Raw genomic sequence first — 115343 nt, forward strand, 5'->3', positions numbered from 1 at the left:
GTTCTTTTACCCAGGCTTCAGTTTCTTCGCTGCGGTCGTCTTCCAACCACATGTAAGGGTCGTTGAGCTCCGTGTCAAAATAGGTGAGGACACAGTCCTTTTTGACCGTTTCCGGATAGGTCACGGGTTTTGCTTTTTTCTCGGGCTGACAAGCGGCCAATGCCAATACTGCCAAACCCGGAATGATTTTCTTCATAGGGTCTTTCAATTGATTCCCTCTAAGATACCCTTTTTAGCGCAGAGGTACTCTGCAATTTGTACTGCATTTGTTGCGGCCCCTTTGCGTAAATTATCAGCTACAACCCACATATTTAGGGTGTTGCGCTGTGTTAAGTCCCGTCGAATTCGGCCGACAAAAACTTCGTCTTTTCCGTGGGCGTTCACCGGCATCGGATAGCGGTTTTCTTCCGGAACATCTTCGACCACTACACCAGGCATGGCTTCGAGCAATTCCCGAACTTCTTCGAGTTGAAAGTCGTTGTAGAATTCCACGTTGACTGCTTCGGAATGACCTCCTGCGGTCGGGATTCGAACCGCGGTGGCTGACACAGAAAAAGTGCGGTCATCCAGGATTTTTTGAGGCTCGCGAGCGAGCTTCATTTCTTCTTTGGTATACCCGCTCTCTTCAAAGACGTCACAGTGAGGTAAAGCGTTTCGGCTAATCGGGTGCGGATACGCTTTTTCTCCTTCGATCCCAGCCGTTTCGTCTTCCAGCTGCTTTACAGCTTTTACCCCTGTTCCTGAAACGGATTGGTAGGTCGAAACCAACACCCTTTTGAGTTTGTATTTCTGGTGCAAGGGATATAGAGCCATGACCAATTGAATGGTAGAGCAATTGGGGTTGGCAATAATTTTGTCATCAGGCCCCAATTCATCTGCATTGATTTCGGGAACGACGAGTTTTTTAGTGGGATCCATTCGCCAGGCGGAGGAGTTGTCGATGACCGTTGTGCCCACTTCGGCAAACTTCGGGGCCCACTCCAGAGAGGTTCCTCCCCCGGCAGAGAACAGAGCAATGTCTGGTCTGCGCGAAATAGCATCTTCCATCCCTATTACGGGCACCTCTTTTCCTCTAAACGGAAGCGTCTTTCCGATTGACCTTGCCGAAGCAACGGGGAGTAATTCGTCCAACGGAAAATTTCTTTCTTCCAACACCTGGAGCATCACGGTACCGACCATGCCAGTAGCCCCAACAACTGCAACTTTCATAGTTCCTGAATTAAGGGAGTAAAATTAGTCTTCTCTTGCGCCCAAACAACCCTTTTTTGTGATAAATAAAACAACCGCCTACAACGATGGTCATAGGCGGCTTTAAATGAAAGGTGGTGTAGCGGTTGGCCGCTGTTGACCAGTATCTTAGCTGTTTTGCTGCTTGAGCAAATCGCGAATTTCGGCAAGCAACTCTTCCTGAGTTGGACCCGCAGGGGCTGCTGGAGCCTCCTCTTCTTTCTTTTGCGTGTTTTCGTAGGCTTTTAAAAACACATAAATGAACAAGCCAACAATGATGAAGTTAATGATGGCCTGGATCAGGTTTCCGTAGGTTAGTACCGCAGCACCGGCTTCTTGGGCCGCTGCGAGGTTTTCGTAAGCTTCCCCATTCAAGGCGATGTACTGTTGAGTAAAGTCCGTTCCCCCGGTAATCACACCAACAATCGGCATGATGATGTCTTTTACGGCGGAGTTGACAATGGTACTGAAGGCCCCGCCAATAACGACAGCCGTGGCCAAGCTAACAATGTCTCCTTTCATTAGAAAGGATTTGAAGTCTTTAAAGAATCCCATAATGATGTGATTTAAATGTTAATGTTTACGGGACGCAAGTTGCTAAAATTTTTTTTATTGTAGGTCTTTTATGACAAAATGTAGACGGATTATCCTGAAAACTAGCGAGTTGAGTCGATGATTTGCCGGGGCACACGGGAAGAAATACCAGTTAGTAATTCATAGGAGATGGTGCCCGCACCACGGGCAAAATCCTCTGCGGAATGCTCCGGTCCGAAGACGATTACCGGGTCTCCTTCTTTGCAATCCAGGCCGGTGACATCGACCATCAACATATCCATACAAACGTTGCCGATGATGGGGGCCAACTGACCTTGAAGCCAGACCTGGCCTTTTCCATGGCCATACTGACGTCCAATACCATCGGCATGACCAAGAGGCAGGGTAGCGATGAGCTGGTAAGCTTCCGCTTTATAAGCCCGGTTGTAGCCCACCGATTCTCCCGGTTCAATTTTATGTAATTGAGAAATCACGGTACGCAAGCGCCCGAGGGGCTTGAGCTCTGCATCAAATTCAGGAGCGTTGCCGTAGCCATAGAGGGCAATACCGGAGCGAACCATTTCGAATTGTGCCTCTGGATAATTCAATATCCCTGAAGAATTCAAGAGGTGTCGCAAGGGTTGGTAGCCCAATTTTTCGACGAGCTCTTTCCCGATCTTTTCGAATTGTTTCAGCTGGGCTTGGGTAAACTCCTTTTCTGCAGGATCATCGGAAGCAGCGAGATGGGAAAGGAGACCTTTAACCTTGGTCGAGCGGGTGTTTTGTAGCAGCTCGTTGACCCGGTCTACATCATTTTCCCAAAAGCCCAAACGATTTAGACCGGTATTGAACTTCAGGTGGATAGGATAGTCGGTTTGTTGCTTTTCTTCTGCTGTTTTTACGAAGGCCCGTAACAAGCGGGGAGAGTAAATACTGGGCTCCAGACAGCGATCAATACAGCGGCTCAGTTGATCGGGCTGAGGGTGCAAGACCAAAATAGGGAGGCGGATTCCGCCATCGCGCAGGGCAATCCCCTCAGAGGTATAGGCAACCGCCAAATAATCCACGCCTTCTTCTTCCAGGGTTTGGGCGATTTTCAGGGCATCGGAGCCGTAGGCAAAGGCCTTGACAACAGCCAGAAATTTGGTCTTTTGCTGTAGACGACTTTTGAGCACCTGCAGGTTGTGCTTCAAAGCGCCTAAATCAATTTCTAAAACCGTGGGGTGCTCTTGACTCAAATCAGGATTCGCTATCGGGGTTAAGTTCTTCGGCATTGACATCCATACCGCCCAGCTTTTCACGCAACATAGCTTTGTAGTAGGCAGCGCGACTCAAGGGCTCGTATTCTTGGGTTTCCCCTAATAAAACCAATTGCTTGTCAGAGGACTTACGGAAGGAGTAGTGGGCCAAGTTCCCCGTGCGGGTACAGACGGCATGAACCTTGGTTACGTACTCTGCGGTGGCCATCAAAGCCGGCATAGGTCCAAAAGGGTTTCCTTTAAAGTCCATATCGAGTCCGGCCACGACTACGCGTACTCCTCGATTTGCCAGGTCATTGCAAACCGTGACAATTTCGTCATCGAAGAATTGGGCTTCATCAATCCCCACCACATCGCAATCATCGGCCAGCAGACGAATATTGGCTGCAGCCGGCACGGGCGTAGAACGGATTTCGTTGGCGTCGTGCGAGATAACAAGGTCTTCGTCATAGCGTACATCCAAAATGGGTTTGAAGATTTCTACCTTGAGTTTGGCGAATTGTGCTCGCTTCAGGCGTCGAATCAGTTCTTCTGTTTTTCCAGAAAACATGGAACCGCATATGACCTCGATCCAGCCGAACTGTTCTTCAGGATTTACGGTATTTTCCAGAAACATAGTGTACTTTTGAAGGGTAGGGAAAGGATTCTCTCCTCTCCCAAAAGTAGTAAAATAAGGAGGGCAGAAACAGGGCAGATTTAACCTTTTCTTGGAAACCCTTCTCCACAATAGATTGTACCTTGTAAAAAAGTAGAGGTCATGCAAAAAAAAGTCAAAGAAGAATTACGCCGATTAAGCCAGCGGATTGCCAGCAATCTCGATACGGAATCTGTTGATGAACTCTACGAATCAGCTCGCAAGCTCTACGAAAAACTCGCGGTGCTAAAATACATTGAAGAAAAACTCGATCACATTGAAGTGGATGTGAGCAAGAACGAGATCGCTCAAAAATTTGAGAAATTGGCCAATGCCGTGATGACCGCCAATTCGACGGTGCCCGAAACCAACCCTCACGATGAGGACATCATCATCCCGGGAATGGACACCATCAAGCACATGGTCACCGAGATGAATACCGATGTGGCCATGGACCAACTTTTCTCTGAACTCCTTTCTGCAGGAGAGTTGATGAAAGATGAGCGCACTATCAATGAAGGTGGACTCGCTGCCTCTGTATTGCAAAAACAAACCCGAAAGTTTGCCATTGGGCTAAACGATAAGGTCGCCTTCGTCAACAACCTCTTTGACGAAAGCGAAGAAGACTTCCAGAAAGTGATCCAAAACATTTCGGGATTAGGCTCTGAAGCAGAAGCGCTGGAGTACATCGAGCACAATGTCAAAACAGAATTCAACTGGGAAGGTAAACCGGACTGGGAAGAGCGCTTTAAGGCAGAAGTGAGCCGGGCCTTCCAAATGTAATCATGGGAAAATTGATCCTTGTCCCTACCCCGATCGGGAACTTAGGGGACATCACTTTTCGGGCAGTCGAATGCCTGAGAGAAGCCGATTTGATCTTGGCGGAGGACACCCGTGTCAGCGGAAAACTACTGAAGCACTTCTCGATCGACACCTCTCTGTTGGCCCACCACCAAAATAACGAGCACAGTCAGTTGCCCAAATTGATTCAAAAGATGAAGCAAGGGGCGACCCTGGCCATGGTCAGCGATGCGGGAAGTCCTGGAATCTCGGACCCCGGATTTTTACTCACCCGGGCCTGTATTGAAGAGGGGATTGAGGTGGAAGCCTTGCCGGGGCCGACTGCTTTTGTGCCGGCCTTAGTGCAAAGTGGTCTGCCCTGCGACCGCTTCGTTTTTGAAGGCTTTTTGCCCCCAAAAAAAGGACGTAAAACGCGGTTGGAAGCCATCGCTTCCGAAAGCCGTACCCTGGTGCTTTATGAATCGCCCCATAAACTCTTAAAAACCTTGGGGCATCTAATTGAATTCCTCGGAGAGGAACGTCAGATTTCGGTGAGCCGTGAGCTCACCAAACTCCACGAAGAAACCGTGCGAGGTAGCCTGAAGGAAGTGAAAGAACATTTTGAATCCCACGCTCCACGAGGAGAATTCGTGTTGGTGATTGAAGGAAGAGGAAAGGCCTAGACGTGCTTGCCTTTTTCCCAACCGTGCTTGCCTAAATACTGCAAACCGCTCTCCACCGCCCCGTCTTCGATGGAGGTACCCATAGAGTCATTCCAACGGTTCAAGTAGCCAAATAAAGAGATAACACCCAACATTTCGACAATTTCTCCTTCGTCCCAGTGCTCGTATAGGCGGTCTTTGATCTCTTGATCCACGGCATTCGGGACCTGTGAAGCAACCAAAGAGAAGTCAAGGGCGGCTCTCTCGGCTTCTGAAAAAGCCGGATGTGTACGGTATTCCCAAATGTTGTCGAGCTGTTCTTGCTCCGCTCCGTAACGCTCTGCCGCTCGAATGGCATGGGCCTGACAATAACGACAGCCGGTGGAATTGCTGCTCACCCAGGCGATCATTCTTTTAAGGGCTGAAGTGACACGCCCTTCGTTGGCCATCACCGCCTTGTTGAGGTTGATAAAGGCTTTGGAAATGGCAGGTCTTCGCTGCATGGTCAAAACAGAATTCGGGCAAAAACCGAGGGTCTCGTTAAAGAATTCGGCGAGTTCTCTTGTTTCCGGATCGTGGTCAGGAGAAAGAGGGGTTACTAAGGGCATTTTCGTAGTTTTAGGGTTTTATCGAAGAACAAGAAACAAAAAATAAGCGGATGACGAATCGTGTATCGACCGAATGGAAAGGCGGGATGGCTTTTGAAAGTAACAACCCCTCGGGTTTGACAATCCGGATTGATGCCGGGGAAGAAAATGGCGGCTCAGATGACGGCCTGAGACCCAAGGCCTTGATGCTTTCGTCCTTGGCCGGATGCAGCGGACTGGACGTGGCCTCTCTGATTGAGAAAATGAAACTCGAGGTGGATCGATTTCATATAGAGACCATCGCCAACCTCACCGATGAACATCCCAAGTACTACGATAAAGTTGTGGTGGAGTACCACTTCCACGGTTCTAACCTGAACGAAGCCAAACTGCAAAGAGCTGTGGATCTTTCGATCGAAAAGTACTGCGGAGTCATGGAGATGTTCCGTCGTTTTGCAGAATTGGAACTCAAGACGATTTTTCACACCGACTAGGGCCTATGCGCTGGATTCTTAAATCACCCCCCAAGCCTGAGGAGGTAAGCGCTTTGCAAAAAGAATTAGGCCCCAAAGTATCTCCCCTCGTTTCGGAACTCCTGGTTCAACGAGGCATCCGAACCCTGGAAGAAGCTAAAGGTTTCTTTCGCGCTTCCCTGGATGAACTACACGATCCCTTCATGATGAAAGATATGGACCGGGCGGTGCAACGGGTCGCGGAGGCCATTGAAAAAGGGCAGCGTATCCTGGTGTATGGGGATTACGATGTAGACGGGACGACGGCGGTTGCCTGATGTACACCTTTCTTCGGTCACACAGCCCAGAGATCGCCACCTACATTCCTGATCGGTACAAGGAGGGCTATGGGCTCTCTTTAAGGGGAATTGACTTTGCACAGGACAATGGTTTTGAACTGATCATCGCCCTAGATTGTGGAATTAAGGCCATAGAACAGGTGCGCTACGCCAAGGAACGGGGGATTGATATTGTCATCTGTGATCACCACCGCCCCGGGCCCGAATTGCCCGAAGCGGCGGCTATTCTTAACCCCAAACGAAGCGATTGTGCGTATCCATACAAGGAACTCTGTGGATGCGGAGTGGGCTATAAATTGGCTCAGGCCTTGACAACCCATTACGGCCAAATGCCATCGACCACCAACCCCTTATTGGACTTGGTGGCTACAGCGGTAGCTGCTGATATCGTTCCGGTTACGGGCGAAAACCGCATCCTGGCTACCTTTGGTCTCTTGCAGTTGAATAAGGAAGGAAGGCCCGGAATCCGCGCCCTGCTGAAGAACAGGAATAAAGAAGAGTACCAGCTTTCGGACCTGGTTTTTTCGGTTGCTCCTCGGATTAATGCAGCAGGCCGTATGTTACACGGGAGCAGGGCGGTTGACCTGCTCAGTTCAGAGGACCCTCAAGTGGTGGAATCCCTGGCGGAAGAAATAGAACAGCTCAACCAAAACCGGAGAGAAACCGAAAAGCAAAACACGGATGAGGCCCTGGCTTTTATTGAAGAAAAGGGCTTACAGGACCAATGCTCTACCGTAGTCTATCAGGAAAACTGGCACAAAGGAGTGATCGGAATTGTGGCTTCCCGCCTGATGGAGCACCACTACAGACCTACGGTGGTCTTTACTCAATCCCAAGGAAAGTGGGTGGCCTCCGCTCGTTCCATCCCTGGATTTGACCTCTACCAAGGGCTCACAGAATGTGCGGAGCACATAGAGCAGTTTGGCGGCCACACCTTTGCGGCCGGGCTGACCGTATTACCCGAAAAACTTCCGGCCTTTATCGAACGATTCGAAGCAGTGGTTCAGGAGCACTTGGGCACCGAAAAACAAGAACCCGAGCTGCATATTGATAAAGAAGTACAGCTCGAAGAGCTCACCCCATCCTTTTACCAAATATTGAGGCAGTTTGCACCTTTCGGGCCCGAAAACCCTTCTCCTTTATTCAGCAGCCGAGGCCTGACAGATACCGGTCGATCCCGCAAGGTTGGACAGGACCAAACCCATTTAAAGGCTGAGTTTAATCAGAACGGTACCCTCTTTGGCGGAATCGGTTTTTCGCTCGCAGATCGCCTTTCGGACATGGCGGATCAACAAGCCGTGGATGTGGTCTTTTCGTTAGAAGAAAATCAATGGCAAGGCAGAACCAGCCTTCAGTTAGAGATCAAGGATTTACGCCCTTCCGGTAAGGACTCTAAACTCAGTGAGGAGCCATCGTAAACGGCATAGGTGAGGTAGACAATCCAATCCCCTAAGTTTACGTAGTCGCTGTTTTCCTTTAGCTGGAGTTGCAGAGGCAGGTGGCGGTGACCAAAGATGAAGTAATCGTAATGGGCTTCTTCCAGTTTGCGTTTTGCGTAGAGAATGAGCCATTCCTTGTCTTCACCTAAAAAACGGGTGTCCGCTTCCCCCGAAATGATTTTGTTATTGACCGAGAGGTGCTGTGCAAGGCGTACTCCCAAGTCGGGATGGAACCAGCGAAAGAGCCACTGGCAAACCTTATTGGTGAAGACTTTTTTCATCAATTTAAAGCCGCGGTCGCCTGGTCCCAGGCCATCGCCATGAGCAACAAAGAAGCGGGTTTCTCCGCAGATAAAAAGCCGAGTCTCATGGTAAACCGGAATGCCCAACTCTTCTTCAAAATACCCGAACATCCAAAGGTCGTGGTTACCGACAAAATAGTGGATGTCGATTCCCTGATCGGCCATTTCGGCCAATTTCCCCAGCACACGCACAAAGCCTTTGGGAACAACCGTCTTGTATTCAAACCAAAAATCAAAGAGGTCACCGACCAGAATGAGTACCTGGCAGTCGGCTTGAATATCAGATAACCATTTAACGAACTGCTTTTCTCTTGGGCGACTACTGGCCAAATCAGGCGCTCCCAAGTGGTTGTCACTGGCAAAATAAATCTTCTTCCCCGGTTGAAGTGCAGGCAGTTGGATGGTCTCCATGGCCGCTAATTTACTAAGATCATGAGCAGGGTCAAGGAAAGAGCTCCTTAAATTGAACCGCTTTCTCGCTTTCAGCCGAAATTCTAGCCGCTTCGAGAATCTGAACCACCCGCAGGTTATTTTCGAGAGAAGCCAAACCGTAGGCTTCGATCTCATGACCTTCTTTCAATACTTGTACGAAATAGGCAAAGGGATCCTGAAAGAAGGCAGCGTGGGGTTGGGCGTCTTTGGTTTGAGGCCCCTCTTTTTCAGGGGAGGATGCTTCCTGCTTCTCCACGGACTTGGGTTTACAATTGAAAAGGGTTAATGCCACAAAAGCGAGCACAAAAACCCGAAGGGATAATCCGTTCATTTCTGCTTATTTTCTAAAGCCCTTTAAAGCTTCTTTAGCTTCATCTCCTAAGGCCAGTTGACCGCTTTGACTCGCCCGCTCAAACAGCAGGGGGTCCCAGGATTCTGTTCCTGACCAGAGGGCTTGCTTTAGTTTTCGCAAGGCCTCCCCTGAATAGGGGGCCATCTGCGCCAGGTAGTCTTCCAGCCCCTGGTCCAGCTCAGCGATATTTTCAAAAACTTTTTGGTAGAGGCCATTCTCTTTAGCCCAGTAGGCGTTTTGCCAATGCTTTGGATCCAAAGAAAGGGTCGCGAGTCCTGCTGCCCCAAGCTTACGGCGCACGGCTGGGGCGATAACCAACGGGGCAATGCCAATGGCCACCTCCGAAAGGCGTACCGAGGCCGCTTCCGTGGCGAGCACATAATCACAGGCAGCAATTAGTCCAACCCCACCGCCAACAGCTTTACCCTGTACACGTCCAATCACGGGTTGTGGGCAATTGCGCAAGGCTTGCAACACATGGGCAAATCCGCTAAAGAAGGCAGTCCCTTCTTCAGGGGTAGAAATGGCCAATAGTTCGTCAAAGGAGGCCCCGGCACAAAATGCTCGATCTCCTTCGGAGCGCAAAACGACCAGTTTTACCTCTGGGTTTAAGGCGATGTCTTCTAAGCCTTTGGCCAGTCGAGCCAAGAGTTCGGACGGAAAAGAATTACTCGCCGGGTGCCCGAATTCAAAATGGGCAACCCCCTGATCGATTTTGGTATACAAGCTACCCTGGGTGCGTTCTGTTGTACTCATGAATTGTATGCGGTCTTACTCAAATGTACGCTTTTAATGGGGCTGAGCCAATGGGCGGTACCTCCTCCAAAAATGAATCCCCAAGGCACTCCCCCGGATAAACATCCAGCCTAAAAAGGCGATCCAAATACTATAGATGCCCCAACCCATGTCCAAACCGAAATAGAGCAAAGGAATGAATCCGAGCCCTGTAGCGGCCAGCAGTACATTGCGTAGAAATTTCATTTCGCCCATGCCCTTGTACAAACCGTCGTACACAAAGGCCATGGTATTGAATGGCAGCCCAACAAGTACTAGGAAGAAGATGGAGGCGAAGGTTTCTAAGACTTCCGCATTACTGGAGAAGAGCTCGCCTATCGAGCTGTAAAAGAGAAAGCCCAAGCCCGCCAAGGGTAGGCTAACCAAAAATCCATAGAGTAAAATCTTCTTAGCGAGCTCCAAAAGGTTGGCGTAGTTTTTTGCACCCAGAAATCGCCCCCCCATACTGTTGCCGGCCGCGCCGTAGCCGTCAATAAAGAAGGCGGCAAACAGCCAGAGGTTTATGGCGATGGTGTGAGCGCCAATATAGCGGTCGCCCAAGGCGGTTGCCTCTCGTACAGCCAGCATCAAGGCGGCATTGAGGGCGATGGTGCGCACAAAAAGGTTGGCACTCATGGCCACAATTCTTCGCATTTCACGGTGGATAGGAAACTTCAAGCGCAGAGGAATGGGCGTGTGGCGGCGGATAAAGAAAAAGACCAACAAGGCCATGACGGCCTGAGCGATGAGGCTAGCATAGGCAGCACCCTCCAGATACATCGCGGGCAGAACGCCTTCAATTCCGTAGATAAAGACATAATCGAGCCCGATATTGACCAAGGTGCCGATCAGAGCGATGACCATGGGGTAAAAGGTGTTCTGTAATCCTCGAAAAACCCCAAATAGGGCATAAGTGAAGAGCGTCAGAGGCATCCCCCAGACCCGAATGGAATAGTAGCTCACCGAATAATCCAGGACCAAACCATCAGCTTCAAACAAAGCAAATAACGGCCGGGCAAAGGGCAGAGTAGTAACAATAACAAGAACAGAAAGCAGGACATTGAAAAAAATAGCCTGCGCAGGTAGGCGGTTCACTTCGTCCAGTTTTCCGGCTCCCAAGTACTGAGAAAGGATGGCCGAAATTGAACTGCGGGTTTGCCCAAGCACCCAGATTAACATCGAAAGAAAGGCCCCGACAATGCCTGCAGCCGCTAAAGACTCCACATCGTTTTCGGGGATGTTCCCGACCATGGCGGTATCGGTAATCGAGAGCAAAGGCTCCGCAATCCCGGAGATGGTGGCAGGAATCGCCAGTCGGTTGATGCTCTTAAAGTTGACCTCCTTTTTCACTGCTGCAAAGGTAGCGCCTAAAGCAGGAGTTCAAAACAGTGAAAGGGGTGTGTGCTCTGTTTCGGAAAAAAGACGTCAGCTCTTTGCTGGTATCCACGAGCTTTGTAAAAGCGGATATTCCGGGGATTCTGAGAAAATGTGTCGAGGCGAACGGAAGCACAGCCTTGTTTCTTGCCGTAATTTTCTGCAAAATCCATCAATTGCCGTGCGACGCCTTTTCCCTGTTGCTCAGGATCTACACAGAGCCGGTGCACATAGAGGTGTTTGGTGTCTGGGCCTAACCACTCAATGGGTTTGTATTCTTCGTCTTTGGTAAAGGAAAGGGTAACCGATCCAATGATTTTTTGGTCCTGCTCAATAACAAAAAGCTCCTCCATTTCCAGATCGTACTCAAAGGCTGTTCGGGAGGGGTAGTGTTCATTCCACTGCTCTATCCCCCTACTGGACATGTCCCTTGCACAGGCCTGGGTGATGGCCATAATCTCGTTTATTTCAGCTATTTTTGGTCGTCGAATCATTGAATCAAATGCTTATTCAGCAAATGTAATTCAATACGATCTAGCAACGCGATGAACAACATACTCGTACCCTTGGGCACAGCCCTGATTCTAACTTTACCCTACAATACGCCATAGATTTTGCCGCTGATTTTGGGGCCAAAGTTTTTTTAATGGATGTTTTTTCTGCTCCTGGATCGGCCGGTCTGCGCAATGTCAGTGCAACGGTTAACCAAAACACCAAAGAGCAGCTCAAAGAAATCATTGCCAAGGTAGATCAGAAGGGGGTAGAAATCAATCTGGCGACCTATCAGGGCGACTTGGCTGATGGATTAATCGAACTGAATCGCACCCTGGAAATTGATCTGGTCATCCTAAGACCCCAGAGCAATGATATACAGGAGGAACTGTACTTGGGGACGACTTCCGGTAAGATTATAAAGCAGACCAATATTTCGGCCTTAATCGTACCTGTTGGAACAGTTTACAAACCCTTTAGTTCCATTCTAACGGCCTTTAAATCAGGGATTATCAAGCGCAATACCATTTTAAATCCCTTGATCGAAATCATGAATAAGCACCGCTCTAAGGTCAACCTGCTCTTGGTTAAAACCCCGGGTTATACCGAAGAGGACTTGCAGGTAAACACTAGTTTATTGGATTTGAGTGAAGGGCTGCAGATCAGTGAAAATGCGACGACTTACCAAGGGGTATTGGAGCACTTTAAGGACAATGAACCGGATCTGCTTTGTGTGTTCAGACGCAAACGAGGTTTTTTCAAAAAGCTCTGGGAAAAGAACACCATCGGAAAAGAGGAATTCTTTGTTCCTATTCCGGTATTGGTTCTGCGTGTGAATAAGTATTAAAAGTGTGCCATTAGGAAGGGTATTTTTTGATACTTTCCGAAAATTTTGGTTCCTTTGTTATCCCTTTTTTTGGAGGGGATTTATTGAAATAAGGGGGATTAGCTCAGCTGGCTAGAGCGCTTGCATGGCATGCAAGAGGTCACCGGTTCGACTCCGGTATTCTCCACCAACCCTAGCCCGTTTGTAAGAACGGGCTTTTTTGTAAGCAAGAGTTATGGATTTTACATCGCGCAAAGACCTCAAGGAGTTGGTCGTCTACATCACGGGAGGAACCAAAGGAATAGGAAAAGGCATGGCTGAGGTGTTCTTGGTTTACGGAATGCGCGTAGCCATTTCTGGACGCAGCTCAGATCAGGCTAAAAAAGTTGCTCAGGAATTGGGGCTAGAAGACCGGGTTTTGGGGCTGGGTTCCGATGTATCAGATCTTCAACAAGAAGAAGCGGCGGTCCAAAAGATCTTGGACAAATGGGGAAGATTGGATGTGGTTATTGCCAATGCAGGCTTGGGGGTATTTGCCCCGGTGGATCAATTAGACCCTAAGGATTGGAAGGCGATGATGGATACCAATTTAACCGGGGTCTTCCACAGCTTAAAAGCAAGTGTTGAAGCTCTGAAATCCAGTGAAGGCTATTATTTTACTATTGCAAGTTTGGCGGGTACCAACTTCTTTGCCAAAGGTGCGGGCTACAACGCTTCAAAGTTTGGCGTTGTTGGTTTTACCCAAGCGGCCATGTTGGATTTGCGGCCCTACAACATCAAAGTGAGTACCTTGATGCCCGGTTCTGTAGCGAGTGAATTCAACGGAAACACCCCCTCAGAAAAAGATGCTTGGAAAATTCAGCCGGAGGATCTAGGAACTCTAGTTTTGGATCTATTACGAATGCCAGCACGAACCCTTCCAAGTAAGGTCGAAATTCGTCCGTCCAGACCGGACCTAAAATCTTAGGGGTCGAGATTTTCGATAAAGGGAATTTCCGGATCCATGATTTCGTCAATCAAGACGTTTAAAAATACCCGGAAAGCTTCTATCTCTTTTTCCTCTAAACGTACAGAAGTCTTGTTACGTCCCTGCCGCTCAAATAGGCTCTGTAAGCCGGCTCCCTTGTCTTTGATAGGGTAGATACCAACTTGGTCAGGAATGTGCCCTGTGGCGTCCTTGTAGAGGAGCGCGTAACACAGCAGCTGAAACCTCTTTTGGGATTTTTCTTCCCGTAAATCTTCTCCGATCCCTTGATATTCGAGTTCTGAAAGAATTAGTTTTCCGGTTTTATAGTCAGCAATACGAATTTTACCATCGACTTCTTCTACCCGGTCCAAAGTTCCTTTTAACAGCCGAGTTTTCTCTTTATTCAAATGGGTTTTATACTGTTGTTCCAAGGAAAGTACTCGGATACTTTTGGATTCAAGAAGAGCCTTTTCCTGTTCCAGGAAGTGATGGAGGTAACGCTCGATTACTTTTTGAATCAACACGTATTTGCCGCGATGAGTCTCTTGTCCCGGGAGTTCTTCCAAAAGACCGCGTTTTACCAACTGGGGAATATGATCCAGCTCATTTTCGTAAAAGGCCGGGTCCAGGTTTTGGTTAAGTACCGGTTCATATAACCATTCAAGACATTGGTGAACTACATTCCCAAGCAAGCGAGGAGCAAGACCCAGTTCGGTCTGAACAATTTCTGGAATGCGAAGCACATACCGCTTATAGAAATCCAAAGGATTACGGAGGTAGAGACTTAAACTACTCGGCGAAAACCCTTCTTCAGCGTACTGTTGGAGTCTAACAAGCAGCCCTGGAGATTTTTTGATTTTTATGGCTAGAGGGCGGTGAATTTGAACGGGAGAAGCCAGGGATTCTTCTTCAACAGTATGTGCAGGCATAGGCTCAGCAAGTAGTTGCTGTATAAAGCGACTAGGTTCTCCTCCCATCAGGGCGTCGGTCGGAGCACTGTAGACCAATTCAATATTTTGAGACCATTGCAAAACGCGGTAAAAGTGGTAGGTAAAAAGGGCGTCTTTTTCTTTGGTAGTGGGTAGGCCATAATGCTTTTGTAATTCATACGGAATGACGCTTTGCCCGATTTCTCCTTTGGGTAAAATTCCTTCGTTTAGAGAGGTAATCATGACCTCTCTAAACGCCAGGTTTCTGCTTTCCAAAATTCCCATGAGTTGGGTGCCTTCAAAGGGATTTCCGATAAAATCAAGGCTGGCCTGGCGGACACTTTGGGCGAATAAGGCGTATACAGTCATGCTGTCTTTTAGAAAGGGATACTGCTCGCAATGCAATCGGGTTTCTTCCAACAAGCGCAAAAGCAGTCCAAGGGATTGGTGGTCGCCAGCAGTATTGAGGTCGACTTGCGGCAAGAAGTCCAATAGATTTTGTAAAAATGAAAGGGGTTCAAAGCGCTCTGCTCTGAAAATTTCTTCAGGTAAAACGAATTGAGCAAGTAGAGCACTTAAGGACTCTGCATTGAGACGTTCAGGCAAATTGAGGAGTCCAATTCGCTGAAGGGAAGACTCCGGGATACCCTTATAGCGTAAATACGCAGAAAGTCTGGGATGCGCAGTGGCCGCTCGCAGGTCTGAACTGAGCCATCCTTCATCGGTTCGGCGAATTTCGAGTTGCCAGATCAGGTCAAGGGCTTGATACAGCTGTTGTTCCTTCAAGGGCAGTCCCATGGTTATGTTCAAGGTCTCTACTTGGTCCGGGATGCATTGTAAGAGGGGAGGCAGGAGCTCTTCATCGGCTAAAATAAGGGCAGCAGAATCACTTTCTCTTTTACTTTTCAGCCATTCCCCTGCATAATGCGCTTGGGTGGTGGGGTGAGGCAACTGTGATATGCGGATTTTTTTAGCTTCCTGGTACTTTTCGTGCAGCCCTAGTACGGGATGGTCTTTGTAGTAGGGCCACTGCTGGGTATAGGCACGTATAAATAGTCCCGCATCGTGGTAGTCCTGGTCCAGAAAGAGCCGATCGATATCCCAGTACAGGTGTGTAGTTCGTTCTTCCAAAAGAAATTGAAACAGCTTGGATTCTGAGGTACTCAAGGCGTTGAAACCCAAAAGAACATAAGAGGTGTTGGTCTTAATATTCTGGGTAGCACGAAGCTCTGAGGCCTCTCTAAATAAAGCTCCGGAATACCCTTGAGCTTTGTCTGCCAACTGCTTATTGAGCTGATTGTACAGAGGAAAGAGCAAAGCGCAGAATGCCAGGTGTTGATCTATAAGAGGAGTCGAATCTCCAGAAGGATCCCAGCGTTTGATTCGTTCAAGTTCAGTTAGTTGCTCGAACAACTCCTCTGCAGGAACGCGGTATCGATCAATTTGATCAAAATCAGACAGCAAACCGGGTGCCCATGTCATAAAGGTTTGAAAAGGAACCCATTCTGATTCGGTTTGGATGATCCGATAGGCTTCGAATAGCTCGAGTAATAGGGATGAAGAAGAAGGACTTTGCTTTTGGCACAGTTCGGCTACCCATTCGGTTAGGGTATAGACGGGAGGGGAGAATAAGGCTCGCTTTGAAAGCTGCCCAATGGTTCTTTTGAGTTGAATGGCCGTACGTTGACTGGGAACGATAAAGGTGCATTCTTCCGCGGCAAGGTCTCGCTTTTGCAGATCTTCCAGAACCAGGTGTATAAAGGAATCGGCCATAACAAAAAAGCTCCGCACAAGGCGGAGCTTTTAATATTCTATTGGAGAAGAATTACTTCATCAAGTTGATTTCAACACGACGGTTTTGCTTTCTTCCAGAACGAGTTCTGTTAGTAGCGATTGGTTTTTCTTCACCGTATCCGATAGCAGTCAAACGAGATCCGGAGATTCCTTTCTCGATCAAGAAGTCACGTATAGAGTTAGCGCGCTTCTCAGACAAGCTTTGGTTCAGTTTCTTACTACCGACGCTGTCAGTGTGCCCTTCAACAGTAAATTTAGCGTTAGGGTACTCATTCAAGATTTGAATGATATCAACCATTACAGAAGTAGATTCTGCTTTGATGCTAGCTTTACCAGTATCAAATAAGATTGTACGAGCGTAGTCGTTCAACTGATTCTGTACTTCTTCAGTTACTTCTGGGCATCCATTGTTAGCGACAGTCCCAGCAAGAGCAGGACACATATCGTCTTTGTCTAGTACGCTGTCACCATCCGTATCAGGCCAAGGGCATCCGTTGTTAGCAGCAGGCCCAGCTTCGTTAGGACAAGTATCGTCTTTGTCAGCAACACCGTCACCGTCAGAATCAGGGCATCCACCCATGGACTCAAGACCAGCATCGTTAGGACAAGCATCATCTTTATCAGCAACACCATCACCGTCAGCGTCAGGACAACCGTTCATTTCTTTGGAACCAGCAGCGTTAGGGCAGCTGTCTTTAGAATCTTCGATTCCATCGCCGTCAGCGTCTGGGCATCCGTTGAATGCTTCTAGGCCAGCAACTTCTGGACAAGCGTCGTCTTTGTCGTAGATACCATCACCATCAGTGTCTGTACCACCGAAACGAACACTGATACCCGCCATGTGTTGGAAATGGCTAGGGCTGTAATCTTCGAATACGTGCTTGTATTGAGTTTCAAGAGAAAGACCGATGTTCTCAGAGAACCAAATGTTCATACCAAGACCTCCATTGAAGGTTCCAGCACCGATTTCATCGATCCAGGTATAACCACCACCAATTTGTACGAAGGGGTCAATAGTAGTTTCTTTCAAGATGTTGTACTTAATCGTACCGTCAATTGCGAAATGCGAAAGATCATCGAAAGAAGCGTCTCCTAGGTTTTCAATGCGGTTCAAAGACCCACGAGCACCAACAGAGAATCCATCCCCGATATAACGGCTAACCGATACATAAGAAACAGAAGGTAGAACATTCCAGTGGTCACTTACGTTGAAGAAATCCTCCAAAAAATCTCCACTTTGGAATGGTGTGCGCCAAACTCCTTGAGACTGCTCAGTTCCAGTAGGATATGCATCGATTGCATTAATACCGAAACTAACCTGCCAAGGGTTGTTGGAGTCTTGCGCGTTAGCGTTGCTCAAGCCAAGAACAAGCAGGCTGGCAACAAATAATTTGCTAAGATGTTTCATGTTCAAAATTTTAAGTTTAAGTGTTTATCAGCGACAAATGTAAGTTGTTAAAAGCTATTAACAAAATCATATTCTTATTTTTTTTCGCCTTGTTTAACGAAATTTGGGGATTAAATTACCCCTAAATCCTTTCCTACAGTAACGAAAGCGGCGATTGCCTTATCGAGATGTTCTCGATTGTGCGCTGCCGAAAGTTGAACTCGAATCCTGGCTTTTTCCTTGGGTACAACCGGATAGAAAAACCCAATCACGTAGATCCCTTCCTTCAACAAACGGTCCGCCATCTCCTGAGATAACTTCGCGTCATAAAGCATGACCGGTACAATAGCAGACTCTCCATCGATAATATCAAAGCCTGCTGCTTTCATTTGGTCCTTGAAGTAACGCGTGTTAGTACGAAGTTGTTGTCTTAAGCTGGAATCTTTTTTTAAAAGATCAAAAACTTTTAGGCTGGCTCCGACAATTGAGGGAGCTAAAGAGTTGGAAAACAGGTAGGGGCGACTTCTCTGGCGCAGCATTTCGATCACCTCTTTTTTTCCGGTAGTGTATCCACCCATAGCGCCGCCAAGGGCTTTTCCGAGGGTTCCGGTAATGATATCGACTCGGTCCATGACCCCTTTTTCTTGAAGGGTGCCCTTTCCTTCTACCCCGATAAAGCCTGCCGCGTGGCATTCGTCAATCATCACCAGGGCGTCGTATTGATCAGCCAGATCGCAAATGGCATCCAGGGGAGCCAAAAGGCCATCCATAGAAAAGACTCCGTCCGTGACAATCATCTTAAATCGAGCGCCATCCGCTTGAGCCTGTTGCAACTGCTTTTCTAAATCTGCCATATCGTTGTTGGCGTATCGGTAGCGTTTGGCCTTACACAGGCGTACCCCGTCAATGATGGAAGCGTGGTTAAGGGCATCTGATATAATAGCGTCTTCTGCAGTAAGCAGCGGTTCGAACAGTCCGCCATTGGCGTCAAAGGCGGCGGCGTATAAGATGGTGTCCTCCGTGTGGTAATATTCTGCGATGGCCGCTTCCAGTTTTTTGTGGATGTCTTGTGTCCCGCAGATAAAGCGTACAGACGACATCCCAAAGCCGTGGCTGTCTAGGGCATCTTTCGCTGCTTGGACAACCTCGGGATGATTGGACAAGCCGAGGTAGTTGTTTGCGCAGAAGTTGATTACTTCTTCACCACTCTCTAATCGGATAACCGCTTCCTGAGGCGAGGTGATAATTCTTTCTTTTTTAAAAAGTCCCGATTCGCGTATGGCTTCGAGCTCTTCTTGTAAATGTTGTTGTATGGCTCCGTACATTATATAAGTATTGTCGAATTACAAAAATACAACCTCTGGAGGGTCTTGAAGGTAAACCAAAGCCATGGTTTTGGGAGGCAGACCCATTTCGTTGAGCATCTCGCCATAAGACAGCAGTTGGCGCCGGTGTTGTTCTCTCGCCTGTCCTGTTTTGTATTCCAGCAAGTGCGCTCCGTCTTCTTCAATAATCAAGCGGTCGGGTCGCAACAGTTCCCCGCTAGCCGAAATCATCTCTTTTTCATTGTACCCCTGGATTCTCTTTCGAAAGAACATTTCCAGTTCAGGAGATTCGACCAATTGGCGCAATTGCTGGCTGAGTTCAGACAATTCCAAACCAATTCGTTTAGCCTCTGCCTGAATTGATTCGCAGGCCAGAGGGATATCAGCCAGGGTATGAATGTGCCCCAGGGCTTCGTGAATTAAGTCTCCGCGAAGACGCGCTTCCCACACCTCGTCTGAAAAAGACTCAACAGGAGGGTGCTTGAGAAAACGACTGTACTTCTTTTCCGGGAGTTGGTAGCTCCAGTTCTTGGGCTGTTCAGCTTGGGCAGACAGGGTCTTCCACTGGATTGTTCCCTCAGCGGGCCAGGAATAGGTCTTTTGCTCTTCGTCCCAACGGCCTTCGTTTTGGATGAAGGCGGGTAGCCAATAGCCAAGGGGAATACCGGCTCCTTTACCCCATGTTTTGCGGCGACCAGACCAGAGATAAAGCGCCTGTGCTGCGCGGGTCAAGGCCACGTAAATCACATTGATTTGGTCCAATTGCTGTTGACCCCATTCGCTTTGGGTATAAGGCAGAACACTGTCGGGGTATTCCAGCATATCGGCCCCACAGTTTAGTGGAAGAACAGGAAGTTCGCTTTCGCCTAATTCCTCAGCAGGCACCCAAATTTGTTGTTCGTGCAGGCGTTGGGATTGTCGATCGGCAAAAGGGAAAAGAACCACCGGAAACTCCAGTCCTTTCGCTTTGTGAATGGTCATGAGTTGAATGGCGTCCAGGCCTTCAGGAGTAGGTAGGGTTTTGCGGGCTGCCCGGGCACTCCAATAATCCAAAAAGGCAAGGAGTTGGTTTCCTTCTTTCCGTTCGAAAACCAGAACCTCTTCCAAAAAGGCGGCAATATAGGCTTGGCCTTCGTCGACCAGCCCGAGCCGAGCGGCCAATTCTACACAGAGCTCATAGAGTCCCAAATAAGAAAGCGACTGGGCATCTATACCGAATCGTTCCTGGAGAAAGGCCTCGTAATTGGCCATCCATGCCTGCAATTGGGCGTGAACATCTTCTTCCTCCTTGGCGAAGTGAAGGCAGACCTCGTAAATGGGTTCTTTTTCTTGAGGCGCTGCTAGGTATCTCAAGAAAGAAAGTAAAAGCTGCACTTGAGGATGGTCATCAATTAACAAGGCGTCTGGCGAAACCAGAGGCCACTCCCGCTCCAATAAGTATTGGGCAACCGAACGGGCCAGGGCATTGGTTCGCGTCAGGATACAGATATCCGAATAAGCTACTCCCTGCATCCGGAGTTGTTCCAGTCGGTCTTCTAAATCAGACAGCGTCCATTCGGCTTCTTCGTCGGCAGATAGACCTTCCGGACTAAAGCTCAGTTCGACTTTACCCGGATTGGTGCGTTGAGCCTGTTGCTCACTTTTCTCTGCGAAGAGATTTTGGTGCAGTGGCAAGTCCAAGGCCTGCGCTAAAAACCGAAAAAAGCGGTTATTGAAATCCACCAGAGCAGGAGCACTTCTCCAGTTGGATTCCAATTCGAGTTGAAGTGGGGCGGGTTGAAAGGGGTTTTCTCTTCCAAAAATCAGATCGATAAATTGTTCCGGATACCCCCCTCTCCAGCGGTAGATCGCTTGTTTTGCATCGCCAACCAAAAGAAGAGAACCGCTTTTGCCTTGTTCATCCTGTGCTTCAATAGCGTGGCCGATTAAGGGGACCAGGTTAGACCACTGTAAAATAGAGGTGTCCTGAAACTCATCGATTAAAAAATGATGGTACTGGGTGCCCAAGCGTTCGTAGAGGTAGGGTGCCGGTTGTTCTTTGATTTGCTCAGCAAGCAAGCGGTTGAACTCGGCCAATGGCAAGAGCTGGGCTTCTTCACAATACTGCTCGTACTCTTTTTTAAAAGCGGATAAAAGCGCAAGAGTTCGGACGTTCTTAGTCCAATTTTCTAGCAATTTTTTACGACGTGTCTCCCGAACTAACTCGGCCATTTCGATCCGGAGTTTTTCAGAAAAGTCAGCGGGGAGTTCCGATGCTTTACCCCCCTCGCCCTCCAATAGACCCTTGTAATGGGTTTTGCCCAGACCGCTCAGGTCTAAGCCCTTCTGACGAATAGTCTTTAAGGTGTTCAGACGAGTCCCGTGAAAATCCGATGCAAGGTCCCGGGATTCAATTTCACTCAGCAGAAAGCCAGCTCGCTGCGAACCTCGCTGTTCGAGTTGATCTACCTCCTTCTGCATTCTGCTTTCGAGCCCTTTCCATTCAGCGGCTGTCCAGACAGGAAGATGATCTAGGTGGGTGCGGTGCTGTTCCTGAAAAAGGCGCTTACCGAGTTGCATGAGGTCGTGACTGACGTCCCAGCTTTTGTTCTGGTCTATTTTTGTCCAACTAAAATCGATGAGCAAGGCAGACAATTCGGGATCTTGGTCGAGTTTGGCCCACAAGCGACTGACCGTTTCTTTTTGAATGCTTTCGGTATCCAACACGACTTCAAAAGAAGCCGGGAGCTTCAGGTCTTGGGCGAAAGTCCTAATGATCCGGTGTGCAAAGCGGTCCAGTGTACTTACCTCCAGATAACTGTAGTGGTGCAGAATGGCTCGCAAAACGCGAAGGCTTTTGGCCTGCATTTTCTGTGGAGTCCATCCCCATTCCTGAGCCAATTCATCAAAGAGTCCTTGGTGACCAGTCAGGGGTTTTAGGCCAGAAAATTCCAAAAGGCGTTCAAGCAGTCGATCCTTCATTTCGTTGACCGCCTTATTGGTGAAGGTCAAAGCCAATACTCTTCGAAAAGCCAAGGGGCTCGAAGGCCGGAGAACCAGTTCGAGAAAGGAACGAGTGAGCTGGTAGGTTTTGCCAGAACCAGCGGAGGCGCTATAAATACGAAATGAGGAGATAGGAATTGTTTTACTTACGAATTTAATGATTGTGGCTCGGATTGGTGATTTTCTCTAAGCTGCCGTATTTTTGCACTATTGAACTCTAAAAGAAAAGATCATGGCTTTTGAATTACCGAATTTGGGATACGCTTATGATGCTTTGGAGCCCCATATTGATGCACGTACTATGGAGATCCATCACACCAAGCACCACAATGGATATACAACTAAATTGAATGGAGCTGTTGAAGGAACTGATCTCGCTGGAAAATCCATCGAAGACATCTTGACAGGCCTCGATATGCACAATGGTGCAGTGCGCAACAACGGTGGGGGTTACTATAACCACAACCTTTTCTGGGACGTTATGTCTCCTCAAGGGGGAGGAACTCCATCAGGAGCACTTGCGGATGCTATTGATACGGCTTTTGGCTCATTCGATGCATTTAAAGAAGCCTTTGCCGCCGCAGCTGCGACACGCTTTGGTTCAGGATGGGCATGGTTATGTGTTCACCCTGGAGGAAAAGTAGAAGTTTGTTCAACGCCCAACCAAGATAATCCTTTGATGCCCGGAGTTGGATGTGAAGGATATCCTATTCTTGGATTGGATGTTTGGGAGCACGCCTACTACTTAAACTACCAAAACCGTCGCCCGGATTATATCAATGCATTTTTCAATGTTATTGACTGGTCAAAGGTTGGAGCAGCTTACGAAGCGAAGAAATAAGAAATACCGTTCTACGGGAAAAGAAGCCTCTCCATTTTGGAGGGGTTTTTTTGTGCTTGTTTGGAACCTGCTGAAAGACAAAAAGTTAAACAAAATAGAAAAGGACGAGTTAACTCGTCCTTTTCGTCCCAAATCTTACCATAAACTTAACCTACTTATGCTATGGCAATACCAAATTACTGGTATTGTGTCAAATACCAAAGGGAAATGTTGAAAAAATTGTAAGCGGAGTCTTCTTCTCGTGGGAAAAATAAGTCAAATTCTTGAGGCTAAAAAGTTGTAGATCAAACAAAAAGAAGGCGGACACTGTCCGCTTCTTACCCCAAATCTTACCATGAACTTAAACCTACTTATGCTATGGTGAGGTAAAACTATAACGAGTTGAACGGACAGTAAAAGGTATTAGATGAATGTCTTATTAATGGGTTAAAGAGCACGGGAAGTGTTATTTCCTTATGCAAGAAGAAGAAAAGGATTACACAAAGAGGTTAAAAACTCCTAGATCCTAAGAATGGCGCGGATTTTTAAAAGTGTAGAAAATAAAAAAGGCGGAGTGAACTCCACCTTTTTTGCCCCAAATCTTACCATGAACTTAACCTACTAATGCTATGGCATTTCTAATGTACGGGGGGCCACAAGGGGCACCCGAAAAAGACGGTGAAGCGCCATTTTCTTCGATAAAGTGTATATGTGTCGTTTATAGGCGGTTAGTAGGCTCTTTTGTTGTTTCCTTCAAAGAAGTTGACAAAGGCCCTGTTTACCACGCGGTTTCCGCCAGGTGTAGGGTAGTTACCCGTAAAATACCAGTCACCTAAATTTCCAGGACAAGCCTTGTGCAAGTTCTCAACGCTCTGGTAAATGATTCGCACATCTGCTTTCAGATCTGCAGGGCTCAAAAGCTCTGCTATTTTGGTAGAGACCTCTTCTGGTGTAAAGGGTTCGTAGATGGCTTGCACCTGATTGACCGCTTCGCCATTCTTTTTATCCAGGGAAGTTTTGCATTTTTTATAGGTCTCTTCGATCAGCTTTTCTTGGCCTGTATCTTTCAACAATGCGATAGCAGCTCTGAAGGCGACAAAGTCTTCCAGTTTAGCCATATCGATGCCATAACAATCGGGGTAACGAATCTGGGGAGCGGAGGAGACGACCACAATTTTCTTAGGCCCTAGGCGATCGAGCATTTTAAGAATACTCTTCTTGAGGGTCGTTCCCCTTACAATACTGTCATCCAGAATAACCAGGTTGTCTTTGCTGCTTACTGACCCATAGGTGATATCGTAGACGTGGGTCACTAAATCATCCCGGCTGCTGTCTTGGGTGATAAAGGTTCTCAGCTTAGCGTCTTTGATGGCAACCTTTTCGATTCTTGGCCTCACATCCAGGATGGAATGCAGTCGGTCTTTATCAATGTTGTTGCCCAGAGAGAGTATTTGTTCTTCTTTCCACCGGTTCAGATAATTCTGTGCCTGTTTAACCATACCCAAAAAGGCTGTTTCTGCCGTATTCGGGATGTAAGAGAAGACGGTGTGGGTTAGATCGTCCTCTACCGCTTTTAGGATTTCAGGGAAAACTAAGCGCCCCAGGTTTTTGCGCTCCTGGTAAATCTCTTTATCACTGCCTCGAGAAAAGTAGATTCTTTCAAAGGAGCAGGCCTTGCGCTCCATGGGTGCCAAAATTTGCTGGAATTGAACTTTTCCACTCTTCTTAACAAAAATCGCTTGTCCAGGATCGAGCTCTTGCACCTGTTCGAAAGGCACATTGAAAACGGTTTGTATTACAGGCCTTTCTGAAGCCACGACAACAACCTCGTCATCACTGTAATAGTAGGCCGGGCGAATTCCGGCAGGATCTCTAAGAACAAAGGCATCTCCGTGACCGATCAAACCAGCCATGGCGTAACCCCCATCCCAGTTTTTAGCCGATTTAGAAAGTACTTTTCCGATATTCAATCGCTCCGCGATCAGCGGAGAAGCTTCTCGCTTGCTAAAGCCTTCCTTCTTGATCTTCTTGTAGAGTTTGGCCACTTCGTCGTCCAAGAAGTGCCCGATCTTTTCCATAACCGTAACGGTGTCTGCTTTTTCCTTGGGGTGCTGTCCGAGCTCCACCAGATTTTCGAAAAGCTCATCGACATTCGTCATATTGAAATTTCCTGCCACAATCAGGTTGCGGTGCATCCAGTTGTTCTGGCGTAGAAAGGGGTGAACACTTTCGATGCTGTTTTTTCCAAAGGTTCCGTAGCGGACGTGTCCCAGCATTAACTCCCCCAAGTAAGGCAGGTTCATTTTTTGTTTTTCGACATCGGTTCCGATTTCGGGCTGGACGTCCAGGACCGAGTTAATGCGGCCATTGATTTGGGCAAAAATGTCTTGAATCGGTTGCTGCTGACAGGAACGTACCCGGCTAATGTAGCGGTGTCCAGGAGCCATATCCAATTTAATGCTGGCGAAGCCGGCGCCGTCTTGTCCTCGGTTGTGTTGCTTTTCCATCATTAGGTACATTTTATTCATACCGTAGAAGGAAGTCCCGTACTTTTTTTGGTAGTACTCTAGGGGCTTAAGAAGGCGGATGAGAGAAATTCCGCATTCGTGTTTGATTGCATCACTCATAAAACAGGGGTGAAGGGCTGCCCAGGGGCAGCAATTGAAAAACGGCTAAAGGGAATCTATTGCAATTCAATATTGAACTGTGTCAATTCGTGAAAATTCTTTAATCGCTCTTGGATTTCTTCTCGTTGTAGGTTTTCCATCCGCTCCGTTCCCAATCGTTCTACACAAAAAGAAGCCAAGTTTGAACCGTGAATCACGGCGTTTTTTAAGTTGTCAAAGGATTTGTTTTCGCTTTGCGCTAAATATCCTGCGAAACCTCCGGCAAAGGTATCTCCAGCCCCCGTTGGGTCAAACACCTCCTCCAAGGGCAAGGCTGGCGCAAAGAAAACTTTCTTGTCATGGAAAAGTAAAGCGCCGTGTTCTCCTTTTTTGATCACAACATAACGGGGGCCCATCTTGTGGATTCCCTCCGCAGCGCGGACCAGGGAATACTCTCCGGTTAATTGACGTGCTTCTTCGTCATTCAGGGCAATAACATCTACCTTCTTCATGATCTCTTTGAGGTCCTCCGGAGTATTCTCGATCCAGTAATTCATGGTGTCCATCACCACAAAAGCAGGTCGGCTCTCCATCTGATCCAACACACTCAATTGGACGGCCGGAGCAAGGTTTCCTAACATGACCACTTCGGCCGATCGAAAACTGGCCGGAACCTTGGGATCAAAATCCGCTAAGGTGTTCAGTTCGGTGACCAATGTGTCCCGGGTATTCATGTCGTTGTGGTAGCGACCACTCCAAAAAAAGGTCTTTCCTCCTTGAACAATTTCTACCCCGTCCAGGTTGATATTTCGGTCTCTGAACAATTGAAGATATTCATCAGGGAAGTCGTCCCCGACTACCGATACGATTCCCGTATCGACTTGGTAGTGACTTGCAGCCAAACTGATGAAGGTTGCCGCTCCCCCCAGGACTTTGTCAGATTTAGCAAATGGGGTCTCTATAGCGTCGAATGCCATGGTCCCCACGACGAGTAATTGGCCCATTGGAAAGGGTTTCAAATTTTTGCAAAGATAGCAGTTCCTGAAGGAATACGGAGTACTTTAGTTTGGCCCACCGCCAGCGGTAAAACCGACATCTTCCAAGAGGTCCTTGCTGTGTGATGCCGCAACAGCCAGAGCGTCGCAACGCTCATTTTGGGGGTGGTTGTTGTGTCCCTTCACCCAAACAAAGGAAACCTGATGTTTGCGGTATTCAATAAGAAACTCCCTCCAGAGATCCGGGTTCTTTTTGTCTTTGAAGTTCTTTTTCTCCCATCCAAAAAGCCAACGCTTTTCTACCGCATCTGATACATAGCGGGAATCGGTATAGACGACTATTCTTACTCCAGGGCGTTTGAGTTTGCGAAGCGCTTCGATCACAGCCAAGAGTTCCATGCGGTTGTTCGTCGTGTATCGGTATCCCTGCGAAAATTCCTTGCGGTAGTTTTTGCCAGCCCATTCCATGACAATGCCGTAGCCTCCAGGACCGGGATTACCGCGAGCCGCTCCATCCGTATATATAAGGACCTCGGGTTTCATCAATCGGCCAATAGAGATTCAATGACCTGCGGATAGTGTTCGTGCTCCAGAGCGAGCACTTTGCGAGCGATGTCTTCGGGCTCGTCATCGGAGTTCAAGGTACAACTCACCTGTTTGATTAAAGCGCCTTCATCATAACGAGCATCGGCATAGTGGATGCTAATACCGCTGCTGGTTTCTTTTTCTTCCTTGACTTTCCGGTGTACATTCATCCCATACATTCCTTTTCCGCCGTATTTTGGAAGAAGGGCCGGATGAATATTGATAATCTTTTTGGGGAAAGCCTCAATCCAGCTAGAGGGAATCAGTTTTAAAAAGCCGGCGAGAACAATTAGGTCAGGCTCTATGCCCAAGAGGCATTCTAGAAGCCGATTACTGCCTGAAAAGGAGCTGGGATTAAAGTACATGGCGGGCACGCCAAGACGGTCACAACGGTCCAAAACACCCGCTGTTTTTTTGTTGCTGAGCACTAAAGCGACCTCAATCGAATCGTGATCCTGAAAATATTCAATGATTTTCTGGGCGTTGGAACCCGAGCCTGAGGCCAGTAATACTATACGTTTCATGAAAAAACGGCAAAGAGAAATGAACCCTAAAAATACACAAACCGCACATTTTAGTTCTGTGTAGTGTATATATACCAAAGTTTTATATTTTTGCCTTCATTAAAATCTTAAAAGAAAGTCTTATGTCAGATATCGCCTCACGAGTTAAAGCTATCATCGTTGATAAACTGGGCGTTGATGAAAACGAAGTAGTAGCGGAAGCGAGTTTCACCAACGATTTGGGAGCCGATTCTTTGGATACCGTTGAGCTTATCATGGAATTCGAAAAAGAGTTTGATATCCAAATCCCCGACGATCAGGCCGAGAACATTGCGACCGTAGGTCAAGCAATCAGCTATATCGAAGAAGCTAAGTAAGCAAGAGCTTTCTTGGCCGGTAAAAGGTATTATCCATGAGATACTCCGGGTATTTCATGGATATTTTTTTAATTTCAAGTCTATTTAATACTGGTTTCATGCAGCTAAAGCGAGTAGTTGTGACAGGAATGGGGGCTTTGACTCCCATCGGGAACAATTTGGAAGAGTACTGGAACGGATTACGAGATGGAAAAAGTGGTTCGGCTCCGATCACCTACTTCGATACAGAGAAATTCAAAACCAAATTTGCTTGTGAATTAAAAGGTTTTGTAGCGACGGATCATTTCGATCGCAAAGAAGCCCGTAAGCTCGACCGCTTTGCGCAATACGCGCTGGTGAGTTCTGATGAGGCAATTGTCGATTCAGGGCTGGAGCTCGACAAAATAGATAAGTTCCGCACCGGAGTGATCTGGGGTGCAGGAATTGGAGGTCTTGAAACCTTCCAAAACGAAGTGATTGGTTATGCTGAAGGCGGAGGAACTCCGCGCTTCAACCCTTTCTTTATCCCTAAAATGATTGCCGATATTGCTCCGGGTAATATTTCTATCAAACACGGGTTCATGGGACCTAACTACACGACTGTTTCGGCTTGCGCCTCTTCGGCCAATGCCATGATCGATGCCCTGAATTACATTCGTTTGGGTCATTGTGATGTAGTGGTTACCGGAGGGAGTGAAGCAGCCGTCACCATTGCAGGGATGGGTGGATTTAACGCCATGCATGCCTTGTCCACAAGAAATGAAAGTCCAGAGAGTGCCTCTCGTCCTTTTGATGCAACCCGAGACGGGTTTGTCTTAGGGGAAGGGGCAGGAGCGCTGATTCTGGAAGAATACGAACACGCCAAAGCCCGAGGAGCCAAGATTTACGCTGAGGTCATCGGGGGCGGTTTGTCCAGTGATGCCTACCACATGACCGCACCGCATCCTGATGGGATTGGTGTCGTTCGCGTGATGCAGAACTGCCTGGAGAATGCCGGAATCAAGCCGGAGGAGGTAGATCACATCAACACCCACGGAACCTCAACACCACTGGGGGATGTCGCGGAATTAAAGGCGATTTCTAAAGTGTTTGGGGAGCACGCTTCCAACATCAATATCAATTCCACCAAGTCCATGACCGGTCACTTGCTCGGGGCCGCTGGCGCGATCGAAGCGATTTCTTCTCTTATGGCAATGAAACACAGCTTGGTTCCTCCGACCATCAACCACAGCGTAGTGGACGAAAATATTGATCCTTCCCTTAATCTGACGCTAAACAAAGCGCAAGAAAGAGAAGTCAATGTCGCCATGAGTAACACCTTTGGTTTTGGAGGTCACAACGCTTGCTTAGTATTCAGAAAACTCAGCTAATACGGCATGAAGTTTTCGTCTCACATATTCAATTCCCATTCGAAATCGGATGGGGATTTTTTTTGGAGATGAGAAGAATACTGGGGTTCAAGCCGCGTAACCTCGAGCACTACAAACGAGCCTTTTTACACCGCTCTCTCAATCTGAAGGATGAGTACGGTAACCCAAAGAACTACGAGCGCCTGGAGTTTCTGGGAGACGCTATGTTGGGAACCGTTATTTCAAAACACCTTTACACCCGGGTACCCGAGGGCGATGAGGGGTATTTGACCAAGATGCGTTCTAAAATCGTTAGCCGCAAACACCTCAATGAACTCGGAAAGGATCTAGGTTTGGTCGAGTTTGTCGAGAGTCGTATTCCCCAGAACCACTTTGGAGATAATATTCACGGAAACGTTTTTGAAGCCCTCGTCGGCGCAATTTACCTGGATAGAGGACATAAATACTGTGAGAAGTTTATCAATGATCGGGTGATCGAGCCCTACGTGGACATCGAACAGCTGGAAGGGAAAGTAATGAGCTATAAGAGTCTGGTCATTGAATGGTGTCAAAAACAGAAGAAGCCATTTCAGTACGAAGTCTACGAAGATACCGGCAACGATGCGGTACGACATTTTGCTGTAAAGCTCTTTATCGACCAGCGTATGTTGGCCAAGGCGAGAGCGACTTCTAAAAAGAAAGCCGAAGAGAAGGCTTCCAAAAGGGCTTATTTCGCCCTGCAGCACAAAATGGAGGATTAGGGCTTTAACGCAATCGTTTTCGTAAATTTCTTTACTAAATCTGCGACTAAAATGGAATTTGGATTAAAGTAATCCATGTATCTTTAGCCCCGATCAAGCTATGTCAACAGCGCTTAAACTGGAATGGGAAGAGGAAGAAGAAGCGGCTTGGCTGGGAATTCACAGCCTCTTATCAGACTTCCGTTTAGCCTTTCAGCTCAACAAGCAACTTGGGTTGCAGATGAGCCGATCCAAGGATATTGACTTTGGAGAGATGGGGCTTTTTCCTTTGTTTGAGTTTGAAGACTTAGCGCAAGACTGCTACTGTTGTTTACTGCCTAACCAACAAAAACAACTGCAGAGCAACCCTTCAATGGGGTTGTTCGCTGAAGAAGTCGAATGGAGAACACGCTATATTTTGCCCGAGCGAAAAGAAATTGATTATTTGATCAAATTAAGCGGCCAATTTGCAGTAAATCCAGCCGGATGGCTGAATAAAATTAAAGAGATTCCCCGTGTTATCACGGCCTATCATCTCGAACCCAACACGCTTAAATCGAAACAGAACTTAATCTTTTAGTCATGCCGACAAAGAAGAAGACCAAAATTGTAGCCACGCTAGGACCAGCCACCAGCAAAAAGGAAGTGCTGAGCGAAATGATCCATGCGGGTGTTAATGTATTTAGAATCAATTTTTCTCACGCCAACTATGACGATGTCAAGGAGCGGGTCAAAATGATCAGAGAACTCAGTGATGAGCTCCAGATGAACGTGGGAATTCTAGCCGATTTACAAGGCCCAAAACTCCGTGTTGGGGTTATGGGGGGTGAAGTCGTTGTATCCCCAGGAGACGAGATTAAATTTGTTACCGGAGAGCCCTTTGAAGGAAATGCAGAGAAGGTCTACATGAATTACCAGAACTTCCCTGTTGATGTCAAACCCGGCGAGCGCGTTCTACTGGATGACGGAAAGTTGATCTTTGAGGCTGTATCCTCCAATAAAAAAGATACGGTAAAAGCCAAAGTCCTCCAAGGAGGACCACTTAAGTCGAAAAAGGGAGTCAACCTCCCCAACACGGATATTTCGTTGCCCGCATTAACCGAAAAGGATGTTAAGGATGCCATCTTCGCCATCTCTCTTAAGGTAGATTGGATTGCGCTTTCTTTTGTTCGTCACGCCCAAGACTTGAAAGATCTGCAAGCGATTATCGAAGAACACGCAGAGCACAAGATTCCGATTGTGGCAAAAATCGAAAAGCCAGAGGCCGTTGAGAACATCGACAAGATTGTAGCCCATTGCGATGGATTAATGGTTGCACGTGGAGATTTGGGAGTTGAAGTTCCCGCTCAGGAAGTGCCTTTGATTCAGAAGCAGTTGGTTCTAAAGGCGAAGAAAGCGAGAATTCCTGTCATTATTGCCACCCAGATGATGGAGACGATGATTACTAGCCTAACCCCAACACGGGCAGAGGTGAATGACGTTGCGAATTCTGTAATGGATGGTGCTGATGCGGTGATGCTTTCTGGAGAGACCTCTGTTGGGAATTATCCGGTGCAGGTAATTGAGAAAATGACGAGCATTCTGAAAAGTGTAGAGGGTTCTCAGTTAATCTCGGTCCCACAAACCGCTCCGCATATTCGAACCGTTCGGTACATTACTAAATCCGTTTGTTATCACGCTGCATTGATGGCCAATGATATTCAGGCAAAAGCGATCTCAACCCTAACAAACAGTGGGTATACAGCTTTTCAGATTTCAGCCTGGAGACCACAAGCCCATATTTTGGTGTTTACCCACAACAAGGCCATCATGAACCAATTGAGCCTGCTTTGGGGAGTAAAAGCATTTTATTACGATCGGAATGTTTCGACAGACGAAACCATCGAGGACGTAAACAAGATTGCTAAGGACAAAGGCTTCCTAGAAAAGGGAGATATGCTTATTTCACTGGCAGCCATGCCAATGAAGGACAAGGGTATGGTCAATACCCTGCGTGTATCAGAAATAGAATAGCGGTTTAGGCGACTTCTTTTTCGAAGGCGATAAAGTGAATGAGATCACCGGCCTTATTGAAGACGGGTTGCCCTTGAATCCAGCATTTGTAAATGCTACCGTCTTTGCGGTAATTAATAACCGTCTCCTCAAAAGGGAGGCGGTTTTTTATGGCCTTGGAAATTCGGGCACTGGTTTCGGAACAGGTTTTTTTTCCCTGAAATATTTTTGGCTTTTGGCCAATCAATTCCTCTGGTTGGTAGCCATTCATCTGAAAGATATTCGCCGTTGCATGAACAATGTTCTGCTGGGTATCCGTCAAGACGATCACCTGGTCTTTCGGCAGCAACTCTTCGCGAAAATCGATAGGCTCTTTCCAGCGATCCATCACCGAACGTTGCTGCAACTGATTTGCCTCTTGGAGCAAGAGAGCTGTCTTCTGGTAATGGAGTGAAAAAAAGTCCCAGGACATTAACGGAAGGGGACCACATTTTTGAAAAGATGACATGATCTGATTGATTTTACTACTGTCTTTCAGAGTTTAAGTCTAATAAAATTAGGGCTAGCACTCAAAATCTTGGGTAACATTAACACTTCTGTTGAAGCAAATGTTAAAATTATGGCCTTTAGGAGGTTGTATAGTGAACAAGAATTTGGCCTAACGAGCTAGTTTTTCTTCAAAAAGAGAGGGGACGACGCGTCGAGCCAAGTGGATTGGCCAGTCGCTTTGGTGGACATGACTTTCGGTAATGGCGCTCTCCATAAGAAGGTAAAGGGCACCCGAAATGTGTTCGGTTTCGGCCACCGAAATCAGTCCAACATTTTCACTGACGAGCTCGCCGAGGAACATCAATAATTCCTTTTTTTGTTGGCGAATGAGCTCGCTGGTCTTTTGATTCTGGGGAGGCAATTCAGCGTAGACTTTTTGACCCCAATCACCATAAAAACCAGGTTCACGGTAGACCTCTCTCAGATAATCAAACAAGGCCAAAAGACGGGGAGGCCCTTGGGGCTTTTCTTGACAGTAGGCCTTTAAGGCATCCAAAAAATGAATGTGACGTCCTTCCAAATAAGCCAGACAAATATCTTCTTTGGACTTGAAGTGGTTGTATAAAGTGGCTTTTGCTATGGAAGCTTCGGAGATGATTTCGTTGATACCCGTAGCGTTGTACCCTTGTTTATAGAAGAGTTTGCCAGCGGTATCAATGATGTGTTGTTTAATTTCTTGCCTATGCATGGGCTGCTACTTGCTTTGTAAAGATAAAGACCTGAACTATTTTAGGGTATGGAATTCACCGAAATTGAGCGAAAATTTTTAGTTCTATCCAATCAGTTTAAAGAAAACGCCCACGAACACTACCGTATTGTGCAGGGCTTTTTAAACTCAGATCCAGCGCGAGTCGTCCGTATTCGCCTCAGTGGTAAAGAAGCCTGGATTACTGTAAAAGGAATCGGGGATTCCAGTGGTCTTTCACGTTTCGAGTGGGAAAAAGAGTTGGACATCAGGGAAGCCGAAGCCTTATTGGAACTGTGCGAGCCGGGACGAATTGAAAAAACGCGGTACCTCGTCCAATTTGGTGCCACACTGTTTGAAGTGGATGAATTTTATGGAGAAAACACCGGTCTGGTTATCGCGGAAGCGGAGCTCGAGTCGTCTGATCAGCGTATTGACATACCGGGTTGGTTGGGCGAAGAAGTAACGGGTCAAAAAGCCTATTACAATTCACAACTCTCACAAAACCCCTACTCCAACTGGAAGAAGGATCAGGCCCCTTAAAGTTCGGATTTGAACTGCTTGAGGAAGCGTAAATCGTTTTCACTCAACAAGCGAATGTCATCAATTTGATACAGCAGGAGTGCAATTCGATCAATCCCCATCCCAAAAGCATAGCCGGAGTATTCTTCGGGATCAATGCCGCAGTTCTTCAACACATTCGGATCGACCATTCCACACCCCATGATTTCTAACCAGCCGGTTCCTTTGGTCATGCGGTAATCGGTTTCGGTTTCGAGTCCCCAATACACATCCACTTCTGCGCTAGGCTCCGTAAATGGGAAGTAAGAAGGGCGAAGCCGGATACGTGACTTCCCAAATAACTCTGTGGTGAAGTACTGTAAGGTTTGTTTTAAATCAGCAAAAGAAACTCCTTTATCGATGTAAAGTCCCTCAACCTGATGGAAGAAGCAATGGGAACGAGCCGATATAGCTTCGTTTCGGTACACACGACCCGGAGAAATGGTTCGGATCGGTGGAGTATGGTTTTCCATATAGCGAACCTGTACCGAAGAGGTATGGGTTCGAAGCAGGAGGTCAGGGTTGGTTTCAATAAAGAAGGTGTCCTGCATATCCCTGGCCGGGTGGTATTCCGGTAGGTTCAGGGCCGTAAAATTGTGCCAGTCGTCTTCAATCTCAGGACCTTCGGAAACATTAAATCCGATCCGAGAAAAGATATCGATAATCTTTTGGCGAACCAAAGAGATGGGGTGGCGACTCCCTTCAGCCAGGGCGTCACCAGGACGAGTGAGGTCCATTCCCGGTCCAGTTACAGATTGGGAAGCCCCCAGTTCATCTTTGAGTTGATTCACTTTTTCTTCCGCCGCTTGACGCAGGGTGTTCAGCGCTTGGCCGTACTCTTTTTTCTGTTCAGGCGGTACTGATTTGAAGGAAGCGAAAAATTCTTTGAGCAAGCCTTTTTTACCTAAATACTCAATGCGAAAAGCCTCCACTTGTTCCAAGGATTCTGCTTGGAAAGCGTTTACTTTTTGGATGTGTTCTTGTATGGTTTCAATCATCTGGCGACCTCCTTTTTTTCAGGTGGGCGTAAAGATACCAAATTGTCTCAGTTTCAGGGGTTGATCAACCCTACAAGATCACTTCATTCAAAAAAGCTAAAAGGACTAGGAGTTAACCCAATCTCCCATTAGGTCGAGCGCTTCCTGGAAGGTTGAGAGAACATGCTCTTCCGGAATCAAGTCCGGGAGAATATCGATGCGTTCCATTAGCAGGCGAGGTTGCTCTTTGAGGTCAATAAGCAACACCAGAATTCCTTTTTGTTTTAACTCCACCAGACTGTCTTCAAGGGCATACAATCCACTCTGATCCAAATAGGGCATCTTTCCAAAACGAAAAATAACCACCCGAGCCGATGGCGGGATCTGTGATGAAAGTTGCTGAAAGTCATTCTTGGAGCCAAAAAACAAAGGTCCCTTGATGTGCTTGATGTATACCTTTTCCGACCATTCCTTGGGAAGATTGAACTCGTCCGGCCACTTTTCTTCCGGCAGAGGCTTTACATCGGATTGAGCAGCGGTGAGGTCCCCAATCTTTTTCATAAACATCAGGCAGGCTAAGATCAGACCAATACCAACGGCATAGACCAAATTCCACAAGGAGGAAAGTACCAGAACAACCACCATAATAAGAACTTCCGAACTGAGGCGCAGCGGTCCAAGCTTGATGTCTTTAGGCAGGAGAGTTGCCGCACGAAGACCTTTGTAATCCATCACACCAAGGCCCACCGTAATCAAGATCCCGGCCAAGACGGCAGCTGGAATTTGAGAAGCAACAGGACCCAAGGCTAAAAGAATGATTAAAAGCAAAAGCCCAGCAATCATCCCGGAAAGTTTTGTTTTTCCACCAGCATTGATATTGACCACTGTGCGAATGGTAGCGCCAGCGCCAGGAAGACCTCCAAAGAGTGCACCGACTGTGTTTCCGATACCTTGACCAATGAGTTCTCTGTTGGGTACGTGTCGGGTCTTGGTCATGTTGTCCGCTACTATAGAGGTTAACAAAGAATCGATGGAACCTAACAGCGCTAGGGTTAGGGCGGTAAAGAGGTAAGGACTGATGGTTGACCATTTAAAGCTGCTAAAGATGTCCCAGTTTGGTGCCGGGATGCCTTCAGGAATAGCGGCAATCGGACGGTAATCCAGGCTAAAAGCAACGGCCACACCACTGACCAATAACAAAGCGACCAAGGTGCTGGGCACTTTGGTTGTAATTCGTTTAAAGCCGTAGATAATCCCAATCGTAGAAAGAGCAAGGAGCAGTTCCAGCCAATTGATCTTGCCCAAGGCCCGAGGCAAAATTTTCAGGGTTCCCAGGACACCGGAGGAAGCCCGAGCCGCCAGGTTTTTCGCTTCTTTTTCAATTTCTGCTTCCGGAGCTTCCTGACTAAATAGCAGCAGGTCCTTTCGTTCCAGGCCGTCCTCCTTGGCTTCTCTGGAGAGTTCATTTTGAAGAAGGGAGGCGCGGGCATCTTCGGTAAAGTCAGCTACAAAGCTCTTGTCTTCTTTTGGGTAATACCCCATGGCGGGGAGCATTTGCGTAATGAGTATAATGACTCCGATAGCCGTCATAAAGCCGGAAACGACCGGGTAGGGGATGTATTTGATGTACTTCCCTATTCCCAGAAAGCCCAGACCAATTTGCAGGAGACCAGCCAATAAAAAGACGGTTAGAATGGCTGGCAGGGCCTTTTCTACCTGTCCGTCAAACTTGGTAATCATGCCGGCGATAACCAGCATACTCACCGCCGTCATTGGCGCTGTTGGCCCTGAGATTTGGGTCGGTGTACCTCCAAATAAAGCCGCAAAGAAGCTGATGAAGATGGCTCCGTATAGTCCGGCACTAGGCCCTAATCCTGAACTAACACCAAAGGCCAAGGCCAAAGGCAAGGCGACGATTCCAGCGGTTAAGCCGCCAAAAAGGTCGCCACGCAAATGCTTAAACATACTTGTGTTTTAGTAAAAGTGCACCTCTCCGTTGGAGATGTCATACATCGCTCCAACAATCGCAATTTCACCAGCATCTTCCATGTCTTTCAGCACAGGAGAATCCTTGCGGATGTTTTCGATGGTCATGGCTACATTGGTCTTGGCCACCTCATTGACAAAATCGAGGTTCTTGGAGGTTCTTTCAGCAGGGTCCGAGGGTTCGCTGACCGCTTGAACTGCTGGATTGATCTTGGCCAAAAGTGCGGTCAGGTTCCCCATCTGTGCGCCGTCACAGGCCCCTTTTACGGCCCCGCAACTGGTGTGTCCCAAAACGACAATAACCTTGGTTCCAGCCAATTTACAGGCAAATTCCATGCTTCCGAGCAAATCCTCGTTGACAATATTTCCGGCAACACGGGCACTAAAAATATCCCCAACCCCTTGGTCAAAGACCAATTCAGCCGATACCCTGGAGTCAATGCAGCTCAAGATTGTCGCAAAGGGGTATTGTCCAGTGGCCGTTTGCTCGACCTGTTCAATTAAATTTCTATCGCTCATTTTACGGGCTACGAATCGCGCATTCCCTTCTTTAAGCATGTCCAATGCCGAATGAGGGGTCATGGTAGCTTGTGATTGTGATGTTTGTGTGATCATGGCAGTATTATGCTGTTTTAGGTCTTAGATTAAAAAATTCAATATAACTCGGTGGATTTTCGACAATTCCGCGTTCTGAAATCAATTTGATGTCAATACCACGGTTTTTTGCTTTTTCCGAAAAGTCTTCGAGAATTTCGATGATATCATTATCCAGGTAACGGGTTTTTCGAACGTCCAACTCGAGGTAGGAGTTTTCCGGAAGGGCATCCAATTCCTTCAGGATAGCTCCTTTGTTGAAGAAGGTTACTTCTTCAGCAAGCGTCATCAGAATGCGGTGCTTTCCGTTGCTCTTATCCTGAATATGCAGAAAGTGAGAGTTTTGGTAACTCTTAATCAAAATCACGACAATTCCAACTGCAAGACCCAGTCCAATACCGACCAAAAGGTCTGTGAATACAATACCCACGATGGTAACAATAAAGGGAACAAATTGCTTCCACCCTAAGTTATACATTGTCTTGAACAAAGCAGGCTTGGCTAATTTGTAACCTACGATAAAGAGGACAGCCGCCAAAACAGACAAGGGAATCATATTGAGTAAGGTAGGAATCAGCATGACCGAAATCAACAAGAAGAAACCGTGTATAATGGCTGACATCTTGGACTTTCCTCCTGATTGAATATTGGCCGAACTCCTTACGATTACCTGGGTAACAGGTAGTCCCCCAATCATACCAGAAAACATATTACCCACTCCTTGAGCGACGAGCTCTCGGTTGGTTGGTGTAACCCTTTTTTCAGGATCCAGTTTGTCTGTTGCTTCAACACAGAGCAATGTTTCTAAACTCGCAACCAAAGCAATAGTAAAACCAGTAATCCAGATATCCGGGTTACCTATAGCGCTAAAGTTGGGGAAGCTGAACTGTCCAAAAAAGGAGGCCATATCCTCCGGAACGGGAACACTTACTAAATGATCAGTGGAGATACCCCATTTGGCGTTCCCTTCTGTCGAAACGTAGTAAATGATTCCTGCGACTACCGCGACCAAGGGCCCTTGGATCAATTGGAATATTTTGGCTTGCTTGGATAAAACCCGATCCCAAAGGATGAGAATAGCAGGGCGATCACAGCAATTAGAGTAGCACCGGGGCTGATAAAGTCAAACGCATTGAATATTTCTGAGAAGGTGTTTTCGCCATCCACTTGGTTAAAGGCAAAATCTCCTTCCGGATCCCGATCGTATCCAAAAAAGTGCGGGATTTGCTTAAGGATGATGATGATCCCAATCCCGGTCAACATTCCTTTGATAACCGATGAAGGGAAGTAGTAACCAATAATACCGGCCTTCAGTACCCCCAATACAATTTGTAAAATACCTCCGATGACTACCGCTACCAGGAAGTTTTCGTAACCTCCCAAGGTTCCAATAGCCGCCAATACAATCGCAGCCAAACCGGCTGCAGGGCCACTAACTCCGATCTGAGAACCACTGAGACTCCCGACCAAAATCCCCCCGACAATACCAGCAATCAGACCTGAAAACAGGGGAGCTCCACTGGCAAGAGCAATACCCAGACAGAGGGGGAGGGCCACAAAAAAGACCACTATACTGGCTGGAAGATCATTTTTAAGTGTTTTAAACATAAAACAAGTGTTGTGAACCCCACGATAGGGTGCGGTTCATGATTAAAAAATAATTGGAAAAGTTAAAGTGAAAGTGAAAGTGAATGTTTCGGTCTAGGCTTCCGGAGGGGGAGCAAAAACCTCAGGGTGACAAAGGCTTTCGACTCGGGTAAAACCGATGGGTTGTTCAGCGGGGGTAACAGCGTTGGTGTCCAAGGCCAAGGCAGTAGTCAAAAAGTAGAATTCTGATTCTCCTTTTTCCTCCTGACTTTCCTCTTCCGACTCTTCCTCACCAAAGTCCATGCAGAGAAACCACAGCTCGTCCGATAGTGTAGATGTGGTCGTCGCAATTCTGGGTGTCAATAAACAAAACACCAGAAGAACGGCATATACCGTTGTCAAATTTAGGATCCTCATTGGCTCTAAAATACATCTTCTTGAGAGAAGGGGTTAAGAAAAAGATTAAAAATCTTTGAGTAGACGTACCGATTCCGAAATAATCCAACCGGTCTGACCATCGGGAAGTTCCACTTTGGCCCATTGGTCGTACTGTTCAAGTACATTGACCTTGGTGCCCTCATGCAAAGTAAAAAGGATATCTCCGCGGGTGTTGGGTGCTGAAGTGAAGGACACTTGTTGACTGAAAATAACAGCCGGTTGTTCCGATTGGTATTGTTGGAAGTCGAGGTAACTGATCAGCAAGGTCAATAGAGATAAACCGACGGCGCCTAAGGCAACGATAAAAAAGAATCTTTTGAAGGTACTCCCGGCTATCCACTGGTAAGCCAAAAAGCTCATCACCGAAATCAACATAAAGACGATCCCTATTCGGGCCCATTGATCAAAGTGAAACCAACCCAGAATGGATTCACGTACTTGTCCAAAAAAGCTCTTGGGCACCTGTTCTATGGCGTCAATCCGCATGTTGTTGGCATAGTTGAGGTTATTTCTTATTTCGGCATCCTCCGGATCGAGTAATAGGGCTTTCTCAAAATAATAAACACTAGGCCCTACCTCGCCAAGTTGATAATGAGCGTTGCCCAGGTTAAAATACAAGGCCGCAGAATGTTGACCTTCTTCCAGCACCGATTCGTAAAGTTCGATGGCTTTCTTGTACTCTTCGGCATTATAGGCTTCTGCAGCTTGTTCAAAAACCACTTGTTGAGGCCAAGCCAGAAACAGGTATAGGGAGCAGATTAGGCTTTTCATTTGGGTAATTCTTTATCCAGTTGAGCAATCACTTTACTGGCCAGCTGGTAATCATCCTGCATTTGACCTGTAGAGAAGGGGCTGTATCGCGCCATCTCGCAATTGGTTAAGAGCTGAATCAGCTGTTCAATAGACTGCTCTTTGGCCTGTTTTTCTTCCAACAGACTTTGAATTTTTTCTTTGCTGAATTCGAAGGTTTCGATACGAAGTTTGGCCTTCAGGTAATTGTGAAGCGCTCGTTCCAGGGCAATGTAAAAGGCTTCTTTATTCCCCAGGGCTTTTTTTGCGTTTGTCAGGTACTTTCGTGCAAGTCTATTGGTTTGGCGGAGTTGAATTTTTTCTTGGTCCTGGTCTTTTTGCGCCAGCAGTTGACGGACCAAAAGACTTAAAGGAACCAGCGCAAGAGGAAGTAGCAACCACCAGTAGAATCGGGAAGATCCGAGGAAGAATTGATTGGCCACAGGAATGAGGTCACTTTTTAACTTGATGAAATGAAATTGGTCCCCTGAGGGAACACTAACCGTGTTGCGATTCACTACGCCGGTATTGGTGCTGGTCGAATTGTCTTCAGGTCCTTCAAGTACCTGCAGGGTAATTTCGTCAGAATTCACCGTTTGGTAGCTTCTGGTCTTCGGGTTGAAATAACTAAAAGATACACTGGGGATAGGGTATTGCCCGCGGAATGACGGAACAACCGTATAGCTCTCAGAAACGCTTCCTTTCATACCAGAAAGGTTGGTTCGTACATCCTCTTTAAATTCGGGCTCATAGACCTCCAAAGCGCTTGGTAAAGTCAATTTCGGCAATTGAAAGAGCTTTAGGTTTCCGTCTCCTTCGACCGACACCTTGGCTTGCAATGACTCTGAAGCGTTGAGACTGGTTTTACTGGCGGTGACCGAAAAAGTAAAATCCCCTACCGCACCAGAAAAGTCTTCTGGTTTCCCTTGTTCAGGAAGAGGTTTTACGTTTAAAACCCGTTTTCCGGCAGAAACCCGCTGAGTCGCTTGGGAGTAGATTCGCTGTCCAAAGAAACTTCGGCGACTGGTCGGAACATCCACATAGATTTCCAGGGCAAGGGGTTCGATTTCGAGCTTGCCACTCTTTTGCGGATAGAGAACTACCCGTTTCAGAACCACGCTTAAATAGGGCTTGCCCTTGTAGGTGGTGGGTTCCGATTTGTAACGGGTAACCGGAATATCCTGACTCCAAAAGTTGTTGTATTGGGGGTTGTCTAATGGTCGGTAGTTATTGACGCTGATGTCTCGACTGATATAGAGTTTGTATACCACACTGACGGCCTCGTTCAGGTAAGGGTTGGTCTTGGATACCTCTGCAACCAGATGCAGGTTTTCGCCAGCAATATCATTGGCCGTTTTTGGCGCATTGGGATTCGATACCGCTGCGGTCACTACCACGGTTTTAGGAACGGTCTTGTAGGTCTGCCCTTCAATTTCAATGGTCGCCTGTTCGATACGAAGGCTTCCTTTTTTTCGAGGATTCAGAATGTACCAGTAGGTTTTATAGAAACTTCTTTTTCCGTTACTCCAGGAATTGCTGACCGTTTGAGAGGGCCCCATGACGACATTGAAGTCGGCAAACTCAGGAGGCTGAAAGTTGTCTCCGTCTTTGTTCATGGTGAATTCCACCTTGAGTCGCTCGTTCAGACCGAGTTTCTCTTTACTCAGTTTCATTTCAAAAGAGACGGCCTTCTCCTGCGCGTGCAGCGAAATACCTTGGCCTGCAAAAAAGCAAAGCGCAATTAGCCCCCAAATGAACATCTTCTTCATTACCAGTCCTTCTCCGTTTTTATTTTACGTCCTCGGATTTTCTTTTCGTCAATTTTCTGTTGCACCTTTTTTTCCTCGTTCTGCATGGCCTTTAGCAGGTTTTGAATCTGCTCCTTAGATAGCTGGTTAGGACGAGGTTGCTGCTTTTTCTTTTGTTCTTCTTGGTCTTTGGGTTTTTGGTTCTGCTCTTGTTTTTCATCACCATCTCCCTTTTTCTGATCCTCTTTCTCTTGTTTTTGATCCCCCTCATTCTGGTCAGGCTTGTTGGGATCATCTTTCTTTTCTTGGTCTCCGCCCTGGTTGTTTTTGTCCTTTTGCTGGTCCTTATCCTGGTTGTCCTTGTTCTGGTCCTTGTCTTTTTTGTCTTTGTTCTTGTCGTTCTGTTCCTGTTGCTTTTTCAACAGTTCTTTGGCAAGGGCCAGATTGTAACGGGTTTCTTCGTCCGAAGGATTGTTCCGAAGGGCTTGTTTGTAGCTTTCTACTGCTCGCTCGTATTCTTTGTTTTGCATGTGCACATTTCCCATGTTGTGGAAAGCCTTGTGCTTGGTTTCTTTTGTAGAAGCGACTTCCGCTGCTTGCTTGAAATTGCCAAAAGCTTCGAGATAGTTGTCTTTATCGTAGAGAGCTGTGCCTAAATTATAGGAGGCTTCGGGCTGCTGTCCATCTGCAGAAATAGCCCTTCTGTAATTGGCCTCTGCCTGAACAAAGTTCTCCTGGCCGATCAGGGTGTTCCCCTTGTGGGTCAGGTTTTTGGCCTTGCCGTTTTGAGCTGTAGGCTTTTTTGGATCGGCTGACTTAGCACCTTGAGCCTGGTTTTGAGCCAGAACAGGGCTAGAGATCATCGCCAACAAAACGAGTAATAATACGTGAGATTTAGCCATGATTTCGATCGTTAAATAAGTTCAATTTTCGGAGCCATTCGGTTTTTCGGTCCAAAACCAAAACGTCCAAAAATAAAAAGAGGAAACCGGCTCCCAAAAACCACTGAAACTGGTCTTGGTATTCGGCAAATTCCTTTGCTTCAAATTCTTTTTTGTCCATTTGAGCGAGCTCCTCCTGGATTTGTTCAACTACTTCTTCGGTGTCCAGACCGGGAAGATAACGTCCTCCGCCGAGTTGAGCCAGTTCAATCATCACTTCTTCATTGAGTTTAGAGAGAACGACTTCTCCTTCACTGTCCTTTTTAAAACGTTCGGTAACCCCTCGACTCTTAATGGGTATAGGAGATCCTTTGGTTTTACCTACTCCAATGGTGTAAATACGGATATTGTTTTCTCGGGCCAGTTGAATGCGTTCTACGGGGACCTTTCCGGAGTGATCCTCTCCATCCGAAAGAATAAAGAGCACACGATTGGTCTGGTCTTCATCATTGAAGTAAGTAGAGGCCAGTTCCAAGGCGGCCTCAATGGCCGTTCCTTGCGAAGAAAGCATATCAGTATTCATGCTCTGTAAAAACATCTTTGCTGCCCCGTAATCGGTGGTGATCGGTAGTTGAGGATAGGCTTGCCCGGCATAGGCAATGATCCCCACGCGGTCACTGGCCAGTCCATTGATAATTTCCGACACCAAACGTTTGGACTTTTCTAAACGGTTGGGAGCGATGTCCTCGGCCAACATACTTTTAGAAACGTCAACGGCAAAGACAATATCGACCCCTTCTCGCTTGACGGTCTCCAGTTTGGTGCCAATTTTTGGGTTGACCAAAGCCAGAATAAGACAGGTAAAGCCCAGCAACTGAAGGACAAATTTTAAGGGAGACTTAAATAACGAACGGTTAGGGGCCAGGAGCTTTAGGTTTTCGGCACGTGCAAAGCGAGCCTGCTTTCTTTGCTTCCAAAGTGTATAAACGATGTACAAGCCGACCATAACCGGCAGGGCTATGAGTAAATAGAAATAAGAAGGCTGATCGTAGATCATTTACATAAATCGTTTAAAAACAGTGATTCCCAAGAGCCATTCCAGACCCAGAAGTCCCAAAGCAAGAAGCACTAAGGGGCGGAACCTTTCTTCATACTTATAATACTTAAATTCCTCTATTTCTGTCTTCTCCAGACTGTTAATCTCTTCGTAAATCTCTTGTAGCTTCGTATTGTCGGTTGCCCGAAAGTAGGCTCCTCCGGTCAGCTGAGCAATCTCTTCCAGCAAGTCTTCGTCAATTTCGACTTCCCTTCTTTCGTACCGAAATGAACCATCTGGTTTGTAGGCTACGGGCGTCATAGCCATTCCATTTGTTCCGAGGCCAATGGTATAGGTTTTAATCCCAAATTCTACCGCGAGGTCTGCCGCTGTTTTGGGCTCGATAAAACCGGCATTATTCACCCCGTCAGTCAATAAGATGATCACCTTACTTTGGGCCTTGCTGTCTTTGAGACGGTTGACCGATGTGGCCAGTCCCATTCCAATGGCTGTACCATCTTCCAGCTGCCCGTATTTGATTTCTCTAAGAGCCCCTTTTACGATGGACTTATCACTGGTGATGGGGGTTTTGGTATAACTCTCTCCAGCATAGGCCACCAGTCCAATGCGATCACTCGGGCGTTTGTCTATGAAGTCCCCGGCAACCTCTTTCAGAGCCGTCAGGCGGTTGGGTTTCAGGTCCCGGGCCAACATACTGGAAGACACATCGATCGCGATGACAATATCGATCCCTCTGGTGGTCTTGGTCCGGGAAGAAATATCTTCGTTCTGAGGCCGTGCCAGTGCCGTAATAATCAAGGCCAAAGCAGCTAAACGGAGCACCCCGAGATAGGGGCGAACTTTGCTCAGCAGATCCCGGTTTTTGAATCCCTTCAAACTGGACAGGCGCAGGACAGAAGTCTCCCTTTTCCGGTTGAAGTAAAACCACAACAAAAGCAGGGGCAAGGCTAAGAATAGCCAAAAGAACTGCGGATAGGCAAAGGCAAAATCGTTCCCCATCTTACACCTGTGTTTTTACATCGACCGAAGCCAATATTCGATCGACAATTTTCTGGGCATAGGGATCATCATCCAGCCAGGTCAAATAAATCTGTTGTTGGAAGCCTTTTCCACCAAAACTCAGAAGGACGTATTTCCCTCTCTTTCGCGCTTCTTTACCAGCGACCTTGAAGTCCCCGCTTCCATAGAGTTTGAGGCCGGTAACTCCAGCCCCGGTAATGAATTCTTCTTGCTTGGTAATGATGTTCTTCGCTCCGGCTTCTTCCAGACCTTTGAGTTGCTCTTCAAAAAGTTTGCTCAGGTCAACTTCCTTCTGCCCTTCCATTAGGATGGTTTTGGTTTCGATGCGGAAAAAACGCTCAGGCAGCTCGTACTCAAAGGACTCCGCACTTTTTACCGAGTCTTCTGCCGGCAGGGCAAGCAGTTGTTTTTCGCGCAAGAGCACTTCAGGAGTTTCGAGGCTTACCGGAGGAAAGCCATAGGTACTACTCACCCATTCACCTTCCAATAAACTCTTCGTTTCGTGACCGCTAACCGTATGCCACAGATTTAAAAAGCCTAAGCGAATTCCAAAGGCTACCACTAGGATGGTCAAAACAGCCGCTGCTCCAATGACCAGGCGTTTTTCTTCTGTTCTGCGCTTGAGTCTCTGTTGTTCGCGAATGTATTCTTCTGTATCGATCAGACTTTCTTCATCAGGTTCCGGCAGGGCTTCCTGCGTTTTTTCGACCATTAATTGAACGATACGCGTGTCTTCACTCGCCTTTTGGTGTTCGGGCGTATGGCGGGCGAACTTCACCAAGTCAGCCGTCCTCAGCACCTCTTTAAAAGCTTCTAAAGTGTCCTCTTCCAAAGGCAATTCCCCAGCATCTTTTCGCATCTCGAGCAGGGTGATCAACTCGTCCGAAGTACTTTCCAAGGCGTCAATGCCGGCCTCTTCCTCCAGGTAATTTCGAACGATATCCGTCAATTCGGAATAGTAGGCTTTGTGCTGTCCTTCGATGAGGTAGCGGGATTTTTCAAGTTCTTGTAATTGGGCAAGGGCCTGATCAAAAGGAGGCAGAGCTTTGGGACCCCCAAAAAGTGGGGAGCCGTCTCCTCGTTTACCGAGGTACCAATAATACAGGAACCCGCCACCAATAAGGCTCAAAAAGAGCAGCCACAGCCAAAGTTGCGAGTAGCTGGGGTTTACCTTGACCAGGGGTTTGATATCGTAAAGACCCTGTTTAGTGGTATCGACCACAACAGTGCCCACTCGTACAGCAAAACTATCAGTGAAAAAGGCCTGTTCATTAACGGCGATCTGTTGAGCCGGAATGAGGTAAGCTCCGCTGTCAAATTGAGTCAGCAGGTAGGTTTTTTGCAGGCGCATCATGCGGTCTTCCCACACCGTATCGGTGGCGAGGGCTTCGACGGTTTCTAAAGGAGTAAAGGTTTGTCCTTCTGGAAAGTGGACTAAGGAAGTACTATCGGTTAGCACTTCAATGGCATAGCGAATTTGTTCCCCAATTCGAATCTGATTCGTGTCAATTTCGACCGCTATTTTGGGCTGTTGAGCCCAGATCATAGCAGGCAAAAGCAAGCTCAGCAGTACTGGAAGTACCGCTTTCAGCCGAGACTGAATTGAATATGTAGGCATACTTTTGTTCATCGTCTTTTAAAGTAGCCGAGTAGCTTTTTTACATAGCTGTGGTCGGTTCGGCAATCAATCGTGCCACAACCGGCCTTGGTGAAAGAATCGACAAAATAAGCCGCTCGTTCCTTATAATAGGCGCCGTAAGCCAAGCGAAGGTTGCGTGATTGGGTATTGACCCAGCTGATCCCTCCTGTTTCAGCATCTTCCACCTGAATCATTCCCAGGGAGGGAAGTTGCTCTTCCTTGGCATCGTAGACCCTTATCCCGGTGATGTCGTGTTTTTTTCCAATAATGCGAAGAGTATCGCTGTACTCCTCATCCATAAAATCAGACAGAACGAACACAATGGCCTTCTTTTTCATCACATTGGTCAAGAACTTCAGAGCAGTGGACAAGGAGGTTTTGGCTGTTTTCGGTTCAAACTCGAGGAGTTCTCGAATGATCCGAAGAACATGGCTTTTTCCCTTTTTTGGTGGAATAAAGAGTTCTACTTCTTCAGCAAAGAGAATCAGTCCTGTTTTATCGTTGTTCTGCATGGCAGAGAAAGCCAGGGTCGCCGCGATTTCGGTGAGGATTTCTTTCTTAAACACGCCATCGGTACCAAAAAATTCGGATCCACTGACATCGACCATCAACATGAGGGTGAGTTCACGTTCTTCCTCGAATACTTTGACAAAAGGTTCGTTATAACGGGCGGTAACGTTCCAGTCAATGCTGCGGACGTCGTCTCCAAATTGATACTGCCGAACCTCACTAAAGGTCATACCCCTTCCTTTGAAGGCAGAGTGGTACTCCCCTCCAAAGATGTGATCAGACAAACGCCTTGTCTTGATCTCGATTTTCCGGACTTTCTTTAGTAGTTCTTTGGTATCCACAGGCAATGTGGTTTTGGGTCAGGCTCTAAGGAACCTCTACACGGTTCACAATGCGGCCCACAATTTCTTCGGAAGTGACGTTCTCGGCTTCGGCTTCGTAGGTCACCCCAATACGGTGGCGAAGTACATCGTGTACAACCGCTCGAACATCCTCAGGAACAACGTAGCCTCTTCTTTTGATAAAGGCGTAGCACTGAGACGCGATGGCCAGGTTGATACTTCCCCGAGGGGATGCCCCAAAACTGATCAGCGGCTTGATGTTGTCCAAGCCATACTTCTCTGGGTAACGCGTGGCGAAAATGAGGTCCAAAATATACTTTTCGATTTTTTCGTCCATATAGACTTCCCTAACCACTTCCTGAGCTCTCAAAATCTGAGCTGTTTCAACCACCGGGTTGATTTCTGACCCACCTCCTTTGAGATTTTGACGGATAATCAACTGTTCGTCGTTGAGGTTAGGGTAATCGATGACGGTCTTGAGCATGAAACGGTCCACCTGCGCCTCAGGCAAGGGATAGGTTCCTTCTTGCTCTACCGGGTTCTGAGTGGCCATGACCAAAAATGGTGCTTGCAGTTTGAAGGTTTCGTCCCCAATGGTGACTTGCTTTTCCTGCATGGCCTCGAGTAAGGCGGACTGCACCTTTGCTGGAGCTCGGTTAATCTCATCCGCCAGAACGAAGTTGGCGAAGATGGGTCCCTTTTTGATCGAAAAGTCGTTCTCTTTGATGTTGTAAATCATCGTTCCAACCACATCGGCTGGAAGTAAATCGGGGGTGAACTGTATCCGGCTAAAGCTGCCTTTAACCGCTTTGGACAAGCTGTTAATGGCTAGTGTTTTTGCCAGTCCTGGCACCCCTTCTAACAGGATGTGTCCTCTACCTAAAAGGCCGATGAGCAAACGCTCTATCATGTGTTTTTGACCGACAATGGTCTTGTTCATTTCCTGAACCAGGAGGTCTATAAATGCGCTTTCCTGATTAATCTTCTCATTTACTGCAGCTATATCTACAGGAGTTTTTTCTTCCATAGGCCCGTAATTCAGACCGCTTTTTTGTGGTCTGTACATCGCCTCGCAAAATGTAGATTTATTTAAAAATGATCTGTTAATTAAAGGTTAAAAGAACCTTCAAACCCCTTGATTTAGCAAGACTTTAAGTGTTTATTTTAATACTTTCACACTTCGTGAAAAACAAGCAAAACTACAGCCGGTTAATTGCGGGAACGATGACTTGGGGAAGTTGGGGTGCTCAACTTTCGGAAGCCGAAGCCGCACAGATGATTCAAGATTGCCTCAGCATGGGGATCTCAACTTTCGATCATGCCGATATCTATGGGGATTACGAGAATGAGGCGCTTTTTGGTAAAGCCTTTGTTCAAAGTGGTGTCTCCAGAGAAGAGGTTCAACTGATCAGCAAATGCGGGATTCAAATGACGCGAGGCAGAGAGAACAAGGTAAAACACTACCAGTACGATACCGCCTACATCATCGATTCCGCGGAACGGAGTTTACGGATGTTGCAGACGGATTATCTCGATTTGTTCCTACTGCACCGACCCAGCCCTCTTCTCAGAGCTGAGGAGGTTTTTATGGCGGTGGAACAGTTAAAATCATCGGGGAAGATCAAGCAATTTGGAGTTTCTAATTTTACACCTTCTCAGATCGCCCTGTTGGAGACCAATGGCCCGGTAGAAGGGAATCAAGTAGAGTGTTCTCTCTTGCAGAGTTCAGCCATGCTTGACGGTACGTTTGACGACTGTATAAGCGGAAACAGAATGGCCATGGCCTGGAGCCCGCTCGGCGGCTATTTTGGAGGTGATGACCGTCCAGAAAGCAAAGAGCGCAAAGCCAGAATGGAGCCCCTGATCGCAGAACTGAGCCAGAAGTACGACTGCGGGGTATCGGCCCTGTTATTGGCCTGGCTTTATAAGCACCCAGCAGGAATCCACCCTGTAGTGGGCAGTACCAAAAAAGGTCGTTTGGCCGAAATGCTCAAGGCTTCCGAAATCGAGATGGAACTTCAGGATTGGTTCTTGCTCTGGGAGGCTGCACGCGGACACCGGGTTCCTTAGGGAATCCCCAAAAGCAGAAAGATGAAGAATGTATTGATTACAGGCGCCAGTAGTGGTATAGGTCAAGCCTCTGCCCGTTTACTGGCCAAAAATGGCTACCGTTTGGTCCTCTGCGGACGAAGAGCGGAGCGTTTGGATGAGCTGAAAGCAGAACTCAGCGCGTTTACCGAAGTGCACACCCTGCTGTTTGATGTTCGGGATCGTGAAGCGGTAAAAAATGCTATTGAGAGTATACCTACACCCTTTAGACCATTTGATGCTTTGATCAACAACGCGGGGAACGCTCACGGGCTGGACTTCATTCAGGAAGGAAACTGGGACGATTGGGATGCGATGCTCGACATCAACGTGAAGGGGCTGCTTTATGTGACCAAGTGCATCTTGCCCGACATGGTCGATCGAGAAAAAGGCCACATCATCAACATCGGTTCGACTGCCGGAAAGGAAGTCTATCCCAAAGGAAATGTCTACTGTGCCAGTAAACACGCTGTTGACGCACTGAACCAAGCGATGCGCATTGATTTGAACCAACACGGGATACGGGTTGGGGCTGTGCATCCAGGTCTGGTCGAAACAGAATTCAGCGATGTTCGCTTTAAAGGCGATCGGGAAAGAGCCAAAACGGTTTACCAGGGATACAGTCCATTACAGGCAGAAGACATCGCCCGTATCGTTTTCTTTGTTTTGGAGCAACCCGCTCATGTAAACATTGCCGATTTAGTGGTTTTACCCACGGATCAGGCCAGCAGTACACAAATCCGAAAGCGATGATTAACAAGCGGCTTTTGGTGAAAAACTTATTAGCCCACAACGATGAGAACAGCTTTTACGACAAAAAACGCTTTATCGCTATAGGCGAAAAAGAAGGAAAGGCTAAGTTTCTCAAGCATGTTTGCGCTCTGGCAAACAGCAACCCCGTAAATAACTCCTATATCGTCGTCGGTGTTGAAGATGAAGACAACCGCATTATTGGGGTGGACTTCTTTGATGACAGCCGAATTCAAAACCTGGTCAACGCCTATTTAGACAATCCGCCTTTGGTCTCCTACGAGAACATTGCTTTTCCGCATTTACCCGAAGGTAAAGTGGTCGGGTTGGTTACCATTCGATCCAACGGGAAAGTCTGTGCCCTTCGAAAGAACATTTGGAAGTACTACGGAGGAGCTGTTTTTTTAGAGAAGGCAGCATCAGTCTGCCCAAGGCTTTTGATATTGAGTTGAAGGACATCAACTCCACGGCGGTAGCAACCATTGAACAACACGCTCGCAACAATATTGAGCTCACTCTGGACGGAGTAATCGATTTCATCAACAACCGCCATTCAGATCTCAAAAGTCATTACAAGGTTTTCAAAGAGCAATTTGTGGTGTGTTGGGCTGGTCATGTCAAAAAAGTAGATGGAGAAGAATACTATTCCCGGGTCGATATTGAGCTGATCAACGAGCAGGTACGACTGTTTTATTCAGCCCTGGATGAACTCACTATTCGCTTTACAGAAGATTCCTTTGAAACCCTGGAATACGTTCAGTTGGGTTTAGGAAAGGAACAGAAGTACTACCCCTTGGAGAAATTGAAAATCTCCTTCAAAGAGAATGGGCACTACACCATCAAGAGCAAATTGGTTTTTGATCCCCCTCAGTTTGATCGCAAAACCCTGCACCACATTCTCAACACCAACCAGGCACTTTTGAAGAAAATCAAGGGCGGAAAAATCCTCAATCAGATCGAGTACCAAGACTTTGTGCACTTACCAGACACCAGTCTGATCTGTTACCTGAATGGATTTGAGGAAGCTCGAGAAATAATGGACGAATCCGGGGATTTGATTAAAAATACTGACCGTTCTGTTTATCAGTCCCTGAAGGAAGCCTTGAGAATTATTCGAAAAGTACGCTACAGTTAAGTTAATTAGCAGTTTAGATCAAGAAGTTCTGGACCAGGAAGGGAGTTGATTGCACCAAATTGGGTAGTTGTTAAGGCTCCTGCTTTGTTGGCTTTCTTCACCATTTTAAGGAACTCTGGTCGGTCCTCAAAAATGATATCTGTAGAAGGTAAACGCGAGATTTGATAGAGCAAACAACCGATAAAGGCATCTCCGGCCCCTGTGGTATCGACCGGATCGACTTTGATGCTGCGCACCACCTTTTTCTTTTCTCCTTTGCTCACCAGAGTCCCTTCTTTTCCGAGGGTAACCGTTAAAATTTTAGCCCCTGCCTCGTGGAGAATATCACAGGCCTTTTCTACGGGATCCCTTGAACTTAATCCAGCCAACAAAAGTGCTTCCTCTTGAGAAAATTTACAGAGGTGGGATTTGGAAACATAAGAGAGGCACTTTTTGATAAAGACCTCTTCGTTCCCTTTCCACAAATCCGATCGAAAATTAGGGTCAAAACTGATAAAGGCCTCCTTGGTTAAAGCGTCAAAGAAATAATGGTTGTAGGTCTCCTCCAGAGGGCCTCCCAAAAGGGCGGTTGCGGCCCCGAGATGGACCAGGTTACCCGAAAAGTCTTTCTGGATTTCTTTGTCGTACTTCAATTCGCGGTCAGCTCCACGACTAAAAACAAAATCCCGTTCTCCATCTTGGGCAATAGAAACAAAGGCCAGGGTAGTGAATTTATTAGAACGCTGTGCCAGGGAGATGTCAACGCGTTCATCCTGTAAAACCTTGAGCAAAAACGTACCCATGGGGTCTTTACCTACCGCACCAATAAAAGAGCTTTTGCCTCCTAATTTGGCGATGGCACAAGCGACATTGGCAGGGGCTCCCCCAGCTTTTTTGGTGAATTCATTGGCTTTCGACAAGTCGCTTCCTTGATTTTCGGCGACAAAGTCGATCAGTAGTTCTCCAATGCAATAGACTTTCCTCATGGGTATCATCCAACGGTTGTTGTACTCGAATGTACAGCAAAAATGGGGCTATTTCCAAATTGTTTGGAATTGCCTATACTTGCTTCCTTACTACAAAACCACTGCGATATATGGGGAAGGGAAGAACGCTAGTGATCGGCGATATCCACTCTGGTTTAAAGGCATTAAAACAATTGCTCGAGAAGGCAAAAGCCAGTCCTGAAGACGAGATTATTTTCTTGGGAGATTATGTTGACGGGTGGAGTGAAGCGGCCGAGACCATCGACTTTTTAATGGAATTGGACCGTGGTCATAATTGTCGTTTTATACGGGGCAACCACGATGAACTCTGCAAGGCGTGGCTCTTAGAGCAAGGGCACAATCCGACCTGGCTTATGCACGGTGGAGAGATGACACGACAATCCTATGATAAAAGGAAACAGGAAGACTGGAAATTACATATTAGGTTTTTTGAGCGTCTGGAGAATTACTACCTGGATGCTAAAAATCGACTCTTTCTACACGCAGGCTTTACCAATCTTAAAGGAGTGGAGTTCGAATACTTTCCTGAGCTGTTCTACTGGGATCGTACCCTTTGGGAGCTAGCAAGAGCCTTACCACAAAACCTAAGCACGGAGGAGGTGGACTACCCCAAAAGACTGCGGAACTATTCCGAAATTTATATTGGACATACGCCTTTGAGTAAAACAGCACGGATCTTACCTCAACAAAGAGCCAATGTATGGAATATGGATACCGGGGCGGCCTTTAAAGGCAGTTTGAGCATGATGGATATCGATACGAAGGAAGTCTGGCAAAGCGACCCTGTTCAATCGTTTTATCCGAAAGAAAGAGGCCGTAACTAAAGGCGGCCTGCCTTGTGCTCCTCTTGCCATTTTGCAAGTTCCTCCCATTTGTTTTCATGGGCCATTTTGGCTTGAATGGGCCAAGAAGTAGGATCGTGCATACGAAAACGATCTCCTCCTTTTTTGAGTACCTCCTGACAGTCCTCAATACTGGCTTGGGCCAACTGCTGCCACGAATGGAAGCCCGTTTCCTGAAACAGACTTTCTATTTTAGGCCCAATCCCTTCGATGATTTTAAGGTCGTTGAATTTCACCCTCTTTCCGTAGTCAATTTTGACCTGGTCGGCATCAAAACGCATATCGGGTAAACTGGGTTTTTCTGCTGCTTTTTCCTGTTTTTTCTGGGTTTTTTTGCTTTTTGGAGCTGCTTTTTCCTGTTTTTGGTCGTTTTCCTGCTTTCCCTCAAACTCCTTAATGCGGTTGAGGTAGTCCCCCGTTTCGGCTTTCAGGCGTTTGTTTTCTTGTTCCATTGCCAGCAGGCTATCGGTCAATGCGGGATCGGCAGAACTGCCATTGCTTTTTCCCCAGAAATAGCCAATAACAGCACAAATGGTACCTATAAGAACAGGAATTAAGACACACCAAATATTTAATTCGCTCATTGTTTTTCAAGAATTATTTGAACGACCACGCGGTTGTTTTGCATACGGCCCTCGGTTGTTCTGTTACTCGCTACGGCTTGGTTGTGGCCGGCGGAACCTGATTTCATTCGGTTATCGGGTACGCCATTTTCCCGGAAGAACTTGCGTACAACATCAGCTCTTTTCATACCCATTCGAAAGCTGTCTTTATCAGAGCCCGTATCGGCCGAATGACCGGTGATTTCGAGCTTGGCTTCCTGTGTCCAATCCAGGTAAGCATAGAAAGCGGTAAATTGATTTTTCTGATCTTCATTCAGTTGAATTCCAGCTCCTTCTGTCTCAAAATTAATGACCAAGGAGTCTTGGACCGATTCTTCTAGTTCGCCGGCCATATCCGGAGGAATTCTTTCGATTTTCCATTCAACGGGTCCGTTAATCTTGCCATAAGAAATATCCAAACTATCGTTGGCCTGGAGACCCTCCAGTGTAATTTGAGCAGTACGGAAGTCTTTTGTCTTTAAGTACTCTTTCACCTGATTGGCCCGCGCAATTCCCAGACTTGAAAAGGCCGTAGGGTTGGATTCATCGGCACGGGATAACCCCGTAATCGAAAGGCGGTAGTTTTCATTCTCGTCTAAAAAAGTACGCAAGCCCACGATGGAAGGGTTAAGTGCTTCTTGTACAGGTAAGTCAAAATGAGGGCTCGAAAATCCAAAAATGAAATTAGATCCCGAACGTATAACCTGTCCGTCCGGAAAAACAAGCGCCAAAGTACGGCTGAATACAAGGGAATTAGAGCCGTCTGTACGGGGGTTAATACCTTGAATAACAGAAGTTGAAGTGCTTGATGTCGCGCATGAACTACAGGTGTTGTAGTAGAGGAGTGTTCCCAAGCCGATTGTAAGTAAAATCAACAAGGGAAATCCAAGATTTCTCGACATTTTTTATAATTAATGCTTAGTGTGCACAAAGTATTAAAAAAAAAATTACTAATTTTAAAATATTAACGATTAAATCACAGGTAAAATCGATTTAATCCAAGTGAGAGGATAGGTAGAAAAAGAATAATCTTTCAACCTGTTCTAACGCTGTCTCCAGAAAGGTGAGAATATTGAAAAACAGGCCATTGGCACAGTTTTTCTGACAGATGATAAGAGAGCGGTGTTGGAATTTAACAAGTATCACGAAATTAGAATACTAGTTAGGTAAGGCCCTATTTCTCCCGACGAAGATCCGGCATTGAAATAGGGTTTCAAATATTAAGTTTGAGTTAGTTAAGTTGGTTTAAAACCGTTGATCATCCCGTTTTGGTCAACGGTTTTTTGATTCTTTTTGAAGATCAACCGAAAAAATAAAACCTCCCGTAGTGGAGGTTTCTTTTTTATATCCAGGAGAATAAACCAAAAAAACTTCGCGGCTTACTGCTCTGATACTTTTGCTCGCAGAATTTGATGCGATCAAAATTGAAGTCGTACAATTCCCGGTACTCATCCTTCTTGTTCATGATGGGTTCCAAGATCTTATTGGCTTGCCTGTATTTGTTCAGAGCTTCTCGAACTTTGTTCTTGTTTTCAAGATTAACCCCTTCTTCAGAAATCTTGGCTGCGTTCTGGTAGGTTCTGTGGATCTGCCCATCGAGCTGATCTCTTAAGTGACCAATGGCCCCAGAAGTTTGTCGATCTCTTTTGGCGGCATCCTTGACCATATCCGGCTGTCTAAACTCAGCAGAGATCAGGAAGGTGTCAACATAGCGTCGAACAGTCTTCTCTTTTTTCGGAATCAATTCGGCATTGACCTTCTTATTACTACCCAATTCATCAGCAAGTAATTTGTATAGAAAAGTCAGGTAATCATCCTTTTCATTGGGATCGTAAGAAAGGCCTTTGGCTCTTCTTCTGATGGTATCCATGTGGTCAAAATGTGCGTTTTCTGCAGAGGGCAGAAGAACATCATCCGTCTTGGGCACCCGCTTCATGAGTTCGATCAGCACTTCCCAAATGCGACTGGAGTGCTTGTTTTTTTCTCGTTCCCAATTTTGAAGAGTGGTCTCCTGAGTATCCAATTGATTGACCACATAAGTGACCTTATCAATCAAGAAACTCGGATTGCTTCCATTGAATAGCTTTTTGTTTTGGGTGCTCAAACTGAGCGCCAGTTCATTCAGTGACTGCTTGAGTGTGCCTAATGGATTGGTATTTGTCGCATCAGGTAAACCTGAAGTTTGACCAATAATATCTGTGACGTGTCTTTGAAGTAGACTCACCAATTGGTACAAGGAATACTGCGAATAATCTACCGGATTTTCTCCGGCGGGCGGAATAGCTCCGTTCCCTCCATTTCCAGTGGTCATAGTGTTCTTGTATTAGTTCTACTTGTGTTTTTCAACGAACAATTGTTCGCAGGAGAAACATCTAAAAATAAACAACTATCTGGAACAATTGCAATTCAGGCACTTAAATTATGCAAGTTTAACACAGAAAAAGACTACAAATCGAACTTAATACCCTGAGCAAGAGGAAGTTCTGTTGTGTAGTTTATCGTGTTGGTTTGGCGACGCATATAGTACTTCCAAGCGTCTGAACCACTCTCACGACCTCCACCGGTTTCTTTTTCTCCTCCAAAGGCCCCACCAATCTCGGCTCCTGAGGTTCCAATATTGACATTGGCTATACCACAATCGCTTCCTGCAGCGCTGAGGAATAATTCCGCCTCGCGCAGGTTTTGTGTCATGATCGCAGAAGAAAGACCCTGAACTACACCGTTTTGTTGTTCGATGGCATCTGCAACAGTTCCGCTGTATTTAAGCAGGTACAAGATAGGGGCGAATGTTTCTTCCTGAACGATATGGAAGTGGTTTTCGGCCTCAACAATAGCGGGCTTCACATAGCAGCCACTCTGGTAGCCTTCTCCTTCGAGTACGCCCCCTTCAACCAAGACTTTTCCTCCTTCTTTTTGCGCCGCTTCTAAAGCCTTGCTGTAGCTCGCTACCGCATCCTGGTCGATAAGCGGACCGACGTGGTTGTTTTCGTCAAGAGGATTCCCGATACGCAATTGTTTATAGGCTTCAACGAGCGCCTCTTTTACCTGATCGTAGATCGATTCATGGATGATGAGACGACGGGTTGAGGTACAGCGTTGTCCGGCCGTACCAACCGCCCCGAATACCGCCCCGATCACAGTCATTTTGATATCGGCTTCCGGGCTGACGATAATGGCGTTGTTTCCACCCAACTCCAAAAGACTCTTACCTAATCGGGCAGCAACGGCTTGGGCCACAATTTTACCCATTCGAATAGATCCGGTAGCCGAAACCATCGGAATACGCTTATCGGCAGTCATCCATTCCCCAACCTTGTAATCTCCGTTAATCAGGCAAGATAGTCCTGCGGGCGCATCGTTCTCTTCGAGAATATCGGCCAGGATTTGTTGACAAGCGACTCCGCAAAGAGGTGTTTTTTCTGAAGGCTTCCACACACAGACATCCCCACAAACCAGGGCAATGGCTGCATTCCAAGCCCAAACAGCTACTGGAAAGTTGAAGGCCGAGATGATTCCCACAACGCCAAGGGGGTGGTACTGTTCGTACATGCGGTGCCCGGGACGTTCTGAGTGCATGGTTAGTCCGTGCAGCTGTCGGGAAAGTCCAACCGCAAAATCACAGATGTCAATCATTTCCTGAACTTCTCCAAGACCTTCTTGATAGGATTTACCCATTTCAAAAGAAACCAATTTGCCCAAAGGTTCTTTGAGTTCGCGCAGGCGGTTTCCGAATTGACGAACGAGTTCTCCTCGCTTGGGAGCTGGCACAGTTCGCCAGTCTTTAAAAGCAGAAGTTGCAGCTTGCATTACCTCTTCGTATTCGCTTTCGGTAGTAGAAGAGACCGATCCGATCGTACTTCCGTCTACCGGAGAACTAGAAGAAAAAGCGCTCCCTCCAGAGAAGGATTTTGAACCAATCCAAGTTCCTGGGTTGGTGAGTTGTAACTTAAGATCGCTGAGTACAGCAGATAAATCAATGGAAGAGGTTGAAACAGACATGTGTAGTAATTAAAGGCCCCTTTTTTGGGGTGCCCAAAACTACAAAGATTCTTGGAGCAAGAAAACAATCCCGAGCAAAGCAGGAAAGCCTTGCACCCAGAATATTTTTTTGGAAGCGGTTGCTGCCCCGTAAAGTCCAGCAATGGCAACACAGGCTAAGAAGAATAGGCTACATTCCTGCGCCAGTTGGGATCTTCTATAAAGAAGGACCAGATCAACCCCGCCGATAAAAAACCGTTGTAAAGTCCTTGGTTAGCAGCCAGTGTTTTTGAGCTTTCAAAATACTCTTTGGGGTACCCTTTAAATACTTTTGGGGCTCGCGTAGTCCAAGCAAACATTTCGAGCCATAAAAAATACAAGTGCAAAAAGGCCACAAAGCCGATGATAAGGGGAGCAGCTAATTCCATAAGATCAATCGGTTTCTTTTGGTACAAAACGTTGGTCCACCGGCATCACGGTCCCGCAATTTGAGCACGTTCGCAGCTCTTCAGATCCGTAAAAGTGCCTGAAATGCTTTAAAAAGTCTTTTTCGATATCGGTCAAAGGAAAATGGACTTGATACAGGGGGTTGTTGCAATTATCGCAAAACCACATCAAGCCATCCTTATGTTCTTCTGGTGTCCGTTTACGTTCAACCACAAGGCCTACCGAGCCTTCGTATCGGACTGGGGAATGAGGCACTTTGGCCGGATGCAGGTACATGTCGCCTGGACCCAGACGGAAGGTTCTTTTTTTGCCCTCTTCCTGTATGTGAACTTCAATTTCACCTTCCAACTGGTAGAAGAGTTCTTCGGTTTCGTTGTAGTGGTAGTCTTTGCGGGCATTGGGCCCGGCAACAATCATCACGATATAGTCTCCCGCATCCTTGTAGAGGTTGCGGTTACCTACTGGAGGTTTTAGTTCGTCCCGGTGCTTATCCAACCAAGCCTGTAGATTAAAGGGAGCAGCAATGGCCATAATAGGGGTCTTTCAGGCAAGTTACTGCTATTTAACAAAAAGAAAAAGCCTGGAATTTCTTCCAGGCCTTTCCCCCATGTACTTCATTTTTGAACTGAGAATCTAAACTTATTTTTTAAAGAAAATGTGTGTGTAGTAGGCGTTTCCATCTTTGTCATAAGCTACACTCAAGGCACTGTGAGAGTAATCACCTTCCAAAGTAGAGCGGTGAGAAGGGCTTGACAACCACGCTTCCAGTACTGCACTGGCAGAATCATAGTTTCGCGCAACATTTTCAGCCACTGTTTTTGCTCCCGTAGATTCAGAAATAGCCCTGGCGCGGTTCCCGAAATTGTTGTGGCTCAAGCTTCCTTGCTCTACCATGTACTGGCTGTGTTCTTTGGCCTGAACGAAGGCATGAGTGCTAAACTCAAGGCTGGACATACCCAATGACCCTCGGTGCTTATTGATGGCGTCAAAAACGTCCTGCTCAAAAGCAGTCACATCTACTGTCGGCTCAACAGCTTCTTCCTCAGAAATCTCATTGTTCTCGTAAAGATCGTCTGAAGCCGCAATAGGCTCAGTGCTGCATGAGGTAAAACCAAATGTAATGACAATAACTAGTGTATAAATAAGACGTAGTGAAGTGTGGGAAGTACTGATTTGGGTTTTCATGGTTCTGCTTATTTGCTCTGCTAAACTACCCCCTGAGTTTCCAGAAGCCCAGAATCGTCTTTCAGCGTTCAATTTTTTCGATAAGTGGTAAATTCTTAAGAATAAGCAGGTTATGAGGTGGTTAGCTCTTGCATTTGGCCGTCAAAAATGGTCGTTGATGGTCAAAAGTGCCTCTGATCGATAAAGGCTTACCGATCATCCGAAAAACAGATCCTAAAAAGGGGGCTAAAGGGCTTTTTTGATCTCCTTGGATGCTTGTCGTTCAATCTTTGAAGGATTCTCCTTGAGAACTTTGCTGAAAACAAAAGCCCCAACTTCCTTCACAGGCTCATAGAGCAAGGAAGATTTCTTGGTGCTTTTGGTTACAATATTGAAGGAGGCCGTGGCTCTTTCGAAGAATAAAAGTATAGCTCCGAGGATTACGGCAATCTTTAAGGCTCCGAATAATCCACCCGCCACTTTGTTCATCAAACCCAGGATGGCAGCTCCATCGACAACGTTGGTCAAAAACTTACCCGCCATGTGGACGATGATGACAATGATCAGGAAGACCGCCAAGAAAGCGACAATTCGCACATAGCCTTCGTTCCAATCCAGGGATTTTTCCATGAATTCTGAAACCGTTAGTGAAAAATGGATGGCACCGTATATACCGGCGATGAGTGCGATCAGTTCTGCTACTTCGACGAAGAGTCCATTGCTGGCGCCCTTGTAAAGGCCCCAAACTATTAATAATCCGAGAATGATGTCCAAAAAGCTCATAGTGGGTGTTCTTTTTGTTGGCCTAAAAGGCTCATTGAGTTAGTGTTGTTTCCAACAAATATAGAACTTTGCACTTTACTTTAGCAGGAGCCCATGTCCCGAGATATTATTTTAAAAGCCCGCTGGGAAAAACTAGTCGAAAAACTCTCGGCCCAATTTGCCGACGGGGATCCGCTGGACCTGGATGGAATGATCTACCTGGTCGGCTTCCAGGAGCTCGGACAATTGCATCGTTCCTTTAAGAAAGACGAAAAGGTTCAGCTCATGCACATTGGTATATGCCGTTTGTTGGAGCCTTTTGGTTTTTATGAGTTTGATTTTTTTGACGCAGACGGTTGGCCACATTTTAAAGTAAAAGAAGAATTGCCTTCCCTGAAGGCAGGAGAACAGACCCTCTTGATGAAAGAAGCTCTGGTGCTCTACTTTTTAGAAAAAGAATACATTGAATAATCCTGTTATGCCTTACGTCAGCCCGCTCTTTCCTCCCCCGTATTACGCCGTTATCTTTACGAATGAACAAGTCGAAGAGTTGGAGGGGTATTCCAAAATGGCCGAGGAGATGGAAAGATTAGCCGCCCAACAAAAGGGTTACTTGGGGATGGATCACGCCCGAAGTGAACAAGGGATCACCGTGAGCTATTGGAAGAATGAAGAAGATATTCTGGCCTGGAAGGCTGTACAAGAGCACAGCTTGGCGCAGCAAAACGGGAAAAACAAATGGTACTCCCGATACACTGTCCGGGTATGCCGAGTAGAAAGGGAGTATTCCTGGGAATCAAATAACGCGATTGATGAGTAAAACACTAAAATTTTCGTCTAAAGAAAGAAAGAACTGGATTGAACAGGCCCAGCAGGAAGAATTCGACTTGGTGGTCATTGGCGGAGGGATCACGGGAGCAGGAATCGCTTTGGATGCGGCCTCCCGAGGGCTCAAGGTTGTTTTACTCGAGAAGGGCGACTTTGCTTCGGGAACCAGCAGTAAATCTACAAAACTGATCCACGGAGGCTTGCGTTACCTCAAGCAATTCGATTTTTGGCTGGTCAAGGAAGTGGGATCAGAACGGGCTATTGTTCACCGTTTGGCCCCGCATTTGGTTTTGCCAGAAAAAATGTTATTGCCTTTAATCGAAGGGGGATCCTACGGCAAGTGGTTGACCTCGATTGGTTTAAAGGTCTATGATTTATTGGCTCAGGTAGAAGGGGATGATCAGCGCAAAATGGTAGAGAAGAAGGAAGCCAAGGCCCTGGAACCTCTTCTTCCCAAAAAAATTCTCAAAGGAGCGGGTTATTATGCCGAGTACCGTACAGACGATGCTCGCTTGACACTGGAAAACATAAAAACCAGCCTGAATTACGGAGCCCTGCCACTGAATTATACGGAAGTGATCGATTTTGTTTACGAGCAAGAGAAGGTAAAGGGGGTCACTGTGAAAGATGTTCTAAACGGAGAACTCTTCAACATCAAATCAAAGTATGTGATCAGTGCGGCTGGTCCTTGGGTGGATGAATTAAGAGGGATCAATAACTCCAAAAAAGGAAAGCGTCTCCATTTGACCAAGGGAGTCCATTTGGTGTTTCCGTTCGAAAAACTCCCGGTCAAACAATCGGTCTACTTTGATATACCGGATGGCCGAATGATGTTTGCCATCCCGAGAGGAAAAGTCACCTATATCGGGACAACCGACACCCACTATACGGATAACAAGGATAAGGTCCGTACCGACTTGACTGATGCGGTCTATTTGATCGCTGCGGTGAATAATATGTTCCCCAGCATTCAACTTAAAATGGAAGATGTGATTTCGTCCTGGGCCGGGTTAAGACCCTTGATTCACGAAGAAGGTAAATCGGCCAGTGAGCTCTCTAGGAAGGACGAAATTTTTGTATCGGGCTCAGGCCTGATCAGCATCGCAGGCGGAAAACTCACCGGTTACCGCAAAATGGCCGAACGCGTGGTCAACCGAGTAGTCAAGGCAAGGGAAGAGGATTACAACAAAATATCCAAGCCCTGTACAACAGGCGAAATTCCTTTGTGTGGCAACAATTTTAAAAACTTCTCCAAGGTTCAAAAGTACATTGATCAGTGGGAGAAAAAGATAACGGAATTGGGTCTTGAAGCCTATCAGGCCTGGTATTTGGTGACCACTTATGGCACTCAGAGTGAAGAAATTTGGAAACGCTTTGAGGGGCGTACAGAACCGGATACCGAAGAACGTCTATTGCTGGCAGAGCTCAGTTTTTGTTTGGATCATGAAATGGTCCATACCCCTGCGGACTTCTTTATTCGTCGAACTGGGAGACTTTATTTTGACATTGACTCGGTGCGCAAGCACTTGGACGCTGCGATTAAGTATTTAGAAACAGCCTTAGGGTACAGACCTGAGCAAAGCCAATCCTATCGTTCAGAATTACTTGAAGAAATCGAGGATCATTCTGCCTTTAGTCCAGAACGTCACTGAGTTTTTTGAATACCTTTTTCGGGTTTTTGTGATCGTATAGCACTTGGTAGACACTCGAGATAATAGGGAAGGCCTTTTTGGGCTCTTTTCCTTTGTTCTTTATGAGTTGAAAGGCGCTTTCCACGGCGTAGTATCCTTCGGCTACCATGTTCATTTCCATCATCGCACTCTTGACCGTATAGCCTTTACCGATCATATTCCCAAACATGCGGTTGCGGCTAAACACCGAATAACCCGTCACCAATAAATCCCCGAGGTAGGCCGTGTGATTGATGTTTCTCTTCATTTTGTGGACCAAGGCGATAAAGCGCTTCATTTCTCGAATGGCGTTACTCATCAACACACTTTGGTAATTGTCTCCATACCCCAGACCATGGCCCATACCCGCGGCAATGGCGTAAATGTTCTTCAGCATCGCTGCGTATTCGGTGCCGACTATATCATCACTGAGCTTGGTTTTGAGGTAGTGACTGCTGATTTGATCCGCGAGGTAGGCCGCCTTTTCTTGATCGGTACAAGCGATGGTCAAAAAAGAAAGCCGTTCAAGCGCGACCTCTTCGGCATGGCAAGGTCCTGTGATCACTCCGATTTGATCCAGAGGCAGACCGTACTCTTTGTGCAGGTGCTCCCCGACAATGAGTCCGCTTTGGGGCACAATTCCTTTAATGGCCGAGAACACCCACTTGTCTTCCATAGAGGAGGTGAGTTGATCCAGTTCCTTTTGTAAAAAAGCAGAAGGAATCGCCATAACTACGATGTCGGCTTGCCCTACCGCTCGGTTGATGTCTGCGGTAAGATCCAGGCGATTGACATCAAATTGAACTCCGCTCAGGTATTTTGGGTTGTGGCCGTGTTCAAGCAGGTAGTCTATGGACTCCTGACTTCGCATATACCAGTGTACATCTTCGGTATTTTCGAGGAACATTTTAACCAAGGCCGTCGCCCAGCTTCCTCCTCCCAGAACGGCAATCGATAAATTATTTGTCGGGTTTTCTGACATCACACAAGAATTACCAAACTTTTGCGTTTACAATTAGAAGTATTGAAAAAACACCTCTGGCTCGCAAGATAAGGAGGTCTATATAAGGCAGGAAATGGCCTCTTAAAATTTTGGTTGGTTATTTAGTTAGGAATCGCCTTGTTCTTTAAAGAGCAGGGCGGTTCTTTTTTTGGACAAGACCTAAAGCGTACGCAGGTATTCCGCCACTTCTTTCGCCTCGTCTTCAGACAAACCAGAATTGGTCATCAGCCTTTTTTCGTACTGTTCATACAGGGCAATGGCTATGGGATCTTCTTTCACCATTTCGATCGGATTCAAAATCATATTCAACACCCATTCCGGACTTCTTCTTTCGTAAATTCCGGCCATTGGAGGACCAATCATGATGGTCTCTGCCATGTGGCACTGGGCGCATTTGGCGTTGTAAAGACCTTCGCCTGCAGTGGCCATTTCAAAGTTGATCTCTTCGGTGAATTTATAGGATTGAATGGGCCCGATACCCTTGTTGTCCAGGTCAACGGGAACAACCACGGGCTCTTTTTCGGCTGGAGTTTCCTGATCTACCCGTGTGCGTTCAAAAGAATCTTTTTTCTGTTCTTTTTTTGATCACAGGACGCAAAGAGTACGGCCAAGACCAATAGAAGTCCACATTTTTTCATGGATTGCGCTTTGAAATGAGAAGGTTAAGATAGCAAAACACACAAAAGAATAGGGGCTTTTACCCCAAAACAAAGGATCAGTCCTTAGGAAAGATCTGAAGGCGAGCGTACTGCTCTTCAATGGCCTCTTTGAATTCTTCTTTCAACTCAGCCGTTAAATCGGCGACAGATAAAACATTATCGATTAAGGCGACCCCTTGTCCTGCAGACCATATCGTTTTCCAGGCCTTGGCTTCTGTATCGAGTTCCTTACCAAAATCGACTTTGTGGGATTTGGCGAGATCTTCTTCAGAAATACCCGCGGCCTGAAGGCTCGCCGCTAGGAAGTTTGCATGGACTCCCGAAATAGCAGCGGTATAGCGAATATCACTGGCTCCAGCCTCGATAATCATTTCGCGATACGCTTCGGGTGCCTTGCTTTCGGGTGTATTGATAAAACGGGTTCCCATATAGGCTAAATCAGCCCCCATTTGCAAAGCGCTGGCCACGTCTCGACCTGTACTGATGCAGCCCGAAAGTAAAATGGTTTTGTCAAAGAAAGACCTGATTTCGGCCACCAGTGTCATGGGATTGATGGTTCCGGCATGTCCTCCTGCTCCTGCCGCCACAAGGATCAAGCCATCAACTCCGGCTTCGGCTGCTTTTTGGGCATGCCTCTTTTTAACCACATCGTGGAAGACCAGTCCCCCGTAGCTGTGAACAGCATCCACCACCTGGCGCACAGCACCCAGAGAGGTGATAATCAAAGGAACCTGGTGCTTTACACAAAGCATAAGATCAGCTTCCAAACGAGGATTGGTTGGGTGAACGATCAGGTTCACTCCGAAAGGTGCCGCTTTTTTACCTGTTTCCTCTTCAAAAGCTTTTAAAGCCGTTTTGATTTCGATAAGCCACTCTTCAAATCCTTCGCTGCTGCGCTGGTTCAGCGCTGGAAAAGTACCGACAATACCATTTTTGCAGCACTCGATAACCAGTTGCGGTCCAGAGATTAAAAACATTGGCGCGGCAACAACCGGCATAGAAAGGGAATCGATAAAAGCAGCTTTTTGGCTCATGTCTTTCGGGTTTACTCCAAATCTAGCTTATTTTTGCCGAATTATTATGCATGCATAACAAAAGATCCCATGTTTATAAAAGATTTTGAAGTGCGTTGGAGCGATCTAGACGCCAACGGACATTTAGCCAATTCGGCCTATGTAAACTTTATGAGCCACACCCGAATGGCCTTCTTAACCCAGGCGGGATTTTCGTATGAAACCTTAGGAAAGAATACCTTGGGGCCGGTGGTCTTTTACGAACATTTATATTACTTCAAAGAGGTGTTGCCCGGTGTGCCGGTTCGAGTTTCTTTAGAATTGGCTGGAATGAGTGAAGACGGTACCTTCTTCGAGTTTCTGCACAAATTTTTTGATCCTGAAGGCAAGAACATTGCCCGATGCGAAATGATGGGCGCCTGGATTGACTTGAAAAGTCGAAAACTGAGTCCGCTTCCAGAAGAGTTTCTCGCGCAGTTCAAGGGCATGGAAAGGGCGGAGAACTTCCGATGGTTAAAACCCGAAGACACCAGAGCCCACGGTCGACGTCCAGAACATCTCTAACCCGCTTTTTTCCAGCGCGAGGGCGTGGTTCGGCTGGCCAAATAAACCCCCAACAAAACGAGGACCGCTGCCCCGAGTTTTACAGCGTTTAGGGCATCTTTTCCGGTGAAGAGGGCGAAGATGATCCCAATGACCGGCTGCAAGTAAATAAAGGCACCCACCGTCGAAGCCTTTAATTGGGTCATGGCAAAAACATTGAAGAGGTAGGTCATAAAGGTGGTGCAAATCACGACGAAAGCGATGACGCCATAAGCCCATAGAGGCATGGTAGACCACTCGATTTGGCTGAATTCTCCGTAGGTAATGGGCAGGTTGATGAATATGGCTATGGTGAAGAGCCATTTCATCATGGTGAAGGGGTGGTATTTTTCGACCAGTTTTTTGGCGACTACCAAATAGGCGCCGTAGGTGGTGGCATTCAGAATAAACAGGGTATTTCCTAAGGGTATATTGGGCGCATCTCCTCGGGTTTCTGCCCCAAAAAGCACCAAAATAAGCGCTCCTATAAAGCCGAGTGCTACTCCGCCACTCTTGGAGAGGGTGATGCGTTCTCTGAGAAGAAAGGCAGAGAGGACCACTACAATGATGGGACTGATCGTTACCAGAACAGCGCTGTTGATGGGCGTCGAAAGTTGCAGGCCTTTAAAAAAGGCGAGCATATTGATCACCATGCCCAACAAAGAACAAAGCACCAAACGAGGCCAATCCTTTTTTTCGATACGCTCTTTGGGTCCTCGAAAGGAAATCAACCAAAAAAGCAGACTAGCACCGAGCACTCGAACCAAGATAAATCCGAAAGGCTGCACATAGGTGGGCATGACCCCCTTCGCTAAGGTGTGATTGATCCCGTAGATAGTGGTTGCAGCCAGGGCTGCCAATAGCGCTAGGTTCCGCTTGCTCATTACTGAAGGGCCTGCTGAGCAGCTTCTACTGTTTTCTTAGCGTTACCAATGAATACTTGGTCGTTTGCCAGTAGTACAGGACGCTTTAAAAAAGTGTAGTGCTCCAGGATCAGATTCTTGTAGTCTTGCTCGCCTAACTCTTGGTTATTCAACCCTCTTTGACGAAACAACATCGCACGACGGCTGAACAGGGCTTCGTAGCTTCCCGCGCGTTGATAGAGTTTCTCGAGTTCCTCTTCACTTAGGCCCTGAGATTTGATTTCTCGCATTTCCACACCGTCTAGCGGCTGTAGGACCGCAATTATTTTTTGACAGGTTTTGCAGGTCTCCAGATAATATAGTTTCTTCACATTCGAACTTTGATACAAAGATAACCGCTTTAGCCCTCATCCGTGGATTTTCCTTTTTACACAACCCGTCAGAACCACAAAATTTTTTACTCCTTTTTGAAAATGTTCAGTCTGGAGCAACTCGCCCATATCCCAGCAGGATTTAACAACTCACTTTTCTGGAATATCGCTCACGTGGTCGTTACTCAGCAAAAGCTGGTGTACGGTCTCAGTGGTCAGCCGCTCCAAATTGCCGATCATTGGGTAGAGAAATACCAAAAAGGGACAGTGCCGCAACAGGCCCCTACGCCAGACGAAATAGAGGAGCTAAAGGAATTGCTTTTTAGCACCTTGGACCAAACAGAGGCCGATTACAAAACAGGATTATTCACTTCTTTCAAGACCTACATGACCTCAGCCAAGGTTGAATTGAACAGTGTAGAAGACGCCATTCAGTTTAATCTGTTTCATGAAGGATTGCACTTGGGCTCTTTGCTGGCCCTGCAAAAACTAGTTCCTACTGAATAGAGGAAGGAGAAAGAATAAGCACGCCATCGGCTTCAAAGGAAAGCACGGTTTCGGGCTCTGTGATCTTCGCCACCTCTTCTGCAGATTCCCCTGCATCCTCAGCGTAATGCCTTAAAGTCTCCACAGAAAGGGTTTGTTGTGAAGCGACCCCTCGAATGATCACTTCTTGGCCGGACAAATCCTTAGGCATAAACAGGGCGTAGTCTTTAAAGGTTACGCGCATGGTATTTCCGTTTCCCTGATCGAGATTCATCCAACAGCCTTTCATCTTGCAAACCTCCGTCACCGTTCCCCGAACCGCGATGATGGAATCGCTTAGATTCATTTGGCTGAGTTGAGGAGCAGCATAGACTTTCTCCAAGGCAGGTTGAATCCCGATTAGAGAGTCGTTCTGGACTATTTCGGAGGTGCTTTCTTCAGAAAGGATCTCTTGTTTTTGTTCTGTTTTTCCCTGGCAGGAAAAGAAGAGAACAGCAGCAAATAGAACTGCGAATTTCATACGGATAGCGTTTGGACTACAAAAGTAGAAAATACTCCGGGTTGAGTACGCTTTTTAACTCTTTGTAAGGAAGTTTGATCTCGATAGGACCATCGATATAAGACGAAACTTCTCCTTGATTGTAGTACAGTAAGAGTCCGTCTTCCATCACCCCTATATTCTCGGGTAATCGAAAGGTGTCACCGTCAAAGAACAGCCCTGCTTTGGCCAGGGATTCATTCTTTTTCAACCCTTCCTTTTCTCGAAAAGCCGCTTCTGCGATTTCCATAAAGCCTGTCAAATCCGAGAACAATTCTTCTTTCATCAACAGATTACCGCGTCCCAATTCAAAGACAAACCAGCTGGAGTAGGCAAAACCGTGGGCACCCCCTGTATCGGTGTAGCAGTTCATCCGAACACAGAGAAGTTCTTCGTTCTGGTAGCGGACTTCTCCTTTGATATCGGCTTCCCACTTTCCTTTTTCGTCTTTGAACTGCCGGTTGAGGCTTTGGTTCTGCTCTTTAAAGGAAGTCATGGCCTCTTCTAAGGTGGCTACCTCCTTGTCGCTGTCAAAGTTCAGTACAGCGATGACTTCTTCTTTGAGCACATTGTTGATGTTCACGGCCCTTTTGCTCTGACCGACCACCTGGGGTATTTTGACTACAACTTTTGGGCAGTCCGGACAAATTTCGCCGTTCAGACTCTGACTTTCGAATTGTAGTTCCGTTTCCTCTGCACACGAGATCATCGTTAGGAATACCAAGAGCAAGAGACCAAGTGGGTAACGCATAAAATTGATTTTAACCCAAAAATAGCTTTTTAAGTGGCATCTTAAAGCGATCCTCTACGTAGAGGAAAGCCGTAACTTTGCCCGAGCAAATCACAACAACTCATACCCATGGACAGTAAGAAACTGCGCTTTGGAAGCCGAACCATACACGGAGGACAGGAACCCGACAAAGCCTACGGGGCCGTTATGCCACCGATATACCAAACCTCGACCTACGCCCAGACCACCCCAGGTGGCCACCAAGGCTATGAATATTCCCGTTCAGGAATCCTACCCGAGCAGCGCTGGAGAAATCCCTGGCGAGTATTGAATCCGGGGAGTATGGAATGGCCTTTAGTAGTGGACTCGGAGCCATTGATGCGGTCGTCAAGCTACTTCAGCCAGGAGACGAGGTCATCTCTACAAACGATCTTTATGGAGGCAGTTACCGACTTTTTCGTCAGGTCTTTGAGAAGATGGGAATTGTCTTTCATTTTGTCGATATGCGTCAACTCGATGTCGTTAAAGAAAAACTCAATGATAAGACCCGTTTGCTTTGGGTAGAAACGCCTACCAACCCCATGATGCAAGTCATTGACATCAAAAAAATGGCCGAGCTTACTACAGGTAAGGACATTCTTTTAGCGGTAGATAACACTTTTGCTACGCCTTATTTACAGCGTCCCTTGGAGTTAGGGGCTGATATCGTCATGCACTCTGCCACTAAATACCTCGGAGGACACAGTGATGTTGTAGTCGGGGCCTTGGTTGTCAAGGAGAAGGAACTCGCGGATCGCTTGTATTTTATTCAGAATGCAAGTGGAGCCGTATGTGGCCCTATGGACAGTTTCTTGACTTTAAGAGGGATCAAAACCCTTCACGTGCGAATGCAGCGCCACTGTGAGAACGGTGAAAAGGTTGCCCGTTTTCTCGCCGATCATCCTGCCATTGAAAAGGTATACTGGCCTGGTTTTGAAGATCACCCCAGCCACGCGGTGGCCACTGAGCAGATGGATGCTTACGGAGGATGATTTCTTTTATTCCCAAAGGGAGTGATTATGACAAAGCCATTCAAATAGTGGAGAAACTTCAGGTCTTTACTCTTGCGGAGTCTTTAGGAGGGGTAGAAAGCCTTGCCGGACACCCTGCCAGCATGACCCACGCCAGTATTCCGAAAGAAGAAAGAGAGAAATCCGGCTTGCTGGATTCTCTTATCCGATTGAGTGTCGGAATTGAAGATGCAGAGGACCTGATCGAGGACCTGAAGCAGGCCCTTTCCTGAGCATTTGTTTAATTTTTTGGAATTTCAATTTTTTTCGCGTTTCAAATATGCAAATAGCATATTTTTGCCCCTGAATTACTAATTCTACAAAATCAAGCCTTATATGGACCCATTTATGGAGAATAAGATAAATGCTTTTATGGAGGAAGTGAAGACCCGTAACGGTCATGAGCCCGAATTCATTCAAGCCGTTCAAGAGGTAGCTGAGACGGTAATCCCGTACATCGCTCAGAACGAAATTTACAACGGTAAAAACATCCTCCTGCGTATGGTGGAGCCCGAGCGATTGATTTCTTTCCGGGTGCCGTGGGTAGATGACCAAGGAGAGATCCACGTGAATCGTGGTTACCGAATTCAGATGAATTCAGCAATCGGTCCTTATAAAGGAGGGTTGCGTTTTCACCCGACCGTAAACGCAAGTGTCTTGAAGTTTTTAGCCTTTGAACAAGTCTTTAAGAACAGCTTGACTACCCTGCCTATGGGGGGAGGTAAAGGAGGTTCAGACTTCGACCCCAAAGGAAAATCAGACGATGAGGTGATGCGTTTTTGCCATGCCTTTATGAGTGAGCTGTGTCGTCACATTGGTCCCAATACGGATGTGCCTGCTGGTGATATCGGTGTTGGAGCACGTGAAATTGGGTTCCTTTTTGGAATGTACCGAAAGATGCGTAATGAGTTTACCGGTGTTTTAACCGGAAAAGGCTTGTCTTGGGGTGGATCAGAGATTCGTCCGGAAGCCACCGGTTACGGGACCGTTTATTTTGCTCAGAGCATGCTCAACCGAAGCGGAAGCGATTTCTCGGGCAAGAATGTTGTGATTTCAGGTTCAGGGAACGTAGCACAATTTGCTGCTGAAAAAGTATTGCAGCTTGGCGGTATGGTCTTGACCTTGTCCGATTCAGGAGGGTACATCTACGACCCAGACGGAATCGACAACGAAAAGCTCGCCTTTGTTATGGACCTCAAGAACAACCGAAGAGGTCGTATTTCTGAATATGCTGAAAAGTATCCTTCAGCTTCTTACAACGCAGGTCAGAAGCCCTGGGGTGTTGCTTGTGATGTGGCCTTACCATGTGCAACCCAAAACGAATTGGATGGAGAGCACGCTCAAGCCCTCGTTCAAAATGGCTGTATGGCCGTTGCAGAGGGAGCGAATATGCCTTCTACTCCAGAAGCTATTCACATTTTCCACGAGTCCAAAATTCTTTTTGCTCCCGGAAAAGCCTCCAATGCAGGTGGGGTAGCGACTTCAGGTCTCGAAATGTCGCAAAACTCTTTGCGCATTAGCTGGACCAGAGAAGAAGTAGATGAGCGTTTAAAGACCATCATGTCTGATATCCACGATTCTTGTATTAAGTACGGGATGGAAGAAGGTGGTTTCTGTAACTACGTTAAAGGAGCGAATATTGCCGGATTTGTCAAGGTGGCCGACGCCATGTTGGCACAAGGGGTGATTTAATTCCCTTTTAATAAAGAAAGAAGAGCGGTCCTTGGGCCGCTCTTTTCGTTTAGTCCTTTTACATTTGAATTGTGCAGGTCAAGACTAAGGCAATAGTTCTCTCTCAGGTCAAGTACGGAGAATCGAGCTTAATCGTTCGTTTGTTCACCGAATCAGATGGTCTAAAGAGTTATATGCTCAAGGGAGTTAGAGCTTCCAAACGGGGGCGCATCAAGCCGGCGCATTTCTTGCCCTTTAACTTGCTGGAAATCGAGGCAACTCACAAGAATAAAGGCACCCTGGAACACTTGAGAGAGGTTCGACTAAGCCAACAAAAACCAGCCTTGCACCAGGATATTGTTCGAAGCAGTTTGGTTCTGTTTTTAGCTGAAGTGGTGGGGCAAAGTGTTGTCGAAGATCAAGAAGATCAAGAGCTATTTGCCTTTTTGGAGGAAGCGATAAACCAACTGGAAAACACCCGAGAACTGCGGGTTTTTCATCTCTACTTTATCAAGGAACTGGGTCGTTATCTGGGTATTATGCCTGAAGTGGGGGAAGAAGTATTGCCCTATTTCGATTTGTTGGAAGGGCGATTCCTAGACCGACCGGGTCTTAACCCAATTGCGGAACCTCCTATTTCTTCTCAGTTTGCCCTGCTTTTAGGCATACATTTTGATGCACTTTCTAGGTGGAATATTAACAAGGTGGAGCGTACGGAATTACTGAAATGCCTACTACTCTATTTTGAATTACATTTGCACGGCTTTCAAAAACCCCGGTCTTTAGAGGTTTTGCAGGCCGTTTTTGATTAATGCCAGGGGAAGCTTGTAATAGAATGTCCAGACCTTACCATATTATCCTCTTTTTACTGCTCGCGCTCTCATTGAATGCGCAGCAGGTCATTGTGAAGGACCAGGACACCGGTAGCCCCCTTGCCAATGTCGCTGTGTACAACAGCGATAGGAGCCGTTCGACCTTAACGAACGAATCAGGAGTTGCTTATCTCGATATTTTTGAACGACGCGAAAAAATCACCTTCGATCACCCGCGCTACCAACAAGTGATTACGACCGTAGTCCGAGTGGTTAAAAGAGGGAGGCGCGTCTATATGGAGCGAAAACCCGAAGAGCTGGAGGAGGTGGTGATGTCAGTTTCTCGCTGGGAACAACAGCGCAAAGACGTGCCTCAAAAACTAGCCACTATAACAGCCCAGGGAATTGCTTTTAACCAACCCCAGACGGCTGCCGATGCACTCGCACAAAGCGGAAAAGTATTTGTTCAAAAAAGCCAACTGGGAGGGGGAAGTCCGATGATTCGTGGTTTTGCCACCAACCGCTTGCTCATTACCGTAGACGGGGTGCGTATGAACAATGCCATCTTCAGGGGAGGCAATCTACAAAACGTGATTTCTATCGATCCTTTTACCCTCCGCAACACCGAGGTGGTCTTTGGTCCCGGATCGGTGATATACGGGAGTGATGCTATTGGAGGGGTGATGAACTTTTTCACCAAAAACCCAAGGTTTTCCTATACCGATAGCCTTACGGTTTCTGGTCAGGTGGACTACCGGTTTTCGTCGGCAAGTGAGGAGCAAACCGCCCATGTTGAATTGAATTTGGGGCACCAGCACTGGGCGAGCTTGACGAGCTTTAGTCTCAATTCTTTCGGAGATCTTCGGATGGGGAAACACGGGCCTCAGGAATACCTTCGCCCTTTTCGGGTGGAGCGTATAGGCGGGGAAGATGTCCTTGTTCCTAACCAGGACAATCGCTTGCAGTCTCCAACGGCTTACACCCAGTACAACCTGCTTCAAAAAGTATTTTACAAACCCAACGCTTCGTGGAATTACGAATGGGGAATCCGCTATTCTACCACCACGGACTTTCCTCGTTACGACCGCTTGATCCGTCCTCAGGGGGAAGGCCTGCGATCGGCAGAGTGGTTTTACGGACCCCAACAGTGGTTGATGACCCACACCACCTTAACCCACAAGGCCAAGAACGCCTTTTACCGGGGATTAAAATTTACGGCAGCTTACCAGCAATTTGTGGAGAGTCGCAACAACCGAGATTTTGGGGAGACCCAACTTTTTGAAACCCGCGAAAAAGTCGACGCCCTCTCCTTGAACTTGGATTTAGAGCACAAGCGCTGGGAAAGATTAAGACTGTATTACGGCTTAAGCTATGTGTGGAATGGCGTGGCCTCTGAAGGGAATCAGCGCAATATAGACACCGGCGAACTTAGCGCTTCTCCTTCTCGATATCCGGATGGATCACAGTGGCAGTCTTTGGCGGGTTATATGAATGCGGAATTCAAATGGAAGCCCAATGTGACTGTTCTTGGAGGAATGCGCTACAGCCATGTATTGCTCAAAGCTCCTTTTGACGACCGGTTTTTTGACTTCCCATTTGAGGAAGCTCATGTCAATAGCGGGGCCTTTACGGCCAGTTTAGGCCTGAGTTGGTTGCCCCGAGCCGATTGGCAATTGACTTTGAATGGCTCAACGGGTTTTCGCGCTCCCAATGTGGATGATATCGGGAAGATTTTTGACTCCGAGCCCGGCGCGGTGGTGGTACCCAATCCCGATTTGGAATCGGAATACGCCTATAACCTTGATTTTGGTGTCCGAAAGAATATTAAAGACCGCTGGGTCCTGAGTGCTTCTGGGTTTTATACCTATTTGGTGGATGCCCTTGTTCGTCGAGATTTCACCTTCAACGGACAGTCCGAAATTCTTTTTCAAGGAGAGCTCAGTCGGGTACAAGCCATACAAAATGCGGCTAAGGCCTTTGTCTATGGTTTTGAATTTGGTTTAGAAGGCAATTGGGGCAAACACTGGCAGTGGCGTTCCAACCTGACCTATACCCGGGGGACCGAAGAGGACGATGACGGCATGGAGTCTGCTTCCCGCCACGCTGCTCCTCTTTTTGGAGATGTCCATTTGATCTGGAACAACGAGCGATTCAAAAGTGATTTTTTCGCGGTGTACAATGGAGCAATCACGAATGAGAACTTGGCACTTTCGGAACGCAGCAAATCCTTTCTCTATGCCTTGGACGCTCAAGGAAATCCTTACTCCCCTTCCTGGTACACCTTGAATTGGCGAAACCAATACCAGTTCCGTTCAGGATTGACTCTGAGTGTCGCTGCTGAGAATATCACCAACCAGCGTTACCGTCCTTATTCTTCCGGGATTGCCGGCCCAGGATTTAACCTGGTTGTGGGTGCTTCCTATCGCTTCTAAATAAAAAAACCGGCCTCAAGGGACCGGTTCTTCCAAGCGTTTATACTCTTTAACGGTTGTCGTCTGTGAACTCTTCTTTCACTTCCTCTACTGTTTTCTTCGCGTTTTTCGCTGTTTTATCAGCGGCATTTTTGACATCCTTTTTCAGGGTTTCGGCCTTTTTCAAGCTGCGTTCTTTGGCCGCATTAAGACTGTCCAGGGCTTCATCTCCTTTGGCTTTTAGGCTGTCAATGGCTGCTTCCCCATTCTCTTTGGCCTGATCAACCGCGAGTTCGCCAGCCTCTTTAAGGCTCTCTCCGGCCTCTTTCAGGTTTTCGCCTGCTTCCTTCACGGATTCACCCGCTTCTTTGGACTTTTCTTTGACTTCATCACAGGAGGTCAAGGGCACACACAAGGCCAGTACCAAGGCCGCTAAAATCATTTTTGTTTTCATAATTGATGGAATATGAAACTGTGTTTCGATACAAGTTAGTCATTCGAGTCAAAATTTATAATTTTGCCCTTCTTTATTTTGAATAACAGGTGAGTACGAAATTCAGGGAATACAAGCAGTTAGACCTTTCGGCGCGGGCCAAGGAAGTCTTGGACTATTGGAAATCAGAGTCGGTTTTTAAAGACAGTATCGCGCTACGAGAAGGCGGACCTTCATTTGTGTTTTACGAAGGGCCTCCTTCGGCCAATGGTCTGCCCGGAATTCACCACGTGATTTCGCGTACCATCAAGGATATTTATCCGCGCTACAAAACCATGAAGGGTTTCCAGGTCAATCGCAAAGCCGGTTGGGACACCCATGGACTCCCTGTAGAACTCGGAGTAGAAAAAGAACTCGGCATCACCAAAGAAGATATCGGCAAGAGCATCAGCATTGAAGAGTACAACGAAGCCTGTCGAAAAGCGGTCATGCGCTACACGGACATCTGGAAAGACCTGACCGAAAAAATGGGGTATTGGGTCGATATGGATGACCCTTACATCACCTACACCCCCAAGTACATGGAGTCGGTCTGGTGGTTGCTGAAGCAGATTTACGATAAGGGCCTTTTGTACAAAGGCTACACCATACAACCGTATTCTCCCAAGGCCGGTACGGGCTTGAGTTCGCATGAGCTGAATATGCCAGGAACCTACCAGGATGTGAGTGATACCACGGTAACGGCACAGTTCAAGGCGTTGCCGGAAACCTTGCCAGAGGCGCTGCAGCAACTTGAAGGAGAGGTTTTCTTTCTCGCTTGGACAACGACCCCTTGGACCTTGCCGTCCAACACCGCGCTTACGGTAGGTCCCAAGATTGATTATGTCGCTGTTCGCACCTACAATCAATACACCCACGACCCCCTGGTCGTTATTTTGGCAAAAGCCTCGTAGGGAAGCAATTTGCCGGTAAGTACACCGAAGCCGAGACACCAGAAGAACTCCAGGCTTACAAACAAGGCGACAAGAAGATTCCTTATCAGATAGTCGGGGAGTACAAAGGAACAGACCTGGTCGAAAGTCGCTATGAGCAGTTGATGCCCTACACCCAACCTTTTGAATCACCTCAGCATGCCTACCGAGTCATTGCTGGAGATTTTGTAACCACCGAGGACGGAACAGGAATCGTGCATACGGCGCCCACCTTTGGTGCGGATGATGCCTTGGTAGCAAAGCAGGCCAAGCCTCCAGTTCCTCCAATGCTGGTTTTGGATGAACAACAGAACAGTGCCATTGGTCGATTTACAAGGGAAGTTTAGACCAGAACTCAAAGAATTAGGAGGCAAATACGTCAAGAACGAATACTATGCCGACGGAGAAGCACCGGAACGTTCTGTGGATGTCGAGATCGCCATCCAGCTCAAGGAGCGCAACCGCGCCTTTAAAGTTGAAAAATACGTCCACAGTTACCCGAACTGCTGGCGTACGGACAAACCCATCCTGTATTACCCCTTGGATTCCTGGTTTATCCGTGTTACCGATGTTCGGGATCGCATGTATGAACTGAACCAAGAAATCAACTGGAAACCCGCTTCAACCGGGGAAGGACGATTTGGAAACTGGCTGCAAAACGCCAACGACTGGAACCTTTCTCGTTCCCGCTACTGGGGAATTCCTTTACCGATCTGGAGAACAGAAGACGGATCAGAAAGCCGCATCATCGGTTCGGTAGAAGAATTAAAGGCAGCCGCACAAGAGGCAGTAGACGCCGGCTTGATGCAGAAAAATCCTTTGGCTGGCTTCGTCCCAGGCGACATGAGCGAAGAGAACTACGCCCAAGTTGATTTGCATAAGAATATCGTCGATAAGATCACCTTGAAATCGTCCACGGGGCAACCCATGCACAGAGAGAGTGATCTGATTGATGTTTGGTTTGACAGTGGTTCCATGCCTTACGCCCAATGGCACTATCCGTTCGAGAACAAAGAATTCATCGACCAAGGTTCTACCTATCCGGCAGATTTTATCGCAGAAGGGGTGGATCAGACCCGTGGATGGTTCTATACCCTGCACGCCATCGGTACGTTGGTCTTTGATTCAGTGGCCTATAAAAACGTGGTTTCCAATGGACTCGTTCTGGATAAGGAAGGAAAAAAGATGTCCAAGAGACTGGGCAACGCTTTGGATCCATTCGAGACCCTCGATAAATATGGGCCGGATGCCACTCGCTGGTACATGATTTCGAATGCCAACCCTTGGGACAACCTCAAGCTGGATGTCGATGGGATTGATGAGGTGCGCAAGAAGTTCTTTGGCACCCTCTACAATACCTATTCGTTTTTTGCGCTGTACGCCAATATTGATGGCTTTTCAAGTAAAGAGGCTGCCATTCCACTGGAAGAAAGAAGCGAACTGGACCGCTGGATTCTCTCGGAACTGAACAGCTTGGTTCAACGTGTCGATGAGGCCTTCAACGACTTCGATGCGACCCGTGCCACACGTGCCATCTCTTACTTTGTGCAAGAGAACTTGAGCAACTGGTATGTGCGCCTGAGTCGCCGCCGTTTTTGGAAGGGGGATTACGGACAAGATAAAATCGCCGCTTACCAAACCCTGTTTTCTTGTTTAGAGACCGTTGCTCAGCTTGCAGCCCCTGTAGCTCCTTTTATCATGGACCGCTTATACCAGGATTTACAAGAGGGCATTGGAGGAGAAAGCGGAAAGAGTGTTCACCACTCTGATTTTCCGGTATCCGATACGGCTGCGGTAAACGAAAAACTGGAACACAAGATGCAGATGGCGCAAAAGGTCGTTTCTCTGGCACTGTCGATTCGTCAAAAAGAAAAGATCAAAGTGCGACAGCCTTTGCAAAAAATGATGATTCCGGTATTGAGCGATGCTCAACGTCAGGAATTGGAAGCAGTTCGCGAGTTGGTGCTTTCTGAAGTCAACGTAAAGGAGCTCGATTTAATCGACGATGCCTCTGGTATTTTGGTCAAGCAAATCAAACCAAATTTCAAAACCCTTGGCCCGAAATTTGGTAAGGATATGAAAGCGATCGCCCAGGCGGTTGCTGGTTTACAACAGGAGGATATCCGCAAAATCGAACAAGAGGGCGAAATTTCACTCGCTCTGGAAAATAAAACGATTATTTTACAGTTGACTGATGTGGATATCAGCTCACAAGATATCGAAGGATGGCTGGTTGCTTCGGCAGGACCGATTACCGTCGCCCTGGATATCCAAATCAACCGGCAGTTAAAAGAAGAAGGCATTGCCCGTGAAATGGTGAGCCGGATTCAAAACTTGAGAAAGGATGCCGGTTTCGAAGTGACCGACCGCATTGATCTCAAGATCCAAAAAGATGGAAAAATAGAAGAGGCTTTGATGCGCAACGTCCAATACGTGAAGTCAGAAACCTTAACCGAAGAACTAGATTTTGAAGATCAATTGGAAGAAGGAACTCCAGTTGAATTTGATGAAATCCAAACAAAATTGTTGATCGTAAAACGCTGAGTTATGGCTGAAGAAATGAAAGTACGCTACTCTGATAAGGACCTCGAAGAATTCAGAGCCCTCATAGAAACCAAGATTGAAAAAGCTCAGAAACACTTGGAATTGCTGAAGAGTTCATACATGAACGACGGCAACAACGGTACCGACGATACTTCCCCCACCTTTAAAGCTTTTGAGGAAGGATCCGAAACCATGAGCAAAGAGGCGAACACCCAATTGGCTATTCGTCAAGAAAAATTTATCCGCGATTTGAAGAACGCCTTGATGCGTATCGAAAATAAAACCTACGGAATTTGCCGTGTAACAGGGAAGCTCATTAATAAAGAGCGCCTTAAGCTGGTTCCTCATGCAACCTTGAGCATTGAGGCCAAGAACATGCAAAAATAGATCCCGTGCGGTGGCTGTGGATTTTTCTGCTCAGCTGCACCGGGTCTCTTTGGGCCCAAACTACTGTTCAAAAATCCATTAACTCCGAAGAGGAGTACTTCATTCAGATTCTTGCCGAACAGTGTTTTAAAGTAGAGGTGTACACCTCGGATGATCCCGTGCTGACCGTGGAGGCGGTCATGGATGGAGAATACCAGGATCAACTGCTTATTCCCATTGAGCAAAATGGGAGTACCCTGAGAATAAGCACCTCTTTTAACCCCCTGTTTAAGCACCCCAATGATAAATTGAGTGCCCATAAAGTTATTGCTATTGCCCTAAAAGTAGGCTTGCCGATCAACCAACGGGTGCAACTCCTGGGGACTTCAGCGGATGTCCTGGTCCGTGGGGATTACCGAGAACTGGATATTCAACTTTCTTCCGGAAAATGTTCCTTGGATATGGATTCGGGAACGATTGGAGTCAAGACCCAAAATGGCGATATCGTGCTTTTGAATAATCAGGGTACTGGCCAAGCGGAAAGCCGGTTTGGTCAGGTGATAGGAAGTCTAAACGAGGCCGGCGGTTGTAGGTATTCTCTGCAGTCTGTTGAGGGGAATATCTACCTGCAGAATATAAAAGAATAGTGCTATTTTAGAAGCCTTACAAAATCACCCCATGAAACGAAATCACGCCTTATTGATCATCCTTGGAGTGCTGTTGATTGACCAGTTCACCAAGATCTATGTGAAGACCCACTTTTTTTATGGAAGGGAGGGGGCCTACGAAGTGTTTTCGTGGTTTAAGATTTTCTTTATTGAGAATGAGGGGGCCGCTTGGGGAACCAAGATCAGCGATATACTCCCCATCTCTGACAAGGCCGGAAAACTCATTTTAACCCTGTTTCGTCTGGTAGCGATCGGGGGAATAGGCTATTGGTTAAAAGGCATTATCGAAAAACAAGCCCCTCGTATCCTTATTATTTCGGTGGCTTTGATTTTTGCCGGGGCCTTTGGAAACATCATTGACTCCTTGTTTTACGGTTTGATTTTCGATGATAGCTCCAGAGATCATGTAGCGTCTCTCTTCGCGGAGGATCCTTATGGTTCTCTTTTTTATGGGCGAGTTGTGGACATGCTGTACTTCCCTATGATCGATACCACTTGGCCCGATTGGGTGCCTTTTAAGGGTGGAGAACCGCTGCGCTTCTTTGAGCCGGTCTTTAACATTGCCGATATGGCTATCAGCTTCGGTGTCGGCCTTTTGTTGGTTTTCAATAAGAAGGCTTTCGCCAGCTTGGAATCGAGTAAGCAAGAAGAGGAAGAAGACTAGAGCTTCCCGGAAAAAGAATCAAATCCTTCGGGGTGAAGGCATCCGTCGAGTGGAATATCGTGTTCTTCTACCGCCCAAGTCGTTTTTTCAGCTTTAAAAAAAGAGAGTCCGATACGCAGACAATCTGGTCTGCAGGCATTTAAGAAGTCGTCGTAATAGCCTTTGCCGTATCCCAAACGGTTTCCTTCTGTATCATAGACCAATAGAGGAACAAAGACCAGATCTATTTTATCTGCTTGAACTTCGATTCCATCAACGGGCTCTGGGATACCCCAGCGATTCGGTACAAGACGGGTACTGTCTGTTAAGAGGTAGTGGGACAGGCTTCGCGGGGGTTCTACTTTGGGAATGACCACATGCTTATCACGGCCTTGAAGCAAGGTGAGTAAAGGGGCTGTATCGACTTCAGAAGAGCCTTCTTGGTTGAGGAAAATATGAAAATAGGAGAGCTGCCATACGTCCAATGCGAGTGCGTGATTGGCGACGGACATACTTTTTTCGGCGATTTCCTGCAGAGGAAGCGCAGCTCGCTTTTGACGATAGATCTCGCGAAGTTCGGATTTCAGCATGGTGGAGTGAGCGGCTTAGGACCGCTGAAAGGAATAAAATAGCTAAGACTTTCGTGAGCTTGCGGTGTAGACCTTGAAGATAACCATGGCCACGACGTAAAAGCTTAAAACGATTATATAATTTTCCATTTTCTTAACCCTGTCTTGTTCAAATATAGAAAAAAGTTGCTATTCACTCCATGAAATGCGCGATTTATCAGATTAAATGCACGTTTTTTGTTAAATATTTAACAGCAAAATGCTCTGACTTAAGAAAACATTAAGTTTCAGCACGTTATGAAATCTCCTCAACAGGAAGTAAATTAGAGCTCATATTCCAGCCCATGGGACTCCCCTTAGATGTACAAATTTCAAGCCTTCCGAGTGATCCGGGGGTCTATCAGTATTACGACAAAGAGTCCAAGTTACTTTACGTTGGAAAAGCGAAAAACCTCAAAAAAAGAGTCTCTTCTTACTTCACCAAGAATCAACATTCCGGAAAAACCCGGGTGATGATCTCTAAAATTGTCGAAATCCGACACATTGTGGTCACCACAGAGTCCGATGCCCTGCTACTCGAAAATAACCTGATCAAGGAACACCAGCCACGGTACAATGTCTTGCTGAGGGACGACAAAACCTATCCCTGGATCTGTTTAAAAAAAGAGCCTTTCCCACGGGTGTTTCCTACTCGCCGATTAATCAAGGACGGCTCGGAATACTACGGGCCCTACACCAGTATGAAAACGGTCCGAACACTTTTGGATCTGATCAAAAGCGTGTACCCCTTAAGGACCTGCAACTATGACCTCTCCGAAGAGAAGATTGCTCGAGGGAAGTACAAACGCTGTCTGGAATACCATCTGGGCAACTGTCTGGGGCCTTGTGAAGGCCTGCAGAGCGAGGAGGAATACGACCGGCAGATTGAAGATATTCGGCAAATCATCAAGGGCAACTTTGGTTCTTCCATACAGTTTCTCAAACAGCAGATGAAAAAGGCCGCAGAAGCGCTGGAGTTCGAACAGGCACAGCGACTCAAAGAAAGAGTCGATATCCTACAGAATTACCAGGCCCGCTCCACGGTGGTGAATCCCAAAATCAGTAATGTAGACGTCTTTAGTATTTTGACCGATGCTACCCACGCTTATATCAACTTTTTGCAACTGGCCCATGGGCTTATCGTTCGGTCTCATACCCTGGAGATTAAAAAGCAATTGGACGAAGACGAGTCTGAACTCTTGCGTTTGGCCATCGTCGAAATGAGGCAGCGATTTGGATCGGAATCCAAAGAACTCTATTTGCCTTATCCGGTCGATGTAGGGGAAGATCTCAAGATCAGCCTGCCCAAACTGGGCGATAAAAGGAAACTCCTGGACCTATCTCTGCGCAATGCCCAGCATTTCAGAATGGAAAAGTTCAAGCAGATGAAGATCGTCGATCCCGACCGGCATGTCAAGCGCTTGATGGGTCAGATGAAAGAAGACCTGCGTCTTTCGGTCGAACCTAGTCATATCGAGTGTTTCGATAACTCCAACATCCAAGGAACCAATCCGGTTGCGGCCTGCGTCGTTTTCCGCAACGGAAAGCCCTCCAAAAAGGAGTACCGCCATTTCAATATCAAAACCGTACTGGGACCGGATGACTTTGCTTCTATGGAGGAGGTTGTTTTTCGCCGCTACCGGCGATTGATTCAGGAAGGGGAGGAATTGCCTCAGTTGATTGTTATCGACGGCGGAAAAGGACAACTCTCCTCTGCGCTTAAAAGCTTAGATATACTGGGGTTAAGAGGTAAAATTGCCATTATTGGTATTGCGAAAAGACTGGAAGAGATTTACTTTCCAAACGACTCTATTCCACTTTATTTGGACAAAAAGTCCGAAACCCTCAAAATAATTCAGCAACTTCGTAATGAAGCGCACCGATTTGGAATCACCTTCCACCGGCAGAAGCGAAACAAGGCGACCATTGGAAGCACCTTGGAGCAGATTGATGGAGTAGGAAAGGTGACCGCAGAGGAATTGCTCAAAACCTTCCGATCGGTCAAGCGTGTCAAAGCGGCGAGTTTAGAAGAATTGGCCGAAATTATTGGAAAAAGCAAAGCCCAAAAAGTATATGACGGCCTGCACACCGAATAAAAATAAGGCCTTTTTCAACCGCCCATGGCGCGGGTACTTCCTCTTGTTTTATTTTTTGATTTTAAGCTTTTCGGGCTGGTCCCAAGACGATAGCCGACCCAAAGTCGGGCTGGTTCTCAGTGGAGGAGGAGCCAAGGGGCTGGCACACATCGGGGCCTTAAAGGTGATAGAGGAAGCAGGTATTGAGATCGACTATATAGGAGGAACCAGTATGGGAGCCATTGTCGGGGCACTTTACGCATCGGGCTATTCCGCTCAGCAACTGGACTCTATTTTTTACGCCCTGGACCTTACCGAGCTCATTCAGGATAAAGTACCCCGAGGCGCAAAAACCTTTTACGAAAAGGACGATGATGAACGCTACGCGCTGGGTTTGCCTTTTGATGGTTTTAAGGTCAGTTTCCCCCAGGCATTTTCCGGAGGACAAAACATTTACAACGAGCTTGTACGTCTTCTCTACCATGTCAAAGACGTACAGGATTTTAGCAAACTACCGATCCCCTTCTTGTGTATCGCGACCGATGTAGAGTCCGGAGAAGGAATCCTCTTGGATCAAGGCTATTTGCCAGAAGCCATTACCGCAAGCGGAACCTTTCCTTCCCTCTTTGAGCCCATGGAAATTGATGGGAGGGTCCTGATCGACGGAGGGGTGGTCAACAATTTTCCGGTAGATGAAATTCGGGCACTGGGGGCCGATATCATTATAGGAGTGGACGTCCAACACGGACTTTCTTCCAGGGACGAGCTCGGCTCAGCGACCGAAATTTTGCTGCAAATCAACAACTACCGCACCGTGCGGGACATGAAAGAAAAGAAGGATAAGGTTGATCTTTATATTCATCCCGAAATGGAGCTTATTCGGTAATTGATTTTGAATTGGGCCCTGAGATTATTCAAGTGGGGCATGAGGAAGCCCGGAAGCACCTGGAGGGTCTCATTGAAATTGCAGAGAAACTTCAGCAAGAAGGTCATCACAATGCCAAAAGCAACTATGGCGTATTGCAAAGAAAACAGGCAGGCCAGTTTACAGAGCAAGACAGCTTGGTTATCGATCGCCTGCGCATCTTTGGGTCCAAAAACTACAGTCGCGGCTATATCAAAGGAAAACTCCGTTTTGATTTGTCCGAACCCATCACCTTTTTAAAACTGCGTCAAGGGCTGAATAATCTGGCCGCCAGCGGGAACTTTAAAGGGATTCGCTACCAGCTTAAATCCAATGGCTTGGGGACCGATCTGGTTCTAAAGCTCAAAGAAGATCCGACCAAGATGTTCCTTAAAATGGGGGCACACTACGACGATTTATTTAAGAGTTCGGCCCTGATCAATTTGACCCGGAAAAATTTCTTGGCACAAGATGATGTGGCTTCCTTCGATTTGATTTTAGGAGACAACATTCGTTATTCTCTCCAGTATTACCGGGATAAAGGCCCTTATTGGAGTTTTGGGTACAACTCTTCCCTCAACGATTTTAAGCGGTCTGTCGATTTTGGAATTATACAGTCCAACTTCAATGTGATTCAGGACCCGAATGTCGGCGAAATCAATTTGGATGTCACCGAGTGGAAGAACCAGCTCTATGTACAAACCGTTCTCCGTGAAGAGTTCGCTTTCCAGATGGGAATTGAGCACAAGCTCCTAAAATACAGTACCAGAACGCTTCGCAACCTGGATGAAGTTCTGCCTGAAAACGGAATTGATCCAACAGGAGGGAATGAACGGACCTTTTTTGAGAACAGTAATTTTTATTCCACCTACGGTTCCCTTGTTTTGGACACCTACGACGATCGGTACTTTCCGACCAAAGGTCTCTATTTTAATGGAGACTTTCACCTCTATCTTTTTTCGTCTGATTTCAACGACAACTTCAAGGAGTTCTCGGTTTCTCAGGCCCAAATTGGTGCCGTATTTCCTTTGACGGACCGCCTGTCGTGGCAAATAGAAACCGAAGGCGGATTTAAACTGGGTAGCCAATCCCGGGTGACCTCTTTTGATTTTGTCTTGGGCGGTTTTGGCAATGAACCCGTCAACAACTTCAAGCCCTTCTTGGGCTATGATTTCTTGAGTCTGCCAGGAAACTCCTATGTCAAAGCCTACACCCGCTTTGACTACCGAATTTCACCCAAGAACCACTTGCTGGTTGCAGCCAATATTGCCAATGTGGACGATGACCTTTTCCGGACCGGAGAGTGGCTCTCGGCCCCCGACTTTAGAGGCTACGCCTTGGGTTGGGGCAATGAATCTTTTTTGGGCCCTGTTCAAGTCTTATGGTCCTGGTCTCCCCAAACGACCCGAAGCCAAGTATACTTTAGCGTAGGTTTTTGGTTTTAAGTTAAAGTTGGTTAAAATTCCTAGGCTCCATGCGGCTTTGTCGTAATTTAGCAGCGCTAGAGGGGTGGTTCCCTCAATACTTTAAGTATTGGTTTTTCATAATTTAAAGTTTGGTTGGTTATTTAGAAAAAGCCTCAACACGAGTTGGGGCTTTTTTATGGGCATACTAAAATGGAACAACTTTTGGTTATCTATGCGTAAGGGCCTATTTGAAGACCCCGACTTTTAGTACATTTAAATTAAAATTTGCAGTATGAAGAAGACTACCCTATCTCTGATATTGGTTGTATTCTTTGGCCTTACCATACCCACTTCGGTGAATGCCCAGGATAAAACAACAGCCTTTAAGGCTGGTGAGTGGTTAAAATTCCGCATTCACTACGGTATTTTCAATGCCAGTTTTGCAACCCTTCAACTGAAAAATGACAGCATCGATACGATACCGGTATTCCACGCCGTAGGCAAGGGACGTACAACGGGTCTAGCCCGTCTGTTTTTTAAAGTAGACGATGTATACGAGAGCTATTTTGGAAAGAACGACCTCAAGCCTTATCGCTTTATTCGAAAAATTGACGAAGGCGGCTACACCAAGGACCTGGAAATTGATTTCAATTACCAGACGGAGCAGGCCTTGATGACCGATAACAAAAAGAAAACCAAAAAGAATTACGAAATCCACCAGGATATTCAGGACATCATTTCGGCATCCTATTATCTGCGGGACCGGGTAGACACCAACACCCTAAAAAAGGGGGATGCGGTTGATTTGGATATGCTTTTTGACGAGGCGGGGATCTATAATTTCAAATTGAAATATTTAGGAAAAGATGTTCTTCGAACCAAATACGGGAAGGTAGAATGTTTAAAATTCCGACCTTTGGTGCAAGCGGGTAGAATTTTTAAGGAAAAAGAAAGTTTGACCCTGTGGGTGTCGAACGACCTCAACCGAATTCCAATCCGCGTTAAAGCTGATTTGGCAGTGGGATCGCTTAAAGCAGATCTCGATGGCTTCAACGGCCTGCGAAACCAGTTCAAGATTCTCATGAAGTAAACACCATTGCATGTTAGAGGACCATATCGCCTCTCAGATTCGTAAACTCGAAGAAAAATACAAGCACTCAGGACAAGATCTTAGTGCTTACCTCGACGGCCTACTGTATCAGCGATACCTGACCTATTGGGACTATATTCACTTGGATACTCTTTTGAGTCTTCAGGTGCCTAAAACCCACTTTCCGGATGAAGAAATCTTCATCATGTACCACCAGATTACGGAGCTTTATTTTAAGCTGATTCTCCACGAGATGAAGCAGCTAGCGGAATCCTTTGAAGGGGCTGCCGACTTTATGGTGGAGCGCCTCCGAAGAATTAACAGCTACTACAAGGCCTTGATTTCTTCTTTTTCCATTATGATTCAGGGAATGGAAAAGGAACAATTCATGCGCTACCGCATGGCACTTTTGCCAGCCAGTGGTTTTCAGTCGGTACAGTACAGAACCATTGAATTCTATTCCACACCCTTAGAGAACCTTGCCTCTATCGACAAGAGAGAGGGACTCAAGAAAAACAGCAGTGTGGAAGATTTATACGAACAAGTGTATTGGAAAAAGGGAGCCACAGACCTGAAAAGTGGCGAGAAAACCCTGACACTAAAACAGTTCGAAAATCGTTATACGCCTAGGTTACTTCGTATTGCTAATCAACTGAAAGGCAGCACGCTATACGAAACCTACCTCAAGCTTTCCGAAGCCGATAGGAAGCGGGAAGATCTGATCAGCGAATTGCGACTTTTAGACACCAATGCCAATATCAAATGGCCCCTGGTGCATATGGGATCTGCAAAGCGCTACCTGGGAACACATAAAGAAGCGGTCGAAGCGACCGGTGGAACCAATTGGAAAAGCTATTTGCCTCCCCACTTCCAAAAAATAATATTTTTCCCAATTTTGTATGGTGAAGTAGAACAAGATGAATGGGGTAAAGCCTGGGTGGATGAATTCCTGGCAGACGGCCCGAAACCGAATTAATGAAGAATAAATACTTTTTACTCGGGCTTGCAGCACTCAGCATTGTGGCTTGCAAGAAAAAAGAGGAGCCCGTCACTAAGTCGCCAGTAACCATGGTGGTTGAAGAAGAGCCTGTCGATATGCGATACGGCTTTAATTTCGAAGAATTTACCGTTGTCCAAGACACCATTGAACGGGGACAGAGCTTCGGGGAGTTGATGATTGATCACAATGCGGATTACCCCAAGGTGGTTAAGATCGCCAATGAATTTAAAGACACTTTCGATGTTCGAAAATTGCAGTTTGGTAAACCCTACTACATCCTCAAATCCAGAGATAGTATTGAGTCTGCTCAAGTCTTTATCTACGAACAAGATAGGGTGAACTACACCGTTGTGGATCTTAGGGACTCGGTTGTCGCTTACCGCAAGCAAAAGCCTATTAAGGTCATCGAAAGAGAAATCGCCGGAGAGATTTCGAATGGAAGCAGCCTCTATTTGACCTTGGATTCTCTCGGAGTTGATCCCAACCTCACCTATGAATTCTCTCAGATTTACGCGTGGCAGGTCGATTTTTGGCGAATCATGCCTGGCGACAAGTTCAAGCTCATCATCAAAGAAAAATACATCAACGATTCGATTTATGTCGGCTTTGAGCCGGTTCAAAACGCCTATTTTGAGCACCGAGGAGAACCGCTCTACGCCTTTGAATACGGACAGGATTCTTTGAGTCAGCAGGTCGAATTTTACGATCAAAACGCTATGAATCTGCGAAGAGCTTTCTTAAAAGCGCCGGTTCGCTACAAGAACTTTAGAATTTCTTCCCGTTACAACCTCCGCAGACGTATTTCCTATTACGGAAACCGAATCCGACCGCATAAGGGAACTGATTTTGCAGCGCCTTATGGAACGCCGATTATTTCGACTGCAGACGGGGTGGTGGTAGAATCCACTCGTCGAGGTGGGAATGGTAAATTCGTCAAGATTCGCCACAACGGAACCTACAGCACCCAGTACCTTCACATGAGCAGGCGTTCGGTAAGTGTTGGACAATACGTCAAACAAGGGCAGGTCATCGGGTACATTGGGATGACAGGGAATACCAGTGGTCCTCACGTTTGTTACCGTTTTTGGAAAAATGGTCGCCAAGTCGACCCCCTGCGCGAAAAATTGCCTTCTGCAGAACCGATCGCAGAGGAACTACGAGAGGGCTTCCTGGAGTATATCGTGCCGATTAAAGCCAGGCTTGATGCGATTCAATACCCCATCAGACCAAATTCTCTTGAGCAAGAAGAGCCCGTAACACCACTAATCACACAGACGCAAGAAGATGTCATTTCCGAGCCATAATCCCACTGAAACTAAGGCTTGGGCAGCCCTCGAAGCCCACTACCAAGAAATTAAACACAAACACCTCACCGAACTTTTTCAGAATGATCCAAATCGGGCATCAGAACTGAAAAAGGAATTCCCCGGTTTTTTGTTTGACTACTCCAAGAACCGCATGACTAAAAAGACGGTGGAGTTGTTGGTACAGCTAGCGAAGGAAACCGGATTGGACCAAGCGAAGCAGGCCTATTTTGGAGGAGAAAAGATCAATGAGACCGAAGGTCGAGCAGTGCTCCATACCGCTTTACGTTCGCCAGCCAATGCTGCCGTTGAACTCGACGGGAAGAATGTGGTACCGGAAGTACAGGAGGTCAAGGCCAAGATGAAATCCTTCTGTGATGCTGTTCTTTCAGGTAATAAGAAAGGCAGCAGCGGTAAGGCTTTTACCGACGTAGTCAATATCGGTATCGGAGGTTCAGACTTGGGTCCCGTCATGATAACCGAGGCACTGGCCTACTATCAAAAAGGATTGCGATTGCACTTTGTCAGCAATGTAGACGGAGACCATTTACAAGAATCGTTAAAGGGCTTGGATCCGGAAACGACTTTGTTTGTGGTGGTTTCCAAGTCTTTTACTACACAAGAAACCCTGGCAAACGCTCAATCGGCACGCAAATGGTTTGTAGAAAAATTATCGACTGAGGCGGTTGGTGATCATTTTATTGCCGTATCAACCAACATTCCACAAGTAGAGGCTTTTGGCATTGAAGCTCAAAACATCTTCCCGATGTGGGATTGGGTGGGAGGCCGATTCTCTCTTTGGAGTACGGTAGGTCTTTCGGTCGCCTTAGCGATTGGTTTTGATGGTTTCGAAGAATTATTGGCCGGAGCAGCGGCTATGGACCAGCATTTTAAAGAGAGCCCATCAGAAGAAAACATTCCTGTCTTAATGGGATTGATCGGGATCTGGTACAACAACTTCTTTGGAGCGGAATCTGTCGGTGTTATCCCGTATACCCAGTACCTCCATCGTCTCCCTGCTTACTTGCAACAGGCCATTATGGAGAGCAATGGTAAAAGCACAGACCGCAACGGAAATCCGGTCGATTACCAGACCGGAGAAATTGTTTGGGGAGAGCCCGGGACCAATTCCCAACACGCCTTTTTCCAGTTGATACACCAAGGAACCAAACTGATTCCCTGTGACTTTATTGGCTATAAGAAATCCCTCTATGGTGAGAAGGAACACCACGATAAGCTGATGGCCAATTTCTTCGCCCAAACCGAGGCCCTCATGAACGGTCGAAGCCTAGAAGAAGTGCAAGAAGAGCTTAAAAATCAAGGTCAGGGAGCTCATTTAGCCCCCTTCAAAGTCTTTGCAGGAAACAAACCGACGACAACCCTCTTATTCGATCAACTTAACCCGCACTCTTTGGGTATGTTGGTCGCTCTTTACGAGCATAGAATCTTCGTACAAGGGGTGATTTGGAACATTTTCAGTTATGATCAATGGGGTGTTGAGTTGGGTAAAATTTTGGCTAAGACGATTCTATCTGATATTCAATCAGATAGCCTGACATCGCACGACTCTTCAACGACACAGTTGCTTCAGCGGTATAAGAATTAGGTCTTATAGGCACCGGAGTGCTTAACGTTAACTTTACATTAGGACATATTTTGTTAACGTCCTTAACATTCACCTGATACTAGGAGCTCTTTTTTAATACTTCCTTAAGAACCGCCCGCGGATTATGGAGGACTTTTGCAATTCTAATTAAACAATTAAACACTGTTAAGAATGAAAAAGTTACTTCTTGCTGTAGTGGCATCTTTGATGACTACTGTAGCTTTCGCTCAAGGGGTTACGACTTCCTCTATGGGAGGTCAGATCTCTGACAACGCCGGCGAGCCCTTACCAGGTGCCAACGTAGTAGCAGTCCACCTTCCTTCCGGAACGGTTTATGGAGCTGCAGCTGACTTTGACGGTTTTTACCGTATTTCTGGTCTCCGTCCTGGAGGACCTTACAAAGTGACCATCTCTTATGTTGGTTTCAATGATTTCGTAAAAGAAAACATCTACTTGCGTTTAGGAGAGTCTTTTAGAATCAACCCTAAGCTGAGTGAGTCTGCAACGGCATTAGACGAAGTTGTTCTTACGGCTACTCCTAATGGAATTTTCAATTCAAACAAGACAGGGGCAGAGACGAGCATCAACAACCGTCAGATTCAATCTTTGCCTTCAGCTTCGCGCTCATTGGCAGATTTTGTTCGTCTAACACCGGAAGCTCAGATTTCTGAAGGAAATGATGGATTTTCTATTTCCATTGCAGGTCAAAACAACCGTTACAACGCGATCTATATTGATGGTGCCGTCAATAACGATGTATTTGGTCTTGCTGGATCAGGAACCAACGGTGGGCAGACTGGAGTAAATCCTTTTTCTGTAGATGCAATTGAGTCTTTCCAAGTTCAATTGGCTCCATATGATATTAAAATTGCCGGTTTTGCTGGTGGTGCTATTTCGGCAATTACTCGATCTGGTACCAATGAATGGCAAGGATCAGCTTATTACTTCTTCCGTAACCAAGACTTGGCAGGAAAGACTCCTCCAGACTTGACAGGAACTGGAAGTGATCGTCAGAAGCTGGCTAATTTTACTGCCAATACATATGGTTTCCGTTTAGGAGGACCTATTGTTAAGGATAAACTTTTCTTCTTTGTAAACTACGAGCGTCAAGACGATGAGACTCCTCAGCCGTTTGATCCTGCTACTTATATTGGAGACACCAATGCTGCCGGTTTGGCAGATTTGAGAAACTTCCTAATCAACACTTACGGATACGATCCAGGAGGGTTTGAGAGCAACACCCGAACGCTTATCTCTGATAAAGTAACCCTTAAGTTAGATTGGAACATCAACGACAAGAATAAGTTATCTCTACGTCACAGTTATGTAGGTGCTGAGAACTTGGAAGCTCGTAACTCTGATTTCAACAGTATTGGTTTCATCAACGGTTCCGAATTCTTCAATACAACGACCAATTCTACGGCCTTGGAGTGGAACTATGCTGGAAATAAATTTGCCAATAACATGGTTATCGGATACACCAAGGTGCGTGACGACCGTGATCCTTCAGGAAACCCATTTCCAACAGTTGATATCATTGATGGTGCTGGATTCATTAGTCTTGGTGCAGAGCCTTTTTCTACAGCAAACTTGTTGAACCAGGATATTTTCACCTTCACTAATAATTTCGATATCTATGCGGGAAGACACACCATTACTTTGGGTACACACAATGAATACTCTGAAGTTAAGAACTTATTCTTCGCTTTTAACTACGGAGATTACACTTTCGAAAGTGTTGCTGACTTTATCCGAAATGATGGAGTGGGAATTGATTTTTATCAGCACGGATACGCCCTTGTAGGTGACGGAACTGTTGGTGATGATTCAGCTGGGGCTTCTGAGTTTGATATTCTTCAACTTGGTTTTTATGCTCAAGACGAAGTACAATTCTCTGACAGACTTAAAGTAACTGCAGGTGTACGTTTTGACTTCCCTGTTTGGTCTGCTGGTCCTGTAAACGATGACTTTAACAACAGAACTATTCCTATCCTACAAGCTGCTGGTAAAGACTTGCAAGGTGCGATGGTTGGAACAAGCCCTCGTACGCAAGCCCACGTTTCTCCTCGTATCGGTTTTAACTGGGATGTAAATGGAGATCGCTCAACCCAGATCCGCGGTGGTTTAGGTATTTTCACTTCTCGTATGCCTTTGGTTTGGCCAGGAGGGACCTACAACAACAACGGTATCACTTCAGGTTTTGCCGCTTCATTTAACACTACGGTTACTGAGTTCACCCCAGACATTAACAATCAACCTGTTAATGTTGAGCCAGGATCAGGTGGTACTGGAGGAAACGTAGATTTGATTGCTGAAGACTTCATGTTGCCACAGGTATTTAAGTACAGTCTGGGTGTTGATCAAAGGTTGCCATTGTGGGGCTTGATCGCTTCTGGAGAAGTAATCTGGAATGATAATATCAATGCCGTTTACTACGAGAACCTGAACATTGGGGATCCTGTAGGTAACCTTAACCCTGCTGGTGGACCTGGTCGTGGTGATGCTCGTCCATTCTATGACAGAAGAGCTCGTTTGGATGGAACATATGGTGGTATTTACCTTTTGTCAAACACTGGTGAAGGAAACTCTTTCAGTTCTACAGTTACTTTGACAAAACCATTTGATGCTGGATTTTCTGGAAGCGTTTCTTGGAACTATACAGACGCCAACTCTATTTTCGATGGTACTTCTTCTCAAAACAGCTCTCAGTGGAGAAACATTCAGTCGGTTAACGGTAAGAACTCTGCTCTTCCAACGTCAAGATCTGACTTTGCAAGAGGACACCGTTTCTTGGCGAACGTGACTTATGAGCACAAATGGAATGAGAATTTGAAATCGACTATTGGACTATTCTATGAAGGATCTCGTTCCCAGCCTGTTACTTATGTGTATCAAGAAGGACGTGATTTGTTGAATGACGATTCTCGTGACAACGCTTTGATTTACGTACCTCGTGATGCAAGTGAAATCAATCTACTTGATGGCGCTAATGGTTTGACTTCTGCTCAGCAGTGGGACGCACTAAACGCGTTTATTAGTGGCAATGAATACTTGAATAGTCGTCGTGGGACCTATGCTCAAAGAAATGGCGACGAAGGTGCTTGGAGTGATGTAGTGGATTTAAAGTTCCTACAAGATTTTACTTTGAACGCTGGAGACAAGAAGAACACGCTACAACTTTCTCTTGATATTTTCAACTTTACCAACTTGTTGAACAAAGATTGGGGTAAACAACAGTTTATCGGTGGATTCGGAGAAGTTGGATTGATCAGAACAGAGACTGCAGGTGAAAACCCAGTTTTCTCTTACAACCCTTCAGTTGGAGAGAATTTGATTCAATTGGATGACCGTGGTATTGAGAGCTCAAGATGGCAAGCTCAAATTGGTGTTCGTTACATTTTTAACTAAGCCAATAATCATATAGCTTAGAACCCTGCCTTCGGGCAGGGTTTTTTATTTTTGTATTATTCCACTTTAAAGCGCAAAACCATTATGGAAGTTTTAGTTACCCTTCACTCGTATTTGGCCTATGTTGTTTTGGCCGTTCTCGTTCTTGCTGTAGTCAATGCCTTTACCGGTTGGTTGGGCAAACGAAGCTTTAGCCTCAGCCGAGACTTTCGCATTAGTTTATACGCTTTAATTTTTAGCCACATTCAACTCTTTATCGGTCTTTTGGTTTACTTCACATCTGCCAGCGGACTAAAAGCAATTCAGACCCTCGGTATGGGCGGATTAAACGCTCCTGCACGTCTTTTAGCCTTGGAACATCCAACTATTAATATTTTGGCTTTGGTATTGATTACAGTAGGTTGGTCACGCCATAAAAAGACGGATGACGATACCGTAAAGTTCAAAAGAATCGCCTTGTTGTACGGCGCTGGTCTGCTCCTGATTCTTAGCCGTATCCCTTGGGGTCTTTGGCTATCTTAAGGAACCTTAGCTTCTAACTTTTCTTTTCTAAGGCGCAGCAGTATTGGAAAATGATCACTGTAGCCTTCTTGGTAGAGGGTTCCGATATACGTTCGTTTTGGATACCCTTGGTAGCGGCCTTCTGATTGAATCAATTCGGGAAGAACCAGTACTTTAGAATCAACTAATTTCCACCCATCAGGGGAGTGGAGAAAGTTCTCGCTGATGATCCACTGGTCAAAAAGTGCCCATCGATCGCGGTAAGCTATACTACCAATTCCTGCTTGATAAAGTGACAACATGGGGTGATGTAATTTTACCCCTTCCACTTGATCCGGGCGCCTGGCTTGAAGAAGTCGTTGAATACTCTTGTCTGTTGGGTTGTCATTCATATCGCCCATCACGATTATTTTTCTTTTGGGCTGATCTCGGTAAAGAGAATCAACGATCTTCCGGCCTAGTTTTGAAGCGGCGATGCGGTAAGGATCAGACCTTCGTTTCCCGCCGCTACGGGAGGGCCAATGGACAATAAGCAAAGCAATTTCTTCCCCTTCTAAAAGACCGGAGACCACCAACTGGTCGCGGGTATAACGACGATGACCCTGATCGTCTTCAATCAGCAGGCGGTGTGCTCGGAACTGCACCGGTAAAAAGTCTTCTTTTTTGTAAAGAAGGGCTACATCAATGCCTCGGTGGTCTGGTGAATCGTGGTGGATCCAAGCATAGTTTTGCCCGTTCAGTGCGGGACTTCGAGCGAGGTCTCTTAAGACCCCGGAATTTTCAATTTCGCAAAGACCAATTAGACTCGGACCTGATCTTCCCATACTCGGAATTTGCTTGAGAACTGCGGACAATCGCTGAATTTTAGAGAGGTATTTTTTAGAGGACCAGCGGTACTTACCGTTAGGGGTCCGATCTTGATCTAGGTTAGGTGGGTTGGGGACGGTGTCAAACAAATTCTCCACATTGTAAAAGAGAAGTTGAGCAGAGTTTTCATGACGACTTTGAGACTGTAAACCGGTTATGGAAAAGTAAAGACAAGCCCCAGTCAGGATTGCTGCAAATTTTGGTTTTTTGAGCTGTAACATAGCCCAAAGATCAGGGCGCTCACTGCATGCACCTTGCGCTCCTACGGTATTCATTTGCCCCATGTCTTTAAAAAATATAATGGGTTTACTAGAAGGTCGATCAATAGGCTTATGGGCTGTTTTGATGCTGATGTTTCAGCCTGGTTTTATTCTAGGTCAAGCGCTTGATACGTCTCCCTCAAACGAGCTTGTTCCGGTCTCTTTTGACCAGGCAAACCTGTTTTATTTTCAATCGTTTTTGGAAGCAGGAAGGGATGAACTCCAGCAGATGATTTCCTTTGATTGGGGGGTTCATTTCTTTAGAAATAGAGGAGGGAATTCATCAGATTCGGATCTCTTTTTACAGGGATTGCGTTTAAGGTCCAGTATAGATGGTCAAATCCCCTGGAGTGATCTGGCCGGCCTTAATACTCCTTTGCGCAACAGATGGCAAAGAATGCCCACTCAACGCCAAGAGTATGCTTTGGAGAACCGCTTGGGAGTTCAACATATTGATATTTCTCCTTTTAGGAATAGACTTCAAAACCACTTGGTTTTTAGTGTAGCGAACCGTTTTTATTCTACCCGGTTTGGCTATTCAACAACGCGCGAATTCGGTAAAAAGCCACACCGTTTTTCGTTGAGTTATACCGGGCGGATAGGGTTCTTTAATCACTTGAGAAGTTCTTCTTTTTGGCTGTCTTGGGCCTATCGCCCTGAGCGTTCCAGCGAGTGGGGGGCAGTACTTTTTGGGGTACGTAGCACAAGGTCTCGTCAAGGAGCACTGACCCGAGAAATATGGGAGCTTTTAGGACCTGATTTTCGTTCAGATCAGGGCAACTGGAAGGGAAGATCTCGACCAACACGCTTAGTGGAGGCCTTTCGCCCTCTTCTCTTGTTTTATAGAAATACTCAAACTGAAGCAGCCGAATGGAACTCCAGTGTGGCCTTACAAATCGGGCGAGGTCGACAAACACGCTTGAGCTACCAGGATGCCCCTCACCCAAATCCAGTCTATTACCGGTATTTGCCTTCCTTTTATAGAAGGAGGGCTTTTGGTCATCGAACTGATCTTGCGCAAATAGAACAGGATCTTATTCGGAATCCCGATCTAAGCTGGCAACAGTTGGTAGAAATCAACCGGGGCTCATCATCTGGCCAGGCCTTTTATTCTGTACTAGGAGACCAGGAAAAACGAAGGAGAATCTGGTTTTCCAGTCATGTAAAGGCTAAGCCTAGCCCTCGGTCAACTTGGTATACAGGTATAGCCTTTCTCGGGGAGCGATATAAGTATTCTCAACACCTTCTGGATCTGTTGGGAGCACAATGGTGGAAAAACGTCGACCCATTTACTCATCAGGCCTATAATGTAGAAGGTCCTATGGAGAAAATACAAGGTGAGCCGGTAGGTTACGCTTATAATTTCTATTCGCAATCCTTCCGACTGGACGCCTCCTATCGACATCAGGCTGGACCTCTTGAAATCCAGGGAGGAGTAAAGTACCAGTACTTAAACCGGAGGCGTACGGGATTATACGCCAATGATTGGTACGGACTTTTGGCAAAAGGCCCTTCCGCTAACTTAAAACAGCAAATGTTAGGAGCCCGATTATGGGGGCAGTGGGATGCCAATTTACGGTATCAGTTCAGGGGGTCAATTCAATGTGAACAGACTTTTTTACCCTTGAGCTCCCTGCTTATCGAACCTGAATTGAGCAACTCTATACACCAGCCTCTTCCAACCCCTTGGGCACTATCCGTAAATCTGGAGGCTAAAACAAGACAAGAAGATTGGGAACTGAGGATAACGGGTTTTTACAACAAATTGGCAGAGCAACAGAGCAGGAGAAATTACTATTCAGAAACGGTCCATAGCCAAAGTTTTATCAGTGAAGTATTGGCCAATCAAAGTCAGCTTCATCTAGGGTTTGAAGGTCTTTTCGTTTGGCAACCCCTTCCTTCCAACTCCTTTGAATTCGGTTGGCAATTGCGAAAAGATGTATGGCAAAATAATCCCCGCTTGCATTGGTATTTTCGTCCAGAGCCCAACGAGGTCAACCAGAATACAGAGCCTGTATCGATTAATCAGACGGTCTCATTGAAGGGTAAAGCCTTAGCGAAAGGTCCGCAAAGCGCCCTGGGGATGCGCTGGAATTATCAATCGGAAAAGTATTGGTGGCTGCAGTTGGGCTTACATTGCCTCTGGAATAACCGCTTGGCCTTAGCACCGGTTCGGTATACGAATTCCTTCTTGCTATCGCCTAAGGGTACGGAACCGATCCCACTTTCCCCAAATGAGTTGTGGGCTTACCGTTTGCAGGAGAAACTACCGGCGGCCGCCTATATGCACCTGAGTTGGGGGAAGTCTTGGAAAAACAAAGAGCGCTATACCCGTCTTTTTATCAGTTTTCAGAACCTGACCAATTCCCGAACTCCAACGGGGGGATTTCAGCAAGGAAGGGTAGGCCATGTGTCGATGGCCAGAGAAGAGTTCGTTAGTGGATACCCGCTATTTGGCAACCGCTACTGGATGAATTCTGGGCGAACTTTCTTCCTGAACCTCTCTCACTTTTTTTAATGTAAATCACTATATATGAATAGAAACCATTTGAATTGTATCGCTTATCTACCCAATAATCCGGGTTATCACTATTATCTTCTGCTGGCCTTGATTGGATTAGTCTCTTTTTCTTCCTGCGAGTATATCCCCGTAGGGGATCCACCCGAAAGCAGTTGTCAAGACTCCAGCGCACCGTTAATTTCTTTCAATGACTTAGTTGCTCAATGGGATTCTGATCTGCTTTACCTCGGTGAGGACCAAGTGTTGGAAGGCTATGTTACTTCCTCCGATGAGGCAGGGAATTTTTTCAATGAATTGATCATACAAGATCAACCTTCACAGCCGGAGCATGGATTAAGAGTTCTGTTGGAGTCTTCGAATACCTTTTCTAGCTATCCTGTTGGGACCAAGATTCGAATTCACCTTCAGGGCTTAGGTCTTGATCGGGTTTCTGGAGAATGGCGATTGGGGAGTGTACAAACTCTATTTGATCAGCCCAGCCTGACGGGGATCCCTCATTCCCTCATGGCAGACTTTATAGTGAAGAGTTGTGTCCAGGACGAGCTTCTAGAGCCCTTTTCCATTGGGGAACTGCCATTGGATCAATTACCACTATTGACCTTGGTTCGCTTGGATGGTATGCAGTTTATTGAGGAGGATTTAGATAAATCCTATGCCGACAGTGAGAACGAGACCATTCGTGAATTCGAAGATTGTGCAGGTCAGCGATTTGGTTTGATCAGTAGCCATTTTTCGGATTTTCAGTCGGAACCTATAAACCATGGAAGAGGAAGTATTGTAGGCATTGTAGAATCCATGGGATCAAAAAGAACAATAAGGATTAGAACTCTGGACGACCTCAGCTTTCAGGAAGATCGTTGCACCACAACTTCTCCCATTGAAGAAGATGATAACCTGATCTTTATTTCCGAGATCGCCGATCCCAACAATGAAACCGGTGCTCGCTTTATTGAACTCTACAATGCGGGCAATCATGAACGCGTACTCAAAGGGTGGATTTTGCAGCGATTTACCAATGATTCGCCGGAGGTAAGCAGTGAAACGGATTTATCTGGCCTTCGTATTGAAGCCAAAGGAACCTTGGTCTTGGCGGCAAATGGTGAAGTGTTTGAAGAGGTCTATGGGAGGGCAGCAGATGCTGTAGTTAGCGGTAATAGTGTTGCTAACTCCAATGGAGATGACAACTTTCGCTTGCTTTCTTCTCTGGGGGAGTCTATTGATTTATTCGGACGAATCGGGGAAGATGGAAGCCTAACGGACCACGAATTTGAGGATGGTCGAGCACTTCGAAGACCGGAGATTGATCAGGGTCAAAACGCTTATGACCCTTCGGAATGGTGGTTGTGGAATGATAGCGGAGCTGCCGGCACAGAGAACCGTGCCCAAAATGCTCCTGAGGATTATTCGCCCGGAATTCATCCAGACCCTATGGAATAGAAGGTCAAAAGGCAAAGAGTTCCTAAATTCCATTGTAAATTAGAGCTATGGAGCAACAGAACAATAAGGTGGGTACCTTTTACGCAGCGATAAGGGAAGGCAATCTCGAGGCGGTAAAAGCAGGTCTCCAAGAAGAACCCAAGTGGTTGGAGCATCGTGACGAAAGGGGATCTACTCCTCTTCTCTTGGCAACCTATTACGGCCATAAAGAACTTAGTACTTTTCTTTTAGAAGCCGGTGCCGAACTCAATGTTGAGGATAACTCCGGGAACACCCCCTTGATGGGAGTGTGTTTCAAGGGATTCTCGGACCTCACAGAGTTGTTAATAGAACAGGGTGCTGATGTGAATCATCAAAGTGCCATGGGGGCAACAGCCCTGATCTATGCGGCAACTTTTAACAAGTATGAGATCGCCCAGAGTTTGTTAAAAGCAGGTGCAAAAACCGACTACAGAGACTCCAGAGGAATGACGGCTATGGATCATGCCGAAATGCAGGGTTCAGACCGTATGATTAGTTTACTCAAAGAACAATAACGATGGATCCGCAAAAGGCTCACGTGCTTTTGCAGCAACTCAAAGCTCTAGCCGAAATAGGCATAACCCATGCCGATAGCGGATATGATCTGGAACGCTATCAGGAAATTCGAAAAATCAGTCTGGAGCTCTTAGGAGATTGGGTGAATCAGCCTGTAGAGAAGCTGAAGGACTTTTTTCTCGAGCCAGAAGATTATCCAACACCTAAGGTGGATGTGCGTGCTTATATCGAAAACGAAAAAGGCGATCTTCTGCTCGCTCAAGAATCCGTTGATGGTAAATGGACCATCCCCGGAGGGTGGGCTGATATTGGAGAAACCCCTTTGGAATGTGTTGTCAAGGAAGTAAAGGAAGAAACAGGTTTGGAGGCGGAGGTCATTCGCCTCCTTGCCATTTATGATAAGCGGTGTCATCCGCACCCCCCGCGGCCACATTATGTATACAAGCTTATCTTTTTGTGTAAGACGAAAGGAGGAGTTTTGAATCCAGGTTTTGATATGAAGGGAGCTCAGTTTTTTGGTTGGGATCAATTGCCGGAACTTTCGGAAGATCGGATTTTGCGATCGCAATTGGAACAATTGAAGGCCTTGTCCCGACGGGAGGAATCGGACATTTACTGTGACTAAAGACTATGGAGAAAGAGCAACTTAAGTTGGCCCTCATACAAGCGACTTTACAGTGGGAGAACCCCAAAGCCAACCTTTTGTCCTTTGAGGAAATGCTCCAGCAAGTGAGCCAAGAAGCTGATCTGATCATTTTGCCCGAGATGTTCAGCACGGGCTTCACCATGACGCCTCAAAACCTTTCTTCAGCGGAGGGTAAATACGCCTTAACTTGGATGCAAAAGCAGGCTGCCCAGTACAACGCCATGATCCTTGGGAGTTTGGTTTGGCCCTTGGGTGAAGGGCAGTTTGCCAACCGTCTTTTTGCGGTTACACCTTCAGGGGAATTCCAGTACTACGACAAAAGACACTGTTTTACCCTTGCCGGAGAAGATGAGGTCTACCAAGCCGGCAATCAGCATCTCATCCTGGAATGGAGAGGGTTTAAAATATGCCCTTTAATCTGCTACGACTTGCGTTTTCCGGTATGGTCCAGGAATACCTTTGATTACGATTTGTTGGTGTATGTAGCCAATTGGCCTGCACCACGCATCAATGCCTGGGATGCTCTTTTAAAAGCTCGTGCTATAGAGAATATGGCTTACTGTGCAGGGGTGAATCGGGTAGGTGAAGACGAGAATAATCACCAATACCCGGGTCATAGCTCCTTGTTTAATCCCTTGGGAAAATCACTTGTATACCAGGAAGAAAAATCAGGAGTCTTAGAAGCGGTCATCCATAAAAAGGAGGTTGTGGAGAATCGTTCCAAGCTGCGATTTCTTGAAGACAGGGATCGCTTTGAAATTCATTAATTCGTTACGGTAAAGACTTCTTCACGTTCCCAGTTGGCTCTGATTTCGATCAGTTGGGGGTAATACTTTACGGTTTCTGCTTGACGCAACTCTTTAATACTCCCTGTGTCCCATTGGCCGTTTTTGTTTTCGTCGTAAATCACACGGATCCCGTAGTTTCCTGGAGTGAGCAGCCTGAATTCCATCTGCATATCTCGTTCGAGGTAGCGTTTTTGAACCTGCTTTCCGTCTTTGTCTAAAAGATCAACCATCACCGGGTATCGAACCGGACCTTTTAAGTTCACTCGGAGGGTGCCGTAGTTCGCATAGCTATCACTTTTTAGATTGTATTTCAGACTGTCGTTGACCATACCGAAGAAATCAGTCAGCGCTGAGGGGAACAATTCAATAGAATAAGAACTGTTGGCTTCTACCGGAAAATCAAACCAAACTTTATTTTCGGTACTGTCTAGTCGCACAGAATAGGCCTGCGGTAGACTGTCGGAAACTTGCACTCTAATTTGAGAGGTATCCACGGAAGCCAATGGAGTGGAACCCTGAATGTAGAATTTTCCTTCCGGTTCAATCGGACCCCGGGTACTGGAAGTAATGAGCAGAGAATCCATATCTAGTTTACGAGAACGCACCGTATAGCTATCAATCTGTTGTGAGGGCAGATGCTCTACAGTAAACAGGAGAGAATCTAACTTATTGGCACTAATCCAGTAGTTCAAGGTGTCAGTTTCCGGTTGTTTGCGGATTAAATTGCGAACGCTGTCGGGCAAAGGCGTTAAGGTATTGATACGTATATCCTCGGCCTTGCCGCTGTAACCAAAAATAATCTTATTACTCGCTGCAAAACTGGGGACAGAACTTTTAAACTCAGGCTCCTCATTAAATAAGCTCAAGAGGTACAGGCTGTCGGTCGGCAAGACGATGGTGTCCTTGATAAAGCCAATTTTGTCACTATTCGCATCGTAGAAGTTATTCGAAGCTTGGTCCTTTACTGCCAACAAGCGGTAGGCCCCTGCTTTGAGGTTCCTCAATTCAAAAACCGGGGTACTGTCCAGGGTATTGGTGATGTATTTGGGAGGAATACTGTAGATCGTGGTGTCCGTAAAAGTAGAATCGAGAGGATACAGCATCACGCTGATGAAGTCATCCGGTTTTCTTTCGAAGGCGTCTTTGACAATCCCACCCAGGGTTAAAGAATCCAAGTAGGTTCCCGTAGAGAAAACATATGTCAAAAAGGGAAGAGGATTGGATTCGTTGTTGTCGACGATACTCTGCCCGAAATTGATGGTGTAGGTGGTATTGGGCAATAAGGTGTCTTTGATTTTGATTTCAATTTCTCGGCTCGCTCCACTTTGAGGAGTGATCAGTGGCTTGTATTTAAGCGGTGGAGAAATCACCAGCTGCTTTTGAATGTCATTCAGCTTGACGAATTCATCAAAAGTCAATGTAATGGTGTTGCCGGAGAATTCGGTCGTAAAATTGTCAGGAGAGGCCTTGAGCAGGACTGGTGGTGTTTTGTCTTCCGGGCCTCCCGATGGATTTCCGCGATTTGCGCACTGGACCATAGAAAATAAAATGAGTACCAGAAATAGTCTACAGAGCCAGGTTTGAAGGGATCGCATGGGTAATTCTTTCCGAAAATTCTCCAACAAAGAAACGACTTATTCCACAGAAAAGAAGGGGCTTTAACGCTCTGTTGTCCAGGCCAGGCTTATCCAATAGATTTCTCTAACTCCTGCATCTTGTAAGCACTTAAAGGCGACATCCAGCGTCGCCCCTGTGGTCACAATATCGTCGACAACCAAAACGCTTTTGTCTTTGACTCGGTGCGGATGAGGACAATAAAAATACCCTTGTCGATTTTTTTGCCGGAATTTCCGACCTCCGCGTGTTTGGGATGGGCTAAAACGCCTAACCTTAAGTCCTTTTTTCTCTAAGACTGCTTTGTGGTACTCTGCAAGAAAAGCAGCCAACCCATGTACCTGGTTGTATCCTCTTTTCAGCAATCGCAAGGGGTGAATAGGAATAGGAATTACTATATCGACTGGATAGGGCGTATAATGGAGAAAAGCGCAATTTACAAGCCAGGTTCCGATCCATTCATGTCCGCGAAATTTGAGTTGTTTTAGGAGACGAGCAATCGATGTTTGCTCCTGATACAGATAAAACGCATGCCCTTCTTTTACAAGGGAATGGGTGTAAAAAAGGGCCTCAAAAGACCGTCGTTCAACGAGGGAATTATCGGTAAACGGTAGCTCGTGAGCGCACTGATAGCAGAGGTTTTGCTCTTCTTCGGATAAAAGCGTATTACATCCAAAACAGACTCGAGGAAAGAAGTAGTTGAGCAGGTGCTTTACTATCTTTGAGTAGTGGGGAAATTTCATCGAATACAACTGCCTCCCCCAGCTACACAATGGAAGCGCCAGAATACAAACACAAAATGAAAGTGATCGTTGCCTCCCTGATGGGGGTTATCTTGCTGATCCTCATTTTGTTTTATTGGAGCTTCGCCCAGTCCCGTATTAAAATTGATGAGCTGGAAACAGACAAGGAACTTCTGACCCGTGAAATGGCCACGGTCAAAAGCGAGATCGACCGGCTTTCCGGATTGAATGAGATCACTACGATCGATTTGCAAGATGCCCGGTATCAAATTGAAAAGCTTGAAGATTCTATTGGTCAGCTGAATTTTACAGTGGCCAATTTGAAATACAATACCATTCGATTGCGTGCACTTTCCAAGCGGTTTGACAGCATCCGTAAACGCAACGAGTTCTTGGTCGCGCGAAACAACCAATTGGCTCGTGCCAACAACCGGTTTAAATCGGCGAACGATCAACTCAAAAGAATCAATGCCGAGCGCATAGCAGCTGAATCTTCTTTGCAGGAGAAGACCCAGGATTCCTTCGAAGAGCAAGGTATGATCCCGGTCAACGGGGTGTATCTTTCGGCCTTTTATCAGTCGGGCAGTCGTTTTCGCTCTACCCGAAAAAGCCGGCAGGTGGAACTCCTGCGTGTTTGCGTGGATTGGACCGCTGACGAGTCCCTCAACAGCTCCTTTTCGAAGAGCATTTACTACAAGATTACAGGTCCCAATAACCAGCTGATTCAGGACGGGACCGAAATCGTCCGCTTGGGCGATTTTGTCTACAGCGCCAAGTTTTCTGTTCGCTACAACGGGAAGCCTGGAGAAGGCTGTGACGACATTCAGGTTTCCCGAAATAGCCTCAGCTCGGGAAGCTATGTTTTAACCCTTTTTGACGACAACCAGGAAGTGGGTTCCGCTACCTTGCGTCTGGAGTAGTTTTTTATTCCCCAGATTGGGGTCATTGTTCTATTTTTGCCGCATGAAAAATCAGGAAGATCAGTTTAAAAAAGTCATTTCCCACGCGAAGGAGTACGGGTTTATTTTCCAGTCGAGTGAAATCTATGACGGGTTAAGTGCTGTTTACGACTATGGTCAGAACGGTACGGAGCTCAAAAAGAATATCCGCAACTACTGGTGGAAGGCCATGGTTCAACTCAACGACAACATTGTCGGTATTGATGCAGCCATTTTTATGCACCCGACCACCTGGAAGGCTTCCGGCCACGTCGATGCTTTTAACGATCCCCTGATTGACAACAAAGACTCGAAAAAACGCTACCGTGCAGATGTTTTGATCGAGGACCACGTCGCAAAGATTGAAGGCAAGATTGAAAAGGAAGTGAAAAAGGCAGCCAAGCGATTCGGAGAGGCCTTTGACAAACAACAATTTTTAGAAACCAATCCCCGTGTGGTCAAGTACCAGGAAGATGCCCAAGCGATTCTCAAGCGTATGGGTAAATCCTTGGAGGAGGAGAATCTTGCTGACGTCAAAGCCTTGATCGAAGAATTGGAGATCACTTGTCCGGTGTCGGGTTCCCGAAACTGGACGGATGTGAAGCAATTCAACCTCATGTTCGGTACCCAGATTGGTGCTTCCGCAGACAGTTCTACCCAGGTGTATCTGCGGCCCGAAACGGCCCAGGGAATCTTTGTGAACTTTTTGAATGTTCAAAAAACCGGCCGCATGAAAATTCCTTTTGGAATTGCGCAGACCGGAAAAGCCTTCCGAAACGAGATCGTCGCCAGACAATTTATCTTCCGTCAGCGGGAATTTGAGCAAATGGAAATGCAGTTTTTTGTTCAGCCTGGGAGCCAGAAGAAGTGGTACGAGGAGTGGAAAGAAAAGCGCATGTTGTGGCACCTTTCTTTGGGAATGGGCGAAGACAATTACCGTTTTCACGATCACGAAAAGCTGGCGCATTACGCTGATGCAGCAGCCGATATTGAATTCCGTTTTCCGTTTGGATTTAAAGAATTGGAAGGAATTCACTCCCGAACCGATTTTGATTTGAGTAGTCACGAAGAATACTCGGGTAAAAAGCTACAGTACTTCGACCCGGAGAGCAAGGAGAGCTATGTTCCTTATGTGGTCGAAACCTCCATCGGCTTGGATCGCATGTTCTTGGCGGTCTTTTCGAACTCTTTGCAAGAAGAAGAACTAGAAGAAGGCAACAGCCGAACCGTGCTCCGATTGCCTGCCGTGCTGGCTCCATTCAAAGTAGCTATTCTCCCTCTTCTCAAGCGAGATGGCTTGCCGGAACTGGCCAAAGAAATTGTGGATGATCTCAAATGGGATATGGCGGTGACCTACGATGAAAAGGATGCCGTGGGAAGACGCTACCGCAGACAGGACGCCAATGGAACGCCCTTCTGTATTACCGTTGACCACCAATCCTTAGAAGATAAAACCGTGACGATTCGCCACCGGGATTCCATGAAGCAAGAGCGCGTTGCCTTATCCGATATCAAGGCTATTATTTTGCAAGAAGTAGCCGTGTCGAATTGGTTGAAGCGTTTACAGTAAGCTCCGTTACCAAGCTAGAATCGGAAACCGATGGAGAGACCGGCACGATAGAGAAAAGTGTCTTGCCCAGGTTCAGCATTTACATTTCGGCCAAATCCCGCATAGGCCTCTAAAGAGAACTTTTCACTGGAGGTGGTCACCCATTTGGATCCCATACCCAAACCAAGAGCGAAGGTACTGTAGTTCTGGTCAACAGCCAGAATGTCTTCGTCTATTCCGGTATAGTACATCCCAAAGGCTTCCGCAAAGAACCCAGAACGAGGGTCCCGACCAAAGTAAGCTCTGAACTGAGGGCCAATACCAAAGTCCCCGTTGTAGTCTGTCGCATCGTTATCAAAATAGATGGAACCTCCAATCGAAGTGTCATCACTTAAAAAGTATTCGTATCCTCCTTCAACAGTGGTGGTTACTAAAAATTGACCAATATTGAATTTTACTTCGTGGCTGGGGCCATACCCTCGACCAACATTTCCGCGAAAAAATTGTGCATGAGTCAAACCGAAGCTCAGGCATAAGAACAGGAGAAGTACTTTTTTCATGTGTACAGGTTTTGGTTCTACAAGTCGGTGAGTGAGGGGATTCATTTCAAAATTACAGGTTCTACTGAGTTTAGTACCATTTGCAATGGCTAATTTTGTAGAAATTTTGTGAATGAAAATCGTCTCCTATAACATCAATGGAATTCGGGCTGCTCTGGGAAAAGGCTTGGCCGATTGGATTAAGGCAACCGATGCGGATGTCATTTGTTTTCAAGAGATCAAGGCCCTAGAGTCCCAATTTGATACCGAGATCTTTGCAGAGCTGGGCTACGAACACCAAAGCTGGTTCTCGGCCGAGAAAAAAGGCTACAGTGGAGTAGCTATTTTAAGTAAGCAGCAACCCGATCGCGTTGTTCAGGGGATAGACCAGGAGATTTATGACCGGGAAGGCCGGAATCTCCGGGCTGATTTTGGCGATGTTTCCGTGATGAGCATGTACTTGCCTTCGGGCACCAATACCGCCCGATTGGATTTCAAATTTGCTTATATGGACGAGATGCAACGCTATGTAAATGAAGTCCGAAAGGAGCGCCCTCATTTGATTGTTTGTGGAGACTACAACATCTGTCACAAAGCCATCGATATTCACGATCCCGTTCGCAACAAAAAAGTTTCTGGTTTCTTGCCGGAAGAAAGGGAGTGGCTCGAGAACTTTATCCAAAGTGGATTTATCGACACCTTCCGTCATTTCAATGAAGAGCCTCACCAATATACCTGGTGGAGTTACCGCGCCAATTCTCGGGCCAATAACAAAGGATGGCGTTTGGATTATGCAATGGCCGATAGTCGTCTGGAAGAGCGATTAAAACGAGCACTGATTCTTTCGGAAGCCAAACACAGTGACCACTGCCCTATTTTACTTGAACTTGCTGATTAGACGACAATACTGCTATGAAGTACAACTTTATTCCCAACACCAATATTCGAGTAAGCCGAATCTGCCTGGGTACGATGACCTGGGGACGACAGAACAGTATCGAAGAGGCGTTCGAACAAATGGACTACGCCCTGGAAGAAGGCGTTAACTTTTTTGATACGGCGGAGCTCTACCCTGTGCCGGCGAAAAAAGAACTCTATGCCGTTACCGAAGAATTCATAGGCAAGTGGTTTAAGGAAAGAGGCAACCGAAGTGAGGTCATCTTGGCGTCCAAAATAGCGGGGCCTGCACCCTTTACTAAACACATCCGCACCACAGGTTTTAGCCCGGATTCTATCCGAGAAGCCGTTGAGGGGAGTCTGCAGCGTTTACAGACGGATTACCTGGATTTGTACCAGTTACACTGGCCGGAGCGTGTCACCAACTACTTTGGTCAGCGTGGGTTTCCAGATGCGGAAGACGATGCCTGGCAAGACAATATCCACCAAATTCTGGAGACCCTATCTGAGCTGATGGTAAACGGAAAAATTCGCCACATTGGAATTTCAAACGAAACTCCCTGGGGTACCATGCGCTACTTGGAAGAACACAAGGTCCACAGCAACCTGCCGAGAGTCTTGACGATTCAAAACCCTTACTGCCTACTGAATCGTTTGTTTGAAGTAGGGCTTTCGGAAATTTGTCAACGCTCCAAGATTGGTCTATTACCTTATTCGCCCTTAGGTTTTGGCGTATTAAGTGGAAAATATCTCGGAGGAGTGATACCGCGTAAATCCCGTTTAAGCCTTTTTCCAAATTACAACAGATACAGCGGAGAGACTGCTGTTTTGGCCACCGAGGCCTATGCAGAGGTAGCGAAAAAGCACGGCTTGAGTCTGGCTCAGATGAGCCTGGCCTTTGTCAATACCCGTTCTTTTGTAACGAGTAATATCATTGGTGCAACGACCATGGAGCAGCTAAAAGAGAATATTGCAAGTATCGATATTTCGCTCAGCAAAGAGCTGTTGGAAGACATTGAAGCGGTTCACCAGAAATACCCCAATCCGGCACCTTAATTCTCGGAGGCGCGTTTTTGAAAGAGGAAAGGAAGGACTTCTTCCAGTTTGGTAATTTGCACTACTTCTATCGCCTCGCTTTTGATCTCGGATCGTGGAGAACGGGCTACAAAAATGCGTTCAAAGCCCAATTTAGCGGCTTCTGAAATACGTTGATCAAGACGCTGCACGGGACGCACTTCCCCGGCCAGTCCAATTTCTGCAGCAAAACACTGATTTTTGGCTAAGGGCGTATCCACGTTGCTGGATAAGATGGCAGCTACCACGGCCAAATCCAAAGCGGGATCCTCTATACGAATGCCTCCAGTCAGGTTTAAAAAAACGTCTTTTGCTCCTAATTTAAATCCGGCCTTTTTTTCCAGAATAGCAAGAAGCATATTGAGTCTCTTGGCATTGAACCCGGTGGCAGAGCGCTGAGGCGTTCCGTATACGGCAGTGCTGACCAAAGCTTGCACTTCGACCAGCAAGGGGCGCATCCCTTCTACAGTAGCGGCCACAGCACTACCACTTAACGATTGACTGTTACTCGAAAGCAAGAGTTCAGAAGGGTTTTTGACCGGTAACATACCATTGGACCGCATCTCGTAAATACCCAATTCTGACGTACTCCCAAAACGGTTTTTTAGAGAGCGTAAAATGCGGTAAATATAGTGGCGGTCTCCTTCAAACTGGAGAACGGCATCCACCATATGTTCCAGCAATTTTGGTCCAGCAATGGAACCTTCTTTGGTGATATGACCCACCAACAAGACAGGCGTTGCCGTCTCTTTGGCGTACTTGATCAGTTCTGCGGTACTTTCGCGAATTTGCGAAATACTCCCGGCCGCAGAGTCGATGTAATCCGTATGTATGGTCTGAATCGAATCGATGATGACCAGATCGGGTTGAAGTTTTTCGGCATGAGTAAAAATGGACTGGGTCCGAGTTTCCGCAAGTAAGTAACAGTCTTCGGACGTGATGCCCATGCGGTCAGCACGCATTTTAATTTGCTGCGCGCTTTCCTCTCCCGAAATATAAAGGGTTTTAAGAGGAAGCTGCAAGGCCATCTGAAGAAGGAGAGTACTTTTACCGACCCCGGGTTCTCCACCTATAAGGACCAGAGAACCGGGTACCAATCCTCCACCCAACACCCGATTGAGTTCTTCATCCGGCATGGCAATTCGCTGGTATTGTTGGTTTTCTACTTCCTGAATTCGGCGGGGAATACTGGCGTCCTTGGCAGTTCCGCGAGCGGTTGGAGCAGAGGACCAGCCCTTTTTATCAGGACGTTGAACTACTTCTTCAACAACGGTGTTCCACTCTTTACAAGAAGTACATTGGCCTACCCATTTGGGGTAGGAGGCGCCACAGTTTTGGCAAAAAAAGGAAGTTTTGACTTTGGCCATACAAGGCGTAAAGATAGAATACTCCCCGCAGCCTGACAGCATGAAGGGTTAAGCATTAATAACCAAAGTCGTCTTTGATGGCCGCAATTTTATCGTAAGCCGCCTCTTTTGTCAAGAAGTCAATTTCGTTTTTCTGGTAGGCTTTTTCAAAAGCGCGAAGGGCTTTTTTCACCTCGCCCTTATTTTCGAAGTATTCTCCCTGCAGGTAGTCCCCCATCATGGTTTCTGGCCATTGCCTTTTGCAGATATCAGCCAATTCTTTCAGAGATTCAAAATCGTCTTTTTTCTCACTCGCTGCATAAATAGCCATGATGTCGTTGAGTTCATAAGGCTTCTTAAAGCCCAGTAACTCTTCAATCATTTCGTATTTGTGGTAGAGGTATTGAATTGCGGGATCATTGGACGTAAGGATTTCTTTCTTGTATTCCATCGGCGTGATGGGACGGAGGAGTTTAAAGACGTTGTCAAAGGCTTTGCTGATGCCGTAAGCCACAATGGTGGTGTGGTCTGGGGCTTCGTATTGATCAAAGTAGTAGTGTAATCCTTCGCGCTGAATGGAAGCAATGGATTGGTTCATCTGCAGTATACGTTGGCGATCTGTGGTGGGCCCTTTTTCGAGAACCAGGTTGTAAAAGATCTGTTGGGAGTGATCCAAAAGACGCGAGGGAATCAAATTTTCCATCTCGTTTGGCAATACAGGAGAAATGCTCAAATAGGCGGTAAAAAGAGATCGTTCTCCGTACAGGAAAAAGTTGCCCAATGCAGCCGAAAGATCGTACCCAATAAACATTTTAAAAGGAGCGATCGAATAGTTTTTTTCGCAAAAAGGCAGGACTTCTTTTTCTAAAAAGGAGTAGAAAGCATCCGATTCTGGCGTCAGGTATCCGTTGTTTGGATCGAAGCTGAAATCTCTTTCGCGCAAATATTCATCCTCTTGGTCAATCCCGACAATGATGGAGTTGGGCATGCGGTCATTGCGGTGATAGAAGCGGGCATTAGCCACCACCATATCAAAGAGGTATTCGGCATCCAAGACCAGAATCAAAGGATAGGATTTGGATTCATCGTAATCCTCCGGCAGACAGATTCGGATCGATCTTTCTTCCTGTAAATAATAGGATTCTAGGGTTTCTTTTTGGGTTTGGGCCAGAAGGGTGCCGCTCATAAAGAGGGCCAAGGCCGTTGCTAATATTTTCATGATTGAACTAGTTCCGTGTACGATGTAATAACGGAAGAAGCAGGAAGGATATTGCTCCAAAAACAACCACCATGAGGGTTTGCGCAATCCACATGATCCAGCCAAAAGCATTCCCTGAAACGGGGTCAATTCCATAGAGACTCAAAGCGCCGCTAACAGCGATAGGGTAAAGGCCGATTCCACCATTAGTCGCCGTCATGGCGAAGGCCCCGGCGACAAAAGCGACGAGTAGTTCAGAGAGGCTTAAACCGACTGTTTCTGCAACCGTGTATTTAATCACCCAGAACATCGCGATGTAGGCCACCCAAATAAGAATCGTGTGCCCCCAGAAGGCCAGTTGATTTTTCATTTTGAACACACTGGTAATCCCGCTCATCAAGCCGTCTAAAAAACTGCGCAACTTAATAGCCAAGGGAGATTGAGATTTCTTGAGGATTCGAATACCGATCCAGAGGCCAATAATCCCTCCCGCCAAAAACACCAGGGCAGCGAGTAGACCAAAACCTTGTTGGTTCAAGTAGTCTAAAATAACGGAGGTCTGCAGGATCAACGCGATGCCGATGACCAAGAAGAGCATGAGCAGATCGATGACTCTTTCGGTCACAATGGTTCCGAATCCTTTTTCAAAAGGGACACCTTCATAGGTAGTCAAAGCTGTTGCACGAAGCACCTCACCTGAGCGAGGAATTCCCAGATTGGCCAGGTAGGCCATAAGGATTAATAAAATGTTGCTACTCAACTTGGGTTTGTACCCCAGAGGAGCCAACAAATAGTTCCATCGTATCGCCCTTGAAATATGGCTCGCCACTCCGATCAATACGGATAAAGTAACCCATAATAAAGGCACCTGTGAAATATAGTGGGCCACTTGTTTGCGGTCTTCTTCCGAGGTCGATAAATAGGAGTAGGCAATCAATCCAAACCCCAGGGCAAGGGGGACAATTGTCTTTAGGATTTTAGCTAGGCGAGGATTCAAAATTATTTCAGAAGATTGGTCGCTTCATCAGGGAACACCAAACGGGGCTGGAAGACCTTGGCTTCTTCAACCGGCATCCAGGCGTAGGTGATTAAAATAAGCACATCCCCAACAGCTACTTTACGAGCGGCCGCTCCATTGAGGGTGATTTCACCGCTGTTACGGGGCCCAGGAATGGCATAAGTCTCGAGGCGTTCACCATTGTTGTTGTTGACAATCTGAACTTTTTCACCGCGGATAATGCCAGCGGCATCCATCAAGTCTTCATCGATGGTAATACTACCGATATAATTCAAGTCAGCGCCTGTGCACTGTACCCGGTGAATTTTTGATTTGACAACTTCTATCTGCATCTGTGCGAAATTAGTGTTTTAATTAAGGGCGATATTGTCAATCAGTCGCACGCCTTCAGTGTAAACGGCAATAAAGGCCCGGTATTTTTGACCCGTTTGTCTTTTCATGAGCGGGGTTAAGGTATGGGCATCAGCAATTTCAAAATACTCCAACTCGAGGCTTTCTTCTTCTTGAAACTGTTGAATAACCCACTGATTGAGCTCTTCCGCATTCTTTTGGTCGAACTGATCTCTCGCCGCTTTCAGTATTGCATAAATCATTCCAGCTTTTTCCCTGGCAGTCGGACTCAGGCGTTCATTGCGTGAACTGCGGGCGAGGCCATGATCCTCTCGCTCGATCGGGCAACCGACAATATCTATATCAATACCCTGTAAATCCACAAGTTTACGTATGATTTGTAGTTGTTGAAAGTCTTTTTCACCAAAATAGGCACGGTGTGGAATGCAGATTTCAAAGAGTCGTTCTACCACGGTGCCAACCCCGTCAAAATGTCCGGTTCTGAATTCGCCTTCCATGACTTTTTCCAAGCCTTCGAAGTTGTACTGCTTGGCTTCCATCTTTTGGGGGTAAACTTCCTTGGCTGTAGGCGCGAAAACAAGTATGTCGGAAGCTATCTCCTCAATGAGCTTGACATCTTCCTCTAATTGGGCAGGGTACTTCTGCAAATCGTCCTCTTTGTCGAATTGGGTGGGGTTTACAAAAATGCTCACTACGACGAGGTCATTCTCTTCCAGGGCTTTACGTACAAGGGAAAGGTGTCCGGAATGCAGAGCGCCCATGGTTGGAACAAAACCGATGGATTGACCTTCGGCCCTCGCCTTGAGTAAGGGTCTTTGGAGTGTATCAACCGTGTAAAAAAGGGCCATTTCCGAGATTAAAAGCGTGCAAAAATACCATAAATACTGGAATTCCTCATAAATTTTGTATTTTTGCCGCTACGCTTTTCGATGAACAAAAAGACCACTGTATGAATGGCAAAAAGATATTGTTTGTATCTTCTGAACTAGTCCCTTACCTGCCCGAGAACCAAGTTTCCTTAATGTCTTACGAAGCCCCTAGAATGGTGAACAGCAATGGTGGGCAGATTCGTATTTTTATGCCGCGCTACGGGAATATCAACGAGCGCCGCCACCAATTGCACGAGGTTATCCGCTTGTCCGGAATGAACCTGGTGATCAATGACATGGACATGCCTCTGATTATCAAGGTGGCTTCTATCCCTCGCGAACGCATTCAGGTCTACTTCATCGACAATGAGGAGTACTTTAAAAGAAAGTCTACCTTTTTCGACAAGGACGGTAACTTGCACGAAGACAATGACGAACGTGCGATCTTCTTTGCTAAAGGCGTGGTAGAGACTGTGAAAAAACTCAACTGGTCACCCGACATTATTCATGTTCACGGCTGGCTGGCCTCTTTGGTGCCTTTGTACCTAAGAGAATTTTACAAAGACGAACTCTTGTTTGCTGACAGCAAGATCGTCACCTCTGTATACGACAAAGGATTTGATGGGGAGCTGAGTTCTACCGCCCTAGAAAAAATAACCTATGACGGTATTTCGGAGGAGCATATCAGCGAACTAAAAAGCCCCGACTATAATAATTTGTTAAAGGTAGCTGTCAGGTATTCTGATGCGGTTATTTTAGCCAGCGAGCAAGTGCCTGAGCCGGTTTCGGACTTTGCAAAGTCCCTAGACAAACCTGTTCTACCTTTTGTGTCTTTTCAGGAGACCGAAGAAGCCTACGCTCAGTTTTACGAAACAGAAGTATTAAAGTAGTCTCATGCAGCGCTTATCGGGTCTAAAGCAACTGTCGCTTTTATTATTCAGTATTTTATTGATGTTCTCTTCTTGTAAAGAGGACCTTGTTACCATTGGTGAAGGTGTCATTGGAGGTGAACCTTTTAACACCGACAAAGCGGTGTATCAAGTGAGTTTGACCAACAACAAACTCACCACGGTTCAAACCAATCGCTTACCCCTCTACCAGTTGGGGAACTTCACGGATCCGATCTACGGGACTACCCGTGCGCGTATTGTAACCCAAGTTCAAATCCCCGCAAGCGATCCAACTTTTGGAGACTTGCCCCAGGCAACAGAAGTGCTGATGGACAACAGCGGTATTTTGGATACTTTGCCAGAGAACGAAGAAGTTACCGCCGTTTTTCTTTATCTGCCATTTCAAACCGAGCCGGGTAGCGGAGATACAGACAACGATGGGGTTCAGAATGATTTTGACGTTGATCCGACCAGTGCCGATAGTGATTCTGATGGCGATGGTTTAACGGATGGAGAAGAACGTGTTCGAGGTACAGATCCGCTGAATCCGGATACGGATGGAGATGGTATTATTGATGCTGATGACGAAGAGACGATTGCGAACAATTTTGCCCGTAGTTTTTCATTAGACAGTATTTACGGTCAACGCGATATGCCTTTCCGGGTAAGAGTAGAAGAAAACACCTTCTTCCTGAGAGATTTGGATCCAAACAACAATTTTGAGGAAGACCAGACCTATTTTTCTGATTTGGATCTAACCGCCTTTGCCGGGCAGGTTCTCTTTGATGGAGAACTCGAAATCAGTGCAGAACAAATTGTCTTTTTTCAGGAAGACGCAGAAGACACCGAAGATATTGACGAGTCTACCCTCCTTGACAATACGCGTACTTTAGCTCCTGGTCTCCGCATTCCATTAGATGCCGATTTCTTCCAGCAAAATCTATTGGATCAGGAAGGGCAGCCCTCCTTGCTGAGTCAGTCGAACTTCCGCGATTTCTTCAGAGGCCTACAGATCAGTATTGACGCCTCTAATGACATCATGTTGCTTTTCGATCTTACTGAGGCCAACATCACGGTGGAGTACCAGTACGACGACATCAACAACAACGGAACGACG

The 115343-nt window shown here is 46.6% G+C and carries 106 protein-coding genes, 1 tRNA gene and 6 pseudogenes (1 of these 113 running past the window's edge); 52 read left to right on the plus strand and 61 right to left on the minus strand.

Annotated elements, in window-relative coordinates; genetic code table 11:
• The 5 genes from BST99_RS14705 to BST99_RS11800 all read right to left on the minus strand — a co-directional run.
• The coding region (locus tag BST99_RS14705; protein ID WP_245916254.1) for a hypothetical protein at positions 1-196 on the minus strand (196 nt) is incomplete at its 3' end.
• A gap of 8 nt (positions 197-204) precedes the next feature.
• Complete coding sequence (locus BST99_RS11785; RefSeq protein ID WP_105001979.1) at positions 205-1209, minus strand: aspartate-semialdehyde dehydrogenase; 1005 nt, start codon at positions 1207-1209, stop codon at positions 205-207.
• Between the two features lie 147 nt (positions 1210-1356).
• Positions 1357-1782: a large conductance mechanosensitive channel protein MscL gene (mscL, locus tag BST99_RS11790; protein WP_105001980.1), complete on the minus strand. Its 426-nt coding sequence runs from the start codon at positions 1780-1782 to the stop codon at positions 1357-1359.
• Positions 1783-1883: 101 nt separating this feature from the next.
• A complete protein-coding gene (gene alr, locus BST99_RS11795; RefSeq protein ID WP_105001981.1) occupies positions 1884-3035 on the minus strand; it encodes an alanine racemase in 1152 nt (383 codons plus the stop codon).
• Positions 3001-3636 (minus strand): thymidine kinase, encoded by a 636-nt coding sequence (locus BST99_RS11800; RefSeq protein WP_105001982.1) that lies wholly within the window; start codon positions 3634-3636, stop codon positions 3001-3003. Before BST99_RS11800 ends, alr begins: the two co-directional genes overlap by 35 nt.
• A 141-nt stretch (positions 3637-3777) precedes the next feature.
• Here BST99_RS11800 and BST99_RS11805 point away from each other — a divergent pair, with 141 nt between their 5' ends.
• Positions 3778-4437, plus strand: a complete 660-nt coding sequence (locus tag BST99_RS11805; RefSeq protein WP_105001983.1) for a hypothetical protein — start codon at positions 3778-3780, stop codon at positions 4435-4437.
• Between the two features lie 2 nt (positions 4438-4439).
• A complete protein-coding gene (gene rsmI / locus BST99_RS11810; RefSeq protein ID WP_105001984.1) occupies positions 4440-5117 on the plus strand; it encodes a 16S rRNA (cytidine(1402)-2'-O)-methyltransferase in 678 nt (225 codons plus the stop codon).
• On the opposite strand, the gene BST99_RS11815 is transcribed toward rsmI, so the two are convergent.
• The gene (locus BST99_RS11815; protein WP_105001985.1) at positions 5114-5704 is read right to left on the minus strand and encodes a carboxymuconolactone decarboxylase family protein; all 591 of its coding nucleotides are present in this window, start codon (positions 5702-5704) and stop codon (positions 5114-5116) included. The two genes, rsmI and BST99_RS11815, sit on opposite strands and share 4 nt — an antisense overlap.
• A 50-nt stretch (positions 5705-5754) precedes the next feature.
• Here BST99_RS11815 and BST99_RS11820 point away from each other — a divergent pair, with 50 nt between their 5' ends.
• Genes BST99_RS11820 through recJ form a run of 3 tightly spaced genes read left to right on the plus strand, consistent with a single transcriptional unit; the run spans position 5755 to position 7912 of the window.
• Complete coding sequence (locus BST99_RS11820) at positions 5755-6177, plus strand: OsmC family protein (protein ID WP_105001986.1); 423 nt, start codon at positions 5755-5757, stop codon at positions 6175-6177.
• A 5-nt stretch (positions 6178-6182) separates the two neighbouring features.
• Positions 6183-6473 (plus strand): hypothetical protein, encoded by a 291-nt coding sequence (locus BST99_RS15040; protein ID WP_317046168.1) that lies wholly within the window; start codon positions 6183-6185, stop codon positions 6471-6473.
• A complete protein-coding gene (recJ, locus tag BST99_RS11825; RefSeq protein WP_317046169.1) occupies positions 6473-7912 on the plus strand; it encodes a single-stranded-DNA-specific exonuclease RecJ in 1440 nt (479 codons plus the stop codon). Before BST99_RS15040 ends, recJ begins: the two co-directional genes overlap by 1 nt.
• Here the strand turns inward: recJ and BST99_RS11830 are convergent.
• The 5 genes from BST99_RS11830 to BST99_RS11850 are packed head-to-tail and all read right to left on the minus strand — an operon-like array spanning position 7846 to position 11661.
• Complete coding sequence (locus tag BST99_RS11830; RefSeq protein ID WP_105001987.1) at positions 7846-8646, minus strand: UDP-2,3-diacylglucosamine diphosphatase; 801 nt, start codon at positions 8644-8646, stop codon at positions 7846-7848. The genes recJ and BST99_RS11830 overlap by 67 nt on opposite strands.
• 31 nt (positions 8647-8677) lie before the next feature.
• Positions 8678-8998 (minus strand): hypothetical protein, encoded by a 321-nt coding sequence (locus BST99_RS11835; RefSeq protein WP_105001988.1) that lies wholly within the window; start codon positions 8996-8998, stop codon positions 8678-8680.
• 6 nt (positions 8999-9004) lie between these two features.
• Positions 9005-9775 carry an enoyl-CoA hydratase/isomerase family protein gene (locus tag BST99_RS11840; RefSeq protein WP_105001989.1) on the minus strand — a complete coding sequence of 257 codons (771 nt, stop codon included), beginning with the start codon at positions 9773-9775 and terminating at the stop codon, positions 9005-9007.
• A gap of 33 nt (positions 9776-9808) precedes the next feature.
• Entirely contained in the window at positions 9809-11143 is a 1335-nt protein-coding gene (locus BST99_RS11845) for an MATE family efflux transporter (RefSeq protein ID WP_105001990.1), read from the minus strand.
• A gap of 17 nt (positions 11144-11160) precedes the next feature.
• A complete protein-coding gene (locus BST99_RS11850; protein WP_105001991.1) occupies positions 11161-11661 on the minus strand; it encodes a GNAT family N-acetyltransferase in 501 nt (166 codons plus the stop codon).
• Positions 11662-11774: 113 nt separating this feature from the next.
• Between BST99_RS11850 and BST99_RS11855 the strand changes: the two genes are divergently transcribed.
• The 3 genes from BST99_RS11855 to BST99_RS11865 all read left to right on the plus strand — a co-directional run bounded on the left by BST99_RS11855 (position 11775) and on the right by BST99_RS11865 (position 13452).
• Positions 11775-12506: a universal stress protein gene (locus BST99_RS11855; RefSeq protein WP_317046190.1), complete on the plus strand. Its 732-nt coding sequence runs from the start codon at positions 11775-11777 to the stop codon at positions 12504-12506.
• Positions 12507-12598: 92 nt separating this feature from the next.
• Positions 12599-12675, plus strand: a tRNA-Ala gene (locus BST99_RS11860).
• A gap of 45 nt (positions 12676-12720) precedes the next feature.
• Positions 12721-13452 (plus strand): SDR family oxidoreductase, encoded by a 732-nt coding sequence (locus BST99_RS11865; protein WP_105001992.1) that lies wholly within the window; start codon positions 12721-12723, stop codon positions 13450-13452.
• On the opposite strand, the gene BST99_RS11870 is transcribed toward BST99_RS11865, so the two are convergent.
• From BST99_RS11870 to BST99_RS11885, 4 genes are all read right to left on the minus strand, one after another.
• Complete coding sequence (locus BST99_RS11870; RefSeq protein WP_146106294.1) at positions 13449-16172, minus strand: PD-(D/E)XK nuclease family protein; 2724 nt, start codon at positions 16170-16172, stop codon at positions 13449-13451. The two genes, BST99_RS11865 and BST99_RS11870, sit on opposite strands and share 4 nt — an antisense overlap.
• A 34-nt stretch (positions 16173-16206) precedes the next feature.
• Positions 16207-17583, minus strand: coding sequence for an OmpA family protein (locus BST99_RS11875; protein ID WP_105001994.1), 1377 nt, complete (start codon positions 17581-17583; stop codon positions 16207-16209).
• A 110-nt stretch (positions 17584-17693) separates the two neighbouring features.
• Complete coding sequence (gene kbl / locus BST99_RS11880) at positions 17694-18887, minus strand: glycine C-acetyltransferase (protein ID WP_105001995.1); 1194 nt, start codon at positions 18885-18887, stop codon at positions 17694-17696.
• Between the two features lie 18 nt (positions 18888-18905).
• Complete coding sequence (locus tag BST99_RS11885; RefSeq protein WP_317046191.1) at positions 18906-22043, minus strand: UvrD-helicase domain-containing protein; 3138 nt, start codon at positions 22041-22043, stop codon at positions 18906-18908.
• A 58-nt stretch (positions 22044-22101) separates the two neighbouring features.
• On the opposite strand from BST99_RS11885, the gene BST99_RS11890 reads away from it, so the two are divergent.
• On the plus strand, positions 22102-22710 hold the full coding sequence (locus tag BST99_RS11890; RefSeq protein ID WP_105001997.1) for a superoxide dismutase: 609 nt from the start codon (positions 22102-22104) through the stop codon (positions 22708-22710).
• 707 nt (positions 22711-23417) lie between these two features.
• On the opposite strand, the gene BST99_RS11900 is transcribed toward BST99_RS11890, so the two are convergent.
• From BST99_RS11900 to purN, 4 genes are read right to left on the minus strand one after another with little or no spacing between them, the layout of a single operon-like run.
• Positions 23418-25316, minus strand: a complete 1899-nt coding sequence (locus BST99_RS11900; RefSeq protein WP_105001999.1) for an amidophosphoribosyltransferase — start codon at positions 25314-25316, stop codon at positions 23418-23420.
• 56 nt (positions 25317-25372) lie between these two features.
• Positions 25373-26299: a PfkB family carbohydrate kinase gene (locus BST99_RS11905; protein WP_105002000.1), complete on the minus strand. Its 927-nt coding sequence runs from the start codon at positions 26297-26299 to the stop codon at positions 25373-25375.
• 57 nt (positions 26300-26356) lie between these two features.
• The gene (gene rnhA, locus BST99_RS11910) at positions 26357-26833 is read right to left on the minus strand and encodes a ribonuclease HI (RefSeq protein WP_105002001.1); all 477 of its coding nucleotides are present in this window, start codon (positions 26831-26833) and stop codon (positions 26357-26359) included.
• The gene (purN, locus tag BST99_RS11915; RefSeq protein WP_105002002.1) at positions 26833-27399 is read right to left on the minus strand and encodes a phosphoribosylglycinamide formyltransferase; all 567 of its coding nucleotides are present in this window, start codon (positions 27397-27399) and stop codon (positions 26833-26835) included. The genes rnhA and purN overlap by 1 nt, the downstream gene beginning before the upstream one ends.
• Before the next feature lie 122 nt (positions 27400-27521).
• On the opposite strand from purN, the gene BST99_RS11920 reads away from it, so the two are divergent.
• The 5 genes and pseudogenes from BST99_RS11920 (at position 27522) to pyk (ending at position 31836) form a co-directional block, all read left to right on the plus strand.
• Positions 27522-27755, plus strand: coding sequence for an acyl carrier protein (locus tag BST99_RS11920; protein WP_009778413.1), 234 nt, complete (start codon positions 27522-27524; stop codon positions 27753-27755).
• 98 nt (positions 27756-27853) lie between these two features.
• Positions 27854-29104, plus strand: coding sequence for a beta-ketoacyl-ACP synthase II (fabF, locus tag BST99_RS11925; protein ID WP_105002003.1), 1251 nt, complete (start codon positions 27854-27856; stop codon positions 29102-29104).
• A gap of 6 nt (positions 29105-29110) precedes the next feature.
• Positions 29111-29844: pseudogene (gene rnc / locus BST99_RS11930) on the plus strand (ribonuclease III).
• A 100-nt stretch (positions 29845-29944) separates the two neighbouring features.
• On the plus strand, positions 29945-30403 hold the full coding sequence (locus BST99_RS11935; RefSeq protein WP_105002004.1) for an IPExxxVDY family protein: 459 nt from the start codon (positions 29945-29947) through the stop codon (positions 30401-30403).
• 2 nt (positions 30404-30405) lie between these two features.
• The gene (pyk, locus tag BST99_RS11940; protein WP_105002005.1) at positions 30406-31836 is read left to right on the plus strand and encodes a pyruvate kinase; all 1431 of its coding nucleotides are present in this window, start codon (positions 30406-30408) and stop codon (positions 31834-31836) included.
• 4 nt (positions 31837-31840) lie between these two features.
• Here the strand turns inward: pyk and BST99_RS11945 are convergent, their stop codons facing one another.
• Positions 31841-32242: a PAS domain-containing protein gene (locus BST99_RS11945; RefSeq protein ID WP_181044223.1), complete on the minus strand. Its 402-nt coding sequence runs from the start codon at positions 32240-32242 to the stop codon at positions 31841-31843.
• 231 nt (positions 32243-32473) lie between these two features.
• A complete protein-coding gene (locus BST99_RS11950; RefSeq protein ID WP_105002007.1) occupies positions 32474-33052 on the minus strand; it encodes a TetR/AcrR family transcriptional regulator in 579 nt (192 codons plus the stop codon).
• Between the two features lie 48 nt (positions 33053-33100).
• Between BST99_RS11950 and BST99_RS11955 the strand changes: the two genes are divergently transcribed.
• Complete coding sequence (locus BST99_RS11955) at positions 33101-33592, plus strand: CYTH domain-containing protein (protein ID WP_105002008.1); 492 nt, start codon at positions 33101-33103, stop codon at positions 33590-33592.
• On the opposite strand, the gene pheS is transcribed toward BST99_RS11955, so the two are convergent.
• The 13 genes and pseudogenes from pheS to BST99_RS12020 all read right to left on the minus strand — a co-directional run bounded on the left by pheS (position 33589) and on the right by BST99_RS12020 (position 48204).
• Positions 33589-34608, minus strand: coding sequence for a phenylalanine--tRNA ligase subunit alpha (gene pheS, locus BST99_RS11960; RefSeq protein ID WP_105002009.1), 1020 nt, complete (start codon positions 34606-34608; stop codon positions 33589-33591). The genes BST99_RS11955 and pheS overlap by 4 nt on opposite strands.
• Before the next feature lie 105 nt (positions 34609-34713).
• A complete protein-coding gene (locus tag BST99_RS11965; RefSeq protein ID WP_105002010.1) occupies positions 34714-36552 on the minus strand; it encodes a SulP family inorganic anion transporter in 1839 nt (612 codons plus the stop codon).
• A gap of 9 nt (positions 36553-36561) precedes the next feature.
• Positions 36562-37188: a carbonic anhydrase family protein gene (locus tag BST99_RS11970; RefSeq protein ID WP_105002011.1), complete on the minus strand. Its 627-nt coding sequence runs from the start codon at positions 37186-37188 to the stop codon at positions 36562-36564.
• 7 nt (positions 37189-37195) lie between these two features.
• Positions 37196-38775, minus strand: a pseudogene (locus BST99_RS11975) (SulP family inorganic anion transporter).
• Between the two features lie 93 nt (positions 38776-38868).
• On the minus strand, positions 38869-39171 hold the full coding sequence (locus BST99_RS14230) for a hypothetical protein (protein ID WP_146106295.1): 303 nt from the start codon (positions 39169-39171) through the stop codon (positions 38869-38871).
• 45 nt (positions 39172-39216) lie between these two features.
• Positions 39217-39963, minus strand: coding sequence for an SH3 domain-containing protein (locus tag BST99_RS11985; RefSeq protein ID WP_105002013.1), 747 nt, complete (start codon positions 39961-39963; stop codon positions 39217-39219).
• The gene (locus BST99_RS11990; protein ID WP_105002510.1) at positions 39960-41741 is read right to left on the minus strand and encodes a BatD family protein; all 1782 of its coding nucleotides are present in this window, start codon (positions 41739-41741) and stop codon (positions 39960-39962) included. The genes BST99_RS11985 and BST99_RS11990 overlap by 4 nt, the downstream gene beginning before the upstream one ends.
• A gap of 8 nt (positions 41742-41749) precedes the next feature.
• Positions 41750-42631, minus strand: coding sequence for a tetratricopeptide repeat protein (locus BST99_RS11995; RefSeq protein WP_105002014.1), 882 nt, complete (start codon positions 42629-42631; stop codon positions 41750-41752).
• Complete coding sequence (locus tag BST99_RS12000) at positions 42624-43667, minus strand: vWA domain-containing protein (protein ID WP_105002015.1); 1044 nt, start codon at positions 43665-43667, stop codon at positions 42624-42626. The genes BST99_RS11995 and BST99_RS12000 overlap by 8 nt, the downstream gene beginning before the upstream one ends.
• Entirely contained in the window at positions 43668-44666 is a 999-nt protein-coding gene (locus tag BST99_RS12005) for a vWA domain-containing protein (RefSeq protein ID WP_105002016.1), read from the minus strand.
• 1 nt (position 44667) lies between these two features.
• Positions 44668-46305, minus strand: a complete 1638-nt coding sequence (locus BST99_RS12010; RefSeq protein WP_245916255.1) for a hypothetical protein — start codon at positions 46303-46305, stop codon at positions 44668-44670.
• An 8-nt stretch (positions 46306-46313) separates the two neighbouring features.
• Positions 46314-47177, minus strand: coding sequence for a DUF58 domain-containing protein (locus tag BST99_RS12015; protein WP_105002512.1), 864 nt, complete (start codon positions 47175-47177; stop codon positions 46314-46316).
• A gap of 25 nt (positions 47178-47202) precedes the next feature.
• Positions 47203-48204, minus strand: coding sequence for an AAA family ATPase (locus BST99_RS12020; RefSeq protein WP_105002513.1), 1002 nt, complete (start codon positions 48202-48204; stop codon positions 47203-47205).
• Positions 48205-48359: 155 nt separating this feature from the next.
• Here BST99_RS12020 and BST99_RS12025 point away from each other — a divergent pair, with 155 nt between their 5' ends.
• The 3 genes and pseudogenes from BST99_RS12025 to BST99_RS12035 all read left to right on the plus strand — a co-directional run bounded on the left by BST99_RS12025 (position 48360) and on the right by BST99_RS12035 (position 51150).
• Positions 48360-49247 (plus strand): aldo/keto reductase, encoded by an 888-nt coding sequence (locus BST99_RS12025; RefSeq protein WP_105002017.1) that lies wholly within the window; start codon positions 48360-48362, stop codon positions 49245-49247.
• Between the two features lie 21 nt (positions 49248-49268).
• Positions 49269-50018 (plus strand): SDR family NAD(P)-dependent oxidoreductase, encoded by a 750-nt coding sequence (locus tag BST99_RS12030; protein WP_105002018.1) that lies wholly within the window; start codon positions 49269-49271, stop codon positions 50016-50018.
• Positions 50015-51150: pseudogene (locus tag BST99_RS12035) on the plus strand (DUF5929 domain-containing protein). Before BST99_RS12030 ends, BST99_RS12035 begins: the two are co-directional and overlap by 4 nt.
• A 5-nt stretch (positions 51151-51155) precedes the next feature.
• Here the strand turns inward: BST99_RS12035 and BST99_RS12040 are convergent.
• On the minus strand, positions 51156-52115 hold the full coding sequence (locus tag BST99_RS12040) for a carbohydrate kinase family protein (RefSeq protein WP_105002514.1): 960 nt from the start codon (positions 52113-52115) through the stop codon (positions 51156-51158).
• A 110-nt stretch (positions 52116-52225) separates the two neighbouring features.
• Between BST99_RS12040 and BST99_RS12045 the strand changes: the two genes are divergently transcribed.
• Positions 52226-52960, plus strand: coding sequence for a metallophosphoesterase family protein (locus BST99_RS12045; protein WP_105002515.1), 735 nt, complete (start codon positions 52226-52228; stop codon positions 52958-52960).
• Here the strand turns inward: BST99_RS12045 and BST99_RS12050 are convergent.
• From BST99_RS12050 to BST99_RS12085, 8 genes and pseudogenes are all read right to left on the minus strand, one after another.
• Positions 52957-53562 carry a hypothetical protein gene (locus tag BST99_RS12050; protein WP_105002019.1) on the minus strand — a complete coding sequence of 202 codons (606 nt, stop codon included), beginning with the start codon at positions 53560-53562 and terminating at the stop codon, positions 52957-52959. The genes BST99_RS12045 and BST99_RS12050 overlap by 4 nt on opposite strands.
• Entirely contained in the window at positions 53559-54482 is a 924-nt protein-coding gene (locus BST99_RS12055) for an OmpA family protein (RefSeq protein WP_105002020.1), read from the minus strand. The genes BST99_RS12050 and BST99_RS12055 overlap by 4 nt, the downstream gene beginning before the upstream one ends.
• A 440-nt stretch (positions 54483-54922) precedes the next feature.
• Complete coding sequence (locus BST99_RS12060; protein WP_105002021.1) at positions 54923-55891, minus strand: hypothetical protein; 969 nt, start codon at positions 55889-55891, stop codon at positions 54923-54925.
• Between the two features lie 134 nt (positions 55892-56025).
• The gene (amaB, locus tag BST99_RS12065) at positions 56026-57579 is read right to left on the minus strand and encodes an L-piperidine-6-carboxylate dehydrogenase (RefSeq protein WP_105002022.1); all 1554 of its coding nucleotides are present in this window, start codon (positions 57577-57579) and stop codon (positions 56026-56028) included.
• Between the two features lie 39 nt (positions 57580-57618).
• A pseudogene (locus tag BST99_RS12070) lies at positions 57619-57986 on the minus strand (DUF1304 domain-containing protein).
• Positions 57987-57990: 4 nt separating this feature from the next.
• Entirely contained in the window at positions 57991-58536 is a 546-nt protein-coding gene (locus tag BST99_RS12075) for a 3-hydroxyanthranilate 3,4-dioxygenase (RefSeq protein ID WP_105002023.1), read from the minus strand.
• Positions 58537-58644: 108 nt separating this feature from the next.
• A complete protein-coding gene (locus tag BST99_RS12080; protein ID WP_146106296.1) occupies positions 58645-59190 on the minus strand; it encodes a CAP domain-containing protein in 546 nt (181 codons plus the stop codon).
• Between the two features lie 225 nt (positions 59191-59415).
• Positions 59416-59952 (minus strand): CvpA family protein, encoded by a 537-nt coding sequence (locus tag BST99_RS12085; RefSeq protein ID WP_105002025.1) that lies wholly within the window; start codon positions 59950-59952, stop codon positions 59416-59418.
• Between the two features lie 93 nt (positions 59953-60045).
• Between BST99_RS12085 and BST99_RS12090 the strand changes: the two genes are divergently transcribed.
• From BST99_RS12090 to BST99_RS12100, 3 genes are read left to right on the plus strand one after another with little or no spacing between them, the layout of a single operon-like run.
• A complete protein-coding gene (locus tag BST99_RS12090; RefSeq protein ID WP_105002026.1) occupies positions 60046-60402 on the plus strand; it encodes a hypothetical protein in 357 nt (118 codons plus the stop codon).
• The gene (locus BST99_RS12095) at positions 60395-60751 is read left to right on the plus strand and encodes an antibiotic biosynthesis monooxygenase family protein (protein WP_317046170.1); all 357 of its coding nucleotides are present in this window, start codon (positions 60395-60397) and stop codon (positions 60749-60751) included. The genes BST99_RS12090 and BST99_RS12095 overlap by 8 nt, the downstream gene beginning before the upstream one ends.
• Entirely contained in the window at positions 60744-62411 is a 1668-nt protein-coding gene (locus BST99_RS12100) for a glycerol-3-phosphate dehydrogenase/oxidase (RefSeq protein ID WP_105002028.1), read from the plus strand. The genes BST99_RS12095 and BST99_RS12100 overlap by 8 nt, the downstream gene beginning before the upstream one ends.
• Here the strand turns inward: BST99_RS12100 and BST99_RS12105 are convergent.
• The 3 genes from BST99_RS12105 to BST99_RS12115 form a co-directional block, all read right to left on the minus strand.
• Positions 62392-63411 carry an NAD(P)H-dependent glycerol-3-phosphate dehydrogenase gene (locus tag BST99_RS12105; RefSeq protein ID WP_105002029.1) on the minus strand — a complete coding sequence of 340 codons (1020 nt, stop codon included), beginning with the start codon at positions 63409-63411 and terminating at the stop codon, positions 62392-62394. The two genes, BST99_RS12100 and BST99_RS12105, sit on opposite strands and share 20 nt — an antisense overlap.
• 180 nt (positions 63412-63591) lie before the next feature.
• Positions 63592-63942: a c-type cytochrome gene (locus BST99_RS12110; RefSeq protein ID WP_105002030.1), complete on the minus strand. Its 351-nt coding sequence runs from the start codon at positions 63940-63942 to the stop codon at positions 63592-63594.
• A 205-nt stretch (positions 63943-64147) separates the two neighbouring features.
• Positions 64148-65125 (minus strand): NAD(P)H-dependent flavin oxidoreductase, encoded by a 978-nt coding sequence (locus BST99_RS12115; protein WP_105002031.1) that lies wholly within the window; start codon positions 65123-65125, stop codon positions 64148-64150.
• A gap of 69 nt (positions 65126-65194) precedes the next feature.
• Between BST99_RS12115 and BST99_RS12120 the strand changes: the two genes are divergently transcribed.
• A complete protein-coding gene (locus BST99_RS12120; protein WP_105002032.1) occupies positions 65195-65668 on the plus strand; it encodes an acyl-CoA thioesterase in 474 nt (157 codons plus the stop codon).
• On the opposite strand, the gene BST99_RS12125 is transcribed toward BST99_RS12120, so the two are convergent.
• Positions 65665-66570 carry a DMT family transporter gene (locus tag BST99_RS12125; RefSeq protein WP_105002033.1) on the minus strand — a complete coding sequence of 302 codons (906 nt, stop codon included), beginning with the start codon at positions 66568-66570 and terminating at the stop codon, positions 65665-65667. The two genes, BST99_RS12120 and BST99_RS12125, sit on opposite strands and share 4 nt — an antisense overlap.
• Positions 66570-66920 (minus strand): arsenate reductase family protein, encoded by a 351-nt coding sequence (locus BST99_RS12130; RefSeq protein WP_105002034.1) that lies wholly within the window; start codon positions 66918-66920, stop codon positions 66570-66572. Before BST99_RS12130 ends, BST99_RS12125 begins: the two co-directional genes overlap by 1 nt.
• Positions 66921-66962: 42 nt before the next feature.
• Between BST99_RS12130 and BST99_RS12135 the strand changes: the two genes are divergently transcribed.
• On the plus strand, positions 66963-67427 hold the full coding sequence (locus BST99_RS12135; protein ID WP_394335618.1) for a DinB family protein: 465 nt from the start codon (positions 66963-66965) through the stop codon (positions 67425-67427).
• On the opposite strand, the gene BST99_RS12140 is transcribed toward BST99_RS12135, so the two are convergent.
• Both BST99_RS12140 and BST99_RS12145 read right to left on the minus strand, forming a co-directional pair.
• Complete coding sequence (locus tag BST99_RS12140; RefSeq protein WP_105002035.1) at positions 67417-67926, minus strand: DUF4920 domain-containing protein; 510 nt, start codon at positions 67924-67926, stop codon at positions 67417-67419. The two genes, BST99_RS12135 and BST99_RS12140, sit on opposite strands and share 11 nt — an antisense overlap.
• 16 nt (positions 67927-67942) lie before the next feature.
• Complete coding sequence (locus tag BST99_RS12145) at positions 67943-68695, minus strand: DUF3298 and DUF4163 domain-containing protein (protein ID WP_105002036.1); 753 nt, start codon at positions 68693-68695, stop codon at positions 67943-67945.
• Positions 68696-68803: 108 nt separating this feature from the next.
• Between BST99_RS12145 and BST99_RS14710 the strand changes: the two are divergent.
• The 4 genes and pseudogenes from BST99_RS14710 to BST99_RS12165 all read left to right on the plus strand — a co-directional run bounded on the left by BST99_RS14710 (position 68804) and on the right by BST99_RS12165 (position 74638).
• A pseudogene (locus tag BST99_RS14710) lies at positions 68804-69956 on the plus strand (cystathionine gamma-synthase).
• A 115-nt stretch (positions 69957-70071) separates the two neighbouring features.
• Positions 70072-71415 (plus strand): NADP-specific glutamate dehydrogenase, encoded by a 1344-nt coding sequence (gdhA, locus tag BST99_RS12155; RefSeq protein WP_105002037.1) that lies wholly within the window; start codon positions 70072-70074, stop codon positions 71413-71415.
• Positions 71416-71486: 71 nt separating this feature from the next.
• The gene (gene recO, locus BST99_RS12160; RefSeq protein ID WP_105002038.1) at positions 71487-72206 is read left to right on the plus strand and encodes a DNA repair protein RecO; all 720 of its coding nucleotides are present in this window, start codon (positions 71487-71489) and stop codon (positions 72204-72206) included.
• Positions 72207-72229: 23 nt separating this feature from the next.
• Positions 72230-74638: a TonB-dependent receptor plug domain-containing protein gene (locus BST99_RS12165; RefSeq protein ID WP_105002039.1), complete on the plus strand. Its 2409-nt coding sequence runs from the start codon at positions 72230-72232 to the stop codon at positions 74636-74638.
• Between the two features lie 49 nt (positions 74639-74687).
• Here the strand turns inward: BST99_RS12165 and BST99_RS12170 are convergent, their stop codons facing one another.
• Positions 74688-75071, minus strand: a complete 384-nt coding sequence (locus tag BST99_RS12170) for a hypothetical protein (protein WP_105002040.1) — start codon at positions 75069-75071, stop codon at positions 74688-74690.
• Between the two features lie 89 nt (positions 75072-75160).
• Between BST99_RS12170 and ileS the strand changes: the two are divergent.
• From ileS to BST99_RS12190, 4 genes and pseudogenes are all read left to right on the plus strand, one after another.
• Positions 75161-78565, plus strand: a pseudogene (gene ileS, locus BST99_RS12175) (isoleucine--tRNA ligase).
• Positions 78566-78568: 3 nt separating this feature from the next.
• Positions 78569-78952: a TraR/DksA family transcriptional regulator gene (locus BST99_RS12180; protein WP_105002041.1), complete on the plus strand. Its 384-nt coding sequence runs from the start codon at positions 78569-78571 to the stop codon at positions 78950-78952.
• Between the two features lie 5 nt (positions 78953-78957).
• On the plus strand, positions 78958-79578 hold the full coding sequence (locus BST99_RS12185; protein WP_105002042.1) for a DUF4097 family beta strand repeat-containing protein: 621 nt from the start codon (positions 78958-78960) through the stop codon (positions 79576-79578).
• Between the two features lie 31 nt (positions 79579-79609).
• Complete coding sequence (locus tag BST99_RS12190) at positions 79610-80263, plus strand: lipoprotein signal peptidase (protein WP_105002043.1); 654 nt, start codon at positions 79610-79612, stop codon at positions 80261-80263.
• On the opposite strand, the gene BST99_RS12195 is transcribed toward BST99_RS12190, so the two are convergent.
• Positions 80260-80832: a 5-formyltetrahydrofolate cyclo-ligase gene (locus tag BST99_RS12195; protein ID WP_105002044.1), complete on the minus strand. Its 573-nt coding sequence runs from the start codon at positions 80830-80832 to the stop codon at positions 80260-80262. The two genes, BST99_RS12190 and BST99_RS12195, sit on opposite strands and share 4 nt — an antisense overlap.
• Before the next feature lie 323 nt (positions 80833-81155).
• Between BST99_RS12195 and uvrC the strand changes: the two genes are divergently transcribed.
• From uvrC to BST99_RS12235, 9 genes are all read left to right on the plus strand, one after another.
• Positions 81156-82946 carry an excinuclease ABC subunit UvrC gene (gene uvrC / locus BST99_RS12200; RefSeq protein WP_105002045.1) on the plus strand — a complete coding sequence of 597 codons (1791 nt, stop codon included), beginning with the start codon at positions 81156-81158 and terminating at the stop codon, positions 82944-82946.
• On the plus strand, positions 82924-83811 hold the full coding sequence (locus BST99_RS15045; RefSeq protein WP_317046171.1) for a patatin-like phospholipase family protein: 888 nt from the start codon (positions 82924-82926) through the stop codon (positions 83809-83811). Before uvrC ends, BST99_RS15045 begins: the two co-directional genes overlap by 23 nt.
• Positions 83812-83822: 11 nt before the next feature.
• On the plus strand, positions 83823-85274 hold the full coding sequence (locus BST99_RS15050) for a hypothetical protein (protein ID WP_317046172.1): 1452 nt from the start codon (positions 83823-83825) through the stop codon (positions 85272-85274).
• Positions 85275-85527: 253 nt separating this feature from the next.
• Positions 85528-86325, plus strand: coding sequence for a DUF3108 domain-containing protein (locus BST99_RS12210; RefSeq protein ID WP_105002046.1), 798 nt, complete (start codon positions 85528-85530; stop codon positions 86323-86325).
• Positions 86326-86335: 10 nt separating this feature from the next.
• Positions 86336-87301, plus strand: coding sequence for a tryptophan 2,3-dioxygenase family protein (locus BST99_RS12215; RefSeq protein WP_105002047.1), 966 nt, complete (start codon positions 86336-86338; stop codon positions 87299-87301).
• Positions 87301-88629: a peptidoglycan DD-metalloendopeptidase family protein gene (locus BST99_RS12220; RefSeq protein WP_105002048.1), complete on the plus strand. Its 1329-nt coding sequence runs from the start codon at positions 87301-87303 to the stop codon at positions 88627-88629. The genes BST99_RS12215 and BST99_RS12220 overlap by 1 nt, the downstream gene beginning before the upstream one ends.
• Positions 88610-90235, plus strand: coding sequence for a glucose-6-phosphate isomerase (gene pgi, locus BST99_RS12225; RefSeq protein ID WP_105002049.1), 1626 nt, complete (start codon positions 88610-88612; stop codon positions 90233-90235). Before BST99_RS12220 ends, pgi begins: the two co-directional genes overlap by 20 nt.
• A gap of 171 nt (positions 90236-90406) precedes the next feature.
• A complete protein-coding gene (locus tag BST99_RS12230) occupies positions 90407-93643 on the plus strand; it encodes a TonB-dependent receptor (protein ID WP_105002050.1) in 3237 nt (1078 codons plus the stop codon).
• A gap of 84 nt (positions 93644-93727) precedes the next feature.
• Entirely contained in the window at positions 93728-94165 is a 438-nt protein-coding gene (locus BST99_RS12235) for a hypothetical protein (protein WP_105002051.1), read from the plus strand.
• Here the strand turns inward: BST99_RS12235 and BST99_RS12240 are convergent.
• The gene (locus tag BST99_RS12240) at positions 94162-95286 is read right to left on the minus strand and encodes an endonuclease/exonuclease/phosphatase family protein (protein ID WP_245916256.1); all 1125 of its coding nucleotides are present in this window, start codon (positions 95284-95286) and stop codon (positions 94162-94164) included. The genes BST99_RS12235 and BST99_RS12240 overlap by 4 nt on opposite strands.
• A 25-nt stretch (positions 95287-95311) precedes the next feature.
• On the opposite strand from BST99_RS12240, the gene BST99_RS12245 reads away from it, so the two are divergent.
• Genes BST99_RS12245 through BST99_RS12265 form a run of 5 tightly spaced genes read left to right on the plus strand, consistent with a single transcriptional unit; the run spans position 95312 to position 101179 of the window.
• Positions 95312-97789, plus strand: coding sequence for a hypothetical protein (locus BST99_RS12245; RefSeq protein ID WP_105002052.1), 2478 nt, complete (start codon positions 95312-95314; stop codon positions 97787-97789).
• A 15-nt stretch (positions 97790-97804) separates the two neighbouring features.
• Complete coding sequence (locus BST99_RS12250) at positions 97805-99229, plus strand: DUF5689 domain-containing protein (protein WP_105002053.1); 1425 nt, start codon at positions 97805-97807, stop codon at positions 99227-99229.
• Between the two features lie 47 nt (positions 99230-99276).
• A complete protein-coding gene (locus BST99_RS12255; RefSeq protein ID WP_105002054.1) occupies positions 99277-99765 on the plus strand; it encodes an ankyrin repeat domain-containing protein in 489 nt (162 codons plus the stop codon).
• A 2-nt stretch (positions 99766-99767) separates the two neighbouring features.
• Positions 99768-100391 (plus strand): NUDIX hydrolase N-terminal domain-containing protein, encoded by a 624-nt coding sequence (locus tag BST99_RS12260; protein WP_105002055.1) that lies wholly within the window; start codon positions 99768-99770, stop codon positions 100389-100391.
• Positions 100392-100396: 5 nt separating this feature from the next.
• Entirely contained in the window at positions 100397-101179 is a 783-nt protein-coding gene (locus tag BST99_RS12265; protein ID WP_105002056.1) for an amidohydrolase, read from the plus strand.
• Here BST99_RS12265 and BST99_RS12270 read toward each other — a convergent pair.
• Both BST99_RS12270 and BST99_RS12275 read right to left on the minus strand, forming a co-directional pair.
• Positions 101176-102738 carry an Ig-like domain-containing protein gene (locus BST99_RS12270; protein WP_245916257.1) on the minus strand — a complete coding sequence of 521 codons (1563 nt, stop codon included), beginning with the start codon at positions 102736-102738 and terminating at the stop codon, positions 101176-101178. The genes BST99_RS12265 and BST99_RS12270 overlap by 4 nt on opposite strands.
• A gap of 120 nt (positions 102739-102858) precedes the next feature.
• Positions 102859-103557 (minus strand): ComF family protein, encoded by a 699-nt coding sequence (locus tag BST99_RS12275; protein WP_105002057.1) that lies wholly within the window; start codon positions 103555-103557, stop codon positions 102859-102861.
• A 56-nt stretch (positions 103558-103613) separates the two neighbouring features.
• On the opposite strand from BST99_RS12275, the gene BST99_RS12280 reads away from it, so the two are divergent.
• Together BST99_RS12280 and BST99_RS12285 are read left to right on the plus strand one after the other, a co-directional pair.
• On the plus strand, positions 103614-104477 hold the full coding sequence (locus BST99_RS12280; RefSeq protein WP_146106297.1) for a hypothetical protein: 864 nt from the start codon (positions 103614-103616) through the stop codon (positions 104475-104477).
• A 43-nt stretch (positions 104478-104520) separates the two neighbouring features.
• Positions 104521-106065 carry a glycine--tRNA ligase gene (locus BST99_RS12285; RefSeq protein WP_105002059.1) on the plus strand — a complete coding sequence of 515 codons (1545 nt, stop codon included), beginning with the start codon at positions 104521-104523 and terminating at the stop codon, positions 106063-106065.
• A gap of 14 nt (positions 106066-106079) precedes the next feature.
• Here BST99_RS12285 and BST99_RS12290 read toward each other — a convergent pair whose 3' ends face one another.
• Positions 106080-106604, minus strand: a complete 525-nt coding sequence (locus tag BST99_RS12290) for a hypothetical protein (RefSeq protein ID WP_105002519.1) — start codon at positions 106602-106604, stop codon at positions 106080-106082.
• Between the two features lie 112 nt (positions 106605-106716).
• Here BST99_RS12290 and BST99_RS12295 point away from each other — a divergent pair, with 112 nt between their 5' ends.
• Together BST99_RS12295 and BST99_RS12300 are read left to right on the plus strand one after the other, a co-directional pair.
• Entirely contained in the window at positions 106717-107481 is a 765-nt protein-coding gene (locus BST99_RS12295) for an exodeoxyribonuclease III (protein ID WP_105002060.1), read from the plus strand.
• A gap of 14 nt (positions 107482-107495) precedes the next feature.
• Positions 107496-108536: an aldo/keto reductase gene (locus BST99_RS12300; RefSeq protein ID WP_105002061.1), complete on the plus strand. Its 1041-nt coding sequence runs from the start codon at positions 107496-107498 to the stop codon at positions 108534-108536.
• Here the strand turns inward: BST99_RS12300 and radA are convergent.
• From radA to panC, 5 genes are read right to left on the minus strand one after another with little or no spacing between them, the layout of a single operon-like run.
• A complete protein-coding gene (gene radA, locus BST99_RS12305; RefSeq protein WP_105002062.1) occupies positions 108533-109921 on the minus strand; it encodes a DNA repair protein RadA in 1389 nt (462 codons plus the stop codon). The genes BST99_RS12300 and radA overlap by 4 nt on opposite strands.
• Positions 109922-109976: 55 nt before the next feature.
• On the minus strand, positions 109977-111119 hold the full coding sequence (locus BST99_RS12310; RefSeq protein WP_105002063.1) for an alpha/beta hydrolase: 1143 nt from the start codon (positions 111117-111119) through the stop codon (positions 109977-109979).
• A gap of 7 nt (positions 111120-111126) precedes the next feature.
• Positions 111127-112095: a lysylphosphatidylglycerol synthase transmembrane domain-containing protein gene (locus BST99_RS12315; RefSeq protein ID WP_105002064.1), complete on the minus strand. Its 969-nt coding sequence runs from the start codon at positions 112093-112095 to the stop codon at positions 111127-111129.
• A 2-nt stretch (positions 112096-112097) separates the two neighbouring features.
• Positions 112098-112448, minus strand: a complete 351-nt coding sequence (panD, locus tag BST99_RS12320; protein ID WP_105002065.1) for an aspartate 1-decarboxylase — start codon at positions 112446-112448, stop codon at positions 112098-112100.
• 18 nt (positions 112449-112466) lie between these two features.
• Positions 112467-113315 carry a pantoate--beta-alanine ligase gene (gene panC / locus BST99_RS12325; protein WP_105002066.1) on the minus strand — a complete coding sequence of 283 codons (849 nt, stop codon included), beginning with the start codon at positions 113313-113315 and terminating at the stop codon, positions 112467-112469.
• Positions 113316-113416: 101 nt separating this feature from the next.
• Between panC and BST99_RS12330 the strand changes: the two genes are divergently transcribed.
• Complete coding sequence (locus BST99_RS12330; RefSeq protein ID WP_105002067.1) at positions 113417-114226, plus strand: glycogen/starch synthase; 810 nt, start codon at positions 113417-113419, stop codon at positions 114224-114226.
• Between the two features lie 4 nt (positions 114227-114230).
• On the plus strand, positions 114231-115343 hold the 5' portion of the coding sequence (locus BST99_RS12335) for a DUF4270 domain-containing protein (protein ID WP_105002068.1). 747 nt of this gene lie beyond the right edge of the window; 1113 of the gene's 1860 nt are visible here — the first part of the coding sequence; its start codon is at positions 114231-114233; its stop codon lies beyond the right edge, outside the window.

It is taken from the genome of Aureicoccus marinus, assembly GCF_002954325.1.
Lineage (GTDB): Bacteria > Bacteroidota > Bacteroidia > Flavobacteriales > Flavobacteriaceae > Aureicoccus > Aureicoccus marinus.

What these genes read in the sequence shown, in the direction of transcription:
- BST99_RS11785 (WP_105001979.1), bottom strand. Translation starts at nt 1,209, where the DNA reads ATGAAAGTTGCAGTTGTTGGGGCTACTGGCATGGTCGGTACCGTGATG.
- mscL (WP_105001980.1), bottom strand. Translation starts at nt 1,782, where the DNA reads ATGGGATTCTTTAAAGACTTCAAATCCTTTCTAATGAAAGGAGACATT.
- alr (WP_105001981.1), bottom strand. Translation starts at nt 3,035, where the DNA reads ATGCCGAAGAACTTAACCCCGATAGCGAATCCTGATTTGAGTCAAGAG.
- BST99_RS11800 (WP_105001982.1), bottom strand. Translation starts at nt 3,636, where the DNA reads ATGTTTCTGGAAAATACCGTAAATCCTGAAGAACAGTTCGGCTGGATC.
- BST99_RS11805 (WP_105001983.1), top strand. Translation starts at nt 3,778, where the DNA reads ATGCAAAAAAAAGTCAAAGAAGAATTACGCCGATTAAGCCAGCGGATT.
- rsmI (WP_105001984.1), top strand. Translation starts at nt 4,440, where the DNA reads ATGGGAAAATTGATCCTTGTCCCTACCCCGATCGGGAACTTAGGGGAC.
- BST99_RS11815 (WP_105001985.1), bottom strand. Translation starts at nt 5,704, where the DNA reads ATGCCCTTAGTAACCCCTCTTTCTCCTGACCACGATCCGGAAACAAGA.
- BST99_RS11820 (WP_105001986.1), top strand. Translation starts at nt 5,755, where the DNA reads ATGACGAATCGTGTATCGACCGAATGGAAAGGCGGGATGGCTTTTGAA.
- BST99_RS15040 (WP_317046168.1), top strand. Translation starts at nt 6,183, where the DNA reads ATGCGCTGGATTCTTAAATCACCCCCCAAGCCTGAGGAGGTAAGCGCT.
- recJ (WP_317046169.1), top strand. Translation starts at nt 6,473, where the DNA reads ATGTACACCTTTCTTCGGTCACACAGCCCAGAGATCGCCACCTACATT.
- BST99_RS11830 (WP_105001987.1), bottom strand. Translation starts at nt 8,646, where the DNA reads ATGGAGACCATCCAACTGCCTGCACTTCAACCGGGGAAGAAGATTTAT.
- BST99_RS11835 (WP_105001988.1), bottom strand. Translation starts at nt 8,998, where the DNA reads ATGAACGGATTATCCCTTCGGGTTTTTGTGCTCGCTTTTGTGGCATTA.
- BST99_RS11840 (WP_105001989.1), bottom strand. Translation starts at nt 9,775, where the DNA reads ATGAGTACAACAGAACGCACCCAGGGTAGCTTGTATACCAAAATCGAT.
- BST99_RS11850 (WP_105001991.1), bottom strand. Translation starts at nt 11,661, where the DNA reads ATGATTCGACGACCAAAAATAGCTGAAATAAACGAGATTATGGCCATC.
- BST99_RS11865 (WP_105001992.1), top strand. Translation starts at nt 12,721, where the DNA reads ATGGATTTTACATCGCGCAAAGACCTCAAGGAGTTGGTCGTCTACATC.
- BST99_RS11875 (WP_105001994.1), bottom strand. Translation starts at nt 17,583, where the DNA reads ATGAAACATCTTAGCAAATTATTTGTTGCCAGCCTGCTTGTTCTTGGC.
- kbl (WP_105001995.1), bottom strand. Translation starts at nt 18,887, where the DNA reads ATGTACGGAGCCATACAACAACATTTACAAGAAGAGCTCGAAGCCATA.
- BST99_RS11890 (WP_105001997.1), top strand. Translation starts at nt 22,102, where the DNA reads ATGGCTTTTGAATTACCGAATTTGGGATACGCTTATGATGCTTTGGAG.
- BST99_RS11900 (WP_105001999.1), bottom strand. Translation starts at nt 25,316, where the DNA reads ATGAGTGATGCAATCAAACACGAATGCGGAATTTCTCTCATCCGCCTT.
- BST99_RS11905 (WP_105002000.1), bottom strand. Translation starts at nt 26,299, where the DNA reads ATGGGCCAATTACTCGTCGTGGGGACCATGGCATTCGACGCTATAGAG.
- rnhA (WP_105002001.1), bottom strand. Translation starts at nt 26,833, where the DNA reads ATGAAACCCGAGGTCCTTATATATACGGATGGAGCGGCTCGCGGTAAT.
- purN (WP_105002002.1), bottom strand. Translation starts at nt 27,399, where the DNA reads ATGAAACGTATAGTATTACTGGCCTCAGGCTCGGGTTCCAACGCCCAG.
- BST99_RS11920 (WP_009778413.1), top strand. Translation starts at nt 27,522, where the DNA reads ATGTCAGATATCGCCTCACGAGTTAAAGCTATCATCGTTGATAAACTG.
- fabF (WP_105002003.1), top strand. Translation starts at nt 27,854, where the DNA reads ATGCAGCTAAAGCGAGTAGTTGTGACAGGAATGGGGGCTTTGACTCCC.
- BST99_RS11935 (WP_105002004.1), top strand. Translation starts at nt 29,945, where the DNA reads ATGTCAACAGCGCTTAAACTGGAATGGGAAGAGGAAGAAGAAGCGGCT.
- pyk (WP_105002005.1), top strand. Translation starts at nt 30,406, where the DNA reads ATGCCGACAAAGAAGAAGACCAAAATTGTAGCCACGCTAGGACCAGCC.
- BST99_RS11950 (WP_105002007.1), bottom strand. Translation starts at nt 33,052, where the DNA reads ATGCATAGGCAAGAAATTAAACAACACATCATTGATACCGCTGGCAAA.
- BST99_RS11955 (WP_105002008.1), top strand. Translation starts at nt 33,101, where the DNA reads ATGGAATTCACCGAAATTGAGCGAAAATTTTTAGTTCTATCCAATCAG.
- pheS (WP_105002009.1), bottom strand. Translation starts at nt 34,608, where the DNA reads ATGATTGAAACCATACAAGAACACATCCAAAAAGTAAACGCTTTCCAA.
- BST99_RS11965 (WP_105002010.1), bottom strand. Translation starts at nt 36,552, where the DNA reads ATGTTTAAGCATTTGCGTGGCGACCTTTTTGGCGGCTTAACCGCTGGA.
- BST99_RS11970 (WP_105002011.1), bottom strand. Translation starts at nt 37,188, where the DNA reads ATGATCACACAAACATCACAATCACAAGCTACCATGACCCCTCATTCG.
- BST99_RS14230 (WP_146106295.1), bottom strand. Translation starts at nt 39,171, where the DNA reads ATGAGGATCCTAAATTTGACAACGGTATATGCCGTTCTTCTGGTGTTT.
- BST99_RS11985 (WP_105002013.1), bottom strand. Translation starts at nt 39,963, where the DNA reads ATGAAAAGCCTAATCTGCTCCCTATACCTGTTTCTGGCTTGGCCTCAA.
- BST99_RS11990 (WP_105002510.1), bottom strand. Translation starts at nt 41,741, where the DNA reads ATGTTCATTTGGGGGCTAATTGCGCTTTGCTTTTTTGCAGGCCAAGGT.
- BST99_RS11995 (WP_105002014.1), bottom strand. Translation starts at nt 42,631, where the DNA reads ATGGCTAAATCTCACGTATTATTACTCGTTTTGTTGGCGATGATCTCT.
- BST99_RS12000 (WP_105002015.1), bottom strand. Translation starts at nt 43,667, where the DNA reads ATGATCTACGATCAGCCTTCTTATTTCTATTTACTCATAGCCCTGCCG.
- BST99_RS12005 (WP_105002016.1), bottom strand. Translation starts at nt 44,666, where the DNA reads ATGGGGAACGATTTTGCCTTTGCCTATCCGCAGTTCTTTTGGCTATTC.
- BST99_RS12010 (WP_245916255.1), bottom strand. Translation starts at nt 46,305, where the DNA reads ATGCCTACATATTCAATTCAGTCTCGGCTGAAAGCGGTACTTCCAGTA.
- BST99_RS12020 (WP_105002513.1), bottom strand. Translation starts at nt 48,204, where the DNA reads ATGGAAGAAAAAACTCCTGTAGATATAGCTGCAGTAAATGAGAAGATT.
- BST99_RS12030 (WP_105002018.1), top strand. Translation starts at nt 49,269, where the DNA reads ATGAAGAATGTATTGATTACAGGCGCCAGTAGTGGTATAGGTCAAGCC.
- BST99_RS12040 (WP_105002514.1), bottom strand. Translation starts at nt 52,115, where the DNA reads ATGAGGAAAGTCTATTGCATTGGAGAACTACTGATCGACTTTGTCGCC.
- BST99_RS12045 (WP_105002515.1), top strand. Translation starts at nt 52,226, where the DNA reads ATGGGGAAGGGAAGAACGCTAGTGATCGGCGATATCCACTCTGGTTTA.
- BST99_RS12050 (WP_105002019.1), bottom strand. Translation starts at nt 53,562, where the DNA reads ATGAGCGAATTAAATATTTGGTGTGTCTTAATTCCTGTTCTTATAGGT.
- BST99_RS12055 (WP_105002020.1), bottom strand. Translation starts at nt 54,482, where the DNA reads ATGTCGAGAAATCTTGGATTTCCCTTGTTGATTTTACTTACAATCGGC.
- BST99_RS12060 (WP_105002021.1), bottom strand. Translation starts at nt 55,891, where the DNA reads ATGACCACTGGAAATGGAGGGAACGGAGCTATTCCGCCCGCCGGAGAA.
- amaB (WP_105002022.1), bottom strand. Translation starts at nt 57,579, where the DNA reads ATGTCTGTTTCAACCTCTTCCATTGATTTATCTGCTGTACTCAGCGAT.
- BST99_RS12075 (WP_105002023.1), bottom strand. Translation starts at nt 58,536, where the DNA reads ATGGCCATTGCTGCTCCCTTTAATCTACAGGCTTGGTTGGATAAGCAC.
- BST99_RS12080 (WP_146106296.1), bottom strand. Translation starts at nt 59,190, where the DNA reads ATGAAAACCCAAATCAGTACTTCCCACACTTCACTACGTCTTATTTAT.
- BST99_RS12085 (WP_105002025.1), bottom strand. Translation starts at nt 59,952, where the DNA reads ATGAGCTTTTTGGACATCATTCTCGGATTATTAATAGTTTGGGGCCTT.
- BST99_RS12090 (WP_105002026.1), top strand. Translation starts at nt 60,046, where the DNA reads ATGTCCCGAGATATTATTTTAAAAGCCCGCTGGGAAAAACTAGTCGAA.
- BST99_RS12100 (WP_105002028.1), top strand. Translation starts at nt 60,744, where the DNA reads ATGAGTAAAACACTAAAATTTTCGTCTAAAGAAAGAAAGAACTGGATT.
- BST99_RS12105 (WP_105002029.1), bottom strand. Translation starts at nt 63,411, where the DNA reads ATGTCAGAAAACCCGACAAATAATTTATCGATTGCCGTTCTGGGAGGA.
- BST99_RS12115 (WP_105002031.1), bottom strand. Translation starts at nt 65,125, where the DNA reads ATGAGCCAAAAAGCTGCTTTTATCGATTCCCTTTCTATGCCGGTTGTT.
- BST99_RS12120 (WP_105002032.1), top strand. Translation starts at nt 65,195, where the DNA reads ATGTTTATAAAAGATTTTGAAGTGCGTTGGAGCGATCTAGACGCCAAC.
- BST99_RS12125 (WP_105002033.1), bottom strand. Translation starts at nt 66,570, where the DNA reads ATGAGCAAGCGGAACCTAGCGCTATTGGCAGCCCTGGCTGCAACCACT.
- BST99_RS12140 (WP_105002035.1), bottom strand. Translation starts at nt 67,926, where the DNA reads ATGAAATTCGCAGTTCTATTTGCTGCTGTTCTCTTCTTTTCCTGCCAG.
- BST99_RS12145 (WP_105002036.1), bottom strand. Translation starts at nt 68,695, where the DNA reads ATGCGTTACCCACTTGGTCTCTTGCTCTTGGTATTCCTAACGATGATC.
- gdhA (WP_105002037.1), top strand. Translation starts at nt 70,072, where the DNA reads ATGGAGAATAAGATAAATGCTTTTATGGAGGAAGTGAAGACCCGTAAC.
- BST99_RS12165 (WP_105002039.1), top strand. Translation starts at nt 72,230, where the DNA reads ATGTCCAGACCTTACCATATTATCCTCTTTTTACTGCTCGCGCTCTCA.
- BST99_RS12170 (WP_105002040.1), bottom strand. Translation starts at nt 75,071, where the DNA reads ATGAAAACAAAAATGATTTTAGCGGCCTTGGTACTGGCCTTGTGTGTG.
- BST99_RS12180 (WP_105002041.1), top strand. Translation starts at nt 78,569, where the DNA reads ATGGCTGAAGAAATGAAAGTACGCTACTCTGATAAGGACCTCGAAGAA.
- BST99_RS12190 (WP_105002043.1), top strand. Translation starts at nt 79,610, where the DNA reads ATGAAACGAAATCACGCCTTATTGATCATCCTTGGAGTGCTGTTGATT.
- BST99_RS12195 (WP_105002044.1), bottom strand. Translation starts at nt 80,832, where the DNA reads ATGCTGAAATCCGAACTTCGCGAGATCTATCGTCAAAAGCGAGCTGCG.
- uvrC (WP_105002045.1), top strand. Translation starts at nt 81,156, where the DNA reads ATGGGACTCCCCTTAGATGTACAAATTTCAAGCCTTCCGAGTGATCCG.
- BST99_RS15045 (WP_317046171.1), top strand. Translation starts at nt 82,924, where the DNA reads ATGACGGCCTGCACACCGAATAAAAATAAGGCCTTTTTCAACCGCCCA.
- BST99_RS12210 (WP_105002046.1), top strand. Translation starts at nt 85,528, where the DNA reads ATGAAGAAGACTACCCTATCTCTGATATTGGTTGTATTCTTTGGCCTT.
- BST99_RS12215 (WP_105002047.1), top strand. Translation starts at nt 86,336, where the DNA reads ATGTTAGAGGACCATATCGCCTCTCAGATTCGTAAACTCGAAGAAAAA.
- BST99_RS12220 (WP_105002048.1), top strand. Translation starts at nt 87,301, where the DNA reads ATGAAGAATAAATACTTTTTACTCGGGCTTGCAGCACTCAGCATTGTG.
- pgi (WP_105002049.1), top strand. Translation starts at nt 88,610, where the DNA reads ATGTCATTTCCGAGCCATAATCCCACTGAAACTAAGGCTTGGGCAGCC.
- BST99_RS12230 (WP_105002050.1), top strand. Translation starts at nt 90,407, where the DNA reads ATGAAAAAGTTACTTCTTGCTGTAGTGGCATCTTTGATGACTACTGTA.
- BST99_RS12235 (WP_105002051.1), top strand. Translation starts at nt 93,728, where the DNA reads ATGGAAGTTTTAGTTACCCTTCACTCGTATTTGGCCTATGTTGTTTTG.
- BST99_RS12240 (WP_245916256.1), bottom strand. Translation starts at nt 95,286, where the DNA reads ATGAATACCGTAGGAGCGCAAGGTGCATGCAGTGAGCGCCCTGATCTT.
- BST99_RS12245 (WP_105002052.1), top strand. Translation starts at nt 95,312, where the DNA reads ATGGGTTTACTAGAAGGTCGATCAATAGGCTTATGGGCTGTTTTGATG.
- BST99_RS12250 (WP_105002053.1), top strand. Translation starts at nt 97,805, where the DNA reads ATGAATAGAAACCATTTGAATTGTATCGCTTATCTACCCAATAATCCG.
- BST99_RS12255 (WP_105002054.1), top strand. Translation starts at nt 99,277, where the DNA reads ATGGAGCAACAGAACAATAAGGTGGGTACCTTTTACGCAGCGATAAGG.
- BST99_RS12260 (WP_105002055.1), top strand. Translation starts at nt 99,768, where the DNA reads ATGGATCCGCAAAAGGCTCACGTGCTTTTGCAGCAACTCAAAGCTCTA.
- BST99_RS12265 (WP_105002056.1), top strand. Translation starts at nt 100,397, where the DNA reads ATGGAGAAAGAGCAACTTAAGTTGGCCCTCATACAAGCGACTTTACAG.
- BST99_RS12270 (WP_245916257.1), bottom strand. Translation starts at nt 102,738, where the DNA reads ATGGTCCAGTGCGCAAATCGCGGAAATCCATCGGGAGGCCCGGAAGAC.
- BST99_RS12275 (WP_105002057.1), bottom strand. Translation starts at nt 103,557, where the DNA reads ATGAAATTTCCCCACTACTCAAAGATAGTAAAGCACCTGCTCAACTAC.
- BST99_RS12280 (WP_146106297.1), top strand. Translation starts at nt 103,614, where the DNA reads ATGAAAGTGATCGTTGCCTCCCTGATGGGGGTTATCTTGCTGATCCTC.
- BST99_RS12285 (WP_105002059.1), top strand. Translation starts at nt 104,521, where the DNA reads ATGAAAAATCAGGAAGATCAGTTTAAAAAAGTCATTTCCCACGCGAAG.
- BST99_RS12290 (WP_105002519.1), bottom strand. Translation starts at nt 106,604, where the DNA reads ATGAAAAAAGTACTTCTCCTGTTCTTATGCCTGAGCTTCGGTTTGACT.
- BST99_RS12295 (WP_105002060.1), top strand. Translation starts at nt 106,717, where the DNA reads ATGAAAATCGTCTCCTATAACATCAATGGAATTCGGGCTGCTCTGGGA.
- BST99_RS12300 (WP_105002061.1), top strand. Translation starts at nt 107,496, where the DNA reads ATGAAGTACAACTTTATTCCCAACACCAATATTCGAGTAAGCCGAATC.
- radA (WP_105002062.1), bottom strand. Translation starts at nt 109,921, where the DNA reads ATGGCCAAAGTCAAAACTTCCTTTTTTTGCCAAAACTGTGGCGCCTCC.
- BST99_RS12310 (WP_105002063.1), bottom strand. Translation starts at nt 111,119, where the DNA reads ATGAAAATATTAGCAACGGCCTTGGCCCTCTTTATGAGCGGCACCCTT.
- panD (WP_105002065.1), bottom strand. Translation starts at nt 112,448, where the DNA reads ATGCAGATAGAAGTTGTCAAATCAAAAATTCACCGGGTACAGTGCACA.
- panC (WP_105002066.1), bottom strand. Translation starts at nt 113,315, where the DNA reads ATGGCCCTTTTTTACACGGTTGATACACTCCAAAGACCCTTACTCAAG.
- BST99_RS12330 (WP_105002067.1), top strand. Translation starts at nt 113,417, where the DNA reads ATGAATGGCAAAAAGATATTGTTTGTATCTTCTGAACTAGTCCCTTAC.